This is a genomic window from Streptomyces flavofungini, from assembly GCF_014650815.1.
Lineage (GTDB): Bacteria > Actinomycetota > Actinomycetes > Streptomycetales > Streptomycetaceae > Streptomyces > Streptomyces flavofungini.
The window spans coordinates 281,171-391,481 of sequence record NZ_BMVR01000003.1 but is presented as its reverse complement, the minus strand read 5'-3'; the positions used below and the strand labels follow the sequence as shown (position 1 = coordinate 391,481).

General features: G+C 72.5%; 112 protein-coding genes and 5 pseudogenes (2 of these 117 cut by a window edge). 70 read left to right on the top strand and 47 right to left on the bottom strand.

Annotated features, from left to right (window positions below):
* The 3 genes from IE274_RS09050 to IE274_RS09040 form a co-directional block, all read right to left on the bottom strand.
* Window positions 1–293, bottom strand: partial view of a stealth family protein gene (locus IE274_RS09050; protein WP_372447261.1) — the 5' portion only. The gene continues 1,615 nt to the left of window position 1, outside the view; 293 of the gene's 1,908 nt are visible here — the first part of the coding sequence; it begins with the start codon at window positions 291–293; its stop codon lies beyond the left edge, outside the window.
* A gap of 349 nt (window positions 294–642) precedes the next feature.
* Window positions 643–1,152 carry a flavodoxin domain-containing protein gene (locus IE274_RS09045; protein ID WP_190115092.1) on the bottom strand — a complete coding sequence of 170 codons (510 nt, stop codon included), beginning with the start codon at window positions 1,150–1,152 and terminating at the stop codon, window positions 643–645.
* A gap of 29 nt (window positions 1,153–1,181) precedes the next feature.
* Window positions 1,182–2,084, bottom strand: coding sequence for a universal stress protein (locus IE274_RS09040; RefSeq protein ID WP_190115091.1), 903 nt, complete (start codon window positions 2,082–2,084; stop codon window positions 1,182–1,184).
* Between the two features lie 343 nt (window positions 2,085–2,427).
* Here IE274_RS09040 and IE274_RS09035 point away from each other — a divergent pair, with 343 nt between their 5' ends.
* The 7 genes and pseudogenes from IE274_RS09035 (at window position 2,428) to IE274_RS09010 (ending at window position 8,170) form a co-directional block, all read left to right on the top strand.
* A complete protein-coding gene (locus tag IE274_RS09035; RefSeq protein ID WP_190115090.1) occupies window positions 2,428–3,093 on the top strand; it encodes a DUF4389 domain-containing protein in 666 nt (221 codons plus the stop codon).
* A complete protein-coding gene (locus IE274_RS09030; RefSeq protein WP_190115089.1) occupies window positions 3,090–3,476 on the top strand; it encodes a hypothetical protein in 387 nt (128 codons plus the stop codon). The genes IE274_RS09035 and IE274_RS09030 overlap by 4 nt, the downstream gene beginning before the upstream one ends.
* Window positions 3,477–3,578: 102 nt before the next feature.
* Window positions 3,579–3,704, top strand: a complete 126-nt coding sequence (locus IE274_RS40015; RefSeq protein ID WP_268255561.1) for a hypothetical protein — start codon at window positions 3,579–3,581, stop codon at window positions 3,702–3,704.
* Window positions 3,705–3,834: 130 nt separating this feature from the next.
* Entirely contained in the window at window positions 3,835–4,719 is an 885-nt protein-coding gene (locus IE274_RS09025; protein ID WP_190115088.1) for a universal stress protein, read from the top strand.
* A 30-nt stretch (window positions 4,720–4,749) separates the two neighbouring features.
* Window positions 4,750–5,004: pseudogene (locus tag IE274_RS09020) on the top strand (glyceraldehyde 3-phosphate dehydrogenase NAD-binding domain-containing protein); the annotation flags it as partial.
* A gap of 128 nt (window positions 5,005–5,132) precedes the next feature.
* Window positions 5,133–5,765 (top strand): HAD family hydrolase, encoded by a 633-nt coding sequence (locus tag IE274_RS09015; protein ID WP_190115086.1) that lies wholly within the window; start codon window positions 5,133–5,135, stop codon window positions 5,763–5,765.
* Window positions 5,762–8,170 carry a glycoside hydrolase family 65 protein gene (locus tag IE274_RS09010; protein WP_190115085.1) on the top strand — a complete coding sequence of 803 codons (2,409 nt, stop codon included), beginning with the start codon at window positions 5,762–5,764 and terminating at the stop codon, window positions 8,168–8,170. The genes IE274_RS09015 and IE274_RS09010 overlap by 4 nt, the downstream gene beginning before the upstream one ends.
* Before the next feature lie 18 nt (window positions 8,171–8,188).
* Here the strand turns inward: IE274_RS09010 and IE274_RS09005 are convergent, their stop codons facing one another.
* On the bottom strand, window positions 8,189–9,025 hold the full coding sequence (locus IE274_RS09005; RefSeq protein ID WP_190115084.1) for a universal stress protein: 837 nt from the start codon (window positions 9,023–9,025) through the stop codon (window positions 8,189–8,191).
* Window positions 9,026–9,246: 221 nt separating this feature from the next.
* On the opposite strand from IE274_RS09005, the gene IE274_RS40595 reads away from it, so the two are divergent.
* The 10 genes and pseudogenes from IE274_RS40595 to IE274_RS40185 all read left to right on the top strand — a co-directional run bounded on the left by IE274_RS40595 (window position 9,247) and on the right by IE274_RS40185 (window position 15,571).
* Window positions 9,247–9,846, top strand: coding sequence for a hypothetical protein (locus tag IE274_RS40595; RefSeq protein ID WP_504740282.1), 600 nt, complete (start codon window positions 9,247–9,249; stop codon window positions 9,844–9,846).
* A complete protein-coding gene (locus tag IE274_RS09000; protein WP_190115083.1) occupies window positions 9,843–10,268 on the top strand; it encodes an Hsp20/alpha crystallin family protein in 426 nt (141 codons plus the stop codon). The genes IE274_RS40595 and IE274_RS09000 overlap by 4 nt, the downstream gene beginning before the upstream one ends.
* Window positions 10,269–10,386: 118 nt before the next feature.
* Entirely contained in the window at window positions 10,387–11,055 is a 669-nt protein-coding gene (locus IE274_RS40340; RefSeq protein WP_190115082.1) for a hypothetical protein, read from the top strand.
* A gap of 176 nt (window positions 11,056–11,231) precedes the next feature.
* Entirely contained in the window at window positions 11,232–12,359 is a 1,128-nt protein-coding gene (locus tag IE274_RS08990; protein ID WP_190115081.1) for a 4Fe-4S dicluster domain-containing protein, read from the top strand.
* Window positions 12,356–12,817: a Crp/Fnr family transcriptional regulator gene (locus IE274_RS08985; protein WP_190115080.1), complete on the top strand. Its 462-nt coding sequence runs from the start codon at window positions 12,356–12,358 to the stop codon at window positions 12,815–12,817. The genes IE274_RS08990 and IE274_RS08985 overlap by 4 nt, the downstream gene beginning before the upstream one ends.
* Window positions 12,814–13,620 (top strand): FAD/NAD(P)-binding protein, encoded by an 807-nt coding sequence (locus IE274_RS08980; RefSeq protein WP_190115079.1) that lies wholly within the window; start codon window positions 12,814–12,816, stop codon window positions 13,618–13,620. The genes IE274_RS08985 and IE274_RS08980 overlap by 4 nt, the downstream gene beginning before the upstream one ends.
* Window position 13,621: 1 nt before the next feature.
* Entirely contained in the window at window positions 13,622–14,377 is a 756-nt protein-coding gene (locus IE274_RS08975; RefSeq protein WP_190115078.1) for an NADH-quinone oxidoreductase subunit B family protein, read from the top strand.
* Window positions 14,374–14,556 (top strand): hypothetical protein, encoded by a 183-nt coding sequence (locus IE274_RS08970; protein ID WP_190115383.1) that lies wholly within the window; start codon window positions 14,374–14,376, stop codon window positions 14,554–14,556. Before IE274_RS08975 ends, IE274_RS08970 begins: the two co-directional genes overlap by 4 nt.
* 115 nt (window positions 14,557–14,671) lie before the next feature.
* Window positions 14,672–15,005 (top strand): annotated as a pseudogene (locus tag IE274_RS39355) (response regulator); the annotation flags it as partial.
* On the top strand, window positions 14,933–15,571 hold the full coding sequence (locus IE274_RS40185; RefSeq protein ID WP_308437266.1) for a cytochrome P450: 639 nt from the start codon (window positions 14,933–14,935) through the stop codon (window positions 15,569–15,571). The pseudogene IE274_RS39355 and the gene IE274_RS40185, both read left to right, overlap by 73 nt.
* Window positions 15,572–16,046: 475 nt before the next feature.
* Here the strand turns inward: IE274_RS40185 and IE274_RS08960 are convergent, their stop codons facing one another.
* On the bottom strand, window positions 16,047–16,616 hold the full coding sequence (locus IE274_RS08960; protein ID WP_190115077.1) for a DUF6328 family protein: 570 nt from the start codon (window positions 16,614–16,616) through the stop codon (window positions 16,047–16,049).
* A 428-nt stretch (window positions 16,617–17,044) separates the two neighbouring features.
* Here IE274_RS08960 and IE274_RS08955 point away from each other — a divergent pair, with 428 nt between their 5' ends.
* The 6 genes from IE274_RS08955 (at window position 17,045) to IE274_RS08930 (ending at window position 21,726) form a co-directional block, all read left to right on the top strand.
* On the top strand, window positions 17,045–17,221 hold the full coding sequence (locus tag IE274_RS08955) for an FAD-binding oxidoreductase (RefSeq protein WP_190115076.1): 177 nt from the start codon (window positions 17,045–17,047) through the stop codon (window positions 17,219–17,221).
* Between the two features lie 554 nt (window positions 17,222–17,775).
* On the top strand, window positions 17,776–18,768 hold the full coding sequence (dhaK, locus tag IE274_RS08950) for a dihydroxyacetone kinase subunit DhaK (RefSeq protein ID WP_190115075.1): 993 nt from the start codon (window positions 17,776–17,778) through the stop codon (window positions 18,766–18,768).
* 96 nt (window positions 18,769–18,864) lie between these two features.
* On the top strand, window positions 18,865–19,476 hold the full coding sequence (gene dhaL, locus IE274_RS08945) for a dihydroxyacetone kinase subunit DhaL (protein ID WP_190115074.1): 612 nt from the start codon (window positions 18,865–18,867) through the stop codon (window positions 19,474–19,476).
* 187 nt (window positions 19,477–19,663) lie between these two features.
* A complete protein-coding gene (locus IE274_RS08940) occupies window positions 19,664–20,122 on the top strand; it encodes a PTS sugar transporter subunit IIA domain-containing protein (protein WP_190115354.1) in 459 nt (152 codons plus the stop codon).
* A gap of 131 nt (window positions 20,123–20,253) precedes the next feature.
* Window positions 20,254–21,273, top strand: coding sequence for a fibronectin type III domain-containing protein (locus IE274_RS08935; protein WP_229909389.1), 1,020 nt, complete (start codon window positions 20,254–20,256; stop codon window positions 21,271–21,273).
* A gap of 90 nt (window positions 21,274–21,363) precedes the next feature.
* Window positions 21,364–21,726 carry a hypothetical protein gene (locus IE274_RS08930; RefSeq protein ID WP_190115073.1) on the top strand — a complete coding sequence of 121 codons (363 nt, stop codon included), beginning with the start codon at window positions 21,364–21,366 and terminating at the stop codon, window positions 21,724–21,726.
* A 75-nt stretch (window positions 21,727–21,801) separates the two neighbouring features.
* On the opposite strand, the gene IE274_RS08925 is transcribed toward IE274_RS08930, so the two are convergent.
* Window positions 21,802–22,401, bottom strand: coding sequence for a PadR family transcriptional regulator (locus IE274_RS08925; protein WP_190115072.1), 600 nt, complete (start codon window positions 22,399–22,401; stop codon window positions 21,802–21,804).
* 107 nt (window positions 22,402–22,508) lie between these two features.
* On the opposite strand from IE274_RS08925, the gene IE274_RS08920 reads away from it, so the two are divergent.
* Window positions 22,509–23,003, top strand: a complete 495-nt coding sequence (locus IE274_RS08920) for a nuclear transport factor 2 family protein (RefSeq protein ID WP_190115071.1) — start codon at window positions 22,509–22,511, stop codon at window positions 23,001–23,003.
* 25 nt (window positions 23,004–23,028) lie between these two features.
* Here the strand turns inward: IE274_RS08920 and IE274_RS08915 are convergent, their stop codons facing one another.
* The 3 genes from IE274_RS08915 to IE274_RS08905 are packed head-to-tail and all read right to left on the bottom strand — an operon-like array spanning window position 23,029 to window position 25,798.
* Window positions 23,029–24,387, bottom strand: a complete 1,359-nt coding sequence (locus tag IE274_RS08915; protein ID WP_190115070.1) for an aldehyde dehydrogenase family protein — start codon at window positions 24,385–24,387, stop codon at window positions 23,029–23,031.
* A gap of 7 nt (window positions 24,388–24,394) precedes the next feature.
* Window positions 24,395–25,099, bottom strand: coding sequence for a TetR/AcrR family transcriptional regulator (locus IE274_RS39345; protein WP_229909387.1), 705 nt, complete (start codon window positions 25,097–25,099; stop codon window positions 24,395–24,397).
* 3 nt (window positions 25,100–25,102) lie between these two features.
* Window positions 25,103–25,798: a type 1 glutamine amidotransferase domain-containing protein gene (locus tag IE274_RS08905; RefSeq protein WP_190115069.1), complete on the bottom strand. Its 696-nt coding sequence runs from the start codon at window positions 25,796–25,798 to the stop codon at window positions 25,103–25,105.
* Between the two features lie 130 nt (window positions 25,799–25,928).
* Between IE274_RS08905 and IE274_RS08900 the strand changes: the two genes are divergently transcribed.
* The 4 genes from IE274_RS08900 (at window position 25,929) to IE274_RS08885 (ending at window position 29,647) form a co-directional block, all read left to right on the top strand.
* Entirely contained in the window at window positions 25,929–26,954 is a 1,026-nt protein-coding gene (locus IE274_RS08900) for a LysR family transcriptional regulator (protein WP_190115068.1), read from the top strand.
* 244 nt (window positions 26,955–27,198) lie between these two features.
* Window positions 27,199–27,702, top strand: a complete 504-nt coding sequence (locus tag IE274_RS08895; protein ID WP_190115067.1) for a hypothetical protein — start codon at window positions 27,199–27,201, stop codon at window positions 27,700–27,702.
* A 289-nt stretch (window positions 27,703–27,991) separates the two neighbouring features.
* Window positions 27,992–28,936 (top strand): bile acid:sodium symporter family protein, encoded by a 945-nt coding sequence (locus IE274_RS08890; protein ID WP_229909385.1) that lies wholly within the window; start codon window positions 27,992–27,994, stop codon window positions 28,934–28,936.
* A 183-nt stretch (window positions 28,937–29,119) separates the two neighbouring features.
* The gene (locus IE274_RS08885; protein WP_190115066.1) at window positions 29,120–29,647 is read left to right on the top strand and encodes a DM13 domain-containing protein; all 528 of its coding nucleotides are present in this window, start codon (window positions 29,120–29,122) and stop codon (window positions 29,645–29,647) included.
* Window positions 29,648–29,652: 5 nt separating this feature from the next.
* On the opposite strand, the gene IE274_RS08880 is transcribed toward IE274_RS08885, so the two are convergent.
* On the bottom strand, window positions 29,653–30,243 hold the full coding sequence (locus IE274_RS08880; protein ID WP_190115065.1) for a TetR/AcrR family transcriptional regulator: 591 nt from the start codon (window positions 30,241–30,243) through the stop codon (window positions 29,653–29,655).
* 125 nt (window positions 30,244–30,368) lie between these two features.
* Here IE274_RS08880 and IE274_RS08875 point away from each other — a divergent pair, with 125 nt between their 5' ends.
* Window positions 30,369–31,541: an FAD-dependent oxidoreductase gene (locus tag IE274_RS08875; protein WP_190115064.1), complete on the top strand. Its 1,173-nt coding sequence runs from the start codon at window positions 30,369–30,371 to the stop codon at window positions 31,539–31,541.
* On the opposite strand, the gene IE274_RS08870 is transcribed toward IE274_RS08875, so the two are convergent.
* Window positions 31,531–32,295, bottom strand: a complete 765-nt coding sequence (locus IE274_RS08870; RefSeq protein WP_190115063.1) for an NIPSNAP family protein — start codon at window positions 32,293–32,295, stop codon at window positions 31,531–31,533. The two genes, IE274_RS08875 and IE274_RS08870, sit on opposite strands and share 11 nt — an antisense overlap.
* A 61-nt stretch (window positions 32,296–32,356) precedes the next feature.
* Between IE274_RS08870 and IE274_RS08865 the strand changes: the two genes are divergently transcribed.
* The 3 genes from IE274_RS08865 (at window position 32,357) to IE274_RS08855 (ending at window position 35,323) form a co-directional block, all read left to right on the top strand.
* Entirely contained in the window at window positions 32,357–33,334 is a 978-nt protein-coding gene (locus IE274_RS08865; RefSeq protein WP_190115062.1) for a helix-turn-helix transcriptional regulator, read from the top strand.
* Window positions 33,335–33,440: 106 nt separating this feature from the next.
* Window positions 33,441–34,193 (top strand): sugar phosphate isomerase/epimerase family protein, encoded by a 753-nt coding sequence (locus tag IE274_RS08860; protein ID WP_190115061.1) that lies wholly within the window; start codon window positions 33,441–33,443, stop codon window positions 34,191–34,193.
* A complete protein-coding gene (locus tag IE274_RS08855) occupies window positions 34,190–35,323 on the top strand; it encodes a Gfo/Idh/MocA family protein (RefSeq protein WP_190115060.1) in 1,134 nt (377 codons plus the stop codon). The genes IE274_RS08860 and IE274_RS08855 overlap by 4 nt, the downstream gene beginning before the upstream one ends.
* Window positions 35,324–35,404: 81 nt before the next feature.
* Here IE274_RS08855 and IE274_RS08850 read toward each other — a convergent pair whose 3' ends face one another.
* The 3 genes from IE274_RS08850 to IE274_RS08840 form a co-directional block, all read right to left on the bottom strand.
* Complete coding sequence (locus IE274_RS08850) at window positions 35,405–35,956, bottom strand: PadR family transcriptional regulator (protein ID WP_190115059.1); 552 nt, start codon at window positions 35,954–35,956, stop codon at window positions 35,405–35,407.
* An 82-nt stretch (window positions 35,957–36,038) separates the two neighbouring features.
* On the bottom strand, window positions 36,039–38,060 hold the full coding sequence (locus IE274_RS08845) for an oxidoreductase (RefSeq protein ID WP_307822191.1): 2,022 nt from the start codon (window positions 38,058–38,060) through the stop codon (window positions 36,039–36,041).
* 229 nt (window positions 38,061–38,289) lie between these two features.
* The gene (locus IE274_RS08840) at window positions 38,290–38,742 is read right to left on the bottom strand and encodes an Lrp/AsnC family transcriptional regulator (protein WP_058851171.1); all 453 of its coding nucleotides are present in this window, start codon (window positions 38,740–38,742) and stop codon (window positions 38,290–38,292) included.
* A gap of 110 nt (window positions 38,743–38,852) precedes the next feature.
* Between IE274_RS08840 and IE274_RS08835 the strand changes: the two genes are divergently transcribed.
* Together IE274_RS08835 and IE274_RS08830 are read left to right on the top strand one after the other, a co-directional pair.
* On the top strand, window positions 38,853–39,509 hold the full coding sequence (locus IE274_RS08835) for a LysE family translocator (protein ID WP_190115057.1): 657 nt from the start codon (window positions 38,853–38,855) through the stop codon (window positions 39,507–39,509).
* Between the two features lie 161 nt (window positions 39,510–39,670).
* Entirely contained in the window at window positions 39,671–40,168 is a 498-nt protein-coding gene (locus tag IE274_RS08830; protein WP_190115056.1) for a methylated-DNA--[protein]-cysteine S-methyltransferase, read from the top strand.
* Between the two features lie 42 nt (window positions 40,169–40,210).
* On the opposite strand, the gene IE274_RS08825 is transcribed toward IE274_RS08830, so the two are convergent.
* Complete coding sequence (locus IE274_RS08825) at window positions 40,211–40,765, bottom strand: hypothetical protein (protein WP_190115055.1); 555 nt, start codon at window positions 40,763–40,765, stop codon at window positions 40,211–40,213.
* Between the two features lie 85 nt (window positions 40,766–40,850).
* Here IE274_RS08825 and IE274_RS08820 point away from each other — a divergent pair, with 85 nt between their 5' ends.
* Window positions 40,851–41,579, top strand: coding sequence for a 2OG-Fe(II) oxygenase (locus tag IE274_RS08820; RefSeq protein WP_190115054.1), 729 nt, complete (start codon window positions 40,851–40,853; stop codon window positions 41,577–41,579).
* A 67-nt stretch (window positions 41,580–41,646) separates the two neighbouring features.
* Here IE274_RS08820 and IE274_RS08815 read toward each other — a convergent pair whose 3' ends face one another.
* From IE274_RS08815 to lnt, 6 genes are all read right to left on the bottom strand, one after another.
* Window positions 41,647–42,324, bottom strand: a complete 678-nt coding sequence (locus IE274_RS08815) for an alpha-ketoglutarate-dependent dioxygenase AlkB family protein (protein WP_190115053.1) — start codon at window positions 42,322–42,324, stop codon at window positions 41,647–41,649.
* A gap of 16 nt (window positions 42,325–42,340) precedes the next feature.
* Window positions 42,341–43,519 carry a methyltransferase gene (locus IE274_RS08810; RefSeq protein ID WP_190115052.1) on the bottom strand — a complete coding sequence of 393 codons (1,179 nt, stop codon included), beginning with the start codon at window positions 43,517–43,519 and terminating at the stop codon, window positions 42,341–42,343.
* A gap of 33 nt (window positions 43,520–43,552) precedes the next feature.
* Window positions 43,553–44,179: a hypothetical protein gene (locus IE274_RS08805; RefSeq protein WP_190115051.1), complete on the bottom strand. Its 627-nt coding sequence runs from the start codon at window positions 44,177–44,179 to the stop codon at window positions 43,553–43,555.
* Window positions 44,176–44,883: a hypothetical protein gene (locus IE274_RS08800; RefSeq protein ID WP_190115050.1), complete on the bottom strand. Its 708-nt coding sequence runs from the start codon at window positions 44,881–44,883 to the stop codon at window positions 44,176–44,178. Before IE274_RS08800 ends, IE274_RS08805 begins: the two co-directional genes overlap by 4 nt.
* A 111-nt stretch (window positions 44,884–44,994) precedes the next feature.
* Window positions 44,995–45,465, bottom strand: a complete 471-nt coding sequence (locus IE274_RS08795) for an NUDIX hydrolase (RefSeq protein ID WP_190115049.1) — start codon at window positions 45,463–45,465, stop codon at window positions 44,995–44,997.
* Window positions 45,466–45,474: 9 nt separating this feature from the next.
* Complete coding sequence (gene lnt, locus IE274_RS08790) at window positions 45,475–47,067, bottom strand: apolipoprotein N-acyltransferase (protein ID WP_190115048.1); 1,593 nt, start codon at window positions 47,065–47,067, stop codon at window positions 45,475–45,477.
* 222 nt (window positions 47,068–47,289) lie between these two features.
* On the opposite strand from lnt, the gene IE274_RS08785 reads away from it, so the two are divergent.
* Window positions 47,290–48,411, top strand: coding sequence for an O-antigen ligase family protein (locus tag IE274_RS08785; RefSeq protein WP_190115047.1), 1,122 nt, complete (start codon window positions 47,290–47,292; stop codon window positions 48,409–48,411).
* Here IE274_RS08785 and IE274_RS08780 read toward each other — a convergent pair.
* Together IE274_RS08780 and IE274_RS08775 are read right to left on the bottom strand one after the other, a co-directional pair.
* Window positions 48,368–48,919 (bottom strand): hypothetical protein, encoded by a 552-nt coding sequence (locus tag IE274_RS08780; protein ID WP_190115046.1) that lies wholly within the window; start codon window positions 48,917–48,919, stop codon window positions 48,368–48,370. The two genes, IE274_RS08785 and IE274_RS08780, sit on opposite strands and share 44 nt — an antisense overlap.
* Window positions 48,920–49,108: 189 nt before the next feature.
* The gene (locus IE274_RS08775) at window positions 49,109–49,927 is read right to left on the bottom strand and encodes a glutamate racemase (protein ID WP_190115045.1); all 819 of its coding nucleotides are present in this window, start codon (window positions 49,925–49,927) and stop codon (window positions 49,109–49,111) included.
* A 58-nt stretch (window positions 49,928–49,985) separates the two neighbouring features.
* Between IE274_RS08775 and IE274_RS08770 the strand changes: the two genes are divergently transcribed.
* Complete coding sequence (locus IE274_RS08770; RefSeq protein ID WP_190115044.1) at window positions 49,986–51,170, top strand: glycosyltransferase; 1,185 nt, start codon at window positions 49,986–49,988, stop codon at window positions 51,168–51,170.
* Between the two features lie 109 nt (window positions 51,171–51,279).
* Here IE274_RS08770 and IE274_RS08765 read toward each other — a convergent pair whose 3' ends face one another.
* A complete protein-coding gene (locus IE274_RS08765; RefSeq protein WP_190115043.1) occupies window positions 51,280–52,587 on the bottom strand; it encodes a TerD family protein in 1,308 nt (435 codons plus the stop codon).
* A gap of 280 nt (window positions 52,588–52,867) precedes the next feature.
* Between IE274_RS08765 and IE274_RS08760 the strand changes: the two genes are divergently transcribed.
* From IE274_RS08760 to IE274_RS08745, 4 genes and pseudogenes are all read left to right on the top strand, one after another.
* A complete protein-coding gene (locus IE274_RS08760) occupies window positions 52,868–53,344 on the top strand; it encodes a DUF6643 family protein (RefSeq protein ID WP_190115042.1) in 477 nt (158 codons plus the stop codon).
* Between the two features lie 51 nt (window positions 53,345–53,395).
* Window positions 53,396–53,995 (top strand): annotated as a pseudogene (locus IE274_RS08755) (MOSC domain-containing protein).
* A 220-nt stretch (window positions 53,996–54,215) separates the two neighbouring features.
* Window positions 54,216–54,821 (top strand): Rv1733c family protein, encoded by a 606-nt coding sequence (locus tag IE274_RS08750; RefSeq protein WP_190115041.1) that lies wholly within the window; start codon window positions 54,216–54,218, stop codon window positions 54,819–54,821.
* 325 nt (window positions 54,822–55,146) lie between these two features.
* Window positions 55,147–57,558, top strand: coding sequence for a right-handed parallel beta-helix repeat-containing protein (locus IE274_RS08745; protein ID WP_190115040.1), 2,412 nt, complete (start codon window positions 55,147–55,149; stop codon window positions 57,556–57,558).
* Here the strand turns inward: IE274_RS08745 and IE274_RS08740 are convergent.
* Window positions 57,509–59,899: a hypothetical protein gene (locus tag IE274_RS08740; RefSeq protein WP_229909431.1), complete on the bottom strand. Its 2,391-nt coding sequence runs from the start codon at window positions 59,897–59,899 to the stop codon at window positions 57,509–57,511. The genes IE274_RS08745 and IE274_RS08740 overlap by 50 nt on opposite strands.
* Window positions 59,900–60,296: 397 nt before the next feature.
* On the opposite strand from IE274_RS08740, the gene IE274_RS08735 reads away from it, so the two are divergent.
* Entirely contained in the window at window positions 60,297–61,199 is a 903-nt protein-coding gene (locus IE274_RS08735; RefSeq protein WP_229909383.1) for a DeoR/GlpR family DNA-binding transcription regulator, read from the top strand.
* A 63-nt stretch (window positions 61,200–61,262) separates the two neighbouring features.
* Window positions 61,263–61,763, top strand: coding sequence for an SRPBCC family protein (locus IE274_RS08730; protein ID WP_190115039.1), 501 nt, complete (start codon window positions 61,263–61,265; stop codon window positions 61,761–61,763).
* Between the two features lie 46 nt (window positions 61,764–61,809).
* On the opposite strand, the gene cds1 is transcribed toward IE274_RS08730, so the two are convergent.
* Window positions 61,810–62,916: an L-cysteine desulfhydrase Cds1 gene (gene cds1, locus IE274_RS08725; protein WP_190115351.1), complete on the bottom strand. Its 1,107-nt coding sequence runs from the start codon at window positions 62,914–62,916 to the stop codon at window positions 61,810–61,812.
* A gap of 378 nt (window positions 62,917–63,294) precedes the next feature.
* On the opposite strand from cds1, the gene IE274_RS08720 reads away from it, so the two are divergent.
* Window positions 63,295–63,621 (top strand): hypothetical protein, encoded by a 327-nt coding sequence (locus IE274_RS08720; RefSeq protein ID WP_190115038.1) that lies wholly within the window; start codon window positions 63,295–63,297, stop codon window positions 63,619–63,621.
* Between the two features lie 188 nt (window positions 63,622–63,809).
* Window positions 63,810–64,319, top strand: a complete 510-nt coding sequence (locus IE274_RS08715; RefSeq protein WP_190115037.1) for an ATP-binding protein — start codon at window positions 63,810–63,812, stop codon at window positions 64,317–64,319.
* Window positions 64,320–64,452: 133 nt separating this feature from the next.
* On the opposite strand, the gene IE274_RS08710 is transcribed toward IE274_RS08715, so the two are convergent.
* The 3 genes from IE274_RS08710 to IE274_RS08700 are packed head-to-tail and all read right to left on the bottom strand — an operon-like array spanning window position 64,453 to window position 68,143.
* On the bottom strand, window positions 64,453–67,068 hold the full coding sequence (locus IE274_RS08710) for an ABC transporter permease (RefSeq protein WP_190115036.1): 2,616 nt from the start codon (window positions 67,066–67,068) through the stop codon (window positions 64,453–64,455).
* Complete coding sequence (locus tag IE274_RS08705; RefSeq protein WP_190115035.1) at window positions 67,065–67,868, bottom strand: ABC transporter ATP-binding protein; 804 nt, start codon at window positions 67,866–67,868, stop codon at window positions 67,065–67,067. Before IE274_RS08705 ends, IE274_RS08710 begins: the two co-directional genes overlap by 4 nt.
* Window positions 67,865–68,143 (bottom strand): SHOCT domain-containing protein, encoded by a 279-nt coding sequence (locus IE274_RS08700; protein ID WP_190115034.1) that lies wholly within the window; start codon window positions 68,141–68,143, stop codon window positions 67,865–67,867. Before IE274_RS08700 ends, IE274_RS08705 begins: the two co-directional genes overlap by 4 nt.
* 244 nt (window positions 68,144–68,387) lie before the next feature.
* Between IE274_RS08700 and IE274_RS08695 the strand changes: the two genes are divergently transcribed.
* The 4 genes from IE274_RS08695 (at window position 68,388) to IE274_RS08680 (ending at window position 71,171) form a co-directional block, all read left to right on the top strand.
* Entirely contained in the window at window positions 68,388–68,963 is a 576-nt protein-coding gene (locus IE274_RS08695; protein WP_190115033.1) for a TetR/AcrR family transcriptional regulator, read from the top strand.
* A gap of 100 nt (window positions 68,964–69,063) precedes the next feature.
* On the top strand, window positions 69,064–69,465 hold the full coding sequence (locus tag IE274_RS08690; protein WP_190115032.1) for a (R)-mandelonitrile lyase: 402 nt from the start codon (window positions 69,064–69,066) through the stop codon (window positions 69,463–69,465).
* 42 nt (window positions 69,466–69,507) lie between these two features.
* Window positions 69,508–70,095, top strand: a complete 588-nt coding sequence (locus IE274_RS08685) for a DUF4865 family protein (protein WP_190115031.1) — start codon at window positions 69,508–69,510, stop codon at window positions 70,093–70,095.
* A gap of 77 nt (window positions 70,096–70,172) precedes the next feature.
* The gene (locus tag IE274_RS08680) at window positions 70,173–71,171 is read left to right on the top strand and encodes a phosphotriesterase family protein (RefSeq protein ID WP_190115350.1); all 999 of its coding nucleotides are present in this window, start codon (window positions 70,173–70,175) and stop codon (window positions 71,169–71,171) included.
* Between the two features lie 262 nt (window positions 71,172–71,433).
* Here IE274_RS08680 and IE274_RS08675 read toward each other — a convergent pair whose 3' ends face one another.
* Complete coding sequence (locus IE274_RS08675; protein WP_190115030.1) at window positions 71,434–72,435, bottom strand: NAD(P)/FAD-dependent oxidoreductase; 1,002 nt, start codon at window positions 72,433–72,435, stop codon at window positions 71,434–71,436.
* Window positions 72,436–72,555: 120 nt separating this feature from the next.
* Between IE274_RS08675 and IE274_RS08670 the strand changes: the two genes are divergently transcribed.
* A complete protein-coding gene (locus tag IE274_RS08670) occupies window positions 72,556–73,155 on the top strand; it encodes a TetR/AcrR family transcriptional regulator (protein ID WP_190115029.1) in 600 nt (199 codons plus the stop codon).
* A 160-nt stretch (window positions 73,156–73,315) separates the two neighbouring features.
* Window positions 73,316–74,515 carry an MFS transporter gene (locus IE274_RS08665; RefSeq protein WP_190115028.1) on the top strand — a complete coding sequence of 400 codons (1,200 nt, stop codon included), beginning with the start codon at window positions 73,316–73,318 and terminating at the stop codon, window positions 74,513–74,515.
* Here the strand turns inward: IE274_RS08665 and IE274_RS08660 are convergent.
* Entirely contained in the window at window positions 74,512–75,744 is a 1,233-nt protein-coding gene (locus IE274_RS08660; protein WP_190115027.1) for an ROK family protein, read from the bottom strand. The genes IE274_RS08665 and IE274_RS08660 overlap by 4 nt on opposite strands.
* A 140-nt stretch (window positions 75,745–75,884) precedes the next feature.
* Between IE274_RS08660 and IE274_RS08655 the strand changes: the two are divergent.
* The 5 genes and pseudogenes from IE274_RS08655 to IE274_RS08635 all read left to right on the top strand — a co-directional run.
* A pseudogene (locus tag IE274_RS08655) lies at window positions 75,885–76,193 on the top strand (MFS transporter); the annotation flags it as partial.
* 255 nt (window positions 76,194–76,448) lie between these two features.
* Window positions 76,449–77,609 carry an MFS transporter gene (locus IE274_RS08650; protein WP_190115349.1) on the top strand — a complete coding sequence of 387 codons (1,161 nt, stop codon included), beginning with the start codon at window positions 76,449–76,451 and terminating at the stop codon, window positions 77,607–77,609.
* Between the two features lie 324 nt (window positions 77,610–77,933).
* Window positions 77,934–78,953 carry an Acg family FMN-binding oxidoreductase gene (locus IE274_RS08645; RefSeq protein ID WP_190115026.1) on the top strand — a complete coding sequence of 340 codons (1,020 nt, stop codon included), beginning with the start codon at window positions 77,934–77,936 and terminating at the stop codon, window positions 78,951–78,953.
* 209 nt (window positions 78,954–79,162) lie between these two features.
* The gene (locus IE274_RS08640) at window positions 79,163–79,447 is read left to right on the top strand and encodes a hypothetical protein (RefSeq protein WP_190115025.1); all 285 of its coding nucleotides are present in this window, start codon (window positions 79,163–79,165) and stop codon (window positions 79,445–79,447) included.
* A gap of 343 nt (window positions 79,448–79,790) precedes the next feature.
* Entirely contained in the window at window positions 79,791–80,237 is a 447-nt protein-coding gene (locus tag IE274_RS08635) for an anti-sigma factor antagonist (RefSeq protein ID WP_190115024.1), read from the top strand.
* A 171-nt stretch (window positions 80,238–80,408) separates the two neighbouring features.
* On the opposite strand, the gene IE274_RS08630 is transcribed toward IE274_RS08635, so the two are convergent.
* Window positions 80,409–80,915 (bottom strand): hypothetical protein, encoded by a 507-nt coding sequence (locus IE274_RS08630; protein WP_229909381.1) that lies wholly within the window; start codon window positions 80,913–80,915, stop codon window positions 80,409–80,411.
* Between the two features lie 215 nt (window positions 80,916–81,130).
* Between IE274_RS08630 and IE274_RS08625 the strand changes: the two genes are divergently transcribed.
* On the top strand, window positions 81,131–81,622 hold the full coding sequence (locus IE274_RS08625) for a Gmad2 immunoglobulin-like domain-containing protein (RefSeq protein WP_190115023.1): 492 nt from the start codon (window positions 81,131–81,133) through the stop codon (window positions 81,620–81,622).
* A gap of 341 nt (window positions 81,623–81,963) precedes the next feature.
* Here the strand turns inward: IE274_RS08625 and IE274_RS40335 are convergent, their stop codons facing one another.
* Window positions 81,964–82,716, bottom strand: a complete 753-nt coding sequence (locus IE274_RS40335) for an SLATT domain-containing protein (RefSeq protein WP_373305726.1) — start codon at window positions 82,714–82,716, stop codon at window positions 81,964–81,966.
* 9 nt (window positions 82,717–82,725) lie between these two features.
* Here IE274_RS40335 and IE274_RS08615 point away from each other — a divergent pair, with 9 nt between their 5' ends.
* Window positions 82,726–83,454, top strand: a complete 729-nt coding sequence (locus tag IE274_RS08615) for a maleylpyruvate isomerase family mycothiol-dependent enzyme (RefSeq protein ID WP_190115021.1) — start codon at window positions 82,726–82,728, stop codon at window positions 83,452–83,454.
* A gap of 36 nt (window positions 83,455–83,490) precedes the next feature.
* Here the strand turns inward: IE274_RS08615 and IE274_RS08610 are convergent, their stop codons facing one another.
* Complete coding sequence (locus tag IE274_RS08610) at window positions 83,491–83,913, bottom strand: MarR family winged helix-turn-helix transcriptional regulator (protein WP_190115020.1); 423 nt, start codon at window positions 83,911–83,913, stop codon at window positions 83,491–83,493.
* An 86-nt stretch (window positions 83,914–83,999) separates the two neighbouring features.
* Between IE274_RS08610 and IE274_RS08605 the strand changes: the two genes are divergently transcribed.
* Window positions 84,000–85,541: an MFS transporter gene (locus IE274_RS08605; RefSeq protein ID WP_190115019.1), complete on the top strand. Its 1,542-nt coding sequence runs from the start codon at window positions 84,000–84,002 to the stop codon at window positions 85,539–85,541.
* A gap of 238 nt (window positions 85,542–85,779) precedes the next feature.
* A complete protein-coding gene (locus IE274_RS08600; protein WP_229909379.1) occupies window positions 85,780–86,112 on the top strand; it encodes a DUF6332 family protein in 333 nt (110 codons plus the stop codon).
* Here IE274_RS08600 and IE274_RS08595 read toward each other — a convergent pair.
* The 3 genes from IE274_RS08595 to IE274_RS08585 form a co-directional block, all read right to left on the bottom strand.
* Complete coding sequence (locus IE274_RS08595) at window positions 86,104–86,769, bottom strand: response regulator (RefSeq protein WP_190115018.1); 666 nt, start codon at window positions 86,767–86,769, stop codon at window positions 86,104–86,106. The genes IE274_RS08600 and IE274_RS08595 overlap by 9 nt on opposite strands.
* Window positions 86,766–88,079 (bottom strand): sensor histidine kinase, encoded by a 1,314-nt coding sequence (locus IE274_RS08590; RefSeq protein WP_190115017.1) that lies wholly within the window; start codon window positions 88,077–88,079, stop codon window positions 86,766–86,768. The genes IE274_RS08595 and IE274_RS08590 overlap by 4 nt, the downstream gene beginning before the upstream one ends.
* Window positions 88,080–88,245: 166 nt before the next feature.
* Window positions 88,246–89,448 carry a geranylgeranyl reductase family protein gene (locus IE274_RS08585; protein WP_190115016.1) on the bottom strand — a complete coding sequence of 401 codons (1,203 nt, stop codon included), beginning with the start codon at window positions 89,446–89,448 and terminating at the stop codon, window positions 88,246–88,248.
* Between the two features lie 132 nt (window positions 89,449–89,580).
* Between IE274_RS08585 and IE274_RS08580 the strand changes: the two genes are divergently transcribed.
* The 5 genes and pseudogenes from IE274_RS08580 (at window position 89,581) to IE274_RS40010 (ending at window position 92,940) form a co-directional block, all read left to right on the top strand.
* Window positions 89,581–90,936, top strand: coding sequence for a dipeptidase (locus IE274_RS08580; RefSeq protein ID WP_190115015.1), 1,356 nt, complete (start codon window positions 89,581–89,583; stop codon window positions 90,934–90,936).
* 137 nt (window positions 90,937–91,073) lie between these two features.
* Window positions 91,074–91,316, top strand: a pseudogene (locus IE274_RS39340) (NAD(P)H-binding protein); the annotation flags it as partial.
* Between the two features lie 271 nt (window positions 91,317–91,587).
* A complete protein-coding gene (locus IE274_RS39335) occupies window positions 91,588–91,950 on the top strand; it encodes a Rossmann-fold NAD(P)-binding domain-containing protein (protein ID WP_229909440.1) in 363 nt (120 codons plus the stop codon).
* A gap of 258 nt (window positions 91,951–92,208) precedes the next feature.
* The gene (locus tag IE274_RS08565) at window positions 92,209–92,787 is read left to right on the top strand and encodes a hypothetical protein (protein WP_190115014.1); all 579 of its coding nucleotides are present in this window, start codon (window positions 92,209–92,211) and stop codon (window positions 92,785–92,787) included.
* A 27-nt stretch (window positions 92,788–92,814) separates the two neighbouring features.
* Window positions 92,815–92,940, top strand: a complete 126-nt coding sequence (locus tag IE274_RS40010; RefSeq protein WP_268255560.1) for a hypothetical protein — start codon at window positions 92,815–92,817, stop codon at window positions 92,938–92,940.
* Between the two features lie 83 nt (window positions 92,941–93,023).
* Here the strand turns inward: IE274_RS40010 and IE274_RS08560 are convergent, their stop codons facing one another.
* Complete coding sequence (locus IE274_RS08560; protein ID WP_190115013.1) at window positions 93,024–94,067, bottom strand: NUDIX hydrolase; 1,044 nt, start codon at window positions 94,065–94,067, stop codon at window positions 93,024–93,026.
* Window positions 94,068–94,372: 305 nt separating this feature from the next.
* On the opposite strand from IE274_RS08560, the gene IE274_RS08555 reads away from it, so the two are divergent.
* Window positions 94,373–94,762 (top strand): STAS domain-containing protein, encoded by a 390-nt coding sequence (locus tag IE274_RS08555; protein ID WP_190115012.1) that lies wholly within the window; start codon window positions 94,373–94,375, stop codon window positions 94,760–94,762.
* Between the two features lie 166 nt (window positions 94,763–94,928).
* Window positions 94,929–95,006: a 50S ribosomal protein bL37 gene (locus IE274_RS40590; protein ID WP_375256634.1), complete on the top strand. Its 78-nt coding sequence runs from the start codon at window positions 94,929–94,931 to the stop codon at window positions 95,004–95,006.
* Between the two features lie 66 nt (window positions 95,007–95,072).
* Here the strand turns inward: IE274_RS40590 and IE274_RS08550 are convergent, their stop codons facing one another.
* The 3 genes from IE274_RS08550 to IE274_RS08540 all read right to left on the bottom strand — a co-directional run bounded on the left by IE274_RS08550 (window position 95,073) and on the right by IE274_RS08540 (window position 98,263).
* Complete coding sequence (locus IE274_RS08550) at window positions 95,073–96,002, bottom strand: carbohydrate ABC transporter permease (protein WP_190115011.1); 930 nt, start codon at window positions 96,000–96,002, stop codon at window positions 95,073–95,075.
* Window positions 95,999–96,916, bottom strand: coding sequence for a carbohydrate ABC transporter permease (locus IE274_RS08545; RefSeq protein WP_190115010.1), 918 nt, complete (start codon window positions 96,914–96,916; stop codon window positions 95,999–96,001). Before IE274_RS08545 ends, IE274_RS08550 begins: the two co-directional genes overlap by 4 nt.
* 84 nt (window positions 96,917–97,000) lie before the next feature.
* Window positions 97,001–98,263, bottom strand: a complete 1,263-nt coding sequence (locus IE274_RS08540; RefSeq protein WP_190115347.1) for an ABC transporter substrate-binding protein — start codon at window positions 98,261–98,263, stop codon at window positions 97,001–97,003.
* Between the two features lie 266 nt (window positions 98,264–98,529).
* Between IE274_RS08540 and IE274_RS08535 the strand changes: the two genes are divergently transcribed.
* Window positions 98,530–100,611: an NPCBM/NEW2 domain-containing protein gene (locus tag IE274_RS08535; protein WP_190115009.1), complete on the top strand. Its 2,082-nt coding sequence runs from the start codon at window positions 98,530–98,532 to the stop codon at window positions 100,609–100,611.
* An 86-nt stretch (window positions 100,612–100,697) separates the two neighbouring features.
* Here IE274_RS08535 and IE274_RS08530 read toward each other — a convergent pair whose 3' ends face one another.
* Window positions 100,698–101,669: an ROK family protein gene (locus IE274_RS08530; RefSeq protein WP_190115008.1), complete on the bottom strand. Its 972-nt coding sequence runs from the start codon at window positions 101,667–101,669 to the stop codon at window positions 100,698–100,700.
* 546 nt (window positions 101,670–102,215) lie between these two features.
* Here IE274_RS08530 and IE274_RS08525 point away from each other — a divergent pair.
* Entirely contained in the window at window positions 102,216–103,202 is a 987-nt protein-coding gene (locus IE274_RS08525; protein WP_229909429.1) for a LacI family DNA-binding transcriptional regulator, read from the top strand.
* Window positions 103,203–103,345: 143 nt separating this feature from the next.
* Here the strand turns inward: IE274_RS08525 and IE274_RS08520 are convergent, their stop codons facing one another.
* The 3 genes from IE274_RS08520 to IE274_RS08510 all read right to left on the bottom strand — a co-directional run bounded on the left by IE274_RS08520 (window position 103,346) and on the right by IE274_RS08510 (window position 107,768).
* Window positions 103,346–104,317, bottom strand: coding sequence for a GNAT family N-acetyltransferase (locus IE274_RS08520; RefSeq protein ID WP_190115006.1), 972 nt, complete (start codon window positions 104,315–104,317; stop codon window positions 103,346–103,348).
* A 99-nt stretch (window positions 104,318–104,416) separates the two neighbouring features.
* Window positions 104,417–106,342: a serine/threonine-protein kinase gene (locus IE274_RS08515; protein WP_190115005.1), complete on the bottom strand. Its 1,926-nt coding sequence runs from the start codon at window positions 106,340–106,342 to the stop codon at window positions 104,417–104,419.
* 127 nt (window positions 106,343–106,469) lie between these two features.
* The gene (locus IE274_RS08510; protein ID WP_190115004.1) at window positions 106,470–107,768 is read right to left on the bottom strand and encodes a DUF6986 family protein; all 1,299 of its coding nucleotides are present in this window, start codon (window positions 107,766–107,768) and stop codon (window positions 106,470–106,472) included.
* Between the two features lie 287 nt (window positions 107,769–108,055).
* Here IE274_RS08510 and IE274_RS08505 point away from each other — a divergent pair, with 287 nt between their 5' ends.
* The gene (locus IE274_RS08505) at window positions 108,056–108,958 is read left to right on the top strand and encodes an endonuclease/exonuclease/phosphatase family protein (protein WP_190115003.1); all 903 of its coding nucleotides are present in this window, start codon (window positions 108,056–108,058) and stop codon (window positions 108,956–108,958) included.
* Window positions 108,959–109,061: 103 nt separating this feature from the next.
* Here IE274_RS08505 and IE274_RS08500 read toward each other — a convergent pair whose 3' ends face one another.
* Entirely contained in the window at window positions 109,062–110,024 is a 963-nt protein-coding gene (locus IE274_RS08500) for an electron transfer flavoprotein subunit alpha/FixB family protein (RefSeq protein ID WP_190115002.1), read from the bottom strand.
* 61 nt (window positions 110,025–110,085) lie between these two features.
* On the bottom strand, window positions 110,086–110,311 hold the final stretch of the coding sequence (locus IE274_RS08495; RefSeq protein WP_190115001.1) for an electron transfer flavoprotein subunit beta/FixA family protein. 563 nt of this gene lie beyond the right edge of the window; only the last 226 of its 789 coding nucleotides appear in the window; its start codon lies off the right edge, out of view; it ends in the stop codon at window positions 110,086–110,088.

Sequence of the window (110,311 nt, the reverse complement as noted above, 5' to 3'; positions counted from 1 at the left end):
GCCCCAGTACCGAGCGTCGGATAGCGGTGCACCAGACAGCTCGCCCGCACCCTGCCCAGCAGTCGTGGCGCGGAGGGAACCATCGCGAAACGCTGCTTGGCCCGAGCCCGGGCCCCCACCGAGACGCGTGCGACCACACCGCGTCTGAGGGGTGCGGGGACCACCCACCGGTACAGGCGAAGCAGCCAGGAAACTTCTGGGTTCCGGGCTGCACCGGCCGCCATGGCTCCCTGCCGCAGGCGGTCGGTCCCGGCTCCGGCCACGTCCCTGGCACAACGCGTCATGTCGTCCATCGACTGCCTCCCGGGCCAATGTCGCGCCGCGAGCCTCCAGACGCCCGGAGCCACCTGGGACGCCGTCGGGGCCGAACAGGCCATGTCCGTAGGGACCATCGGGACCACGGCACCGGTCCCCTCCGGCACCCGCAGCCCGGGGCCTCGGTCCGGGGGTGGCAGTGACGGACGCAGTCGACGTCCTCACACTGCGCCGTGCAGGCATCGCCCCTTGTCGGATGCCCCTGCGGGGCAGCCGCTCGCCTTGAGCGCCTGGGTACTCCAGGCACTCTCATGCGCCTTTGCCACCCTGTTTGTCACCGGGTTCACCGGGGCGGTCCGCAAGGCCTGAGGTTTTGCCTGCGAGCCGTCAGGTGCCAGACAGCTCGCAGGCGATGCCCCCGGCCCAGGCATCGATGGCCGGCCAGTCGCGGAAGTCGCCGTACCGGCTGCCCATCAGCCGGAACACCACCCGCCCTGCGAAGGACAGTTGGCCGGGCTTGATGACACCCGACATGAGCCGGTGCTCCCGGTAGGGGACGTACCCGGGCAGATCCTCGGTGATGACCGACTCTTCCTTCCGGGCCATCCGCTTCCACGGACCGCGCAGGGCGTCGGGCAACCCCACGCTGAAGAGCCACACCGGGCGCTGGCCGAGCAGATCGCTGTTGCGGCGCAGGAAGTCCTTCGCCTCGTCCAGCCAGGCCTGGCCGTGCACCGCACTGCCGAGCACGAACGCGTCGTAGGCGTCCTCGTCGTCGACCTCGGCCATGGGCCGCACCGCGACCTTCAGGCCCGCGTCGCCGAGTCCTACGGCAAGTCGCGTCGCGATCTCCCGAGTTGATCCGTGTGCGGTGGCGTACCCGATCAGGACGTGCATGTGATCACCTCGATGGAGTGCGTGGTGGATCAGTCGTGGGCGACGACGGCGACCGGGCAGTTCGCCCGGCGGATCGTCAAGTGCCCGATCCGACCGATGCGGGCGCCCACCGCCCAAAGCCGTGGCTGACGGCCCACTACGAGCAGCCCTGCGCCGTGGGCGGCCCGGAGCAGCACTTGGCCCGGCTGGCCGTTGACCGCCACGCCCCGCGCATTGACGGTCGGGAACTTCTCCCGCCAAGGATCGAGCAGCGCGTCCAGCTCCCAGCCGACCGCCCCCGCCTGCCGTTCAAGCTCACCGACTCCACGGCCGGCACCGGCGCTGCCGCGCGGAGGTCCCCAGGCATGGACGATCCGCAGCGCGGCGCCGCGGAACCTGGCTGCCTGAAAGGCGAATTCGAGCAGGTCCTCCCGTGCATGGCGCAGATCTAGTCCCAGAACGACGTCGCGGCAGGCTGTGCCCTTGACCGCGCAGTCGTCAGCGTCCGGCAGATGGTCGTCGGCAGCCGACCAGTTCGACCGCACCAGGACGACCGGTTGCCGCACCTGGGGCACCGCCGCCATCGCGATCGAGCCCGCGAGATACCTGCCGGGCCCGCCGAATCCCTGGTTGCCCAGGACGAGGAGTTCTGCCGTGTCGGCCTCGGACACCAGCGCCGGGATCGGGGGCCGCTTGATCTGCTCCCCGGTGATGACCAGGTGCGGGTACTGCTCGGTGAGCCGGGCGAGGCCGTTGCGCAGCACTCGCCGTGCCCAATACTGCGGAACCTGAAGTTCGGGAAGCGTCGCAGGTACGCCGTCGTCCGGCAGTGCCTCCCACGCGTGCACGAGCCGCAACGGCAGTCCACGGCGCAGGGCCTCCCTGGCCGCCCAGTCCGCCGCGGCGGCGCTCTCGCGCGAGCCGTCCAGGCCCGCCACGATCGGTCGGAGCATCGCCCCCACCTCCCTCTGCCGCCAGCCTCGCGTGACGGCACGCGGGCGTGGAGGAGCCACCGGGTCCCCTTCCGGGGCCGGTCGGTGCGTGCTCTGGTCCGTCTGGCCCCGGGTGCGGCAAGGCGACCTACGGAAGCCTGGTGGCAGAGGCTCCAACAGGATCGCAGGAGGAAGAGAACACCGTGATTCCTCTCATCCTGATCGGCGCCACGGTGCTCGGGACCGGGCTGCCGGCGGCCAGGGAGACAGGAGACCCTCATCGAAGAGCGCCACTACGTCGGCGGGCGCGACGACGATCGCTGTAGCCACTCCCGTCACTGACCACTGGGAAGGTCGCCTCCCCATGAGCGCCAAACCCGTTCGGTCACCGCGGTCCGCATATCCGGCCCGGCTCTCGGCCGACCTCGATCCAGAGCTGTCCCGCTGGCTGTGGCTGGTGAAGTGGCTGATCGCGCTGCCCCACTACGTCGTCCTGCTCTTCCTGTGGACGGCCTTCCTGGTGCTGAGCACCGGCGCGTTCTTCGCCATCCTCATCACCGGCCGCTATCCGCGACCCATCTTCGTCTTCAACACCGGAGTGCTGCGCTGGAGTTGGCGAGTGGCCTACTACGCGTACGGCGCCCTCGGCACCGACCGCTATCCACCCTTCACCCTGGCCGACGTACCGGACTACCCGGCGCACTGGGACGTCACGTACCCCGATCAGCTCTCGCGCGGCATTGTCCTGGTGAAGTGGTGGCTGTTGGCCATCCCGCATTATCTGGTCCTCGGCTTCCTGCTCGGCGGAATCCGCGTCCCCTGGGCGGCAGGCGGACTCATCGGCATGCTCGTGCTGTTCGCCGGGATCGCCCTGCTCTTCACGGGGCGATACCCCCGCAGTCTCTTCGACCTGGTGATGGGCCTCAACCGGTGGGTGCTGCGGGTAGCCGCGTATGCCGCGCTCCTGACCGACACCTATCCTCCGTTCCGCCTCGACCAGGGCGGCCAGGAACCCGAGCCCCCGTCATGACCACCGCACTGGTTGCCGCCTTCCTGCTTCTGCACGGCCTCGCCCACCTGCCGGTGTGGCTGCCGGCCAGCGGCCGGCCCGCCCAGCAGTCGGCACCGTTCGACCCACGACACTCCTGGGCACTCGCCTTCGCGGGCCTGCCCCAGTCACGGGCCGTACGCGCCGCCGTCATACTCGCCTCGGCCACCGCCCTGCTCTACGTCATCGCGGGCACGGCAGCCACCACCCAGGCCCGCGGCTGGCCGGTCGCCGCACTCACTGCCGCCGCGTCCGGACTCGTTCTCAAGGCCCTGTGGTTCAACCCCTGGCTGTCGTTCGGTGTGCTGCTCGACGCCGGCGTCATCACCGCGGTGGCGCTCAACTGGCCGGGCTCGCTCTACTGACCCGGTGTGTGTGCTGCGGCGAGCAGTCCGGCCGGCTCTCGCACGGGTGCCGCAAGCCCGTCGAGCCGGGCGCTTGCAGCACTTGGGCGCCCATCGGCAGCGGTGTTGGCTTTCGTCCACCACATCGACCTGACGGTGCGGTCGGACCTCGCGACCATGCGGATCTCGGGCATCCAGGCGGATGCCGCGAAGTGGGCGGCCAGGAAGCCGCTCGCGGCGACAGGCTGACCGTCCCCGACCGGGGTCCACCGGCCCCTACTGCCCGACGTTCCACGATGGGACCGTGGCGGACAGGACATAGGGGCGCAGAGGTCTCAAAAGATCTGTTCCGGTGTCCGATTGAAGGGTGGTGGGGACAGTGGAGCTGCCCCTGATCGTGGGTGTCGATGGATCGGAATCGAGCCTGAGGGCGGTCGACTGGGCCGTCGACGAGGCAGACCGGCTCAGGCTGACGGTGCGGCTCGTACATGCCTCGCTCTGGGAGTACTACGAGGGCGCGGGCCTCCCCTTCACCCCCGCGACCACTTCGCCACACGGCATCGGGGACCAGGCCGGGCACATCGTGGCCGCGGCGGTCGACCGGGCCGGGCGGCGCAACCCCGAAGTGAAGGTGGACACCGAGGTACTGGCCGAGGACACCGAGGCCGCGCTGCTCCGCGCTGCGCGCAACGCCACGGCGCTGGTCACAGGTTCCCGGGGCCGGGGCCCGCTCGCCGGGCTGCTGCTCGGCTCGGTGAGTCTGGCCCTGGCGTCCCGCGCACCGTGCCCCGTCATCGTGGTCCGCGGTTCCGAGATCGCCGGCAACGCGGAGCACGGGCGCATCCTGCTCGGCGTGGGCGACGCGACCACGGGCTCGGCGGCGATCCGGTTCGCGTTCCGCGAGGCCGCGGCCCGCCGGTGCACGCTCGACGCGGTACGCGCCTGGCGCTGCCCCGCGCACGCCACGGCCGACCATCCGCTCCTGACGGGCACGCAGGCTCGCCAGCACAAGGAGCACGCGTCTGTCCTGCTGGACGACGCGCTGCGGATCCCCGTGTGCGACCACCCGGAAGTGGCGGTGCGGCGAGCCGTGGTGGAAGGGCACGCGCACAAAGTCCTGACGGACCGGAGTGCCGCGGCGGATCTGCTGATACTCGGTGCGCGGCGACGCCACGGCCATATCGGTCTCCAGCTCGGCCGGGTGGCACACACACTGCTCCACCACGCCGACTGCCCTGTGGCCGTCGTGCCCCAGCGTGGCTGACCGCCCATCGCCTCGACAGAGGAGTTGCTCATGACGATACGTGTCGGCAACAACAGCATCGGCCGCAACTACCCGCCGGCGGCCCTGGAAAGGAACGCCGGCGGCCCCGGTGACACCGTCGAGGTGGTCGCCGTCAACGCGATCGCTCCCACCGCGACGGCGGCCCATCTGCTGAAGTACGACTCGACGTACGGTCGGCTCAACCGCTCGGTCGCGCACAACGAGGCCTCGATCGCCGTCGACGGCCACCGCATCGCCGTCTCCGCGGAACGGGACCCGGCGTCCTGCGTCGTCGACCCGGCCCTCACTCGGACGAACGGCGAGCTGGTGAAGGTTCTCGGCTGGTACGACAACGAGTGGGGCTGCTGCGACCGGCTCCTCGACCTCACCTCCTACGTCGCCGGGAAGCTGTGATGCCCGGTGCCCTGCGGGGCACTCGCGCGGACGTCCTCGACACGGACAGCATGATCACCGACTCGGCCCGGGTGCACGCCGAGGCACGGAAGGCGACGTTCGACGCCTTCCAGAGCCAGCACCCGTCCCAGAGCCCGGCACAGCGGCGGCCGTTCGATGTGTGTGAGGACGATGTGCGTACTGTCGACGGCAAGGCAGGCCTCGACGGCGGCGCCGCGTTCCCGACCTCCCGAGGTCGGCACCTGTCCACCGCGACGCCGGAGGCTGTGGCTGCGGACAAGGAGCGGCGCCATGTCGAGCGGCTGCGCAAGGGCGATATCACCGCATACCCGAGGACCGTACGGCTGCCGCATGCGTCGCGGCGGGACGGAGTCGCGCCCGCGGCGGCCTGCGCCTCCCGGCACGCACGTGAACTGCTGGTGCACGCCGGAGTTCTGGACCTCTTCGACGCGCTGGTCGACGGGGACGAGACGGCTCGGCTGCGTCTGGCCGGCAGGCCTGACCCGGCGCTGTTCCTGGCAGCTGCGCGTCGCCTTGACGTGCCTGCCCGGGAAACCGCCGTCGTCGAGGGCGGGCCGGACGTCGTGGTGCGCGATCCGGGGGAACTGTTCGTCGAAGGCGGCGCGCCATGAGCGACCTGACCGAAGGCCGGACCGAGGACTGGATCTGGGAGTTCGAGGGGTACGACCCCGGCCAGGAGCGGCTCAGGGAATCCTTGTGCACGCTGGGCAACGGCTACTTCGCCGCCCGGGGCGCCGCCCCCGAGTGCCTGGCGGACGACGTGCACTACCCCGGGACGTACGCGGCGGGCTGCTACAACCGGCTCCTCTCCGACGTCGCGGGCCGGCAGGTCTCGAACGAAGACATGGTCAATCTGCCGGACTGGCTGCCGCTGCGCTACCGGCTGGAGGACGGGCCCAATGAGTCGGAGTGGCTCTCTCCCGACTCCGGTGCGCTCGTCGAACTGCGCCAGCGTCTCGACCTGCAGTCCGGTGTGCTGGAGCGGAATCTCCGGTACGAGCTCGGTGGCGGCCGAGTCCTCAGGGTGCGTCAGCTGCGGCTCGTCCACATGGCGGATCCCCATGTCGCCGCCCTGCGCACCGAGTTCACGGCCGAGGGCCGACCGTTCCGACTCGAGGTCGAGGCGGCGCTCGACGGGACCGTCGCCAATACCGGCGTGCCGCGCTACCGGCAGCTGGCATCCGTCCACTTGACCCACATCCACACCGGGGCCTCCCCCCACGAGACGGTATGGCTCCGCTGCCGCACCACCACGTCCGACATCCGCATCGGCCTGGCCGCGCGTACGACAGCAGCCGGTAGGCCGGCGGAGATCCGCCACAGCGCGGGGCGTGCCGCCCAGCTCTTCCACCTGTCTCTCGCCCCGGGCCGCACCGTCACCGTCGACAAGACCGTCGCTCTGCACACCTCCCGCGACCCGGCGATCAGCGACCCGCTGCGTGCCGCAGTCGACCGGGTCGGCCGGGCGCCCGGCTTCAACGAGCTCCTGGACTCGCACCTCACGGCCTGGGAGCAACTGTGGCGCAGGGCCGAGCTGGAGGTGCCCGGCGAGGCAGGGCGGATCCTGCGGCTGCATCTCTTCCATGTGCTGCAGACCCTGTCCCCGCACACCGCTGACCTCGACGTGGGGGTTCCGGCGCGCGGGATGCACGGCGAGGCGTACCGCGGACATGTCTTCTGGGACGAGCTGTTCGTGCTGCCTTATATGAATCTGCACTTCCCCGAAGTCTCGCGGTCCCTGCTCACCTACCGCTACCGGCGTCTGGAGCAGGCCCGCACCGCGGCACGCGACATCGGCCGCGCCGGGGCGATGTTCCCGTGGCAGAGCGGCAGCGACGGCCGCGAGGAGACCCAGGAACTGCACCTCAATCCGCGCTCGGGGCGCTGGCTGCCGGATCACTCACGGCTGCAGCACCACGTCGGCGCGGCCGTCGCCTACAACGTGTGGCGGTACTGCGAGGCCTCCGGGGACACCGAGTTCCTGCACACCAAGGGCGCGGAGATGCTGTTGCAGACCGCCCGCTTCTGGGCGGACTCGGCGACGTACGACGAAACGCTCGGCCGGCACCGGATCCTCGGGGTGGTCGGCCCCGACGAGTACCACGACGCGTATCCGGACGCCGAGAGGCCAGGCCTCGACGACAACGCCTATACGAACGTCACCGCGGCGTGGGTCCTGGCCCGCGCGCTGGACGTCCTGGAGATGCTGCCCGAACCGCGCCACCGGGAACTCGTCGAGCGGACGGGGCTCGACGGCGGGGAGCTCGAGCAGTGGCAGGACGTGTCCCGGACGCTCCACGTGCCGTTCCACGAGGGTGTGATCAGCCAGTTCTCGGGCTACGGCGAACTCGCCGAACTGGACTGGAACGGCTACCGCGCCAAGTACGGGGACATCCGCCGGCTCGATCGGATCCTGGAGGCGGAGGGCGACACCGTCAACCGGTATCAGGCCTCCAAACAGGCGGACGTCCTGATGCTCGGCTACCTTTTCTCGCCCACCGAACTCCGCTCCCTCTTCAAGCGGTTGGGATACCCGCTGGACGATGACACCTGGCGCCGCACGGTCGACTACTACCTGGCCCGCACCAGCCACGGCTCTACGCTCAGCGGGCTCGTGCACGGCTGGGTGCTGGCCAGGGTCCGGCGTGCCGAGGCCTGGAAGTACGTCCAGGAGGCGCTCCGCGGCGACATCGCCGACCTGCAGGGCGGCACGACGGGCGAGGGCATCCACCTGGGCGCCATGGCGGGCACCCTCGACCTCGTCCAGCGCGGGCTGACCGGGCTGGAGACGCGGGGCGGCGCGCTGTGGCTGGATCCGGTGCCGCTGCCGGAACTCTCCGAGTACGGGTTCACCCTGCGCTACCAAGGGCATTGGGGCGTGCGGCTGCGGATGCGGCCGGGCAAGCTGCACATCAGTGTGCCCTCGTCGGACGGTTCACCCATCGACATCGAACTGCCGGGCCGCGCTGTCTCCCTGGAACCCGGGGAGTCCTGCGAACTGTCGCTCCCCGGCTGAGTGCCGGCGGCCCGGCGACTATCCCGGCACCACGGCCAGCGGGCACCGGGTGTGGTGGGCCAGCGCGTCCACCGCCGAGCCGAGAGTGCCGCCCCGCCGGCCAACCACCAGGAGCTCGGCCCGGAGGGAGGCGCGGACCAGAGCCTCGGCCGGGGAGTGCGGGACGACGTCCTTGAGGACGGGCACGTCCAGGTACTTGTCGTGCCAGGGGCGCAGCGCGTCGGAAAGGAGTTGCGCCTCGCGGTCCCGCCACTGCGCCCGGTCCTTCTCCGGGAGGGCGGACGGCATCCGGTCGGCCGCGGGCGAGGACAGCGCCCAGGCGTGTACCACGTGGAGCCGTGCCTTCTTGCGACGGGCCGCGTCGAAGGCGAAGTCGATCGCGGCATCGTCCGGATCCCGAGCGTCGACCCCGAGCGTCACCTTGTCGGGTCTCGGCCCGGTGTGGTTTGAGGCGAGACCGCTCGGCACCAGCACCACCGGCCGGGTGCACGCCTCGGCGACGGCCAGGGACATGGCACCCAGCGTCAGCCCGGCGAACCCTCCGGCGCCCCGGGTGCCGAGCACCACCAGTCCGGCCGAGGCTGCCTCGCCGAGCAGCGTCGGTACGACGGGACCGCTGAGACGTACCCCCTCGACCCGCAACCGCGGGTGCCTGCCCGCCAGTTCGGCGACCACGGGGGCGGGAAGCGGCACCTGCCGGTACGGCCAGAGGCCCGCGAGCTCGTCGGCAGACAGCGGCGACACATGCACCACCTTGAGGACGTGCCCGCGGCGCAGCGCCTCCAGGGCTGCCCAGTCGGCGGCCGCGCGACTGCGTGTCGAACGGTCGACTCCCACGATCACTGACTGCCGCATACCGGTTCACCCCCGGCTCGTAAGGCGGCGAGGCCGCTCGCCCTCGCACCCAGCATGGATGCCGGGCGGTCCGGCAGAGAGAGGCCGGACGGGCCCGAGGAGGGTCTGGTGGGCCCCTCCTGCGCCATCTCCCGCGGGCACGGCGCTGGGCGGGGAACGGACCTGAGCGCGGTACCGGAGGCGCTCGTCATGCTGCAATCGGCTGGCCTCACCCGGACCACGTGGGGCTTCTCCCGCGACGGCCCGGCAGGTCTCACCGCCGGCGCGTCGACGGCGGATGCGGCGGCGCGGGTCGCGAAGAACAGCGTGCCCCGCGACACGCTGCCCCGGCCCAGCTCACTCAGGACGCACCGGTGTCGGCGACGGCCTACCAGGCGGGGGATGACGACGACCGCGTGTCGGTCACCGTGCGATGGGCCGGACGCGATGGCTCACCCCACAGGGGGCCGGCCAGGGTTGATCCCGGGCTCAGGGCCGGAGCGCAGGCCGTGAGCCAGGTCAGCTCCCACGGCGAGCTGACGATGCCGCCACCCGACCATCTGGCCGGCCTGCCGCAGGCGGGGCTGGGGGCGGGGATTGCAGCCGCGCGTACGGTCGGAGTGGTCATCGGCGGCAGCCTGATGCGCCGGCACCTGGTGAGCGTGCGCCTGGCGGAACGGGAGCACGAGCGGAGCCACGTCGGTCCTCGATGGGGCACAGGACCAACTGAGCGGGGCCGACCGGACTCGACGCGGGTCCGGTCGGCACTCGCGGGTTCGCACGGCTGGCAGGACGCTGGAGGGAAAGAGACCCCCAACAACGCGAGGGAGAGGGCGAGATGACTGGCATGATCGAGCGGATCCCGAACTGGCCGCCAGTGCTGCCCGACCTGTTCGGCTGGGTCGAGGCCAGCCTACCGGGGTTGCACACGACACCTGGACTGCACGGCATCCGGATCGAGGAGTCCCTCACGGAGGACACGTACGTCCTCCGCGCCGAACTCCCCGGCATCGACCCCGCCAAGGACGTCGAGATCACCATGACGGAAGGCGTCCTGACGCTGCGCGCCGAGCGCAGTACCCAGTCCGCGGACAAGCGGCACACTGAGTTCCGCTACGGCACCTTCGCCCGCGCCGTCCGGCTGCCGGCCGGCGCCCGCGGCGACGACGCCGCTGCCGACTACAAGGATGGCGTGCTGACCATCACGGTCCCGGTGCCGGAGACGAAGGCCGGCACCAGGACGATTCCGGTGCGGCATACCTGAGCGCGGATCTGCGCATGCCGCCAGCGCCTGCGCGACCGGAACGAATCGGCCGCGCAGGCGCCTTCCTGAGCACAGACATGCGACTCTGCCGACGCTTCAGCGGAACGTTGAACCATCCATGGGCGGACTCATTCGTGCGATACCACCGCAACCGGACAGACAACGTGATGGATCGTCCGTGTTCCCGGGCGTCTCGATGCCCGGCGAGGGCGAGGGCGACGGAACCGACCATGAAGCCGGCGAAGCCACGGGAGCCGAGGGCAGGGACCCCGGACGCGTCCGCCGGATCGAGCCGGAGGCCGAGCGGCTCGCTCGACGACCGACGAGCAGCAGGCACGAACTCGGTCTCGGCGAGGCCGTCGGACTCTCCCGGGTCCTGGGACGGTTGCCGCAGCGTCGGGTGGTGTACGCGGTGGAGGGCGCGGACACCGCCTTCGGCACCGGGCTCTCCCCCGACGTGGCGGCCGTGGTCGATCCGGTGGCGTCCTCGGTCGGCAACGAGATCGTGCGGCACCGCGGCACGGGGGCGAGCCAAGGACGGTACGCACCTTCGAGGTCTTCGGGCGGGTGCAGGGCGTGGGCTCGCGGCTCTTCACGCAGGGCAGCGCCACCGCGCTCGCGCCTGACCGGCTGGGTGGCGAACGTCGACGGTCACGTGGCAGGCGCGGTCGCCGGACCACCGGAAGCAGTCGGCGAGTTCACCCACCGGCTGCGCAGTGGTGCGCCCGGCTCTGGCTCTGGTTCGCAAAGTGCGGGTGGCCGAAGCGCGGGGACAGGTACCTGCTGAGGAAATCACCGCCGGGCGCCCACCCCTTCCCGCCTGTCCTGGAGTTCCTCCAGGTCCACAGATCCGCGATGCCGTTCCCTCTTGCCACGGGGCCGAACGGCCCCTGCCCCCGGTGGAGTCTGACACTGACTCTGGAAGCAGAGCCCCCGAGCGACGCCATCAGGAGGAGGCAACCCATGACCACGCCTGCTGCGCCTGCCGTGCTCGACCGCACCGGCCTCAACGCCCTCGTCGAGGCCCTTGTGGCGAGCGGCCGCACCGTCATCGGCCCCACTGTCCGGGACGCCGCGATCGTGCTCGCGGAACTCGGCTCCGCCGAGGAACTTCCTTACGGGTGGGGCGTGGAGCTGGAGGCCGGGCACTACCGGCTGCGGCGGCGCAACGACGAGGCGGCGTTCGCTCACTCCGCGGGCCCGCAATCCTGGAAGAACTTCCTGCATCCACAGCGGGAGAAGCTGTGGAGCGCGGACCGCTCGGCGGACGGGCAGCTGACCGTACAGGCGGAGTCCGCCGCCGCGCCCTCGTACGCGTTCCTCGGCGTCCGACCCTGCGACCTGCGCGCCATCGCGATCCAGGACCGAGTGCTGACCGGCGGGCACTTCAAGGACAGCGGCTATCAGGAACGCCGGAAAGGGGCGTTCCTGATAGCCGCCGAGTGCACCGAGCCCGGGGCGACGTGCTTCTGCGTCTCCATGGGCAGCGGTCCGGGCGCCGATGCCGGTTTCGATCTCGCCCTCACCGAGGTCGTGGACCAGGCAGGGCACCGCTTCTTCGTACGGGTCGGCACCGAGGAGGGTGCCGAGCTGCTGGCCGAGGTCCCCCACCGCGCCGCCGACTCGACGACGCGGGAGTCCGCCCGTACGGCAGTGGCCGACGCCGCGGACCGGATGGGCCGGTCCATGCCGCCGGTGAGCCTGCAGCGGCTGATGGGCGCAAGCCTGGAGGCCGACCGCTGGGACGACGTCGCCGCGCGCTGTCTGACCTGCGGCAACTGCACCATGGTCTGCCCGACCTGCTTCTGCACCACCACCGAGGAGGTCACCGATCTCACCGGGGATCACGCCGAGCGGTGGCAGCGCTGGGACTCCTGCTTCGACCTGGACTTCTCCCATATCCACGGCGGTCCGGTGCGCAAGTCGCCGCACAGCCGCTACCGGCAGTGGCTGACCCACAAACTCGGCACCTGGCACGACCAGTTCGACAGCTCCGGATGTGTGGGCTGCGGCCGCTGCATCGTCTGGTGTCCCGTCGGCATCGACATCACCGAGGAAGTCTCGGCGCTCCAGGAGGAGGCAGAGCGATGACCGCCGCGACGATGATGAGCGCCCTTCCCGCCGAGCACCGCGACCGCCTGATGCGGATTGCCCGCGAGGTGAACGTCCCCGTGGGCACGCGTCTCTTCCAGGAAGGCGGACAGGCCGACCGGTTCTGGGTCGTCCGCACCGGGACGGTCTCCCTCGACATGTATGTCCCCGGCCGCCGTGCCCCTGTCATCGAGACCATCGGGCACGGTGAACTCGTCGGCTGGTCCTGGCTGTTCCCACCGTACGTGTGGCAGCTGGGCGCAGAGACGATCAGCCCGCTGCGCGCCTATGAGTTCGACGCGGTGGCGGTCCGCGCCGTCTGCCAGGACGACCCCACGCTCGGCGTGGAGGTCGCCATGTGGGTCGGCAAGGTGCTCGCCCACCGGCTGCAGTCCGCCCGCACCAGGCTCCTTGACCTGTACGCGCCCTACGGCAGCGGAACGGGCACGCGGGGATGACCGCCCTCCCCGTACCCCACCGCGTCGTCGATCGGCACCGGGAGACCCACGACACCGTCACCCTTCGCCTGAAACCGGTCGGTGAGGCACTGTCGGCCTTCGCGCCCGGGCAGTTCGCGATGATGTACGCCTTCGGCCGGGGCGAGGTCCCCATCTCGGTCAGCGGCATCCCCCGCGACGGTGACCTCGTCCATACGGTACGCGGCGTCGGCGCCGTCTCCGCCGGCCTGTACGACGCTCAAGTGGGAGACGTACTGGCGTTGCGCGGCCCGTACGGCACCGGCTGGGAGCTGTCCGCGGCCACAGGGCACGACCTCCTCGTGGTGGCGGGCGGCATCGGGCTCGCCCCACTGCGACCTCTGATCCACGACGCCGTCCTGGATGCGGAGGCCTACGGACGGCTCAACGTCCTCATCGGGGCCCGCGGCCCCGCCGAGTTGATCTGCCGTGCGGAGACGGGGCGTTGGCCGACCGCTTACACCGGTGTCACCGTCGACCGGCCAGGCGACGGCTGGACGGGCCAGATCGGCGTGGTCACCCGCCTCCTGGGCCTCGCCCGTTTCGAGCCGACGGCGACCACCGCATTCGTCTGCGGCCCCGAACCGATGATCCGGGCGACCGCTCGCGACCTGCTGCACCGCGGCCTGCCGGCCGACCGGATCAAAGTCTCTCTGGAACGCAACATGCGCTGCGCTACGGGCCACTGCGGACACTGCCAGCTCGGCCCACTGCTGCTGTGCCGGGACGGCCCTGTGGTCGGCTGGGACATCGCCGAACCTCTGCTCTATGTAAGGGAGTTGTGACATGAGTGCGCCGACCCTCGCCGTGTTCAAACTGGCCTCCTGCGACGGCTGTCAGCTCACACTGCTCGACTGCGAGGACGAACTCCTCGGCCTCGCGGGACAGGTGCGGATCTCCCACTTCCTGGAGGCGTCCAGCGCCGTCCGGCCCGGTCCGTACGACCTCACACTCGTCGAGGGCTCCATCACCACGGCCGCCGACGCCGAGCGGATCCGCGAGATCCGAGCCGCCTCCCGCCACTTGGTGACCATCGGAGCCTGCGCCACGGCCGGCGGGATCCAAGCCCTGCGCAATTTCGCCGATGTCGACGAGTATCGCCGCACCGTCTACGCCCGCCCCGAATACATCAGTGCACTAGCCACCTCCACGCCCGTATCCGCCCACGTGGACGTCGACTTCGAGCTGCGCGGCTGTCCCATCGACCGCCGCCAGCTCCTCGAAGTCATCACCGCCTACCTCAGCGGCCGAAAACCCGACGTCCCCGACCACAGCGTCTGCTTCGAGTGCAAGCGGCGCGGCACGGTCTGCGTCACCGTCGCCCACGGCACCCCCTGCCTCGGCCCGGTCACCCACGCCGGCTGCGGCGCGATCTGTCCGGCGTACGGGCGTGGCTGCTACGGCTGCTTCGGCCCGTCCGGCTCAGTGAACCTCCCCGCACTGATCCCGTTGCTACGCCGCGACGGCATGGACGATCGCGACACCGAACGCTTCCTTCACACCTTCAACACGGCCGCCTTCGAAGCGGAGTTGAGGTCGTGACACATCGAGGTTCCCAGGTCCTGCACGCCGGCTCGCTCTCCCGCGTGGCGGGCGAGGGCGAACTGCACCTGCGCGACGTCGGCAAGGCCCCTGCGGGCCGGGCCGTACCACCCACGTGGGTCGTCGCGCGGCGGGTGGTGGACCTGCCACTCAGCGAGCAACCGCCTCGCACCTGCTGACACACGCATGGCGTGGGGCCGTTCGGCTCCCGGCAGCGGAGATGCCGCGATCGACACGATGGAACCCGGACCACATGCGGCGGCCCGACACCGAAGCCAGGGGTCAAGGAGAGCCATGAGTGCACGGACCTTCACTCCACAGCGGCCGATCAGGGTCTTCCTCCTCGACGACCGTGAAGTCATCCTCCGTGGTCTGCGCGACCTGCTCGACGCGAACCCCGGCATCGAGGTGGTCGGAGATGCCGCGAGCAGCGCCCAGGCGCTGGTCCGCGGCCCGGGCGCTCCGCCCCGACATGGCTCTGCTCGATGTGCGGCTGCCGGATGGCGACGGCATCACGGTCTACGGTGAACTGCAGTCGGACACGCTGGAGTCGGCGTGTCCGATGCTCACGTCGTTCGACGACGAGGACGCCCTCCTCGACGCCATCACGGCCGGGGCCGCAGGCTACGGGTCCTCAACATTCTCCGCCCGACCGTCGCCATCACCTGGTACGCCGTGTTCGGCGCCCACGCCCTGCACCGCCATCCGGCCCTGCGTCCGCGCTTGGTGCGCGACGGCGAAGGATACGCCCGGGCATTCGCCCACGAAGTCCGGCGCTTCTACCCGTTCGCGCCGTTCGTGGCCGGCTTCGCGGCCCGCGATACGGAGCACGACGGGGAGCCGATCCCGGAAGGCACCCTCCTCCTCCTCGACCTCTACGGCCAGAACCACGATCCGGAACTATGGGGTACGCCCTACGAGTTCGACCCGGAACGGTTCACCGGCCGAGAACCGGGGCGCGACGAGCTCGTCCCTCAAGGCGGCGGAGACGCGTCCCGAAACCATCGCTGCCCGGGCGAGGACGTGACCCTGGCCGTGTTGAGCTGTCTGCTGCCCCGCCTCGCTCGCCTTGAGTATCGCGTTGCCGAGCAGGATCTGCGGATCCCGCTGGACCGGATGCCGACGACGCCCCGCAGCGGCTTCGTCATCGAACTGCCTGGGGAGGAATCCCATGGGACGCAAGAGTCGGCCTGATCACGGCGCCGATCAAAGCCCGCAGACTGCGGCCGACGAGGTCCTCAGCGAGGCGGAAGAAGCGGAGACCAGCCTTCCCGGCCGGGAGCGCGAGCCGCGCAAGGACGCAGAGGCCGGGGACGCTCTCTCACCTAGTCCAGAAGCACAGAAGCACGTCGCCCGAAACACCCGCCCCGCGAATGACGAATAGGCGTGCTGTTTACGGGCTAGGTCACAGAGAGCGCGGGTCAGTTCGCCAGCAGCAAGCGACGGCTCCACGGAGAACGGTGGACTGAGGAATTCGAAGGACCGAATGGCGGGGCTGTCACGGCCGGCCGAGCACAACCGTCACTGCTGACCCGCGCACTCGGCCACGTGGAGCCGACCGGTTTCGAACAGCGCTCAGTCAACTCAAGCGGCCTGCATCTTGGATGCACGGTCCGCAGATGTCCGCATGACAGGGAGCAACCCAGGAAGACATAGACCCGGCGTGGAGCTACACGTCGGGCGACTCATCCCGTCGAGCAGCGCGGCGTCGCAGGCGCACCGGCAGTGCGTACCAGCAGAAGCCGAACCACAGCATGACGCCGCCGACGAGTGCTTCGGCAAGCACACCGGGGACCACGAGGCGAAGGATGAGCAGGAGCGTGAAGGCGATGGTCAGGGCCAGGAGCACCATGCCGCAGATCATCAAGCGGCTTGCCGCTTCGACCACTTCGTCCTTCATGCGTTGGCCGGACAGGAAGCGATGGATGGAGACGGGCGCGATGAGCGAGCCGGTGGCTGACGCGCCGAGAACGACCGTGACGACGTAGACGACCCGGTCGAACGTGGCCAACTCCCGGAACAGCGGGGTGAAGGCGACGCTGAGCAGGAAGCCGAAGAGGATCTGCACGCCGGTCTGGGCGACTCGGGTCTCTTGGAGTATCTCGTTCCAACGGCGATTGACCCGGTCCCGTGCCGTCTCCGGCGGCTCGACGCCCAGCTCCGAACTTGCCCGGTCCTGGCAGCCACGGCAAAAGAGGTCCTCTGCCGTCGCCTCAACTAACTTCTCTGTCATGGCCATTGGCTTCCTCTCACATCCAGAAGAACCGAATGCCCCGCCCCGGCCTCTCTATGCAGGTCGCGCGTCGCGCGCCCCGGCACGCGAGCAGATGGAACCGTCCGGCAGTGAACGTCGCACGTACAATGAACCACCCGACAACGCAGCACGGTTCACCCAGCTCAACACCGTGCGGGCGTGATCCACAGCGATACCGACGAGGGGTAGGTCTCGTGGCAGCGCCCGGAGCACCTACCGCACCAACCTCTCTCCTCAGCGTGTGCGGGACGACACACCGACCGTGTGTGGCCGACGCTCGCCGCGCCTCAGTGGCGGGGCGGTCCTGTCGTCGGCTTCGCCCGCCTCGACACATGGATGCACGCCCACTTCCCCATCGAGGACACCGCCTACCGGTAGGCGGCTCAGGACAACGACGTCAGCGACACGGCCCCATGATCGGCCGCTACCACCCGGGCGCCCACCACACCTACGTCGCCACCGGCTTCGGCGGCTGGGGCATGTGCAGCGGCGTCCTCACCGGACAACTCCTTACCCGGCTCCTGCACGGTGACCAGCCGCCGTGGACGGAGTCGTACGACCCGCGCAGGCTGTGGAGCGCCGCGGGGTAGAGACCCCGCCGCCGGGCATCCAGCAGAATCGACCTAAAACTGATGTAGGCATGAGACGGGTCTCCGGCCCCCCTCTCTCTCGCGCTCCAGCACGCGAAGGAACCCATCGACGGCCCTGCGGTCGAACGAATTCATTCTCCGTGACCCCAAGGCCGGCAGCAGGTGATTCTTCAACACGGAGTCGAGGCTCCGGATCGAGTCGGCATCGAGCGAGTGGCGATCCAGATATTGCCGAATCAACGTCCCGCACACTCGCATGTCCGATCATCGTCGCCCGTCCATGCCCTGCATCACATCGCGCGGCCATGTCGGAGGTCGTGACCCGGAACGGACATCCGCCGATACTGAGGCCGAGGTTGCGCCCGAGTCATCCCGCCAAATAGCTGACGCCCCATCAGTAGAGTCAATGTTGAGCCAGCATCAGCCCCACCCCGACCCCGCCACCGATCGCCATGAATCGCCATGAATCGCCACGGTCAAGAACTAGCCTCAATCAATCTGACCAGCGAAGACCCCGCCAGGCCCCCACTCGCTCGAATCACCCGGAGGTACCCATGAGGATGCTCATCAACGTGGCGGAGACCGTGGTCGCGGACGCGCTCAGGGGGATGGCGGCGGCGCATCCGGAGCTGCGGGTCGACGTGGAGAACCGGGTGATCACGCGGTCGGACGCACCGGTCGCCGGGAAGGTCGCGCTGGTGTCGGGCGGCGGGTCGGGGCACGAACCGCTGCACGGCGGGTTCGTGGGGCCGGGGATGCTGTCGGCCGCGTGTCCCGGTGAGGTGTTCACCTCGCCGGTGCCCGACCAGATGGTGCGGGCCGCGGCCGCCGTGGACAGCGGCGCGGGCGTGCTGTTCGTCATCAAGAACTACACCGGTGACGTGCTGAACTTCGACATGGCCGCCGACCTGGCCGAGGACGAGGGCATCCAGGTCGCCAAGGTCCTCGTCAACGACGACGTGGCCGTGACCGACAGCCTGTACACGGCAGGGCGGCGCGGCACCGGCGCGACCCTGTTCGTGGAGAAGCTGGCGGGCGCCGCCGCCGAGGAGGGCATGCCGCTGGAGCGCGTCGAGGCGATCGCCCGGAAGGCCAACGAGAACTCCCGCAGCTTCGGCGTCGCCCTCAGCGCCTGCTCCACCCCCGCGAAGGGCTCCCCCACCTTCGACCTGCCCGCCGGTGAGCTCGAACTGGGCGTCGGCATCCACGGCGAGCCGGGCCGCGAGCGGCGGGCCATGATGACGTCCCGGGAGATCGCCGACTTCGCCGTGGACGCCGTCCTGGAGGACCTCGACTCGCACGACCCGGTGCTCGTCCTCGTCAACGGCATGGGCGCCACCCCGCTCCTGGAGCTGTACGGCTTCAACGCGGAGGTCCACCGCGTGCTCGGCGAACGCGGGGTTCCCGTGGCCCGCACCCTCGTCGGCGACTACGTGACGTCCCTCGACATGGCGGGTACCTCCGTGACGCTGTGCCGGGTCGACGAGGAGCTGCTGCGGCTGTGGGACGCGCCCGTGCGCACCGCGGGGCTGCGCTGGGGCATGTGACCTCCGGCCCGGCCCCGGTACCAGCCTCCGTACCGACCCCCCACGCCACCGGCCCGGACCCCTCGGCCCGGCGCACCGCCAACGCAAGGAGTTCCCGTGCTCGACGCCGATTTCTTCCGCCGCTGGCTGACCACCGCCGCCGCGGCCGTCGACCGGGAGGCGGAGCGGCTCACCGAGTTGGACTCGCCCATCGGCGACGCCGACCACGGCAGCAACCTCCAGCGCGGCTTCACCGCCGTCGCCGCCGTCCTGGCGAAGGAGACCCCGGACACCCCCGGTGCCGTACTGACCCTGGCGGGACGGCAGTTGATCTCCACCGTGGGCGGCGCGTCCGGACCGCTGTACGGCACGCTGCTGCGCCGCACCGGCAAGGCCCTGGGCGACGCGGCCGAGGTCAGCGAGGCCGAGTTCGCCGACGCCCTGCGCACCGGCGTCGACGCGGTGGCCGCGCTGGGCGGTGCGGCACCCGGCGACAAGACGATGCTGGACGCCCTGGTCCCGGCGCTCGACGCGCTCCCCACGTCCTTCGCCGCGGCCCGCGCCGCCGCCCACGAGGGCGCCCTCGCGACCACGCCGCTGCAGGCCCGCAAGGGCAGGGCGAGCTACCTGGGCGAACGCAGCATCGGCCACCAGGACCCGGGGGCCACGTCGTCGGCGCTGCTGTTCGAGGCGCTGGCCGAGACGGCGGAGGGGACGGGGCGTGAGTGACGGCAGGGCAGACGCGGGCGAAGCACACGGCGGCGTGAGTGACGGCAGGCGCGACGACGGCGAAGGGCCCGGCGACATGGGTGGCGAGGGTCGCGGCGGCACGAGCAGCGGGGGCAGCGGAGGCAGCGGAGGCAGCGGAGGCAGCGGAGGCAGCGGAGGCAGCGGGGGCAGCGGGGGCAGCGGCAGCATGAGCGGCGAGGGCGGCAGGGGCACGAGTGGCGCGGGGCTCGACGGCGGGAGCGACGACGGCAAGCTCGTCGGCGTCGTGCTCGTCTCCCACAGCGGGCCCGTCGCCGAGTCCGTGGCGACCCTCGCGACGGGGCTCGCCGGGGGCGGCACCGCGCCGGTGGCCGCCGCGGGCGGCACGGAGGGCGGCGGCCTCGGCACCAGCTCCGAGCTGATCGCCGCCGCCGCGCACCGGGTCGACCGGGGCGCGGGGGTCGCGATCCTCGTCGACCTCGGCAGCGCCGTCCTCACGGTCAAGGCCCTCCTGGCCGAGGGCGACGAACTCCCGGACGGCGCCCGCCTCGTCGACGCGCCGTTCGTGGAGGGCGCGGTGGCGGCGGTCGTGACGGCGTCGGCGGGCGCGGACATCGCGGCGGTGGAGGCGGCGGCGCGGGAGGCCTACGCGTACCGGAAGGCGTGAGGGGGCCGAGCCGCCCCGAACAGCCACGAACAGCCCCTCATCGCACCCCCGTTCCACTCCACCTCTTGATGTGCCCCCGTCACCCCTGTCAAATTGGTCCGGACCAATCGCGTCGAGTGGAAGGCACGACCGTGCGACGGACCCCCCACCCGCCCCGCCACCGGCTCCCCCTGAAGTCCGCCTGCCTCACTGTCACCGCGGCGGTCTTCGTGCTGAGCTCCTGCGCCTGGGGCGGCGACGACGGCAAGAGCACGCGGATACCCTCCGCGCCCCGCGGCCTCACCGTGCAGGCGGGCAGTGCCACGTCCGTGCACGTGATGTGGAACAGCACCACCGACGGCTCCGACGTCACCGGCTACGAGATCTACCGGGGCACCGCCAAGGTCAAGGACGTCCCCGCCGACCGGCACATGGTGGACATCACCGGCCTCAAACCGAAGGCCACCTACACCTTCTCCGTCCGGGCCCGCGACGGCGACGGCAACGTCAGCCCCGACAGCAAGAAGCTGCGGGTCACCACGCCCGCGGCGACCACCGCCGACCGGAAGGCCCCGGCAAGTCCGCGCACGCTGCGCGGCGAGGCCCAGGGCGGGCACGCGGCGACGCTGGCGTGGGATGCGTCGAAGGACAACCGCAGCGTCGCCTCGTACGAGATCTACCAGGGCGGGTCGAAGATCCACAGCGTGGGCGGGGGCACCACCGACACGCTGATCACGGGCCTGCGGCCGGGCACCACGTACAGGTTCACCGTGAAGGCGCGCGACGCCGCCGACAACTTCTCGGCCGCGAGCCCCGCCGTGCGCGTCCGGACGGCCGCGGGCAAGGACAGCGGGCGCGCCACCGCCCCGGCCGACTTCACGGCGCGGACGCACAAGTCCGGTGACGGGGCGTACTACATCGACCTGACGTGGAAACCCCCGCACACCGGCGGGGCGGTGACGGAGTATCAGATCCACCTGGACGGCAAGAGCGCGACCTCATTGGTCTTCGGCGGCACTGCCCCCCAGGACAAGGCGAAGCACAGCTTCTACGTCGGCCGGAAGTCCGGCGACACGCACCGGGTGAAGCTCCGCGCCAAGCTGCCCGACGGCACCTGGGGCGGCTACTCCCCCGAACGGACCGTCACCACCGCACAGAGCGGGCCGAAGTAGGTGATCTCGTTCCGCTCCATGAGCCGGTTTCGGCCTTTATGATCACCGCGGGCCCCCAGGGGGGAGGCCCGTAGGGATCAGGAGGGGTACATGTCCGGAGTCTCCAGACGGTCATTGCTGGGCTACTCGGGTTCGGCGGCGGCGGGCGCGGTGCTCGCCTCCGCGGGTACGGCACAGGCGGACGACAAGGGCGGCGCCGCGGCCGCGCAGACCGCCGAGGGCAGCCAGTCGGCGGTGGCGTTCGAACCGGGGACGCAGTTCAGCGGGCGCGTCCAGCACGGTTCGGGCTACGCGGAGCTGTCCATGACCTTCAGCGTCCGGGTCGAGGAGCCCTCCGGGCAGCAGGAGGTCACGCCCGCGGACATCGCGGAGGCCCTCAACGACCTCGCCGCCAAGCGCGGCTGGCCGCCCATCACCTTCTACGGGACGCCGCCGAAGGTCCGGCTGAACTGACCCGGGCAGCCGACGACGAAAGCCACCCCCGCACCGGACGCCGATCGGGTGCGGGGGCGCCCGGCCAGGGCCTAGTCACCCGGCCGGGCGGCGGTGCGCCGACCCCGACGGGGCCCGCCCCGCGCTCCCCCGCCGCACCAGCAGCTCCGCCGCCCGCAGGCACCACGCACGCGTCTCGCTCTCGAACGCGAGCCCGCGCTGGCAGGTCAGATAGGGGCCGATCCGCTGCCCCGTCAGCAGGAACTCCTCCTCGTCCACGTCCCCGCGCAGCCGCCGCAGCAGCTTGCCGAGTACCTCGACCTTGGCCTCGGCGACCGCCGCGCGCTCCTGGAGTTGGGCGATCACCGGCGTCGCGTCGACGCCGTCGACCGCCTGCACCTTGACCAGGAGGTCGTCCCGGATGAAGGACGGCTTGGCGGGTGCGGTGGCGAAGCGCTGCAGTTCGGTGACGCCCGCGTCCGTGACCCGGAACATCCGTTTGTTGGGGCGTCCGTCCTGCACCACCTCGCGCCCGGAGACCAGGCCGTCGCCCTCCAGACGGGTCAGCTCGGCGTAGAGCTGCTGCGGCAGGGCGTGCCAGAAGTTGGCGACGCCGATGTCGAACCCCTTGGCCAGTTGGTAGCCGCTGAACTCGCCGTCGAGCAGTGCCGCGAGCACCGCGTGCCGCAGAGCCATGTCCGCCCTCTCCTTCGCGCTGCGCCGACCGGTCTTCCCTTCCGGGCGCCGTGCGACCATGATAGTCATAAATCTGACTACTCAGATTCTTGACTATGGAGGTTCGCATGGCCACCACCCAGTCCACCGACGCCACCAGCCGGTCCACCGACGCCGCCGCACCGTCCGCCGCTGCCGCCGCACGCTTCCGCGAAGCCGTCGAGAAGCGTGAACTCGCCGCGCTGGAGGACCTGTTCACCCCGGACATCCGCTTCTACAGCCCGGTGAAGTTCCAGCCCTTCGAGGGCCGCGAGATGGTGATCGGGCTCTTCGGGGTGCTGCTGCGCCTGTTCGAGGACTTCCGGTACGTCGGGTCCTACGAGGGCGCGGCGCAGACCAGCGCCGACGGGAGCGAGGCGGACTCGGCCGTCCTGCTGTTCCGGACGACCGTGTCCGGCAAGGAGATCCACGGCATCGACCTGCTGCACTTCGACGAGGACGGCCGGATCAAGGAGTTCACGGTGATGGTGCGCCCGCAGTCGGCGGTCCAGGCGCTCGGCCAGGCCGTGTACGCGGGCCTCGTCGCCGACGGCCTGGTGCCGCCGCCCGCCGAGGGGCAGTGACACCAGGCCGTCGCAGGAGGCCGGTTCAGGCGGGCAGGGGCACGTCCAGGCGCGCCTTGCGGTGGCTGAACGTCGCGATGGAGTGCGGGCCGTGGTAGGCACCGAGCCCGCTCTCGCCGACGCCGCCGAAGGGCAGCTCGGGGACGGAGAGATGGGCCATCGGCAGGCCGAAGCCGAGCCCACCCGACGAGGTCTCGGCGGCGAGCCGCTCCCGGGTGACGTCCGCGTCGGTGAACGCGTACAGGGCGAGCGGCTTGTCCCGGTCGTTGATGAACTCGATGGCCTCGTCCAGGCCTTCGACCTCGACGATCGGCAGCACGGGGCCGAAGATCTCCTCGCGCATGACGGGCTCGTCGGCCTTGACCCCGCCGAGCACGGTCGGCGCGATGTACTTCGTGGCCCGGTCGGTCTGCCCGCCGGTCACCAGGCGGCCCGAGCCGAGCAGCCCCGAAAGCCGGTCGAAGTGCCGCTCGTTGACGATCCGGCCGTACGCGTCCGACGCCGCCGGGTCCGCCCCGTACTGCTCCGTGATCGCCTCCGCGAGGGCGGCCTCAAGCGCGCGGGCGGTGGCCGGGGTGGTGAGGACGTAGTCGGGCGCGACGCAGGTCTGTCCGGCGTTGGCGAACTTGGCGCGGGCCAGGCGCTTGGCGACCTCCGCCACGTCCACCCCCGTGTCGACGAACGCCGGTGACTTGCCGCCGAGTTCGAGGGTGACGGGGGTGAGGTGCTCGGCGGCGGCGCGCATCACGATGCGGCCCACGGCGCCGTTGCCGGTGTAGAAGATGTGGTCGAAGCGCTGGGCGAGCAGCGCCGTGGTCTCGGGCACGCCGCCCTCGACGACGGCCACGGCGTCCGTGTCCAGGTACCGCGGCAGCAGCCGGGCGATGACCGCGGAGGTGGCGGGCGCCATCTCGCTGGGCTTGACGACGACGGCGTTGCCCGCGGCGAGCGCCCCGGCGACGGGCACCAGGAGGAGCTGCGCGGGGTAGTTCCACGGCGCGATGACGAGCACGACGCCCAGCGGGTCGACCTGCGTGCCCGCGCTGGCCCGCTCCCCGAAGACGCCGCTGACGTCGACGGACTGCGGGCTCAGCCACTCCTCCAGGTGGTCGAGGGTGTGGTCGATCTCCCGGACGGTGAAGTCGACTTCGGAGCGGTACGCCTCGGCGCGCGGCTTGCCGAGGTCCGTGTGCAGGGCGTCGGCGATGTCCTCGCGGTGCTCGGTGAGCAGGTCGCGCAGCCGGGTGAGCTGGCGTACGCGCCAGTCGAGGGGGCGGGTGCGGCCGGTGCGGAAGGTGGCGCGGAGGCGGGTCACGAGGGCGGCGGGGTCCTCGGGCGTGCCGTCGGAGCCGGAGGCGTTCGTGGGGGTGGCGCTGGCGTTCATGAGGTCCTCAGGAGTGTGACTCGGGTGCGGGCAGGAGCCCGGTGAGCAGGGCGTAGGTGGCGGGGCGCAGCAGGTGCGCCGCGTCGGGGAGGGATTCGAGGCCGATGACGAGGGCGAGGCAGATGTCGGCGGCCCGGGCGGGGGTGAGGGGGGTGCCGTCGGGAGTGGGGATGGGGGTGGTCGCGGGGGTGGTCGGACTGCTCCCGGTGGGGGCCGTGGGCCGGGTGGGGTCCGTCGGCGGGACGGGCTCCGCGGGCCGGGCGAGCCCGGTCGCCTCCGTGGGCCCGGCCGTCACAGCCGCCACCCCCGTCCCGGCGAACTGCTCGGCCAGCAGCCCCCGGATCCGCTCGGTGAACGCGTCGCAGATGTCCCCGGAGAGCCGTGCCTTCGCGTCGAGCAGCTCCGCGGCGTGCGACGAACCGCCCGCGATGTCCAGGACCAGGTCGAGCTTCGCGGCCATGATGCCGTGGATCCGCTCGGCGGGCGGCGCGTCGCAGGCCGCGGCCGCCGCGGCCCGCTCCAGCGCCCGGTCGTGCAGGCGCCGGGCGAGCTGCCGGACGGCGTCGTCCTTGCCGCGTACGTACTGGTAGACGGCGGACCGGGACACACCCATCTCGCCCGCGATGTCATCCATCGTGGTGCGCCGCACGCCGTACCTGCTCAGGCACGTGTAGGTCGCGTCGAGGACATCGGTGAGCCGGTCGTTGGCCATGGCTCAGCCCAGCGCCGTGACGATGCGGGCGGCGAGCGGGGCGGCCGACGCCGGGTTCTGGCCCGTGTACAGGTTGCCGTCGGCGATGACGTGCGGCGCCCACGCCTCGCCCTCCTGGAAGTCGACGCCGAGGGCGACGAGCCGGTCCTGGAGCAGCCACGGCGCGCGGTCGGCGAACCCGGACTGGGTCTCCTCGGCGTTGCTGAACGCGGTCACGCGGCGGCCCGCGAAGGGCGAACCGCCCTCGGCGTCGGCGGTGGCGAGCAGCGCGGCGGGGCCGTGGCAGACGATGCCGAGGGGCTTGCCGGACGCGAGGGCCGCGACGAGGAGGGCGCCGGACCCGGCGTTCACCGCGAGGTCCTCCATCGGACCGTGGCCGCCGGGGTAGAACACTCCGGCGTAGTCGTCGAGCTCGACGTCCGCGAGCGCCACGGGGCGCTTCAGCTCGGTGACGCCCGCGAGGACGGCGGCGATCGCGTCGGCGTTCTCCTGACCGCCGTTCAGCTCGGGCGCGAGGCTCGCCGGGTCCATCGTCGGCGCGACGCCGCCGGGCGTCGCCACCACGACGTCGTACCCGGCCGCCACGAAGGCCTGGTACGGGGCCGCGACCTCCTCGGCCCAGTAGCCGCTCGGATGCGCGGTGCCGTCGGCCAGCGTCCATACGTCGGAGCCGGTGACCACCATCAGGATCTTCGCCATAACCCTCTCCTCGTCTCGCTTTGTCTCGCTCGTCTCGCGTGACGCCCTGACATTTCATACGCAGAACGTCAGCTCGCCGGTAGTTCGAAGGTAGGCGGCCGAGCCATAGAGTTCCAATACGATCTCCGGTATGCCCCATAGAGATTCCAATGGCACGAGCTCAGCGCGGGGGCGCCGCGCACGGCCCGCGTCGCCGCCCGCCGACCGGGGCCGGTCCGCGGCCGCCGCACCCGCCGACGCCGCCCCGGCACGCGCGCCGCTCGACCTGTCCCTACTGCGTACCTTCCTCGCCGTGCACCGCTCCGGCTCCTTCACCGCCGCCGCACGGGTGCTCGGCCTCTCGCAGCCGACGGTCACGACGCAGATCCGCTCCCTGGAGCAGCAGCTCGGGCGGGAGCTGTTCGAGCGCCGGCCCCGCGGCGCCGTCCCGACGTCCGTCGCCGACGAACTGGCCACGCAGGTGGCGGCCCCGATCGACGCGCTCGCCGCCGTGGCCGACCGCGGCCCGTTCGCCGCCGAGCAGCGCCCCGAGCCGGTGCACCTGGCGGGACCGGCCGAGCTGGTGTGTGCCCGGGCGCTGCCCGCGCTGGCGCCGCTCACCGACCAGGGGGTGCGGCTGCGGATCACCATGGGCCTCACCGACGAGCTCCTCGACGGCCTCCGCGGCGGCCGCTTCGACCTGGTGATCTCCACGCTCCGGCTGCGCGGGCGCACGTTCAGCGCGGTGCCGCTCGCGGACGAGGAGTTCGTGCTCGTCGCCTCGCCGGGGTGGGCGGAGCGCATCGGCGCGCACCGGGTCACGGCCGAGGGTCCCGCCGCGCTGCGCGGGGTGCCGATCGTCGCGTACGCGGACGACCTGCCCATCGCCCGCCGCTACTGGTGGCACGTCTTCGGCGAGCGCCTGACCGAGCAGCCCGCGATCACCGTGCCGGACCTGCGCGGGGTGCTCTCGGCGGTGGCGGCCGGGGCGGGTATCACCGTGCTGCCGCGCTATCTGTGCCTGGACGAGCTGGCCTCGGGCGCCCTGGTGCCGCTGCTGCTGCCCGAGGACCCGCCGATCAACACGGGCTATCTGGCGCAGCGGCCGGGCGCCTCGGCCAATCCGCATGTGCTCCTCGTCCGCGACCGGCTGCTGCAGGCGGGGCCTTCGTGGTGACGTCCGCGCCGCGGGTGGGCGGCCGGCCCGGGTGACATCGGGTCAGCCGTCCGCCGCACCCCGGGCGCGCCCCTGAACGGCGGTCGGCTCTCGGCCGGACGATGGACTCCGTCACCTGCCCGGGGGCAGTCCGCATGCGGTACGGCCTGACGCCGCGTTGGCTCGTCGTCAGGTAGCACGGACGATTCCCAATTCCGGCGGCGCACGGGACGTACCGCCAACCGTGCCACCGGAGGGCAGACGCATGCGTATTACCCAGATATCGCTCCGCTCCGGCCTTGCCGTGGCCGCCGTCGCAGTCCCGCTGGCACTGACCGCCCCGTCGGCGGTCGCGGGACCGGGGATCAACGTGACCGTCACCGGGTCGACCGTGCAGGTCACCACGACTGCCTGTCCAGCCGGGGGCAAGGCCGCGCTGATGAGCAACGGCAATGCCAGTTTCGCCTCGGGGCGGCAGACCCAGCTCACCGGCGGCAGTGCCTCCTGGTCGGGTGTCAGTGCCGGCACCCATACGGTGGTGGTGCTCTGTCAGGACGGTTCGGCGGCCGGTTCGCAGTCGGTCACGGTCGGTACGACGGCCACGACCTCGTCGACGACGGCCCCCGCGCGCGGTGTGCGCGGCGGCATCGGCGGCGCGGTCGAGGACTACGGCACGATCACGCTGGTCGCGGGCGGGGCCCTGGTGGCCGCGGGCGTGACCGGCGGCGTGTGGTTCTTCCGGCGCCGGACGGTGCACCGCCACTTCTGACCCGTCCACCTCTCCGGCCGGGGTCCTCCCGGCCGTCTCTCCGGCCGGGGTCCCCCTCGGCCCTCACTTCGGCCGGGCTCACCCCCGGCCACCGAACGGCCCGTGCCCGGCCCCGGCACTCCCACCGGATCCGGGCCCGGGCCTTCGCACGTCCGGGGCAGGGCCGACCGGCCTCACCGGACCAGGCCCTCGCACGTCCGGGCGGGGCCGACCGGCCGCCCGCTGACGTGCCGCGCGCCGCCACCACCCGACGGGCTCCCGCCGCATGGCCGCGTGCATGGTCGCGTGCATGGTCGTGGACATTCCAACCCCGCTCCTGGAGCCTGTCCTTGTGGACTCGTCCCTGACCACGTTCCTGCTGCCCGCCGTCCTCGCCGTGATCATGTTCGGCCTCGGACTCGGCCTGACCGTGGCCGACTTCCGCCGGGTCACGGCCCATCCGCGGCCGGTGGCCGTCGCCCTCGGCTGCCAGTTGCTGCTCCTGCCCGCCGCCTGTCTGGGCCTGGTCCTCGCCTTCGACCTGAGCCCGGCGCTCGCCGTCGGCATGATGCTGCTCGCGGCCTCCCCCGGCGGCACGATGGCCAATATCTTCAGCCACCTCTTCGGCGGCGACGTCGCCCTCAACGTCACGCTCACCGCCATCAATTCGGTGATCGCCGTCGTCACGCTGCCGATCGTCGTGAACCTCTCCCTCGACCACTTCATGTCCGGCACCGACGAGGCGCTGGGGCTGCGCTTCGACAAGACCGTGCAGGTCTTCCTCGTCGTGCTGGTGCCGGTGGCGGCGGGCATGCTGGTACGTCAGCGCCATCCGAACTTCGCGGAGCGCTCCACCCGGGCCGTCAAGCTGACGGCGGTGACGGCGCTCATCGGCGTCATCATCGCCGCCGTCGTCACCGAGCGCGAGAACGTGCTCGGCTATCTCGCCGACGTCGGCCTCGTCGCGTTCCTCTTCGCCGCGATCTCCCTCACCATCGGCTACGGAGCGACCCGCCTGGCCCGTGGCGACCACCGGCAGTCCGTGGCCACCTGCTTCGAGATCGGCATGCACAACACCACGCTGTCGATGGCCATCGCCCTCAGCCCCTCCCTCCTCGACAGCACCCGGATGGCCATCCCCTCAGCGGTGTACGCGGTGGAGATGTTCATCATGGCCATGGCCGCGGGCTTCCTGCTGCGCCGGATCGCCCCGCCCGAGACCGCCGCCGTCAGCACGAAGGCCCTGCCCGCCTAGGCGTTCATCGACGCGCCGACGGGCAGGGCGCGTCCGACAGGGCAGCCGCCCCGCCCCTGGTCCCACGTGACGCCATGGGGGCCGTAAGACTTTCGTCATGAGATTCCGGGAGTGCCGGGCACTCCGTCAGCCGTCTTACAGAGACAGCGGCAGCAGCACACTCGATCTTTGCGGAGGCACGACATGGGACGCGTACGGAGCACACTCGGCAGGCCATGGTTCCTCACCGTGTTGTGCACGGGTGTGGTGCTCGCGGGTGTGGGGCTGTACTGGTTCCAGCCGTGGAAGCTGTGGGTGGACGAGACCGTGCGGGACCCGCTGCCCGTCGCGGCGGCCGGGAACGGTGCGCGGGTCGAGCCGAAGGAGCTGGCCAACGGGAAGCTGATCAGCCACGAGCACGAGACCAGCGGCTCGGTCCGCATCCTGCGCCTCGCGGACGGCACCCGCGTCCTCCGCCTGACGGACCTGGAGACGAGCAACGGCCCCGCCCTGCGGGTCTGGCTCAGCGACGCCGAAGTGAAGCCCGGCAAGGACGGCTGGCACGTCTTCGACGACGGCCGACACGTCAGCCTGGGCGAGCTCAAGGGCAACAAGGGCGACCAGAACTACCCGCTGCCCGCCGACGTCGACCTCGACAAGTACCGCAGCGTCACCCTCTGGTGCGACCGCTTCGACGTGTCCTTCGGCGCCACGGAACTGACCCGCGCCTGACCGCGCTACGCAGACGTCCTGGCGGGCGGCTGCCAGCCGCCCGCCAGCATGTCGAAGACAGCCTCGACCGCGGCCCGGTGGTCCTTCTGCCCCTGCGCGAGGACCGGAACGTCGAGGGCGAAGCGGGCGAGTGCGGCACAGGCGAGGTTGCCGTGCGCCACGCCGCACTCGTCGGCGAGGGCCGCGCTGAGGGTGTCGGTGTGCCGGATCCACATGCGCTCGGCGTACGCGCGCAGCGCCGGGGTGGAGTCCACGAGCTGGTTGAACGCTTCCCGTTGCGGGTGTGCCGCGATCGGCAGCCAGGTGTCCAGTACGTGCTGTCGCAGGGCGTCCAGGACGCTCTGGTCGGCGTCCCGGTCGCGCACCGCGGCGACCAACTGGGCGTCCGTGCTCTCCTCCCGGTCGAAGACGAGGGCTTCCTTGCCGGTGAAGTGCTTGAACACCGTGGTGGTCGACACGTCGGCCGCGTCGGCGATGTCCCGGATGCTCACGGCGTCGTAGCCGCGCTCCAGGAAGAGGTGCAGGGCGGCGTCTGCGATCGCTTGCCGGGTGGCCGCTTTCTTGCGTTCGCGGCGGCCGATGGGGGGCTCGGTCATGGGCGTGATCCTAGCCGATGGCGGCATCCGTAGCTTAGTGACATGTGCAGCTTAATGGCATCTGCCACTTAGCTAACTTCACCACTCAGTTGTCGAATTACACTTTTGCACCTACTCTCCTTTCCATGACTTCTCCGCACCCTTCCCGCGCCCGGATCAGCGTCATCGGGGCCGGTCCCGGCGGGCTGACCTGCGCCCGCGTCCTGCAGCGGCACGGCCTCACGGTCACCGTCCACGACCGCGACACCGGCCCCGACTCCCGTGACCAGGGCGGCACGCTGGACCTGCACGCCGACAACGGCCAGATCGCCCTGCGCTCGGCCGGACTGCTTGACGAGTTCTTCGCGCTCGCCCGCCCCGAGGGCCAGGAGATGCGCCTGCTCGACCCGGCAGGCACCCGCACGTCCCACCAGGTCCCGGCGCCCGGCGAGACGTTCAAGCCGGAGATCGACCGGGGGCGGCTGCGCGACCTCCTGCTCGGCTCCCTGACGCCCGGCACCGTGCGCTGGGGCCGGGCCCTTGAGCGCGTCAGCGGACCCGCCGCGGGGCCGCGGCGGTTGCACTTCGCCGACGGCACCACCGTCGAGGCCGATCTGGTCATCGGCGCCGACGGCGCCTTCTCCCGGGTCCGCCCGGCCGTCTCCCCCGCGGTGCCCGCGTACACCGGCGTGAGCTTCCTGGAGGCGTGGTTCGACGACGTCGACAACCGGCACCCCGAGATCGCGGACCTGGTCGGCCCGGGCGGCGCCCACGCCGCCGACGGCGAGCGTGCCGTGTTCGCCCAGCGCAACGGCGGCGCCCACATCCGCGTCTACCTCATCCAGCGCGTCCCGGTCGACTGGATCCGCGCGAGCGGCCTGACGCCCCGGGACACCGACGGCATCCGCGCCCTGCTCCTGGAGCGCTACGCCCACTGGTCACCCCGGATGCGCCGGATGATCACTGACAACGACGGCCCCTACGTCGACCGCCCGATCCTCGCCCTGCCGGTGCCGCACACCTGGCCGCACCACCCCACGGTGACGCTCCTCGGCGACGCCGCCCACCTCATGCCGCCGCTCGGCGTCGGCGTCAACCTCGCCATGCTGGACGCCAGTGAACTCGCCCTCGCCCTCGCCGAGGCGGCCACCGTCGACGACGCCGTCCGCGCCTACGAAGCGGCGATGCTTCCCCGCTCGACCGAGACGGCCAAGCTCCTCGACAGCGGCGCCGAGGGCCTGTTGGACACCGACGACGGGCCGGGCGCCGGGGACGGGCCGAGCACCGGATACGGGCGGAGCACCGAGATCAGCGGATGAGCGAGCGGCCGGTGGGCGCGAGCCGGAGCACCTGCGGCGCCGCGATCTGCTTCCGCTCGATACCCGGCAGGACCTCGTCCCGCGCGACGGGATGGGCCCGCACCTCGGCGACGTGACGACGCTGAGCCCGCTCGTCCGGATACGAGGTGAGGACCACGGCGACGTTCTCGCCGGTGCGGACCGGCAGTCTGGTGAAGGTGTTGGGCGCCGCCTCGGTGGTGAGGACGGCGAGCGGCGCGGGTCCCGTGCTCTGGAGGACGGGGAGCAGTCCGTCCTGGATCAGTGCGACGCCGTCGGAGCGCCCGGGCGGGAAGGACCAGACGGCGGCGGACACGAACCGGTCCGGTGCGGGGGCGCCGGCGCGGGGACGTTCGGCCGGGGAGACGGTGAGATCGTTCGCCGCCGGTACGGGGCGCAGCAGCAGGACGTCGTCGGAGTCGGCCATGGTGGCGTTGGCCCGGGGACCGTGCTCGGCCCAGACGGGGCCGCCGTAGAAGGCCGTCAGCGCGCGGTGGCGTGCCGCCATGTCCTCGAATCCGCGCAGCCAGACGAAGCGGTCGGGATCGTCGAGGTCCCGGAACTGGCCGAGCACGCTCATCCCGGTCGCTTCCTGGGTCTCGACGAACTCCCGGTCGAACAGCTCGATGAGCTCGTCGCGCCGTCCGGGCCGCAGCGTGTACTGGCGAAGCTCGACGACGGCGGGAGGGCTGACGGGGGCATGAGGGGGCACGGCGGGCTCCTGTTCGGTGCGCATGCGCCGACCGTAGGGAAGCCGTGTGCCAGGGGCTGTCAGTGTTTCCGGGGAGAATGTGCGCATGTCCGCCGGTCGCTTGCTGTCGCTGCTGCTGTTGCTGCAGTCCCGTGGCCGCGTGTCCGCGCGCGGCATCGCCGACGAGCTGGGGGTTTCCGTGCGGACCGCCTACCGTGACGTGGCGCGGCTGCAGGAGGCCGGGATCCCGGTCTACGCGGAGCCGGGCCGCACGGGTGGCTATCAACTCCTCGACGGCTACCGCACCCGTCTCACCGGGATGAGCGAGGGCGAGGCGCGGGCGCTGTTCTTCGCCGGACTGCCCGGCCCCGCCGCCGAGTTGGGCCTCGCGGACGAGGTGGCGGCGGCCCGGCTGAAGCTCCTGGCCGCGCTGCCGGCGGGACCGCGCGAGGAGGCGGCGCGGACCGCCACGGTGTTCCACGTGGACGCTCCCGGCTGGTACCGGGAGCCCGAGGAGACACCCCATCTGCCCCTGTTCGTCGACGCGGTGCTCGCCCGGCACGCGGTCGACGTGCGCTACCGCCGCTGGCGCGCGCCGCAGGAGGTGAGCCGCCGCCTCCACCCCTACGGCCTGGTCCTCAAGTCCGGCACCTGGTACCTCGTGGCCGCCACGGACAGCCGGATCGCGACGTACCGGGTCACCCAAGTCCTGGACGCCACCCCGAGCGACGAGCGGTTCGACCGGCCGCGCGACTTCGACCTGGGCGCGTACTGGGCCTCGTACCTCGACGACTTCCAGCGCCGCCGCCACACCGGCACCGCCACCATCCGCCTCTCCCCGCGCGGACTGCGACGCCTGCCCGACAACGTCCCCCCGGAGGTGGCGCGGGCCGCCGCGGCCACCGCGACCCCCGTCGGCGACGACGGCTGGGTCGAGGCCGTCATCCCGACCGAGAGCACCGACCATGCCTGCGGCGAACTGCTCCGCCTCGGCGTCGACGTCGAGGTCGTCGCCCCGCCGGAACTGCGCCGGGCGATGGCCACCACCGTGGACGTGCTCGCCCGCGCCTACGGGGTGCGCTGACGCTCGGCCCCGCGGAATCCCCCGGCTCCGGTGCGGGCGTCGCACCCTTGTCCACTCGCCCTTCGCGACTTACGGTCCTCCCAGCCGCCGACGGGGAGGGACCTCCATGCCACGACCGCTCAGCGTTCAGCTCTACTCCGTACGCGACGAGTTCACCGCCGACCGCGCGGGGACCCTGGGCCGACTGGCGGAGATGGGATACGGCGCGGTGGAGGCGTACGACGTCACCGACGACGCGGCCGGGCTCCGGCGCCTCGCCGACGACCTCGGCCTCACCGTGTCCGGCGCGCACGCCGTGCAGCTCCTCACCGGTGAACCGGGCCCCGTCCTCGACGCGGTGGCGACGCTCGGCACGCCGCTTGCGATCGTCCCCGCCGGATTCCCGCACGAGGACTTCACGACGTACGACGGCCTGGCCCGCGTCGCCGACCGCCTCGGCGGCCTCGCGCGCGAAGCCGCCCGGCACGGGCTGCGGCTCGGCTACCACAACCACTGGTGGGAGGTGGAGCCGCGGCTCGCGAGCCACGGCGGCCGCCCCGCCCTGGAGGTCCTGGCCGGACTCCTGGACCCGGACGTGTTCCTGGAGGTCGACACGTACTGGGCGGCGGTCGCGGGCGCCGACGTCCCCGCCCTGCTCACCCGCCTCGGCGACCGCGTGGAGGCGCTGCACCTCAAGGACGGGCCCGGCACGAAGGACGACCCGAACGTGGCCGTCGGCGGCGGCACCATGCCCGTGCCGGAGGTCCTCGCCGCGGCGCCGGACGCCTGGCGCGTCATCGAGTTCGACGCCTGCGCGGGCGACCTGCTCGGGGAACTCGCGGCCAGCCGTACGTATGTCAGCGCCCTGGAGGCCGTGTGAACACGGGTCCGGTCGGCGTCGCCGTCGTCGGCGCGGGCGTCATCAGCGCCGAGTACCTGCGCACCCTCGGCACCTTCCCCGACATCCGGATCGTGGCCGTCGCGGACATCGTCCCGGAGCGGGCGGCCGCCGCGGCCGCCACCCATGGCATACCGCTCGCCGGTGACCTGCCCACCGTCCTCGACGAGCCGGACGTCGAGCTGATCGTCAACCTCACCGTGCCCGCCGCCCACGCGCAGGTCGCGTCGGCCGCGCTGCGGGCGGGCAAGCACGTGTACGGCGAGAAGCCGCTCACCACGGATCCCGCCGACGCCGAGAAGCTCCTCGCCGAGGCGTCCGAGCGCGGGCTGCTGCTCGGGGGCGCGCCCGACACGTTCCTCGGGGCGGGGCTGCAGTCGGCACTGCGGGCCGTCCGGGCCGGGCACATCGGCACGCCCGTCGCGGCGACGACGGCGGTGCAGAGCCTCGGCCCCGAGGCCTGGCATCCGGACCCGGCGTTCTTCTACCAGCCGGGCGCGGGGCCGCTGTTCGACCTCGGCCCCTACTATCTGACGGCTCTGGTGGCGCTGTTCGGCCGTGTGGAGCGGGTGGCGGCGACGGCGGCGCGGGCCAGAGTGCGACGCACGGTCGGGTCGGGGCCGAAAGCCGGGCAGTCGTTCCCCGTCGACGTGCCGACGCATGTGAGCGCGCTCCTTGACTTCGCTTCGGGCGCGAGCGCCAACTCGACGTTCAGCTTCGACAGTTCGCACCCGCGCATCCGGTTCGAGATCACCGGCACGGAGGGCACCCTGGCCGTGCCCGACCCGAACACGTTCCGCGGCCCGCTGCGGGTGCGGGCCAACGGCGACGACGCGTGGCGTGAACTGCCGGTGCGGGGGCGCACGGACGGGCGGGGGCTCGGGGTGCTCGACATGGCCCGCGCGATCCGTGCCGCCGACGATCCGCCGGGCCGCGGCGCCCGCGACACCCACCGTGCCTCCGGCGCCCTCGCCCTGCACGTCCTGCACACGATGGCAGCGATCACGCGCTCCGCGGACCGCGCGGAGTTCACGCGGCTCCCGGCGCAGGTCGTGCCGCCGACGCCGCTGCCGGAGGACTGGGATCCGACGGCGGTGACGCTCGGGCGGTGACCGGGCGGGCGGCGACGGGCCGGGGCCGGGGCGCGGCCCCGCCCCACAGCCGCCCCAACGCTCCCCCGGACTCCCCTCGGGTTACTCCCCCGGAGTCCCCTGGGTCTCCGCCAACTCCTCCAGCGTCCGCGTGAGCCACTGCGTCCAGAACGTCTCCAGGTCGATCCCGGCCCGCAGCACGACATGGCGAAGCCGGTCCTCGATGGCGTCCCTGCCGGGCGGGAAATCGCGCCGCTCGATCTCCTCGTACTCGGCCAACTGCTGCTCGTGCAGGGCGAGATGGCGGCGCAGGTCCGCCTCGATGCCGTCGGTGCCGACGACGGCCGCGGCGCGCAGCCGAAGCAGCAGGGTGTCGCGCAGGGGTTTGGGGTCCTGGCTCGCCGCCGTCCAGCGGGCCAGTTCGGCGCGGCCCGCGGGCAGCACCTCGTACTCCTTCTTCTGCCCGCGCGTCGCCTGCGCGGACGGCAGCGCGCGGGTGAGCCCGTCGCGCTCCAGCCTGCCGAGCTCGCGGTAGATCTGCTGGTGCGTGGCCGACCAGAAGTAGCCGATCGACCTGTCGAACCGCCGAGTCAGCTCCAGACCCGAGGACGGCTTCTCGAGCAGGGCGGTGAGGATCGCGTGCGGGAGTGACATGTCGGCATCCTAGGGACGGAGCGTGACCACCCGGTGGTGCGGGCGCGCGGCCGTCGGGGCGACGGCCGCGCGGCCCGGTGCCTCACAGCGCGGCGGCCAGCTCCGTGCCCTGCTTGATGGCGCGCTTGGCGTCGAGTTCGGCGGCGACGTCGGCGCCGCCGATGAGGTGCGCGTCGACCCCGGCGGCGATGAGCTCCTCGTACAGGCCGCGGCGGGGCTCCTGGCCGGTGCAGAGGACGACCGTGTCGACGGGGATGGTGCGCTGCTCGTCGTCGACGGTGATGTGCAGGCCCTCGTCGTCGATGCGGTCGTAGGTGGCGCCCTTGACCATGGCGACGCCGCGGTGGCGCAGTTCGGTGCGGTGGATCCAGCCGGTGGTCTTGCCGAGGCCCTGGCCGACCTTCGACGTCTTGCGCTGGAGGAGGTGGACAGTGCGCGGCGGCACGGGGCGGACGGGCTCGGTGAGGCCGCCGCGGTCGCGGTAGTCCATGTCGACGCCCCACTGCTTGAAGTACGTCGCCGGGTCCAGGCTCGCCTTGTCGCCGCTGTCGGTCAGGTACTCCGCGACGTCGAAGCCGATGCCGCCCGCGCCGACGATCGCGACCCGCTCGCCCACGGGTGCGCCGTCGCGCAGGACGTCCAGGTAGCTGACGACGCTGGCGTGGTCGACGCCGGGGATCTCGGGGGTGCGGGGCGTGACGCCGGTGGCGATCACCACCTCGTCGTACCCGGCGGCGGCGAGCTGCTCCGCCGTCACGTGGGTGTTCAACCGGACGTCCACACCGCGGAGTTCGAGCTGCGTGCGGAAGTAGCGCAGCGTCTCGTCGAACTCCTCCTTGCCGGGGACCTTGCGGGCGATGTTGAGCTGGCCGCCGACCTCGGACGCGGCGTCGTACAGCGTCACGTAGTGGCCGCGCTCGGCCGCCGAGACCGCGCAGGCGAGCCCGGCGGGGCCCGCGCCGACGACGCCGACGCGCTTGGCGCGGCGGGTCGGGGAGAGCACCAGCTCCGTCTCGTGGCAGGCGCGCGGGTTCACCAGGCAGGAGGTGATCTGCAGGCTGAAGGTGTGGTCGAGGCAGGCCTGGTTGCAGCCGATGCAGGTGTTGATGGCGTCGGACCGCTCGGCCCGCGCCTTGGCGACGAAGTCCGGGTCGGCGAGCAGGGGACGCGCGAGCGAGACCATGTCGGCGGCGCCGTCGGCGAGCAACTCCTCGGCCAGTTCCGGGGTGTTGATGCGGTTGGTGGTGACCAGCGGCACCGACACCTCGCCCATGACCTTCTTCGTCACGAAGGTGTACGCGCCGCGCGGCACCGAGGTGGCGATGGTCGGGATGCGGGCCTCGTGCCAGCCGATGCCGGTGTTGATGATCGTGGCGCCCGCGGCCTCGATCTCCTTGGCGAGCTGGACGACCTCGTCGAGCGTGGAGCCGCCGGGCACGAGATCGAGCATCGACAGGCGGTAGACGATGATGAAGTCCGGGCCGACGCGTGCGCGCGTGCGGCGGACGATCTCGACGGGGAAGCGGATGCGGTTCTCGTAACCGCCGCCCCAGCGGTCGGTGCGCCGGTTGGTCGGCGCCGCGATGAACTCGTTGATCAAGTAGCCCTCGGAGCCCATGACTTCGACGCCGTCGTAGCCCGCGAGCTTGGCGAGCTCGGCGGCCCGCACGAAGTCCTCGACGGTCTGCTCGACCTCGTCGTCCTCCAGGGCGCGCGGCGGGAAGGGGCTGATGGGCGCCTGGATGGCGCTCGGCGCGACGAGCTGCTGGTGGTAGGCGTACCGCCCGAAGTGGAGGATCTGCATCGCGATCTTCCCGCCCTCGCGGTGCACGGCGGCGGTGACGCCCGCGTGCCGCTCCGCCTCCGCCTCGGTGGTCAGCTTGGCGCCGCCCTCGTAGGGCCGCCCGGCGTCGTTCGGCGCGATACCGCCGGTGACGATGAGGCCGACGCCGCCGCGGGCCCGCGTGGCGTAGAACTCGGCCATCCGCGCGAACCCGTCGGGCGCCTCCTCCAGGCCCACGTGCATGGAGCCCATCAGGACGCGGTTGGGCAGGGTCGTGAAGCCCAGGTCGAGGGGGCTGAGCAGGTGCGGGTAGCGGCTCACTGAGCTCATGCGGTACAGCCTCTTTCGTCCACATACGCCGGGGCGTCAGCGTCGTCGGTGTCGTCAGAACAGTTGTAGGACAGCCCTCGGCTTTATGCAACTAGTTGCACATACGGATGGCCCCGCGCGAGACGGACCTCACAGGAGCCCACCGGCCCCCGCTGGGGCTCGCTGCGGCTCGCCGGGGCCCGCTCTCCGGCCCCCTCCCCCCGGCCCGCGCGGGCCGGGCTCACAGCGGCAGCGACCGCTCCTGCACCACGTGCTTCATCACGAGCGTCGAGCTCAGCCGCTGCACTCCCGGCAGCGTCGCCAGCTCCTCGTCGTACAGCCGCTGGAAGGCCCGCAGGTCCTTGCTGACGATCCGCAGCAGGTAGTCGGGGTCCCCGAAGAGGCGCTGCGCCTGTACGACGTTGGGGATGTCGGCGACCGCGGCCTCGAAGGCGGCGACGGTGTCCCGGTCCTCCTGGCGCATGGTGACGAAGACCAGGGACTCGAAGGTCAGGCCGACGGCCTCGGGGTCGAGCACGGCACGGTAACCGCGCACCGCGCCGCGGCGTTCGAGTTCGCGCAGTCTGCGGTGGCACGGCGACAGGCTCAGGCGCACCCGCGCGGCCAGTTCGGTGACGGTCAGACGGCCGTCCTTCTGCAGCTCGGCAAGGATCTGCCGGTCGACTGTGTCCATGGGGAAGATTCTTCCACTCCCACACCCCGGCTCGGCAGATCTTGGGAGCACCTTTGGGCAGATCGCAACTAACCTCCCTCAGGCCACCGAAAAGGGAGGGAAAAACATCCATGGCCGTCAGCTCCATCACCGCCTTCTGGGCGGTGTCCGTCCTGCTCATCCTGGTCCCGGGTGCGGACTGGGCGTACGCGATATCGGCAGGACTGCGGGACCGCTCGGTGGCCCCGGCCGTCGGCGGACTCCTGCTCGGCTACGTCGGCCTCACCGCCGTCGTCGCGGCGGGCATCGCGGCCGTCGTCGCCGACCATCCGGCCGTGCTGGCCGCCCTGACGCTCCTCGGCGCGCTGTACCTGATCTTCCTCGGCGTGACGACGCTGACCCGCCCGAGCACGCCCGGCGCCGCGCCGGACGACGCGACCGGGTCCGCCGGGGCCACGGCCGGGTCCGCCGCGCACGGCCCCGCGTCCCGGCGGAGCCGCGTCCTCCAGGGCGCCGGAATCAGCGGCCTCAACCCGAAGGCCCTGCTCCTCTTCCTCGCCCTGCTCCCCCAGTTCACCCGGCCCGGCACCGGCTGGCCGCTGGCCCTCCAGATCAGCACCCTCGGGCTGGTCCACATCCTGAGCTGCGCCGCCATCTACTTGTCCGTGGGCGTGCTCGCCCGTACCGTCCTGCGCACCCGCCCGGTCGCGGCCCGCGCGGTCACCCGGATCTCCGGGGCGGCGATGATCGTGATCGGCGCGGTCCTGGTCCTGGAGCAACTGACCTGACCACACCTCGCCCCTCCCCCCTCCCTCCCCCTGAGCACCGCGTCCGAAATCCGCCAGCCGCCCGTGCCGGAACCCAGCAGACTGGTCACTGTCGAACCCGGGGAACACACCCTGGACCAGGACAGACGCACCACCGAACTGCAGGAGAGAGGACAGGCGCGATGACGATCCACACGACGTTCGACAGCCCGCTGGGGGAGCTGCTGCTCGTGGGCGAGGCGTCGGACACGGCCAAGGGCGGGACGGCGCTCGCCTCCCTGTCGATGCCGGGCCAGAAGGGCGGCGCGGTCGTCCAGGACGGCTGGGTCCGCGACGACGAGGCGTTCACGGCGATCACCGACCAGCTGCGCGCGTACTTCGCGGGCACGCTCACCGACTTCGACGTCGAGTACGCGGACGGGACGGGCACCGAGTTCCAGCGGAAGGTGTGGCTCGCCCTCGACTCCGTCCCCTACGGCACCACGACCACCTACGGAAAGCTCGCCGAACAACTCGGCCTGTCCCGGGCGGCCGTCCGCGCCCTCGGCACGGCCCTCGGCCGCAACCCGGTCCTGGTCGTCCGCCCCTGCCACCGCGTCATCGGCGCGGACGGCTCCCTCACGGGTTACGCGGGCGGCCTCGACCGCAAGAGGCAGCTGCTGGAGCTGGAAACGGGGTGAGCGCGCCGCCGGACGGCCCCGGGCTGTGCGGGGCGCGGGGAGTCAGGCACCCTTGGTGAAGATCCGCCCGGTCTCGTCGCTCCAGGCCTGGAGCCGCTGCACCTGGTCCTGGGAGGCGGCACCGCCGATCCCGACCGCCGCGCCACCGGCGGCGGCCACGGCCGCACCTCCGCCGAACGCGGCGATGCCTGCCGCGATCATGGGAATGCCGATGTAGGCACCGATGATCGTGAAGGTCAACAGGAAGCCGCAGAAGATCATCACGATCCCGATCAGCGCTCCGGCAAGACCGGACCCGCCCACCGCCGCCCCGGTGGCGACGCCGACCGCACCCACACCCATGGCCGCGCCGCCGTCGGCGCGGTAGGTCCGGGCGAGGAGCACGGCACCGGGCATGCGGTGGACCTGCGTCCACCCGTGCGCCGCCATCCAGCCGACGAACCGCGTCAGCTCCGCTTCCCGCCGCGCGGGGTCCACCGGCTCGCCGTAGCCCTCGAAGACGACACGGACAGGGCCCTCCGGCCCCCACCTAGGCGTCCTCAGCTCCGCAGTCTTCTCGGCCTTCGTGAACCTGGCCTTCCGCGTGCTGTCCCTCATGACTCCGCGCTCCGCCCGAAATGTGCCTCTTTACCCATGAGACACCTGAACCCGCCACCCACAGCCCCCGCACGGAGAACTCGCCATGAGCACCACCACAAGCCACGGAGCCGGGCCTGCCGACCGCGTCGACGCCACCGACTGGCATACCGTGGCCGACGACCTCGACCAGCAGGGCTGCGCCCTCACCGGCCCGCTCCTCACCCCCGACGAGTGCCACGAGATCGCCGCGCTCTACGACGATGTCGGCCGGTTCCGCTCCACCGTCGACATGGCCCGGCACCGCTTCGGCTCCGGTCAGTACCGGTACTTCAGTCATGACCTGCCGGATCGGATCGCCGAGCTGCGGCACGCGCTCTACCCGCACCTGCTGCGCGTCGCCCGCGACTGGGCCGCCCGGCTCGACCGGCCCGCGCCCTGGCCGGACACGCTGGACGCCTGGATCGAGCAGTGCCATGCGGCGGGGCAGTCCAAGTCGTCGCAGATCCTGCTGCGGTACGAGGGCGGGGACTGGAACGCGCTGCACCGGGACCTTTTCGGCGACCTCGTCTTTCCGCTCCAGGTCGTCATCGGCCTCGACAGTCAGGGGGCCGACTACACCGGCGGCGAGTTCCTGCTGGTCGAGCAGCGGCCCCGGGCCCAGTCACGCGGCACGGTCACCGTGCTGCCGCAGGGCCACGGCCTCGTCTTCACCACCCGCGACCGCCCCGTGCGCTCCAGCCGCGGCTGGTCGGCGGCACCGGTACGGCACGGCGTGAGCACGGTCCGCTCGGGGCTGCGGCGCTCGCTCGGCCTGGTCTTCCACGACGCGTAGGCACGAGGGTGCGGCGGGATCCGCTCCCCGGCAGCGGCAGCGCGGCCCGCTCCGGGCCAGGGCCCGCTCAGCGCAGCCCGCTCACCCGCAGCGTGATGTTGAGCCGCCCGGTGAGGCCGAGTTCCGGCGGCGCCGTGCCCGCGTACACCTTCGGCACACCGTGGTACGCGAGCCGCGACGCGCCCCCGAACACCATCAGGTCGCCGCTGCGCAGCTCCACGTCGGTGTACGGCCGCGTGCGCGTCTCGGTGTTCCCGAACCGGAAGACGCAGGTGTCGCCGAGGCTCAGCGAGACGACGGGGGCCGTGGACCGCTCGTCGCTGTCGCGGTGCATGCCCATGCGGGCGTCGGCGTCGTAGAAGTTGATGAGCGCGATGTCGTACGCGACCGGGTCGCCGTCGGCCGGGCCGTCCCCGTGCCCCGCGTCGTCGCCGTAGGCCGCCCGCACCGCCGCCCGCCCCAGCTCCGCGAGCCACCCGGGCATCGGCTTCACCGGCGCGCCGTCACCGTCGACGACCGTGCGGGCGTAGCCGTACGGGTACCAGTGCCAGCCCAGGCACACCTGCCGCGCCGTCATCGTCCCGCCGCCGGGCAGCCGGACCGTGCGCAGCCCGGCCGGGGGGCGTGCCCAGTCCCGGGCGGCGGCCACCAACTCTCGCTGCCGTTTTGGCCCGAGCCAGTCGGGCACGTGCACCGCGCCCGGCGCGACCTCGCCGCGCTCGCGCGGGAACAGCTCGCCGGTCATGGGCAGGGGGCTCCGTTCACGACCGCCGGACCGCCCGCAGGATCACGAACTTGCGGTTGCTCGCGGCGACTTCGACGTTGCCGAACAGCCGCTTCAGGCGCACGTGGTAGCCGAGGTGCCGGTTGCCGACGACCCACAGTTCGCCGCCGGGGCGCAGCGCGGCACGGGCGCCGCGGAACATGCGCTGGGCGGTGGCGTCGGTGGTCGCCTGGTGGCTGTGGAAGGGCGGGTTGTTGAGGACCAGGTCCACGGACTCCGGCGGCATCGCGGTCAGCGCGTCCCCGGCCACGAAGTCGGCCTTGGCGGCGCTGTCCGGGGCGGTGTTGGCCGCGAAGGTGGCCTCGGCGGCGGCGACGGCCTGGTACGACTCGTCGACGAAGGTGAGTCGGGCGTCGGGGTTGGCGACGGCTGCGGCGGTGCCGAGGATGCCGTTGCCGCAGCCCAGGTCCACGATGTGCGCGTCGCCGTGGCTCTGCGGCAGGTGCTGGAGGAGGAAACGGGTGCCGATGTCGAGGCGTTCGGCGCAGAAGATGCCCGCGTGGTTGACGGCGGTGAGGCCCGCGCCCGCGCCGGAGTCACCCGGCAGGACGTACGACCGCGGCCAGGGGGCGGGCCCGGACCGGCGCGCGGGGTCCGGGGTGCTGAAGATCAGGCGGGCCTTCTGCCGGGCGAGGGACGTGCGTGTCGGGCCGACGATCCGCTCGAACAGCTCCAGCGTCGAGGTGTGGATCTCGGTGACCATGCCGGTGCCGACGACGAGGCTGCCCGCGTGCAGCGCCGGGGCGATCCGGTGCAGTTGGTCCTCCAGGAGCGCGAGGCTCTTCGGCACCCGCACCAGGAGCACGTCGACGCGCTCGGGCGGGGCGTCCCGCGTGGTCGACAGGCGGGCCCCGGCGGCCGGGTGACCGGCGCGCGCGAGGTTCGCGAGGGTGGCCTGCCGGGCGAGGTAGGAGTCGGTGATCTGCACGGGCCGGTGCGCGGCAAGGACGGTGGTGAGGGCGCCCCAGCGGTCCCCGACGACGGCGACCGTGCCGTCCAGGGCGACCGGCTCGCCGCCGCCGTCCGCCTCTTGTCCGCCCGCGAGGTGCCGCAGCAGATAGGCGTCGGCGGCGGACCAGGCCCGCAGGGTGTCGCGCGGGTCCTCGGGGAAGCGGGTGAGGTCGTACGCGCCCCATGACGTGCTCAAACGGTTCATCGTGCCCTCAGGCTAACGGAGCCCGCGCCCCGGTCAGCCCGCCAGGTGCAGCACGCCGAGAAGACCCGCCGCCACCACGGCCCCCGTGACGAGCACGTGCGCCCCCGGCGGCAGCCCGGCCGGAGGCCCCTCGGTGGTGTGCGCGGCCTCCGGGTCCAGGCGCTGCGCGCGGGCCGCCCACTCCGGGGGCGGCCGGTTCGGCAGGACGACGCGCCAGGGCTGGCGCGGGTCGTACTCGACGACGGCACGGCTGCGGTGCAGCAGGTCCTGTACGTCGAGGGGGTGCCGTACCTCGACGCGGAACGGGCGCCGCCCCTCCGGCACCACGGTCAGGTCGAAGGCGAACAGGCTGCCCGCGGCCTGCGGGTCGAGGACGAGCTGCCCGGTGTCCCGGTGGACGGCCCTTACGGAGTGCACCAGCGCGGGCGCGTACGCTCGCGGTCCGCCCGAGCGCAGCCCGGCGGCGACCCCGCCGCCCTGCCCGCGCTCGGCGACCGCGCCCAGACAGCTGAGCGCGACGGCGGTGGCGGTGAGGCCGACGACGAGCAGCCAGGTGGGGCCGTCGAGGACACCCTCGGCAAGGGCGCCGAGGGCGAAGCCCACGGCGACCGCGCCGAGCAGCACCTCCGGGGCGAGGAGCCGGCGTACGGAATGCCTCATGAGGAGCGCAGCCGCCGCCGTCGGGGCACCGCGACCCGGGTGCGGCGGGGGTCGGCGGGGCGGGTGCGGTCGTACACGGCGAGCACAGGCCGGTCCAGGGCGGCGCGGTCGACGACGACGGACACGGAGTGGCGGGCGCCCTGGGCGTCGTGGAAGACGACGGTGACCTCGCCGCGCCTGCCGCGCACCGGCCGCCAGCCCTGCAGCCGGGCCTCGGCGGTGGCGAAGTCGGCGCGCAGCCTGCGCAGGGCGGCGGTGCGGCGCAGGCTCACGGCGCCGCCCCACACGGCGACGAGGCCGCCCGCGGCGGCGACCGCCCACAGGAAGGTCAGCCAGCCCGACACGGTGTGCCGCCCGGCGGGTACGACGAGCATGAAGTCGGTGACGGTGCCGTACCCGACGCGCCCGTCGGACACCGCGTCGTACCAGCCCGCGGCGGCGCCGATCGCGCTCAGGGAGATCACCGCGCCGACCGTCGCGCGGTGCAGGAACCGCGCCGCGGCGAACCCGAGCAGCGCCGCCGACGCGATGCCGAGTTCCGGCGCCAGGGACGCGAACTGGTCGCTGCCGCAGCCCTCCTGGTCGCACGCCCACACGACGGTCGAGACGTCGTAGGTGCTGAGGTGCCACACGAGCCAGACCTGCCAGGCGAGCAGCGCGCAGGCGAGCCCGCGCAGCGTCAGGCCGTAGGTCTTCCGGCTCAACTCCCGCCCCTGTTCTGAGTGGTGTGCCGACGCGGAGGCCGCCGCGCCGACAATGTCCGTGCAGGTTACATGCTGTACTGGGCCGTCACCATGGTCCGGCCCGCGCGCGGCTCAGCCGTGGTCGAACCAGGTGGGCCCGTCCGCCACGGCCTGCTTGATGCGGAAGAGCCCGGTCTCGTGCAGGTCGGGCAGCGCGTCCAGCGGGAACCACGCGACCTCCAGGGACTCGTCGTCGTTCACGCGTGGCTCGCCGCCCACGGCCCGGCAGCGGATGGTGATGTCCATGAACCGGCAGACGTCGCCATTGGGGTACGTGACCTCCTTGAGCGCGTCCACTAGGACCACGCGCTCGGCGACGCAGCGCACCGCCGTCTCTTCGAAGACCTCGCGCACGGCGCACGCGGCGGGCTGCTCCCCCGGGTCCGGGATGCCGCCGATGACCGACCACTTGCCGTTGTCGGCGCGCCGCCCGAGCAGGACTCTGCCCGCGTCGTCGAAGACGATGGCGGTGACTCCGGGGAGCCACAGGAGCTGATGGCCCGCGTCGGCGCGCAGGGTGCGGATGAAGTCGGGAGTAGCCATGATCCGACCCTAACCGGCGGCTCCGGCGCGGCGGCGGGCGAGCACCCAGCCGACCCCGGCGGCGCCCACCAGCACCAGCACGATTTCCGGCCAGACTCCGGCGCGGGTGGCGGGTGTCAGCGAGGTGCGCCGGGGCACGTCGGCGACCAGCGACTCGGCGGTGAACATCCCGGTGCGCTGCGCGATCGACCCGTCGGGCCGGATCACGGCGCTGACGCCGCTGGTGACGGGGACCATCACGGCCCGGCCGTGCTCGACGGCCCGCACCCGGTCTATGGCCAGTTGCTGGTACGTCATCTGGCTGCGCTCGAACGTGGCGTTGTTGCTGGGCACGGAGAGGATCTCGGCGCCCTCGCGGACCTGGTCCCGGACCACGTCGTCGAAGGCGGCCTCGTAGCAGGTCACCGGGCCGATGCCGGTGCCGGACATGTCGAACACGGCGGGCTTCGTGCCGGGTTCGAAGATGCCGGCGCGGTCGACGTCGGAGCTGAAGACGCGGAAGAAGCCGCGGTAGGGCATGTACTCACCGAACGGCTGGAGGTGCCGCTTGTCGTAGGTGGCGCCCGGTCCTGTCTTCGGATCCCACAGGATCTGCCGGTTGCGGGGCTTGCCGTCCTCGGCCGTGACGACGGCGCCCACGGAGACGGGGGCCTTGATGGCCTTGGCGGCCTTGTCGATCACAGCGTAGGCGTCGGCGTTCGCGTACGGGTCGATGTCGGAGGAGTTCTCCGGCCACAGCACGAGGTCGGGCTGCTTGGCCTTGCCCGCCTTGACGGCGGCGGCGAGCCGCAGCGTCTCCTTCACGTGGTGGTCGAGGACGGCGCGGCGCTGGGCGTTGAAGTCCAGGCCCATGCGCGGCACGTTGCCCTGGATGACGGCGACGGTCGCGGTGCCGTGTTCGGCGCCGGTGGACACCAGCGGCAGGGCGGCGGCACCGGCGACGACGGGCGCGACCGTCAGCGCGGCGGACGCCACGAGCGCCCGGTCCCGCGCGCGGGGGTCGGCCTTGAGGCGGCGTACGACATCGCCGAGGCCGAAGCCGCAGAGCACCACCGCGAAGCCGAGCAGCGGGGTGCCGCCGAGAGAGGCCAGCGGCAGGAACAGGCCGCTGGGCTGGCTGAAGGCGACCTTGCCCCACGGGAAGCCCTCGAACGGGAAGCGCGCCCGGGCGGCCTCCCCCACCAGCCACACGCCCGCGGCCCACACCGGCCACGCGGGCAGCCGGGAGACGAAGGCGATGCCCAGGCCGGTCAGGCCCACGAACAGCGCCTCGGCGACGGCGAGCGCGAGCCACGGGAGCGGCCCCACGTCGACGCCCGTCCAGGAGAGCAGCGGCAGGAAGTAGCCGAGCCCCATGAGCAGGCCGAGCCCGAAGCCGGACTTCGCGCGCCGCCCGTGCAGCACGAAGCCGAGGACGGCGAACGCGAAGGGGGCGAGCCACCACAGTTCCCGGGGCGCGAAGCTCAAGTACAGGAGCACGCCGGAGAGCACCGCCGTCGCGGCCGGAATCAGCCTTCTGCGGATCCGCTCGGCGCGCGTTTCCGGGCCGGGCAGTGGTTCGGTCTGCGCGGACGCGTCGGTGGGAGCGGTGGTGGCGGTCACCCGGGGAGTGTACGGCGCGTCACCTGGCCACGGACACAGCGGTCGGGGGCGTCCGTACGGCTGCCGTGCCTGACCGTTCCACGCCTCCGCCGGATCGTTCCTGCGCAAGATCTCCACAACTGGTGCCCAGAGCCGCTAGCGTGTCCCGAAGCCCTGACGTGCGGCGAGATCAAGCCAGCGGTCGGGGCCCGTCACATATCGGGGGGCGGCGGGGTGGGGTCGATGAGGACATCCGCGACAGCCACGGCAGCCGCGACGGCTGCGGCGGCTGCGGCGGCCGGAACGGCCGGACGGACCGCGGACCGGCGCGGGGACGCGGACGTCAGCGGCATGGCGATCCTCGCCGTGTGCGCCGCCTGGGCGCTGATCACGACCGGTGTGCGCGGCGGCAGCCCGGACGGGGTGCTGCTGGCCGTCCTCGCGGTGGCGGCCGGGTACGCGGGCGGACGCGTCGCGGGGGCGCTGCTGCCGGTCGCCGCGCCCTGCGTCGGCGCGCTCGCCGGGGTCGGCCTCGCGGCGGCGGCCCCGCATGTCACGCCGGGTCCCGTCAGCTCCTCGCCGCTCGGGCCCATCGGCGCCACGGCGGCGCTGCTCGCCCTGGCGGCGGGCGCGGCCTGCTGCGCGGCCTGGTCGGCGCGCGGGGCGACGCTTCGGGTCGTGCTGCGGGTGTTCGCGGCGGGGATCGTCCTTGCGGCGGCGCTGCTCGGGTCGACGGCCGGGGTGATCGCGTGCGCGGGGATCGTGCTGTGCTCGCTGGCGGCGGCGCTGGTGCGCAGCCGGGGCCTTGGGCTCACCGGGTTCGCGGTCGCCGCGGCGGTGGTGACGGGGCTGGCCTGGGCCGTCGCGCGCGGGGCGCTGCCGGAGGGGCTGCGCACGTCCTTGGCGGGGCAGCTCGGGCCGTACCGGGTGCGGGTGTGGCACGACGCGGAGGGGCTCGCGGGCGCGCATCCGGCGTTGGGTGTGGGTCCTGGGCGGTTCGGGGACGCGGCGCCGGCGGCCGCCGAGGGCGTGCTCGTGGACGACAAGCCGCACTCGGCGCTGTTGCAGCAGGGGGCCGAGCAGGGGTTCGTGGGGGTGGCGCTGCTCGCGGCGGCCTTCTGCTGGCTGCTGTTCGCGCTGTGGCGCTCGCCGCGGCCCACGCAGGTGGTGCTTTCGGCGGGGGCGGCCCTGACGGCGCTCGCGGGAGTGGCGACGGTCGGCAACGCGCTCAGCGTGACGTCCGTGACGGTGGGCGCGGGGCTGCTCGCGGGCATCGCCACGGCCCGCCCGCTCAACGATGAGGCGGACGACGCGGGCCGGGTCAGACCGGCGTACTCCCGGAGAGGCCGAGGCGGTCACGGATGACGCGGACGGCCGTCTCGGCGTTGTCCACGGTCACCGTGAACTTGCGGCCGTCGCCGAGGCTGAGGACGACGCCCTCGCCGCGCCGGACGATGACGGCGGTGCCCTGCTCGGGCCGCCAGCGGTAGCCCCAGCCGCCCCAGTGCCGGGGCGTCACGGCCGGGGCGAAGTCGGCGCCGACGACGTGCGAGAGCGGGATGCGGCGGCGCGGCACGCCGATGTGCCCGCAGCGCACCTCCAGGGAGTCCTTGTCGACCTTCACGGCGACGTGCACGAAGGCGAGCGTGCCGAAGAGAATCAGCAGGCCGACGGCGATGCAGCCGACGATCGACATGACCAGCGGGAGGATGCCCGCGGGCCACAGGGTCTCGACGGCCAGGTCGATGCCCAGGGCGAGACAGGCGGCACCGGCGCAGGCCAGCAGCCACTGGCCGCGGTTGCGCGCGCGTCCGGTCCAGATCTCGGGGTGCTGCTCGGAGCTGGCCCGCTCGCTGGGGGCGTGGTCCGTCATGCCATCGAGAGTACTCATCTTCCGGGACGAAGGCACCGCGTCGCGGAAGGTCACTCGTCCGGTTGGACACGCGAGGCGCCCGCGCCACGGCGTGGTGGCCGGTGCGGGGCATGGGGTGCGCGCAGAGCGGGCGGCGCAGGGCTCCCGTCCGGGTCCACCAGCAGGCCCTAGGCCCTCGTACGTTCGGCCTCAGGCCTTGACGGACGGAGCGGACGCCGCGAGGAGCCGTCCCTCCGCGTACGTGAGGGCGGCGCTCGGGAGCGCGGCCTCGCGGCCGCCGAGGAGCACCGTGAGGGTGCCTTCGGCACGATCGGCGTCGTACGCGGCGTCCGTCGCCCCCTCCGGGTGGGCCGCGTCGCGCTCGCGGATCCGGCGCAGCGCCTGCGCGGCGACGGCTTCGGCCGAGCCGAGCAGGACGAGCGGCTTCGCTTCGGGCTGCTGCACGGCGGCGCGGATGCGCTCCGCGACCAGCTCGTAATGGGTGCAGCCCAAGACGACGGTCGTTACATCGGCCGGGGTGAGGGCGGCGGCGGCTGTGATCGCGCGCGTGATGGCTTCCTCGTCGGCCTCCTGCACCGCGTCGGCGAGGCCGGGGCAGGGCACCTCGGTGACGACGACGCCCGCGGCGAACTCTTCGATGAGGCCGCGCTGGTAGGGGCTGCCGGTGGTGGCGGGCGTGGCCCAGATCGCGACGGGGCCGCCGGTGGCCACCGCGGGCTTGATCGCCGGGACGGTGCCGATGACGGGCAGCTCGGGCTCGAGCCGGGCCCGCAGCGCGGGCAGGGCGTGCACGGAGGCGGTGTTGCAGGCCACGATCAGGGCGTCCGGGCGGTGCGCCGCCGCGGCCTCGGCGGTGGCGAGGGCCAGCTCCATGAGGTGCTCGGACGTGCCCCATGGCATCGTGTCCGGGTCGGAGGAGAGGATGAGGTCGGCGCCGGGGTGCAGGCGTCGTACCGCCGCGGCCGCGGCGAGCAGTCCGATACCGGAGTCCATCAGCGCGATCTTCACCCGGTCACCTTAGACGATGAGCGGGACAAGCCCGGCAGGGTGGGGCAGACTGCGGCGGATGAGCGCTGTTGTGTGGATCGCCGCCGCCTCGCTCGCCGCGTGGCTGTGGCTGCTGGTCGGACAGGGTTTCTTCTGGCGCACCGGGCACCGGCTGCCACTGCGCCGGGAACCGAAGCGCTGGCCGTCGGTGGCGGTGGTCGTCCCCGCGCGGGACGAGGCCGAGGTCCTGCCGACCAGCCTGCCGTCGCTGCTCACGCAGGACTATCCGGGGCACGCCGAGGTGTTCCTCGTGGACGACGGCAGCAGCGACGGCACGGGCGAGCTGGCCCGGGCGCTCGCGGAGCGGCACGGCGGCCTGCCGCTGACCGTCACCTCGCCGGGCGAGCCGCCCGCGGGCTGGACCGGCAAGCTCTGGGCGGTACGGCACGGCATGAGCCTGGCACGCGCGCGTGAGCCCGAGTTCCTGCTGCTCACCGACGCGGACATCGCCCACAGGCCGGACAGTCTGCGGGAGTTGGTGGCCGCGGCCACGTCGGGCGGCTACGACCTCGTCTCGCTGATGGCGCGGCTTCGGGTGGTGAGCCTGTGGGAGCGGCTCGTCGTCCCCGCGTTCGTCTACTTCTTCGCGCAGCTGTATCCGTTCCGCTGGATCGCGCGGAAGGGCGGACGGACCGCGGCGGCGGCCGGTGGCTGCGTACTGCTGCGCGCGGACGCGGCCGAGCGGGCCCGGGTCCCCGACGTGATCCGGCACGCCGTCATCGACGACGTGGCACTCGCGCGGGCGGTCAAGCGGGCGGGCGGTCACATCTGGCTGGGGCTCGCCGACCGCGTCGACAGCGTGCGGCCGTATCCGCGGCTCGCGGACCTGTGGCGGATGGTGGCGCGCAGCGCGTACGCCCAGTTGCGGCACAACCCGGCGCTGCTCGTCGGGACGGTGGCCGGTCTTGCCGTGGTGTATCTGGCGCCGCCGGTGGCCCTGTTCGCGGGTCTCGTGACGAGCCGCGCGGGCGCCGTGGTGTGCGGTGGCCTCGCGTGGCTCGTGATGACCGTGACGTACCTGCCGATGCTGCGCTACTACCGTCAGCCCCGGTGGCTGGCGCTCACGCTGCCCGCCACCGCGTTCCTGTACCTCCTGATGACCGTGGACTCCGCGGTGCAGCACTACCGGGGGCGCGGCGCGGCCTGGAAGGGCCGCACGTACGCGCGCCCCGACACGACGGCACCGGAGGAGTCCCGCCCGTAGGGCACCCGAGGCGCGACTGCCTGCGGGTGCCCTACGGGGCGACGATCAGGTCACGCAGGACGCTGAGATCACGTCCCGCCGGAAGCAGCAGAAGCACCGGAAGCAGGGGTCACTTCCGGCCGGGGGTCCAGTTCATGCCCCACCCGTAGGCGTAGTCGATGGTCCGCTGCGGGCTCACGCCGCGCTCGGGCACGAGATAGCGGGCCTCGCGCTGGACGGTCAGGTCGCCGTTGTTGTTGGTGATGAGCGCGAGCGCGCACACCGTCGACGGCACCGTGCACTCGTCGAGGGAGAACTCGATGGGCGCGCCGTGCTGCGGGGTCAGTGTGACCGTCGCGTTCAGGTCGGCGAAGCTACGCGCGCCTTCGTAGATGGTCACGAAGATGACCAGGCGCTTCAGTTCCCGGGAGTGGTCGAGGTTGACCGTCAGGTTCTCGCCGGTCGACACGGCTCCGGTGCGGTCGTCGCCGTCGAGGAGGATGTACGGCGGCTGGTGGAGCGCGCCGAAGGCGTTGCCGAGCGCCTGGACGACGCCCTTGCGGCCGTCGGAGAGCTCGAACAGCGCGCACAGGTCGAGGTCGAGGTCCGCGTGCATGGCGACGGCCCGGCCGAGCTTGCTGGCCCAGCCCTTGAACTGCTTGCGCACCTCCCAGTTGAGGTTGACGCGCAGCGCGCCGGACGTGCCGCCCTGCTTGGTCAGCGAGACCGACGGTGCCTCCTTGGTCAGCGTGACCTTGGTGAGGCGGACCGGCTGGGCGGGCGCGGCGGGGGGCGGCGGGGAGGCGGGGGCGGGCGCGGCGACGGGGGGCGCGGGGGCGGTGACCGGCGGCGCGGGGGCCGGGGTGGGCGCGGGGGCGGCGGCGGGGGCGGCCTGCTGGGGCTCGTCGACCGTGATGCCGTAGTCCGTGGCCAGGCCTTCGAGGCCGCTGCCGTATCCCTGGCCGACGGCGCGGAACTTCCACGCGCCCTGACGGCGGTACAGCTCGCCGAGCACGAACGCCGTCTCGACGGTGGCGTCCGCGCTGTCGTACCGCGCGATCTCCGCACCGCTGGCGGCGTCGACCACGCGGACGTGCAGGCCCGGGACCTTGCCGAACGAGCCGCCGTCCGAGGACGCGGCGATCACCACCGTCTCCACGGCGGGCTCCACGCGCGCGAGGTCGACGACCAGCGAGTCGGTCACGCCGCCGCCCGCGGACTGCTTGCCGTCGTGGCGCACCGCACCGGAGGCGTGCGTCGCCTGGTTGTAGAAGACGAAGTCCGCGTCCGAGCGCACCTTCCCGGAGGCGTCGAGCAACAGCGCGGAGGCGTCGGCGTCCGGCACCCCCGGCCCGGATCCCCATCCCAATTCGACCCGCACCGCGGGTGCCGGCACGGGAACATTCGAACCTTTGGCCATTGACATGTCTGCCCCCATCACAAGTTGCCGGGTCGTCCGGGCCGCCGTTGCGTTCCTGCCCAACCTATTACCTGGCATTCGAAGTGACGTACACGCGGTCCCCGCAACGCCGCCGGACAGCCGCCGGTCGACCATGGGTAACCCCTGAGGAACGCGCTATTTACACGATCCCTACGCTGTGGCGCGACCGATTTTCCCAAGTTCGCTCGCATTGGGGATCCACAGCCCCTGGCGACACGTAAAACAACCCTCTTATCGGTCTCCCCAACCAGCACATCAAGGGCTTAACTTATGGAGCATGACCTCCCCCCGCTCCACCTATGGCGGCGGTTACTACTCCGCGCCGTCCTTCCCGGACACCCCGATCTACGACTCACTCGTCGCCGAGCGGGGCACTCCTCAGATCGCTCCGATCCGGGTCCCCTCCGCGTACGACACGGGCAGCCACCTCCCCGCCCTGCCGGCAGCGCTGCCCGCCCTGCCGTCCGGCCCCTCGGGCTACCACCCGGCGGCCGCCATGGCCCAGGCACCCATGCCCGCCGCCGCGCACCCGAACCCGGCGTACGGCTACGCGCCCGCCCCGCAGCCCGCACCGCTGCAACAGGCCCCGGCGCCGTACATCCCGCAGCAGGCCGGCGCCCCGCGCGGCTATCCGGGCCCGCAGCAGCAGCGCCCGATGGGCGGCACGGGGTACGAGGCGATGCGTCCCGCGGCGCCCCGCCCGGCCCCGGCGCCGCACGAGGATCCGTACAACCGGCAGCACCGGGGCTACTGATCGGCGGCGGCCGTCGCTGTCAGTGACCGCTGGCAGCATGGCCGCAGGCCGATGTCCGCGGTCCACTCGATCCACATCCACCCGCAGAAGGCGGCCGGGGGGCACGCTCCGCGTGAGGCCGTCGTGGAGCTCTGGGGCTCGCGGGTGACCGGAGACGGGTGTTGATCGACAGCGCGGGCCGGGCCGTGACCCAACGGCCCCCACCGTGCCTGGCGTTGGTCGCCGTCGAGCCGCTGGCCGACGGCGGCACAGGCGTGTCCGCACCCCGCCGTGTCCGCACCCGGCATGGAGCCGCTCGCCGTCGGCGTACCGGAGCCCGGGAGGGCTCGTCGCACAGGGCGACCACCCGGACGAGGGCCCGCTGCCCACGAACCGGTTCCGGCCGAATGCCGTCGTGGCGGGCATGCCGCCGTGGGTGGCGGACGCCTGGGCGCGCCGCGCCGTCGGCGCCGTGGAGTTCCGCGCGGCCAGGCCGTGCGCGCGGTGCGTCGTCACCACCACCGACCAGCGCACCGCCGGGCGCGGCAGGAGCCGTTGCGCACCCTCGTCCGCCATCGCCGCTGCGGTGACCAGCTGCTCTTCGGTGTCAACCTGATCCCGGAAGCGACCGGAACCATTCGAATCGGTGACCGGCTGACGATCCTCGAATGAACGCCGTCCGGCCGGGGAACTCGACGTCGGGAGAAGGACGTTGAAGCCGATGGAGGCTTCGGTGAAGCCCGGCTGCCCCGCCCGCGGCATGCGGGACAAGGGCACCGGCGGGGTGAGGACGTGCGAGGTCCCGCAGGGTGATGTCGCTCTCTCTTCCCGCCTTCCGGGCGTGCGCCGTGCCGTTCGCGGCTATCACGGACGCGGAAGGGGGTGCAGGACTGTGCGAGCGATCTCCGGACTCTGGCGCTGGCGCCGCAATCCGCTGCGCCGCGGCACCGACCTCGCCGAGGCCTGGCTGGCACTCGCCGCCCTCGTGCTGATCGTGGTCGCGGCCCCCGTCGTCGGCGCGGTCGCCGGAGTGCTCACGCATGACGCGCTGCTGCGTTCGGTCCAGGCCCAGCGCGAGGCCCGGCACAGCGTCGTCGCCACCGTGCTGCAGAAGCTCGACCAGCCCCCGCTCGACCCCGACCCCGAGACGTCATCGGCGCGCGACGCCCACCGTCGGGTGCTCGCGAGCTGGACCGGACCGGACGGCTCGGGGCAGGCGGGCACGGTCGCCTCCGACCTCAAGTCCCCGCACCCGGGCGACCGGTTCCGCGTCTGGACCGACGGTCACGGCCGCATCGTCGGCCGCCCCCTGGACACCGCCACGGCGACGACCCACGCCGCCCTGGCCGGCCTCGGCGCCGCCCTCGCCTGCGCCGGCCTCATCGAGGGCGGCAGGCGCGTTCTCGTCTGGCGCGCCGTCCGCCGCCGCTACGCCCGCTGGGACCAGGCGTGGGACAAGGCCGGGCCGGACTGGGGGCGGGCGGGAACGGGTGCCTGAGCGGGCGCGCGCGGACGCCGGGGGGCGCGGGCACAGCCTCTTGGGCAGGCGAGCGCGGACGCTGGAGCAAGCAGGCGCGGAACCGCTCGCGCAGGCGGACACGGGCACGTGAGCCGCCGGGCACGGCAAACGCTCGCACACGCGAACCCACGCTCCCCAGCCGACGATCGCCCGTGCTTGAGCAGGTGAGACCGTTGTCACCGGCCCGGCCATCAGGTCAACTCCCCCTCCCTCCGCGCGCTACGGTGGACCGGGCGAACTCTTCGGTCTCCTTGCGCGCGGGCGCGAGGTCCCGCGAACTTCGAGGTGGGGGCAGAGCAACTCCATGGCACAGGGCACGGTCCAGGTGACGCACACCGGTACGTCGCGGTGGCGGCGCCGCACAGGCGAGTACGCATCGCTGGCGGCCGCCCTGGAGGCCGCGAGCGACGGGGACGTCCTGACGGTGGCCCCGGGGACGTACCGCGAGAACCTCGTCGTCCAGCGCGCCGTGACGCTGCGCGGCCCCGAGGGCTCCCCCGGTTCCGTGCGCATCGCGCCGGTGGACGGGGTGCCGCTGACGGTGCGGGCGTCCGCGCTCGTGCAGGACCTCCATGTGGAGGGCCAGGACTCGGCCGCGCCCGCGCTGCTCATCGAGGACGGCGCCCCCGAGTTGACGGACGTGCGGGTGATGACGCGCTCCGCCGCCGGCATCGAGGTGCGCGGCGGCGCCCGCCCGACGCTGCGCCGCTGCACGGTCGACAACCCGGGCGGCATCGGCATCGGCGTGCTCGACGGCGGGGGCGGGGTGTTCGAGGAGTGCGAGGTCGTCGCCGCGGGCCAGTCGGGCGTCGCGGTGCGCGGCGGCGGGCATCCGCGCCTGGAGCGCTGCCGGGTGCACCACGCCTCGGGCGCCGGACTCTCCGTCACCGGTGAGGGCAGCGGCCTGGAGGCCGTCGGCTGCGAGGTGTACGAGATCAAGGGCTCGGGCGTGCAGATCACCGCGCGGGCCACGGCGCACCTGACGGACTGCGACGTGCACCGCACGACGTCCGACGGCGTCACCCTCGACACCGACGCCGTCCTCACCCTCGCCGACTGCCGCATCCACGACATCCCGGAGAACGCGGTCGACCTGCGCTCCCGCTCGGTCCTGACGCTGACGCGCACCACCGTCCGCGAGTTCGGCCGCAACGGCCTCTCCGTGTGGGACCCGGGCACCCGCGTCGACGCCAACCAGTGCGAGATCCACGACAGTACGGGCGACTATCCGGCCGTGTGGGTCAGCGACGGCGCGACGGCCGTCCTGGAGTCGTGCCGGGTGCACGACGTGCCGGACGCGCTGTTCGTCCTCGACCGCGGCTCGCGCGTGGACGTCGTCGACAGCGATCTGACCCAGGTCCGCAACACGGCGGTGTCGGTGAGCGACGGCGCGACGGCGCAACTGGACGACGTGCGCATCCGCGAGGCCGCGACCGGCGCCTGGTTCCGCGACCACGGCAGCGGCGGCGTCCTCGCGGGCTGTACGGTCGACGGCACCCAGACGGGCGTGATCGTCACCAAGGGCGCCGACCCCACGATCGAGCGGTGCACGGTCACCTCCCCCGCCGAGGCGGGCTTCTACGTCTCCGCGGGCGGCCGCGGCAGCCTGGACCGCTGCAAGGTCATCGGCAGCGGCGGCTACGGCTTCCACATCATCGACGGCTGTCGTACGACGCTGCGCAGGTGCCGTACGGAGCGGTGCGCGCGGGGAGGTTACGAGTTCGCGGAGGACGGGCCGCTCGTCGAGGACTGCACCAGCGACGAGAGCGCGAGCATCCGGCCCGCCGCGCCGGAGCCGGTCACGCTGACGGCCACCCAGTCCCCGGGGCTGCTCGGCGCGGTGCCCGCCCGCCGCGAGCCGGAGGAGACCGCCCCGGCCGTCCCCGCGCAGGAGTCCCGCTCGTCGAAGGACGTGCTCGGTGAACTGGACACGCTGGTCGGCCTGGAGAGCGTCAAGCGCGAGGTGCGGGCCCTCACCGACATGATCGAGGTGGGGCGGCGGCGCCAGGAGGCCGGCCTCAAGGCCGCCTCCGTACGCCGCCATCTGGTGTTCACGGGCTCCCCCGGCACCGGCAAGACGACCGTCGCCCGGCTCTACGGCGAGATCCTCGCCTCGCTCGGCGTCCTGGAGCGCGGCCATCTCGTCGAGGTGTCCCGCGTGGACCTGGTGGGCGAGCACATCGGCTCGACGGCGATCCGCACCCAGGAGGCCTTCGAACGGGCCCGTGGCGGCGTCCTGTTCATCGACGAGGCGTACGCGCTGTCCCCCGAGGACTCCGGGCGGGACTTCGGCCGCGAGGCCATCGACACGCTCGTGAAGCTGATGGAGGACCAGCGCGACGCGGTGGTGGTCATCGTCGCGGGCTACACGGCGGAGATGAGCCGCTTCCTGTCCGTCAACCCCGGTGTGGCGTCCCGCTTCTCGCGCACCATCACCTTCGGCGACTACGCCCCGGAGGAGTTGCTGCGCATCGTCGAGCAGCAGACCGAGGAGCACGAGTACACGCTGGCCCCGGGCGCGGGGGAAGCGCTGCTCAAGTACTTCACGGCGATCCCGAAGGGCCCGGCGTTCGGCAACGGCCGCACGGCGCGCCAGACGTTCGAGGCGATGGTGGAGCGGCACGCGGGCCGGGTCGCCCAGCTCGGCGAACCGAGCACGGACGACCTCACCCTGCTGTACTCGGACGACCTGCCGGACCTTCCGGACTTTCCGTAGCGTCGGGGGTCCTTGCGGCTTCGGACGCCCCCGGGGCCGCGTCCGCCCCCGGGGCTGCGTCCGTCCCCGGGGCTGCGTCCGTCCCCGAGGCTGCGGACGTCCCCGCGGCCGCGGGCACCGCCCCGCCCTCCGGCCGAGGCCCCGGCACCGCGGGCCGGAGCCGCGCCAGCAACCGTCCCCGCTCCTCCGCGAACGCCGGGTCCGCCTGGTAGTCACCGTGCCCGAGGATCGGCGCGGGCAGCGGGTGCGCCTCGGTGCGGCCGTACGCCAGCGGGTCCTTCAGCGGCTCCCGGTCGACCTGCGGACCGCAGTCGCCGTGGAGGCGGACGGGGCCGCCGATGGGGTCGGTGGGCCGGTGCAGGTTGCGCCAGCAGTCGACCTCGCGGTGCAGGGAGCTGAGGGCGGCCGGGCCGAAGTGCGCGGGGAACCAGCGTCCGTAGAGGCGCTCCAGCGGTGAGCCGTACGTGAGGAGCGCGACGCGTTTGCGTACGGAGGGCAGCAGCTGCCAGGCCGCGGCCGCCGCGAGCACACTGCCCTGCGAGTGGCCGGAGAGGACCAGGCGGCCACCGGTGGCACGCGTCCAGGTGTGCATGCGCCAGGTCAGGTCGGGCACCGCGCGCTCCGCGTAGCAGGGCGGCGCGAAGGGGTGGGCCGCGCGCGGCCAGAACGTGCCGACGTCCCACAGGATGCCGATGGTGCGGCGGGCGGAGGGGTCACGGTACGCGCGGCGGCCCCAGGTGACGAACAGTATGAAGCCGAGTCCGATCAGCCAGGAGCCCAGGGCCTGCGCGGTCTCGGCGGTGCCCTCGATGAAGGCGGGCGCGCTCTGCGCCGCCTCGCCCGGCACCTTGCCGGTGGCCCAGGCGCCGACGAGGGCCGCCGCGCCGAGCAGCAGCGTCGCGGCCGAGGCCACGCCGACGATCTGCGGCACCCGGTCGGTGAGGGCGGCGCCCGCGCGGGTGCTCGCGATGCGGCGCGTACGGGCCGTGTCCGGGCGCTCGTCCGGATAGTCGCGCGGCACCTGGGCCAGCTCGCGGCGCAGCCGCTGGGCGGTGCGCACCGCGAGCCAGCCGCACAGCGCGGCGACGACCACGAGGAGCGGCGGGATGACGGACGCCTGCCAGGTGAGGAGCGCGGGCGGGCCGTCGATCGAGCCGCCCGCGCCGGGCGACCCGGACCCGTCGAGCCAGTCGGCGACGCGCTGCGAGCCGCCGCCCGACATCACCCCGCCGAGGGCGCAGGCCAGCATGGCGACGGCGGGTCCGCCGAGGCCGCGGATGGCGGTGCGGGCGTCCGGGGACGTGCGGTGGATGTGGCCGGCCGCCACGGCGAGGGCGAGCACCAGGGCGCCCTGGACGAGGGTGATGCCGCCGAACGTCGTGTTGCCGGGGAGCCGGCCGGTCGAGGTCCAGCCGGGGCGGGACCACCCGGCGTACAGGACGGCGAGGACGAGCAGCGCGAGGGCGGCGAGGGGCAGTCGGCGCACCAGGGTGCGGTCCAGGCGCCGGTCGAGGCGGTTCTCGCTGCGGCCCCGGCGGCACACCACCCATACGACGACGGCGCCGGCCACGACGAGCGCCGAGTCCAGCGCCCAGCCGAGGACGTCGAGGAGGGCGGGCCCGCCGGGCCTGCGGTCGTACCGGGCGGCCGAGGTGCCGACGGCGGCAGCGACCGTGAGGAGGCCCGCGGCCGTGTGGGCGGCGCGCAGCCGGGCGACGAGCCTGCGGCCGTACCAGAAGCCGGGCTTGCCGAGCGCGTTGCGGCTGGTCTCCTCCGGGTCCGGCTGGTGCGGCAGCGGCTGCTGGGACTCGTACGCGCTCCAGGTGCGGTGGGACAGGTACCAGAGGAGGCCGGTGAGCGCGGCGGGAAGCAGCGCGGCGAGCGCGAGGCGGCGGCCGGGCTGCGACCACCAGCCGCCGCCCCCGGCGGACTCCGGCGCGAGGAAACCGAGCCAGGAGTGGTCGTCGACGCAGGCGCGGGTGCCCGCACACTGCCAGGCGGTCAGGTCGATGGCGATCTCGCAGGCGGCGGCGATCAGGAGCACGGTGAGGGTGAGGGCGACCAGGCGCACCAGGAGGCCGTACGTCCGCACGGCGCGTTTGGCGCGGCGGGCCGTGGGCCGCATCCAGTGGGCGAGGTTGACGACCATGAACGGCAGGAGCAGCAGCCACAGGGCGCGGGAGCCGTTGCCCGAGGTCAGGTTGGACCAGACGTAGGCCTCCGGGACCGGGTGGTCGCGGTAGTCCGCGGGGCGGGACTCGGCGTCCACGTCGTCGGCGCGGCGGTGGACGGCCGCGGTGCCGTCGCCCAGGACGCGGACGGTGCGGGGGTCGCCGAGCATCTCCGCGGGCGTGGTGCCGCCGACGCCGTGGACGAGGAGTTCCAGGGCGATCGGCTCGGCCTCTTCGCTGTGTGCCGGGCGCGCCGTGTGTTCTGGGTGTTCTGGGTGTGCCGGTGCCTGCTTCTGGGCGGTCCGGGCCGCCGTGGCGCGCTCCACTGTTCCGCTCCCCCGAGTCGTGCGCTGTCATGGGCCGGGTACGGGCCATGCAAGCCGTGCAGGGACACAAGGATCGCCGGTTCCGGCCCCGCACGCAGCCACCCTCACGTAATCTCCCCCTTCGGCAGGTCCCCCTTCCGGATGGCGGGGCCGCCCGGTCGGTGGTACCCGCAACGACGGCTCGTGCGAGGATGAGGCGACCCGGTGACGGGCTTGACTAGGCGAAAGGGCCGGACCTGACGTGAGTGAGAATCAGAACCTCCTCGCGGAGCAGCGTCGCGCCCTGATCCTCGACGAGGTGCGCCGCCGCGGCGGTGTCCGCGTCAATGAACTCACCAGAAAACTGGGTGTGTCGGACATGACCGTCCGGCGCGATCTGGACGCGCTCGCCCGCCTCGGCGTCCTGGAGAAGGTGCACGGCGGCGCCGTGCCGGTGGCCGAGGCCAGCACGCACGAGCCGGGCTTCGAGGCGAAGTCGGGCCTGGAGCTGAGCGCCAAGGAGGACATCGCCCGGACCGCGGCGACGCTGGTGGCGCCGGGCACGGCCATCGCGCTCTCCGGCGGCACGACGACGTACGCGCTCGCCCATCAACTGCTCGACGTCCCGGACCTGACGGTCGTGACGAACTCGGTGCGGGTGGCGGACGTCTTCCACTCCGCGCAGCGCAGCTCCGGGCAGCGCCAGGGCGCGGCCACGGTGGTGCTCACGGGCGGGGTGCGCACGCCGTCGGACTCGCTGGTCGGGCCGGTCGCCGACCAGGCGATCGCGGCGCTCCACTTCGACGTGCTGTTCCTCGGCGTGCACGGCATATCGGCGGAGGCCGGTCTGTCCACGCCCAACCTCGCGGAGGCGGAGACGAACCGGCGCCTGGTGCGGTCCGCGCGCCGGGTGGTCGTGGTCGCGGACCACACCAAGTGGGGCACGGTGGGCCTGAGTTCGTTCGCCACGCTCGAACAGGTGGACACGCTGGTGACGGACGCGGGGCTGCCCGCGCGGGCCCGCGCGGAGATCTCCGAGCAGCTGCGGCGGCTCCTGGTCGCGGGCGCGCCCGAAGACAGCGCAGACAGCGCAGACACCACAGCCGCCACCGACGCCCCGGACACCTCCGGCACCGCGACCGCCGGGAACTCCGCAGACTTCTGACGGGCCCCCGGCTATGGTGGGCGGGCCCGGTCAACCGCCTCGTCCCGCCTGGGGGTCGCGTTCATGCCTCGCCGACTGCGGCCCGAGGGCCTGGAGTTCCTCAAGACCGCTCCCGTACGGCTGGTGTTCACACACGACGTCGCGGCCCCGCCCGAGGCGGTGTACGAGGTCCTTGAGGACGTCCGCCGACTGCCCGCGTGGCACAGCTCGGTCGTGTACGCGCGGCCCTTCGACGACGACACCGGCCGCCTGGTGCGCATCCAGGGCCGCTTCTGGTTCCGCGAGACCTTCCTCGCCAGGGAGGCGCCCACGCGGTACGCCTACCGCGTCGACCTGACCAACTTCCCCGGCCTGCGCGCCCTGGTGGAGGAGTGGCGGCTCACCCCGCTGGAGCCCGCCGACGGCCGGGGCCCGGGCACCCGCGTGCAGTGGACGTACGCCGCGGACGCCGTGCCCCTGACGCGGTTCCTCATGAAGCGCGGCGGCCGCCGGGGCTTCGGCAAGTCCTTCCACGACGCGGTCGCGACCCTGGACCGGCACCTCTCCGGCGCGACCGGCGCCTGAGCCGACCCCGGCCGCTCCGCCGCCCCGTCGCCCCGGCCCCGCGGCACTAGTGGGCCTGCGCGGGCCACTCCCCCGTGGCGAGCAGCCCCTCTATCGTCCGCTCGTACGGCGTGATGTCGAGCCCCTGCTCCGCCAGCCACGCGTCCGAGTAGTACTTGTCCAAGTAGCGGTCGCCCGGGTCGCAGATGAGGGTGACGACGCTGCCGGTGCGGCCCGCGGCCACCATCTCCGCGGTGATGCGGAGGGCGCTCCACAGGCCCGTGCCGGTCGAGCCGCCCGCCTTGCGGCCGATGGCCCGGTCCAGGGCGCGCACGGCGGCGACGCTCGCGGCGTCGGGGACCCTCATCATGCGGTCGATGGCGCCGGGCACGAAGCTCGGCTCCATGCGCGGCCTGCCGATGCCCTCGATGCGCGAGCCGCAGTCGCTGGCGGCGTCCGGGTCGTTCTTCGTCCAGCCGTCGAAGAAGCAGGAGTTCTCCGGGTCGGCGACGCAGATCCGGGTGTCGTGCTGCATGTAGTGGACGTAGCGCGCGATGGTCGCGGAGGTGCCGCCGGTGCCGGCCGTGGCGACGATCCAGGCGGGCTCCGGGTGCCGCTCAAGACGCAGTTGCTGGAACATCGACTCGGCGATGTTGTTGTTGCCGCGCCAGTCGGTGGCCCGTTCCGCGTAGGTGAACTGGTCCATGTAGTGGCCGCCGGTCTCGACGGCGAGCCGGGCGGACTCCGCGTACATGGTGCGCGAGTCGTCCACGAAGTGGCACCGGCCGCCGTGGAATTCGATGAGGCGGCACTTCTCGGCGCTCGTCGTGCGCGGCATCACCGCGATGAAGGGGACCCCGATGAGTTTCGCGAAGTACGCCTCGGAGACGGCTGTCGAGCCACTGGAGGCCTCGATCACGGGGCGGCCTGGACGGATCCAGCCATTGCACAGGCCGTACAGAAACAGTGAGCGGGCGAGCCGGTGCTTGAGGCTGCCGGTCGGATGCGTCGACTCGTCCTTCAGATACAGGTCGATGCCCCAGTGCTCGGGCAGTGGGAAGCGCAGGAGGTGGGTGTCCGCGGAGCGGTTGGCGTCGGCCTGGACCTTGCGCACGGCCTCTTTCAGCCAGGTGCGGTATTCCTCGTCGCTGCGGTCCACGTCGAGCGTGGCCATCGGCTCGTCGGCCGGATCGTGCTGGATGGTGCTCACCACGGGCTCCTTAGGCCTCGTGCCGGAACGGGATCGATCCGGCCGGACACCTCGATGATAAACACCCACAACACGGCCCTCACCTGCATAAACACACCTTTCGCCCCCTCAAAGGTGGCCCTTGCCCACCGGGTGGCCCCCTCTGCGCGCCCCGGCGGTCACGCACCGAAGTGGCATGTGCGACGTGGCCGGGCACACTGGTCCTCGACGCCGTGCGCGTGCACACTGCACCGCACGGAACAGGGGTAGGTTCCCAGCAGGTGCCGTACGACGGGCGTACGGCACCGTGCGCGACCAGACCTAGGGCGCGTCGACACCAGGCGCACGAGGGGGCGGAGCCTCATGGCGGAGCCGGAGTTCAGGGCCACGGGCGTACGGATCGGGCGGCGGCTGCGGTCGCTGACCCATGCGGGCCAGGTCCGGATCAGCGACGGCAGGCTGGAGTTGCTCACCAGTTACGGCACGGAGATCGACAGTGCGCCGCTGCGTGCGGTGCGCACGGCCAAGCCATGGTTCGTCCCACAGGACAAGGCGCTCGCCGAGGTGAACGGCACCCGCTATCTGCTGACGCTCGGGGATCACGATCCGGTGCCCGGGGAGGCCGGTCCACCCACGGTACGGACCTTCCTCGAAGCGGTACGTCTCGCTACCGGCGGGCGCCGGGACTGAGGGGCGCGACCGGGGCGCGAGTTGCACGCCCCCACCCCCTGGGTCACGCTGGTGTCACATCACTCTGGGTTTACCGGTGATAACGCTGCGAACCAGCCCGCCGGTCACCACAGCAGGCGGCGGCGCGAGCGGCCCCTGCTGGATCCGAACGCCGTCTTCTTCCGGACCTCAATTCGGGGAGTCGCACCGTGATCAGCCAGCCAAGCAGGCATTGCACGGTAGAGCTCCAAGCCCTGCCGTCGCGGATCGGCCAGGTCCGCAGAATCGTCTCTGCGCAGTTGCGCTACTGGCATCTCGACCCCTTGATAGACCAGGCCGCGCTCGGCGTGACCGAGTTGTTGGCCAACGTCCACCGGCACGCCGAACCGGACAAGACCTGCACGGTGGAGATCGAGCTGCTGCTCGAACGCCTGATGGTCTCCGTCCACGACCACGATCCGAGGCTTCCCGTGGTGCGCGACGCCGACCCGTTCGAAACCTGCGGGCGCGGGCTCGCGATGGTCGCGGCGGTCAGCGAGAGCTGGGGCGCGCAGCCGCAGGGCGACGCGGGCAAGGTCGTCTGGTTCACGCTCTGCGCGCCCACCGCCACCGCACCACTGCCGGCATACCCCGTGTACGACGCCGCGTGCGCCGAACCGTTCACCGTGGCTCCCGCTGTCGGCGCCCATGCTCCCGCCCGGTCCGCCGTTGCCGGCTGACCGGGCGGTGACGTCACCTCCGCGTGCCGTGTCGTACGCGTTGGCGTAGCCCTTCTCGTACAAGGCCGCCTACGGCCGCGCGCGTACGCGAACTCGTGCGCCGCCGTGGCCGCGGCACCGCTCGCCCCGTGCGTCACTCCGCGGCGATGGCCCGCAGGACGTCGAGGCGGGCGGCGCGCCGGGCCGGACGCAGCCCCGCGAGGGCTCCGGCCGCCAGGCCCACCAGGGCGGCCACGGCGAGTTGCGTCGGCGGCAGCGCGAACGCGAAGGCGCTGTCGGACGCGCCGTCGGACGCCTTGACCAGGACCCAGCCGAGGAAGCCGCCGAGTGCCAGGCCGCCCGCCGTGCCGAACGCGGCGACCAGGACGGACTCCCAGCGGACCATGGCCCGCAGTTGGCCGCGGGTCTGGCCGACGGCGCGCAGCAGGCCCAGCTCGCGGGTGCGTTCGTGCACGGCGAGGGTGAGCGTGTTGGCGATGCCGAGCAGGGCGATGAGGACGGCGAGGGCGAGCAGCGCGTAGACGAGGGTCAGCATCATGTCGATGCCGCCCGCCGCGGACTGCGCGTACTCGTCGCGGGTCTGGACCTCCGGGTTGCCGTACTCCTTCGCCACGGCGGACACCGCGGCCTCGCCGTCCTTCGCGCTCACGCCGTCCTTGAAGGTCACCGACACCAGCGTGTCGGAGTCCTGGGCGCGGTGCGGGGCCCAGGCGGCACGGGTGATGACGTAGTCGCCCGCCAGCTCGGACCGGCCGTAGACGGCGCGGACCGTGAAGGTGTCCTTCTTGCCGTCGGTGAAGGCGAGTTCGGCCCGGTCGCCGACCTTGAGGTGCTGCTTGTCGGCCTCCGCGCGGGTGAGCGCGATGCCGTCGGTGCCGAGGCGACGCAGCGATCCGTCGACCTTGCCGAGGTCGAAGGACTTGGCGAGCGCGATCGGGTCGGTGACGGTCAACGCCCGTCCGTCGCCGTTGACTTCGGCCACTCCCCTGCCGAGGCCGACGGCCGTGGCGACCTCCGGGCGCTTCGCGACGGCGGGGGCGAGCCGGGGGCTGAGCCCGCTGCCGCCCGCGCCGAACGACGGGGTGCTGACCGCGATGTCGCCCGCGAAGGAACGCGACACCGTCTGGTCCATGGTGGCCTTCAGCGAGGCGCCGAAGACGGTGAACAGGCAGACGACGGCGACGCCGATCATCAGGGCGCTCGCGGTGGCCGCGGTCCGCCTGGGGCTGCGCAGGGCGTTGCGGCGGGCCAGCGAGCCGGTGACGCCGCGCAGCCGGTCGAGCGGCCCGCCGAGGATCCGTACCGCCCGCGAGGACGCGACGGGCCCGAGGACCACGAACGCGGCGAGGGCGAGGACCGCGCCGCCGCCCGCCAGCCAGATGGACGGCGAGGCGAGCACTCCGACCAGGGTGAGGGCGACGGCGGTGAGGCCGAGGACGGTGCCGACGACCGCGCGGGTGCGGGACGCGCCGGACTGGTCGACCGCCGTCTCGCGCAGGGCCGCCAGCGGTGCGGTGCGGCCGGCGCGGACGGCGGGCAGCAGCGCGGAGGCCACGCACACGGCGATGCCGACCGCGAGGGGCAGCAGCATCGACGTACCGCTGATCACCAAGTCGCCCTCGGGGAAGGGGAATCCGATGGCCGGAAACAGCGCCTGGAGCCCGGCGGCGATGCCGATGCCGCCCGCGAGGCCCGCGGCGGACGCCACCACGGCGACGACGCCCGCCTCGGTCAGCGTCGACGCGGTGACCTGGCGGCGGGAGGCGCCGAGGGCGCGCAGGAGCGCGTTCTCGCGGGTGCGCTGGGCCACGACGATCGCGAAGGTGTTGTGGATGGAGAAGGTGGCCACGAGCAGCGCGATGCCGGAGAAGACCAGCAGGAACGTGGTGAACAGGGTCAGGAACTGACCGGAGATCATGTCGGAGTTCTCGTCCGCCGCCTCCTGCCCGGTGATGGCCTCGACTCCCTTCGGCAGTACGGGAGTCAGCGCGTCGACGAGTTCCTGCTGTCCGGTGCCGGGTCCGGCGCGCACCTGCACGGTCGCGGCCTCGCCGGGCTTCGGCATCAGGTACTTCTCGGCGTCGGCCTGCGTCATGCCCGTGAACGTCGTCTGCGCCATGCCGTCCTCGCCGCCGAACGTGGCGAGGCCCACGATCGTGACCTTGACGGGGTCGGGGGTGCGCAGCGTCGTGGTGTCGCCGACCTTCAGGCCGCCGCTGTCGGCGGCGCCCCGGTTGACGACCACCTCGCCGCTCCTGGCGGGGGCGCGGCCCTCGGCCAGGCGGTAGGCGTTCAGCTCCGGGTCGGTGATCCAGTTCCCGGCGAGGGTGGGCGGGCCCTGACCGCCGACGGGGTCGCCGTCCTTGCCGACGAGCTGCCCCGCGCCCTGGATGCTGGGCACGGCGGCGGCGACGCCCGGGACCTTCTCGACGCGGTCGACCAGGGACGTGTCGACGGCCTGGCGGACGCCCTGGCTCTCGCCGGGGGTGGTGATGGTGTTGGCGCTGCGGACGACCGCGTCGGTGCCGCGGGTGGCGTTGCCGAACATCGTGTCGAAGCTGGCGCGCAGGGTGTCGCCCATGACGAGCGTGCCCGCCAGGAAGGCGACACCGAGCAGCACCGCGAAGAACGTACCGGCGAAGCGGCGCTTGTGGCCGCGCAGCGAGGTGAGGCTGATCCGCAGGGCGGCGGCCGTGGAGCCGGTGGGACGGCCGCGCCCCGCGGGGATCGGCGAGCCGGTGGCACTCATGAGCGCGCTCCTTCGGGCACGGTTGCGGACCTCGTGTCGAACGCCTTGAGTCGGTCGAGGACCTTGTCGGCCGTGGGCGCCTCCATCCGGTCCACGAGACGGCCGTCGGCGAGGAAGACGACCTCGTCGGCGTGGGCGGCGGCCACCGGGTCGTGGGTGACCATGACGACGGTGCGGCCCATCTCGCGCACCGCCCGGCCGAGCAGCCCGAGGACCTCCTCGCCGGAGCGCGAGTCCAGGTTGCCGGTGGGCTCGTCGGCGAAGACGACGTCGGGGCGGCCCGCGAACGCCCGGGCCACGGCGACGCGTTGCTGCTGGCCGCCGGAGAGTTCGGCGGGCCGGTGGCGCAGCCGGTCGCGCAGGCCGACGACGTCGATGAGGGCGTCCGTCCACTCCAGGCTCTCCTGGTCGAAGCGCCGCCCCGCCAGGTCCATGGGCAGCCGGATGTTCTCCGCCACGGTCAGCGTCGGCACCAGGTTGAAGGCCTGGAAGACGAAGCCGACGCGGTCGCGGCGCAGCACGGTCAGGCGCCGGTCGTCGAGCGGGCCGAGCTCGGTGTCGCCGATGTACGCGGAACCGGCGGTCAGCGTGTCCAGACCGGCCGCGCAGTGCATCAGCGTGGACTTGCCCGAGCCCGACGGGCCCATGATCGCGGTGAAGCGCCCGGCGGGGAAGCCGACGCTCACGCCGTCGAGCGCGGTCACCGCGGTGTCGGAGGAGGAGCCGTAGACCTTCACGGCCGCCTCGACCCGGGCGGCGTCCGGGGCCGCGGGGCGCTGCCGGGAGGTGGCGGTGCTCATGCCCTGCCTCCCTTGGCGGTGCGGCCGAACTCCTCGTTGAGGACGCTCAGTCGGCGCCAGTACTCGTCCTCGTCGATCTCACCGGCGGCGAAGCGGTGGTCGAGCACGGCGATCGGCGACTTGTCGTCGCTCCCGCCGGGCCGCCAGGGTCCGCGCCGGCCGCGCCAGACGGTGCGGCGCAGGAAGGTCACGACGCCGATGACGACGGCCGCCCAGATCAACGGGAAGAACAGGATCCACGGGCCGGGTCCGCCCTCGAATGCCAGGGTCTGCATGGTGTCCATCTCCTCGGGAAGCGCGGGTACCAGCCGCGTGACCTGGGCTTCTCGCCCTCGGTGCGCACTGGTTCCGATCGCTTTCGAGACTCCTCTCCAGGGGGCCTGAAGTCGTCGTACGGCCAGCGGCAGTGCGTGTACCTCCCGGGGAGTACGTGGCGTGGCGCCGCCTGCTTCCCCCGTACGGAACGGGGGTGCCGGACCCGTCCCGTACCCCCTCACCTGGACTTCTGTACCTATTAGTATGTACATTCACGGCATGAGCACTCCGGAGCGTCTGATCGAGTCCACGCGTGAGCTGCTGTGGGAGCGCGGCTACGTCGGCACCAGCCCCAAGGCGATCCAGCAGCACGCGGGCGCCGGGCAGGGCAGCATGTACCACCACTTCACGGGCAAGCCGGACCTGGCGCTCGCGGCGATCCGGCGTACCGCCGAGGAGATGCGCGCCACGGCGGAGGCGTCCCTCGCCGGTGCCGGATCGGCGTACGACCGCGTCGCCTCGTACCTCCTGCGCGAGCGGGACGTGCTGCGCGGCTGCCCCGTCGGGCGCCTGACCATGGACCCCGACGTGATCGCCAGCGACGAGCTGCGCGCGCCGGTCACCGAGACCCTGGAGTGGCTGCGCGGACGGCTCGCCGAGATCGTCCAAGAGGGCGTGGACCAGGGCGAGTTCAGCGCCTCACTCGACGCGGGCGACATCGCGTCGACGGTCGTCTCGACCGTGCAGGGCGGCTATGTGCTGGCCCGCGCGACGGGGTCGCCGGAGGCGTTCGACGCGGGGGTGCGGGGGCTGTTGGCGCTGCTCGCGCCCCGGGCCTAGGTGCCGCGAGCGACTACACGCGCAGGTGCCGGGAAGGGCCTCACGCCCCCTCTCTCCCGACTCAACTTCCCTGCCCACCCACTGAGTCAAGGACCCACTCGTGCACATCACCCGTACCCGCCCCGCCAGCAGGCAGGGCCTCGCCGAGAACTTCACCGGCACCGTCTGGCTCGACGAGATCGCGAGTCCCGAACCGCCCTCCCGGCTGCGGATGTTCAGCGTGCACTTCGCCCCGGGCGCCCACACGGCCTGGCACCGCCACCCGCACGGCCAGGTCCTGCACGTCACCGAGGGCGAGGGGTTCGTGCAGCGCGACGGCGGCTCCGTCGAGCCCATCCGGGCGGGCGACACCGTGTGGATCGAGCCGGGCGAACGCCACTGGCACGGCGCCGGGCCGCTCACCTTCATGACGCATCTCGCCGTCGTCGAGGCGGCGGACGACGGCACGACGGCCGTGTGGGAGGAACGCGTCCCCGACACGGAGTACCCGACGACCGCCTGACGCCCGGGCCACGCACACCCCGGCACTCCCCCTGGAGCACCCATGCATGCCAAGCAGTACGAGATCACCCTGCCCGCCGACTACGACATGGGCGTCATCCGCGAGCGGGTGGCGACCAAGGGCCATCTCCTCGACGCCTTCCCCGGGTTGGGCTTCAAGGCGTACCTGATGCGCGAACGCGGGGTCGACGGCTCACCCGTGAACCAGTACGCCCCGTTCTACCTCTGGCACACCGCCGAAGGCCTGGGTTCGTTCCTCTGGGGTCCCGGATTCCAGGGACTGTGCGACGACTTCGGACGGCCGGTGGTGCAGCACTGGATGGCGGTGGGGTACGAGGACGGGGGCGCCGCCGGTGACCGGCCCAGCACCGCCGTGCGGCACCGCAGGCCCGTTCCCGAGGGCACCCGCACCACCGACCTCACCGAGGAACTCCTCGCGGAGGCGCGGGTGTCGGCCGAGCAGGACGGGGCCGTCGGCGTCCTGGTCGCGGTCGACCCACGGCACTGGGAGGCGGTGACGTTCTCGCTGTGGGCCGAGGGGACTGCGGCGAAGGCGAGCGGTGAGGTGTTCCAGGTGCTGCACTGCTCCACGCCGGAGCTGGGGCAGGTCGGGCGGGGGCGGGCGTGGTGAGCGTGGAGGCTTCGGGGGCGGGCGCTTCGGCGGCGGAGGCGACGCGCGCGGGTACGTCGAGTGCGGGGGTCCCGGGCGTGGGCGCGGCCACCGTCCGGACGGTCCTCGGTGATGTCGACCCCGGTGACCTGGGGGTCTGCGACGCCCACGACCACCTCTTCCTGCGGAGCCCCAGACTCCCGGGCCAGGAGTTGGACTCCGTGGACGCCGCCGCGGCCGAGCTGGCCGCGTTCCGGGCCGAGGGCGGGCGGAGCATCGTCCAGTGGACCCCGCACGGCATGGGGCGACGCGCCGCCGACCTGCCCGGCCTCGCCCGCACGGCGGGCGTCCGGATCGTGGCGGCCACGGGGCTGCACCAAGCGGTGCACTACACACCCGAGTTGCTGGCGGAGCTGGGCGGCGGGGACCCCGACGCCCTCGCGGCGCTGTTCGTGCGCGAACTCACGCAGGGCATCGGCGACAGCGGTGTGCGGGCCGGCCTCATCAAGGTCGCGGGCGGCTTCCACGGACTGGACGCGCACACCCACTGGACGATGACAGCGGCCGCCGCGGCCCACCGGGCGACGGGCGCCCCGGTCGCCGTACACCTGGAGCTCGGCACCGGCGTGTTCGACGTACTCGACCTGCTGTGCGGCGAGTTGGAGGTGCCGCCGGACAGGGTGATCCTCGGGCACCTCAACCGCGCCCCCGACCTGGAAGTACACCGGGACGCGGCAGCGGCGGGCGCCTGGCTGGCCTTTGACGGGCCGTCACGCGCCCACCACGCCACCGACTGGCGGATGCCGGACGCGGTGCGCGCCCTGGCCGACGCCGGGCACGGCGACCAGCTCCTCCTCGGCGGCGACACGACGACGGCCGGAGCGCGTTCCGTGAACGGCGGTCCGGGGATGCCCCACCTGCTGCGCCGGGTGCGGCCACGCCTGGAGCGGGCCGTGGGCAAGGAGTTGACGGACCGGATCGTCACGGTGAACGCGGGGCGGGCGTTCGGGGTGGTGTGGCCGGGGCGAGACGGGGGTTGGGGCCGGGGTGAGACAGGGGCCGGGGCCGGAGCGAGACGCGGCTCGCGGCCGACGTAGGCGCGGCTCGCGGCGAGGGCGAGACAGGGGCGGCGTCCGGGATGGGACGGGAACACCTCCCGCACCCGCCCCGGACCCGCCACCTCCCCGCACCCCCGGCACCGCCGCAGACCCACCACGGCCCTAGGGCGTTTCTGATGGCTCTTGGTCGGCCGCCAGGGAGATCGTCGGCGCAACGGGAGCTGCCCCGCGAGGTGCTGCTCACCCCGGCGCCCACACCCGTGACAGCCATCTGACGGTTTCAAGAGCCGTCAGAAACGCCCTAGACCCCCCGCGCCTCCCCCGGACCGGGACCAACGCCCACCGCCCCCTCCCGATACGCGGCAACCGCCCGCTCCGTGTCCTCGTTCACCAGATCCGCGTTGATCTGCGCCGCCGCGAACGCCCCCGCCGCCGCGGCCCCGCCGACCTGCGCGGACAGGTCGGTGGCGTTGCCCGCGATCCACACCCCGGGGGCGTCCGTACGCCCCGTCGCGTCGGACGGCACGTACTCGCCCGCAGGATGCGGCACCGGCTCCACCCCGAGCGCCTTCAGGAAGCCGACGCGCGCCACCAACCGCGGCCCGACGGCCACCGCGTCCCGAGGCACCAGCCTGCCGTCGGCCATCCGTACGCCCACGAGACGGTCGTCGACGACCTCCATGGATGCCACCTCGCCGTCGACCACGCGGATGCCGCGGGCCGCCAACTGCTCGGCCTCCTCGTCGGTCAGCGGTTCCGCGGTGTGGGCGAAGTACGTGATGTCGGCGCTCCACTGCCGAAGCAGCAGCGTCCGGTGCATCGCCATCGGGCCGCCCGCGAGCACGCCGATGGCCTGGTCCCGGACCTCCCAGCCGTGGCAGTACGGGCAGTGCAGCACGTCCCGGCCCCACCGTTCGCGCACCCCCGGCACATCGGGCAGCTCGTCGACCAGACCGGTGGCGATCAGGACCCGGCGCGCCCGAACCGTCCGGCCGTCGGTGAGCCCGACCACGAAGCCGTCCCCGTCCCGGGTCACCTCGTCGACCTCGCCGGACACCACCTGCCCGCCGTACCCGCGCACCTCTGCCCGGCCGCGCTCCAGCAGTTCGGCGGGCGGCATCCCCTCGCGCCCGAACAGCCCGTGCACCGCGTCGGCCGGGGCGTTGCGCGGGTCTCCCGCGTCCAGGACCACCACCGACCGGCGCGCCCGGGCCAGCATCAGCGCGCCGTTCAGACCCGCGGCGCCACCGCCGATCACCACTACCTCGTACTCGTCAAGCAACTGATCGTTCTGATCATTCATGGCTGGACACCTCCACTACGACCATGCGTCACCGTTTCCGTCGAGGCAAATACAGTTGCTGGCTTGGCAAATTCGAACCTCGTATTGCATCAAGCGTTCCAAAACGGCTACGGTACCGACATGGCCCGACCACGGACGTTCGACGAGGACCGGGCCCTGGACGCGGCGATGCGCGCCTTCTGGGCGAACGGCTACGAGGCCACTTCGACCCAGGACCTGTGCGAAGCCACCGGACTGGGCCGCAGCAGCATCTACAACACCTTCACCAGCAAGCACGACCTGTTCCGGCGGGCCCTGACCCGCTACATCGACCTGATGAGCGTGCCGCAGGCGGAGATCCTGGACGACACGGCCCGCTCCGGCATGGAGCGGATCCAGGCCCTCTTCACCCGCATCGTCGACAGCGAGTACGAGTACCGCGCGGCCGACGAGACCAGCATCGGCTGCCTCACCGTCAACACCGTCGTGGAGCTGGCGCGGCGCGACCCGGAGGCGGCGGCGCTCGTCCAGCGCGACCTCGACCTCCGGCTCGGCCTGCTGCGCGGCGCGCTCGAGGCCGGGCGGCACGACGGCACGATCACCACCAGGCGGGACGCCGACTCGCTCGCCAGGTTCGTCAACGCCACCATCGGCGGCATGCGCGTCTCGGCGCAGGCGGGCGCGGGCCGCGCGGCCCTGGAGGCGATCGCCGACACCGCGATGGACGCCCTGCGCCCCTGACTCCCGCCCCGCCCGCACAGCTCCCCGCGCGGCGCCGGTGCGACACGTCGCACGCGCGCCTGCCCGGGGACACCCCTGTCCAAATTTTGTACTGATCTATCCAATACTCCACCCCGCCTCCCCGTACCTCCCCGCACCCCTCCCCGAAGGAGCAGCACCCATGCCCCGCGCCGTATACGTCCTGGCCCTAGGCATCTTCGCCATGGTGACCAGCGAGTTCGTCGTCGCCGGACTCATGCCTCAGATGGCGGACGGGCTCGACGCCACGATTCCGGAGATCGGCTATCTGATCACCGCCTTCGCCATGGCGATGGCCTTCGGCGGGCCGTTCCTGACGGCCGCTCTGCTGAAACTCCCGCAGAAGCGGGCCCTGCTGGTGCTGTTCGGCATCTTCCTCGGCGGCAACGTGCTCGCCGCGCTCGCGCCGGACTACTGGACCATGCTCGTGGCGCGCGTCATCACCGGCATCGCCTCACAGGCCTTCTTCGGCGTGGGCCTCTCGATGGCCACCCGGCTGGCCCGCCCCGAGATACGCGGCCGCGCCATCGCCGTGGCCCTCAACGGCCTCATGCTGGGCACGCTCCTCGGACTGCCGCTCGCCACCGTCGTCGGTGAACACCTGGGCTGGCGCGCGGCGTTCTGGGCCATCACCGTCCTGACGGCGCTCGCCGCCGTGGCCACTTTCGTCGGCGTACCGCGCGTCGAGCGCGCCGCGGACCAGGCGGGGTCGGTGCGCGCGGAAGTCGGCGCCCTGAAGAGCCCTCGGCTGTGGCTCACCTTCACCACCAGCACCTTCGTGATCGGCGCGACGTTCGCGGCGTTCAGCTACCTCAACCCGATCCTCACCGAGGTCACGGGCTTCGCCACCGGCACGGTGCCGCTGCTGCTCGTCGCGTACGGCGCGGCCACCCTCATCGGCAACACGATCGTCGGCCGCCTCGCCGACCGCCACGCGCTGCCCGTCCTGGTCACCGGCCTGGCCCTGAACCTCGGCTTCCTGATCGGCTTCGCGCTCCTCGCGGACCTGCCCGTCGGCGCCGTGGTGATGATGCTCGGCATCGGCCTGGTCGGCGTCACCATGAATCCGGCGATGGCGACCCGGGTGCAGCGCGTGGGCAACACCGGCGCCCTGGTCACCAGCGTCCACTCGTCGTTCATCACGGGCGGCATCATCATCGCCACGTCCATCGGCGGACCGGCCATCGACGCCTACGGGCTGCGGGCGCCGCTGTGGATCGGCGCCGGGCTCGCGGTCCTCGGGCTGCTGTCCCTCGTACCGGACTTCAGGCGGCGCGCGGCGCACGCCCCGGCCCCCGCCGACACCCGCACTCCCGCACGGGAGCCCGTCGAGGTCGGCTAGCCCAGCGCTCCCAGGGGGTCGTCGAGCACCGGCTGCCAGGCCAGCTCGGCGGCCCCCACCAGGCTGTTGTGGTCGAGGGTGCAGGCCAGGATGGGGACGCCGCCGCTGCGGCCCCACAGGCTGCGGTCGGCGACGACGGCGCGCAGCCGCTCCGGGTCGGCCTCCAGGAGGGCGCGGTGCAGCCCGCCGAGGATGATCCGGTCCGGGTTGAGGATGTTCACCAGGCCCGCGAGGCCGAGGCCCAGCCGGTCGATGAGGGCCTCGACGGCCGTGCGCACCGCCGGGTCGGCGCGCTCCTCGGCGACAAGTCTGCGGGCCTGTACGAGCAGGCCCTCGGGGCTGGGTTCGACACCCACCGCCGCCAGCAGCGCCATCGGGTCCGTCTCCACGTCCAGGCAGCCGCGGCTGCCGCAGTAGCAGGGGCGGCCCTCCGGGTGCACGGTGAGGTGGCCGACTTCCAGGGCGAGGCCCGAACTGCCCGTGTGCAGCCGCCCGTCGAGGACGAGGGCACCGCCCACGCCGCGGTGCCCGGTCGCCACGCACAGCAGGTCGCGCGCGCCGCGCCCCGCGCCGTGCCGGTGCTCGGCGAGCGCCGCCAGGTTCACGTCGTTGCCGGTGAACGCCGGGCCCTCGATGCCCGCGTCCCGTACGCAGTTCGCGAAGATCTCGCGGACCTGCGCGCCCGCGGGCCAGGCCAGGTGCAGCGGATTGAGGGCGGTGCCCTCGGGCTCGGCGACGGCGGAGGGCACCGCGAGGCCCGCGCCCACGCACCGCCTGCCCGTCTCGCGCAGCAGCTGCGCGCCCGCCTCGATGACGGAGCCGAGCACCTGCGCCGGGTCGGCGTCGATGGTCTCGCAGCCGGGCGCGGTGGCGACGATCCGGCCGCCGAGGCCGACCAGCGCGGCCCGGAAGCCGTCGGCGTGCACCTGCGCCGCGAGCGCGACCGGACCGGCCCCGGCGACGGAGAGCCGGTGCGAGGGCCGCCCCTGGGAGCCCGCGGCGGCACTCGGCTTGGCGTCGACGCTGATCAGGCCGAGCGCCTCCAGCTCCGCGGCGACCGCGCCCGCCGTGGCGCGGGTGACGCCCAGCTCGGCGGTGAGGACGGCACGGGTGGGGGCGCGCCCGGTGTGGACGAGTTCGAGGGCGGGGCCGAGCGCGGTTCGACCGCGCTCCAGACGCGTACGCGTGGACAGATGTGCCTCACCCCGGGTGGCAGCCTTCCCGTTCATGAGGGCGAGTCTCCCATGATCCGTACGCCGTCTCGCCGTTCAGCCGTCATCCCGTCTTCCCATCCTGTCTCCCCGTGCCCCGCGCACACCGCGAGGAAACCGTCTTGTCCACAGCCCGGCTTCCCCTCTACTCTGACTTTGTGCCGCTACTAAACAAACTAACGCCAGGGCCCTCCGGAGCCACATCCCGGGGTTCACCCGGCTCCCTGTCGCCCCCGCCGTCTTCTTCGCCCTCGACGGCTTCATCTTCGCCGGGTGGGTGGTGCGCCCCGAGGATCAAGGAGCAGACCGGGGCGTCGGCGAGCGACCTCGGGCTCGCGCTGCTCGGGGTCTCGGCCGGTGCCGTGGCCACGACGACGCCGAGCGGACGTCTGCCGCCACCCACGCGCTCGGCGTCGGCGCTCGGCCTGGTGCTGCTGGGCTTCGGGGCCGCGTACGGCGGAATGAACAAGCCCCAAGCACTACGACTTCCCCAAGTCGCCCACTGACCCGACCGAGGTCGTGAACCCCTGCGCTACGGAATCGGAGCCGAGCCCGCTTCTCCCTCAAGGATCCCGCGCAGCTGAATGCCGGTGAAGGGCGTCTGCCCCGCCCTCCTCCCCCGTTGCCGTGCTCCCCGCGTGAACGGGGCACCCACGCACCCACCCAGGAGAGACCTGCCCATGCGCTCCGCAACGTCCTCGCCCGCGCCACCGCACAGCGGTATGCGGGGCAACAACCTCACCCGGCTCCGCGTCGTCCTGACAGTCTTCTTCGCCCTCGACGGCTTCGTCTTCGCCGGATGGGTCGTCCGCATCCCCGCGATCAAGGAACAGGCCGGCGCCTCGTCCAGCGCCCTCGGACTGGCCCTGCTCGGCGTCTCCGTAGGCGCCGTGATCACGATGATGCTCACCGGACGGCTGTGCCGCCTCTACGGCAGCCACCCGGTGACGGTCGTCTGCGGTGTCCTGCTGTCGCTGAGCGTGTCGCTGCCGCCGCTGACCCACTCTGCGGCAGCACTCGGTGCGGTGCTGCTGATCTTTGGAGCTGCCTACGGGGGGATAAACGTCGCTTTCAACAGCGCCGCCGTAGACCTCGTGGCTGCCCTGAACCGACCGATCATGCCCAGCTTCCACGCGGCCTTCAGCCTCGGCGGAATGATCGGCGCGGGGCTGGGCGCACTCATCGCGGGCTCCGTGTCCCCCACCCACCACCTGCTCGGCCTCACCGTGATCGGCCTGATCGTCACCGCCGTCGCGGGACGCGCGCTGCTGCGCCTGCAGCCTCCGGTGCCTCCGAGCGAACGGCGCCCCAAAGACAGCACTTCGCAGCGCCTCACGCCCCGAACCCGCGGACTCGTCATCGTCTTCGGCCTGATCGCTCTCTGCACCGCGTACGGCGAGGGGGCACTCGCCGACTGGGGCGCGCTCCACCTCGAACAGGACCTCAACACCGCCCCGGGCGTGGCAGCCGCCGGATACTCGTGCTTCGCGCTCGCCATGACGCTCGGCCGCGCCACCGGCACGACACTCCTCGAACGGCTCGGCCGGACCCGAACCCTGGTCGCGGGCGGCGCGACCGCCGCCGTCGGCATGCTCCTCGGCGCGCTCGCCCCCTCCGTGTGGGCGGCGCTCCTCGGCTTCGCCATCACCGGCATCGGGCTCGCCAACATCTTCCCGGTCGCCGTCGAACGCGCCGGCGCCCTGGCCGGAGCCAGCGGCGTGGCCATCGCCTCCACCTTCGGCTACACCGGCATGCTCCTCGGACCGCCTGCGATCGGGTTCATGGCGGACTGGTTCACATTGCCCACGGCGCTCACCAGCGTGGCCCTGCTGGCCGGGGTGGCTGCCGTCATCGGCTTCACCACTCGCCGGGTCGTCACGTGATCTCGGCGCGTGACGACACATCGAGCAGGACCGTGCTCGTACGGTGCGTTGTGTCCCGCCCGGCACGCGGCACAGCAGGAACGGCACACGATCGGCGTGACCATCACCAGGCCACGACGAGGACCGACGACACGAAGCTTCGCCGCCTGGTGTTCCCTCCCTTCATCGTCCCGCTTCGCTCCCCGGCTGCCGGATGGGCCGCTCGCGCCGCATCCAGGGACACTCAGCCCCCTCATTCGGCCGGGGTACCCCGCCACGCTGGAGCCACCGGCTCGAACCGCAGCCGACCGGCCAGGACGCGGACCGGGACAGGGGGTGGCAGCCATGACCGCCGACCGGAACTCCTCGCCTCACGACTGTGCGGTCCGTCACTTGGTGCGCGCCGCCGTACTGGCGCCTTCGCTGCACAACTCCCAGCCCTGGCTGTTCGCCTGCTCGGACAGCGCGGTGCTGCTGTACGCCGACTACCGGCGGCGGCTGCAGTTCTGCGACCCTTACGGGCGGCAACTGTTGATCAGCTGTGGCGCGGCCCTGTTCAACCTGCGCCTCGCCATGCGGCATCTGGGCTTCCATCCGGTGGTCCGTCTCTTCCCTGACGTGGAAGCGCCTTGGCTCCTGGCGCGCGTGGAGTGGGGCGCGTACGCAGGCGTGACGCCCGAAGTGGAACTGATGCGCCAGGCGATGCGGCACCGGCACTCGCACCGCGGTCCGTTCCGAACAGCCAACGTGCCCGCGCCGCTGATCGAGGCCCTCGCGCGGCACGCACGGGCCGAGGGCGCCGAGTTGTACCCCTTGGACGACACGGTGGTGCGGCGGCGGCTCGGCCGACTGGTCCACGAAGCCGAGACACGGGAGCGCCGCATCCCCGGCTTCGGCCAGGAACTGGCCCACTGGGCACGGCCGTACGGAGACAGCCGCGTCGACGGCGTGCCCGCCGAAGCCTGCGCGTTCCACCCGGACTGCGTCGCCCTGGCCGGACGCGACTTCGCCGGCCTCACCCGGCGCCGGGCCACGGCCCGGCCGCATGAGACGTGGCCCGCACGGACCGGGCTCATGGTCCTGCTCACCACGCCCCGCGACACCCGTCAGGACTGGCTGCGCGCGGGTCAGGCCCTGCAACGCGTGCTTCTGTACGCCGCGGGGCACGAGTACGCGGCCGGATTCCACACCCAGCCCTTGGAGTTCGCGGACCTGCGGGCCCTGGTGCGCACCCTGGCTCCTTCACGGCAGCACCCCCAGTTGGTTCTGCGTCTCGGCCGGACCAACTGGCAGGTGCGGGCACCCCGGCGATCCCTCACCGAGGTGCTGCCCCACGACGATGTGACACCGCTTCCTGAGGATTGACCCACAAACTCCTCCCGGGGGCCGATCAGGTCCTTTGGCGGACCCTTCGCTGGGCGTTGACTTGCTATGAGAGGCCGAGCAGGCCCTCGTACGACACGGCAGGTCGAAGCTCGCGCCGCGGCGCGCGGCACCCGCTCCGGCCCGCGCGGACGGTTCACCGTCCGACGTCGTACGCCTGACCGTCGCGTCATGCGCACGGAGGGAGAGTCATGTCCCTTTTGATCATCGCCCTGCTCCTGTTCCTGATCGTCCTGGGCTTCAAAGCACCCGTGCTCTGGCTGTTCGCCGCGGCACTCGTCTACCTGCTGGTCCGGGGCCGCGATCACGGCTCCAGCAAGGCCGATACCGACAGCAGGGACTTCGGCAGCGACGAAAGAGGCCCTGGCCGAGCCCCCAAGACGTATCGCGAGTACAGCGACCGCCGTAGGCGCAGGGAACGCTGGGACCGCAGGTACCGCCGCAAGCACCCGTCGTCGACGTCGGGCGGCCGGTAGCACCGAGGGGGGGACGAATCCTCTCGCTACCCCGGGAACGCCAGGCGTACCGGAGAGGTGAGCGGGCCCGACCGCCAACGCGGCGAAGGCGGCCCCGTAGGCGGTCAAGTCGCTTATACGCGGCTGAAATGGGCACATCATGAGAACCACCCTTTGCGAGGGGCACCGGCCCCCCGAGAGAAGAGACTTCTCAGGCCTCCCTCCGCTTGCTTGGCGTTCCGTGTCCGTGGCGCTGCCCCAAGCTCGCCACAATCCTGTCGCCCGAGTCCCCGGTGGCTCTCCTCCACATCTGCTTCGCCTGCACCACTCAGGGACAGGCCGACACGTACCGAGGTGAAGCACCGTGACACCCGGGATCCCACCTTCCACCCGACACGTACGCACGTACCGCATTCAAGGACACACGGTCCTGGAGTTCCACGGCGAGATCGACATCGCCGCCGCCTCAGAGATCGCTCCCCATCTGGACCGCGTCACCGGAGCGCGCGAGGCCCTGATCGTCATCGACCTGACCCCGACCACCTTCATCGACTGCTCCGGTCTGCGTCTGCTGTGCCGTGCCAGAAGGCGTCTCATGGGGAAGCGCGGACAGCTCCTGCTGGTCTGCCCGCATCCGCGCACGCTGGCTCTCCTGCGCATCGTCCGGCTCTGCGACGTCTTCAGCCCCTACCCCACCGTGCGCGCCGCCCTCGCCGACGCCGCCCCGGCGGAGCGGCGCGCGAAGAAGAGGCCCAAGTGGGCGGAGGGCCGGCTGGCCTGTCGTCGGAGCAGAGCCCGCGCACCGTCGTGACGCAGGCGGTGGAGCCACGCGGCCCACCCGTGTCAGCCACCACTTCGGCGGTGCGATCGGCGCCGATACGAATCGTCGACGTCGAACGCGTTCCACGCCCCAGTGATCGCTCTCATGGCCCACGGACGAGCCGGCGCGGCCCCAGTCAACCGCGGTCTCACGGCACGGCGGTCACGTGTCGGCCTTGATGCCGGAGATCAACCTGGTGGCCAGGTCGGACTGGACCAACAGGCGGGTGTGGTGGACGTGGTTCCCGGAGTCCTGCCAGGTAAGGGTCACCCGGGTCCAGCAGTGCCCCATAGCGCTGTCGTTGTAGACGACTTTCCAGGCGGTCGGGACGCTCTTGACCCGCAGCACACCGTCCTTGTGGTGCGCGGACTCCCAGCGGACCAGGCTCTGCCGCAGCCCCGCGGTCAGGTAGTGGCTGCGCAGGGCATGGGCCAGCCGCCCCTTGCCGGTGTCGAACAAGACGTCTATGTACGCACCGTAGAAATCGGCGACCCGGTCGACGGTGGACGTCGGAGCGCCGCTGCGGGCGGGAACGGCGGCCGGGGCGTCGGTGCGCCCGGAAGACTCCGGGTGCGCCACGCCGCTCGTCGCGGTCACGGCCACGAGTGCTCCGGTGGCCAGCGCCACACCACTGAGCGTGACGCGACGGCGAGTGCCGGACTTGGCCATGTCACTCTCCTTCCTCCCTCTCGAAGGTGGCACAGACGCGTGCCTCACCTCCCACTACAGCGCAGCGAGGCCACTCGCGGCGCGGGCCGACCGGCCTGTTCTGCGGGTCGTTCGGCGTCCGCCGCCATCGTGCCCGAAAGCGGCTCTTGCCCTGCCCTGGGAAAGGAGTTGAGTGGGAGGGAAGGAGCACGTTCGTTCCCATCATGGGAGAGTTCATGACGAACCGGATCGACCAGCCACGCAAGCTCGACCTGGTGGCCAACCCGATCCACGTGGGCGGTGTCGGCACAGGCCACGAAGCCACACTGCAGTACCGCGTGGGTGACGGTCACGCCGAGGTGACAGGCCACTTCACGGTCGGCGGCGGCACCGGCGAGCACGGGCAGTTCCATGTCCAGGTCGACGTGCGCAAGGCCTCGTTCAAGGCCGACCAACTGCTCGTCCAGGTCTTCGAGAAGAGCCCCAAGGACGGCAAGGAAATCAACGTCGTGACCGTGCCCGTGCTCTACGGGCCACGTATCGTGCCGGGCTACTACGGCTACCGCGAGCACAAGGTGGTCAAGGGCGACACCCTTTCGGGCCTGGCCAAGACGTACTACGGGGACGCCGCTCTCTACCAGCGCATCATGCGTGCCAACCCGGACCAGATCACCGACCCCGACAAGATCATGCCGGGGCAGCTCCTCCGCATCCCGATCGGCACCTGAACCGTGCCTCAGCCGCCGCTGTCACAGCGGCGGCGGCTGAACCGGTTCCACGAACGACTCTCCGCTCGCCCCTGCCGCCAGCCCCACCGCGTCCGTCATCGGGCGAAGCGGCACCGGAGGGCCGGACGTGTTGCGCGGATCGGAGATCGGCCACGAGCTCATGGCGGCGAGCGGCAGGCGGGATCAGCGCCCCGCTCACGCACGATGTGACGGTCGTCCTGGACGAGGGCGCCTTCTATGCCGGCATGGGGAACGGGCTCTCGCCGACGAACGCGTCACCGTCTGGTGCACCGAGCCCACCGTGCTGCGCATGCTCATGCGGGCACACCACGTGCGGGGCCCTACGGGCCGTCCACGGGCCCACGACCTGTCCGCGCTGCGCTCACCTCCTGGACGCCGGCAACTGGGCGCCTCCGCCCCCCCGGTCCCGGACTGCCTGAACACCCATCAGCGCCGCAAAGAAGCAACTCACCGCAGCTCAGAACCGGCTGACCGGCCAGCAACTGCCGTGCCATGCACGGAAACTCAAGCCGGGCGAGGCGACGTGGTTCCGCCCCAGATGCGGACTCAACTCCGCACCCCGTCACCTCAGATATTGATGATCTCCAAGTCTGCTGGCCCCGTCTGGCCATCCACGCCTGGTTCTGTACAGAGATGGCCTGCTCACATTCGGCGGGGAGATCTGATCCTGACAGCGGACGGCTGTCTACGGCAGTGCGTCGCTCCAGAAGGCGTCGGAGCTCACTGGCGGTTCGGCTGTACTCGATCCACAAGAACTCGTACCGTGGCGCAGCGGTGTACGCGGCCCCGGCTCCACCCGCGGTGGTGAGCACTGCGACCCAGGCACCCACGCCCGGATATGCCGTGGTCATCGCGGCCAGCGCCGCGGCGACAAGGATCAGGAGTCGGCGGTTGCGGCGTTCATCGGCGCCGCGACGGGTCGCACGCAGCCGTCGGAGGGGCAGCCAGCGGAGGAACAGGCGTCGGCGTCTTCGGCGACCTGACGACGGGCATGAGGGCTGCGGGACTCTGCGATGCGCGCCCCCAGCGCACGCCCGGGGGCCGCTACCGCTGGAGCCCGCCCCGTCCTGCACAATCCCCGCATGAAGATTGCCGAGCACATAGAAGTCCTGGACCGCGAAGGCACGTTGCTCGCCGACGCGGCGGCGGACGCGGGCCTCGACGCACCCGTGCCGACCTGCCCCGACTGGCAGGTGCGCGACCTGCTGCGGCACACCGGCACGGTGCACCGCTGGGCCGCCCGGTTCGTCGCGGAGGAACTGCCCGAGTTCCAGCCCTGGCAGGAGCGGCACGATCTGGACGGCACCGCCCTCCTCGACTGGTTCCGCGAGGGCCACGCCAAGCTGGTCGCCACGACGCGCGACGCGCCCACCGACATACAGTGCTGGACCTTCCTGCCCGCGCCGTCGCCGCTCGCGTTCTGGGCGCGGCGGCAGGCCAACGAGACCGCCGTCCACCGGATCGACGCCGAGTCCGCGCGCGGCGGCGCGCTGTCGGCGCTGGACCCGCGGTTCGCGGCGGACGGGATCGACGAGTTGCTGCGCGGGTTCCACGCGCGCGAGAAGAGCCAGGTGCGGACGGCCGAGCCCCGGGTTCTCCGGGTGCGGGCCACCGACACGGAGGGGACGTGGACGGTACGTCTGTCCGCCGACGTCGCCGTCACCGAGCCCGGTGACACGGGGCCCGCCGACTGCGAGGTGTCGGGCGGGGCCGCGGACCTCTATCTGGCGCTGTGGAACCGGGGGGCGTTCCCGGAGGTGTCGGGGGACGCGGAGCTGGCCGCGCTGTGGAGCGAGAAGTCCAGCGTCTGAGCCGTCGAACGTGCTGGCTGTCGGGCGCCTGAGAAGTCAGGCGCCCGCGCCGGGCAGCATCCGCGCGAGGACCGCCCGCTGCACCGGCCGCGCCTCGGCGTGCACCGTGCGGCCCTTGTCGGTCAGGCAGACCCGCACCCCGCGGCGGTCCTCGTTGCACATGCCGCGCTCGACCAGGCCGTCCTTCTCCAGACGGCCGATCAGACGCGAGAGGGCACTCTGGCTGAGGTGCACGTGGCCGGCGATCTCCTGGACGCGGAAGGCGCAGTCGCCGTCCTCCGCGAGGCCCGTGGCGAGCACGTCGAGCACCTCGAAGTCGCTCGCGCCCAGGCCGTGCGGATGCAGCTCCCGGTCCAGCTCGCACTGGGTGCTCGCATGCACCGCGAGGATGTCCCGCCACTGCTTCACGAGCCCTTGTTCGGCGTCAGTCGCCGCGGGCTCGGCCTTGGTCGCCGCCATGTACGCACGGTAGCGCAATCAGGTCTTTATTGCACATGAATTAAATGCACTTGCATTGAATGCATGTGCATGCGAGTCTCCTCGGCATGACTTCTCCGCTCTCCTCCGGCTCGGCTGCCCCCGCGGGCCTGGCCGGTCCCGCCTCCGCGTCCCCGGAGCGCTGGACCCCGCGCCTGTGGGGCACGCTGCTCGTCCTGTGCGCAGCGATGTTCCTGGACGCGCTCGACGTATCGATGGTCGGCGTCGCCCTGCCCTCCATCGGCTCCGAACTCGACCTGTCCACCTCGTCCCTGCAGTGGGTGGTCAGCGGCTACATCCTGGGCTACGGCGGTCTGCTGCTGCTCGGCGGCCGGGCGGCCGACCTGCTGGGTCGCCGCGAGGTGTTCCTGATCGCCCTCGGCGTCTTCGCCCTGACCTCGCTGTTCGGCGGGCTCGTCGACTCCGGTCCGCTGCTGATCGCGAGCCGCTTCGTGAAGGGCCTCAGCGCGGCCTTCACCGCGCCCGCGGGCCTGTCCATCATCACGACCACGTTCGCCGAGGGCCCGGTCCGCAACCGCGCCCTGTCCATCTACACCACCTGCGCCGCCGCCGGCTTCTCGCTCGGCCTCGTCCTGTCCGGCGTCCTGACCGAGGTGAGCTGGCGGCTCACCATGCTGCTGCCCGCCCCGATCGCCGTGATCGCGCTGCTCGCCGGGCTCAAGCTCATTCCGCGCTCCGCGCGCGAGGAGAAGCGCGGCGGCTACGACGTGCCGGGCGCCGTCACCGGCACGGCCTCGATGCTGCTGCTCGTCTTCACCGTCGTGCAGGCGCCCGAGGTCGGCTGGGCCTCCGCCCGCACCCTGCTCTCCTTCCTCGCGGTGGCCGTGCTGCTCGCCGTGTTCGTCCGCATCGAGCTGCGCACCGCGAGCCCGCTGATCCGTCTCGGCGTGCTCCGCTCGGGCCAGCAGATCCGGGCCCAGCTCGGCGCCGTGACGTTCTTCGGCGGCTATGTGTCGTTCCAGTTCATCGCCACGCAGTACCTCCAGTCGCTGCTCGGCTGGTCGGCCCTGGAGACGGCCCTCGCCTTCCTGCCCGCGGGCGTGATCGTGGCGCTGTCCGCCACCAAGATCGCCGGTGTCGTCGACCGGTTCGGCACCACCCGGGTGATCGTGACGGGCTTCGCGCTGCTCGTGGCGTCGTACGCGCTGTTCCTGCGCATCGACCTGACCCCCACGTACGCCGCCGTCATCCTGCCGTCGATGATCCTGCTCGGCCTCGCCTGCGCCCTGGTCTTCCCCTCGCTCAACATCCAGGCCACCAACGGCGTCGACGACCACGAGCAGGGCATGGTCTCCGGCCTGCTCAACACCTCGATCCAGGTCGGCGGCGCGGTGATCCTCGCGATCACCACCGCGGTCATCACGGCGTCCGACGACAGCACCGCCGAAGGCGCCGCGTCCCCGCAGGCCGTCCTCGACAGCTACCGGCCCGGCCTGGTCCTCGTGACCCTCTTCGCCCTCGCGGGCCTGCTCATCAACCTCACCGGCCTGCGCGCACGCCGCAAGCAGCAGACGGTCGTCGTCACCAAGTCGGTGACCGCGGCGCCGTCCCGGGAGACGGCGGACGAGCGGGTGTCCGTGGGCGACTGAGCCGCACGGACACGGTCGGCCGGTACAGCCCCTGAGAGGTGAGGCGGCCCGGCGTGGATCCCACGCCGGGCCGCCTCACCTCTCACGTCCCAGGGCCGGGGCATGGCCGCGTCCCGGCGACCCGCGCAAACCGTCCGTACTGGTGATGTGCCCTCACACCCCACAGATTTCTTGCCTACCGGGCATTCGGCTGTGAGACTCCCCGTACCGGATCATCTGCGGGGGGAACGGCGGCAACATGGACGAGGCAGTGGGCGGCGGGCGGCGGAGCCAGGCCGAGCGGGACGCCATCACGGTCGAGATCGGGTACGCGCTCGCGAGCGCGACGGCCGTGGCGCTCGCCATCATCGGCGTGGTGGTGGCCGGTCCCGCGATCGCGTTCAGCCTGTCGGAGACCACCGAGCGCACCCTTCTCGGCGTGGGCGGCTCGCTGGCGGCGACCGCGTTCGTGGCGCGGCTCGTCACGGTGCTGTGGCGCTTCACCACGCGCGAGCGGGCGCGGCGGGCGGGACTCGGCGACGGTGGTGTCCCCGGTGACGGCGACACGGGCGGGCGGGGCGGCTCAGCCTAGCCAGCCCGGCCGGACCAGGCCCGACTCGTAGGCGAGTACGACCAGTTGGGCGCGGTCGCGGGCGCCCAGTTTCACCATCGTGCGGCTCACATGCGTCTTCGCGGTGAGCGGGCTCACGACGAGACGGCGGGCGATCTCCTCGTTCGACAGACCGATGCCGACGAGAGCCATCACCTCCCGTTCCCGTTCGGTGAGTTCGCTCAGCGTCTCGGCGGCCGCGGGTTCCTTGGAACGGGCGGCGAACTCCCCGATGAGGCGGCGCGTCACACCGGGCGAGAGCAGCGCGTCCCCGGCGACCACCGCCCGTACCGCACGCAGCAGCTCGTCGGGCTCGGTGTCCTTGACCAGGAAGCCCGAGGCGCCGGAGCGGATCGCCTCGAAGACGTACTCGTCGAGCTCGAACGTGGTGAGCATCACCACCTTCACTCCGTCCAGGTCCGCCTCGCCCGTGACGCGCCGGGTGGCTTCGAGACCGTCGAGCACCGGCATGCGGATGTCCATCAGGACGACGTCCGGCCGCAGTTGCCACACCAGCCGCACCGCCTCCTCGCCGTCCGCCGCCTCACCGGCGACCTCGATGTCCGCCTGCGCGTTCAGCAGTGCCTTGAACCCGGCGCGGACCAGCGACTGGTCGTCGGCGAGCAGTACGCGGATCACTGGTTCTCCTCGGGTGCGGTACGGGTGGGCAGGACCGCCGTGACGCGGAAGCCGCCGTCGGGGCGCGGGCCCGCCTCGATCGTGCCACCGAGGGCGGCGGCGCGCTCCCGCATCCCGGCGAGTCCGTTGCCGCTGCCGCCCGCCTCCGCCCCGGTGGCGGGCCCGTCGTCGTCGACGCGCAGGGTGACCGCGTCGGGAGCACGGTGGACCAGGACAGTGGCCGTCCTGGATTCCGAGTGCCGTACGACGTTCGTCAGGGCCTCCTGGACGATGCGGAACGCGGCCAGGTCGGCGCCGGGCGGCAGGGCGGCGCGGCGGCCCTCGGTCGTGACGGTGACGGTGAGCCCCGTGCTGCGGGCCTGCTCGACGAGTTCGGGGAGGCGGTCGAGCCCCGGGGCGGGGGCGCGCGGGGCGGCGCCGGGGGCGCGGAGGGTGTCGAGGACCTGGCGGACCTCGCCGAGCGCCTCCTTGCTCGCGGCCTTGATGGTGGTGAGGGCGGTGCGGGCCTGTTCGGGGTCGGAGTCGAGCAGGGCGAGGCCGACGCCCGCCTGGACGTTGATGACGGAGATGCTGTGCGCGAGTACGTCGTGCAGCTCCCGCGCCATGCGCAGCCGCTCCTCGTCGGCCCGCCGCTGGGCCGCGACCTCCCGCTCGGCGCGCTCCTTGGCCCACTGTTCGCGGCGGGTGCGGGCCAGTTCGGAGACGGCGGCGATCGCCACGACCCAGACGGCGATGACGACCTCCCCGCCCCAGGAGCTGGCGCCGTCGCCGCTCGGGGGGAGATGGGCGTACAGCCAGTGCGCCACCAGCAGGTGCCCGGCCCACAGCATGCCGACGGCGCCCCACGCGGCGTACCGGTGCCCGGCGACGACCGCCGCGAAGCAGCCGACGGCGACGGTGATGAGGACGGGGCCGTAGGGGTATCCGGCGCCGAGGTACACCATCGCCGTCCCGGCGGTGAAGTACGCCACGAGGACCGGGTGGCGGTGCCGCATCAGGAGCGCGGCCGTGCCCGCGAGGAGCAGCGCCCGCGCAAAGCCGTCGGGCGTCGCGCGGTCGGACTGGCCGTGCGCGGCGAAGGTGGTGCCGACCTGCACGAAGAGGGTGAGCAGCGCGGTGGTCAGCCAGGGGAGGCGGCGCGCGGCGGCGTCCCCGAACCGCATCCAGGGCGGGCCCTGGCGCCACCACGGCGGGCCTTCTCGCCAGGCTCGCGGGCCCCCTCGCCAGGTCGGCGCTCCCGGGCGTGACGGCGGCGGCCCGCCCGCCGTCCGGGGCGGGCCGCCGCCGTCACGCTCATGCTGCTGTTCCATGCCCGTCACGCTAGACCGCGGCATCGGCGGAGGGCGTCCGCCGGGCGTGGCGATCAGGGGTACTCCCTATGGAGTACGAGGTGCGGCGCGGAGGCGAGCGATCTGGCCCCGCCACCGGGCCGGACCGCCGGACTCCCGGGCCGGTCGGGCTACCAGGCCGGTCGGCCTACCGGTTCAAGCGGCTGAGCGCCCGCCCCGCCAGCGGATGCGTCCGTACCAGCTCCGCCAGCGTCATCGAGCCGCGGGTGATCTTCGCGAACGCGTTCCACGCCGGGCGGAAACCCGTGAGGGCCGTGTGCAGCAGGCCGGGGCGGCGTTCGAAGACGTTGAGCATGCTGCGGCCGACGCTCGTCTCGACGCCGAGGCCCGCCTTGATGGCGAACGCGTAGTTGAGGGCCTGGCGGCGGGCGTCCACCGCGTCGCCCGCCTCGGCGATCCGCACGGCCCACTCCCCCGCGAGCCGCCCGGAGCGCAGCGCGAACGAGATGCCCTCGCGGGTCCACGGCTCCAGGAGGCCCGCCGCGTCGCCGCACACCAGGACGCGCCCGCGGGACAGCGGCGAGTCGTCGCTGCGGCAGCGCGTGAGGTGGCCGGAGGACAGGCTCGGCTCGAAGCCCGCGAGGCCGAGGCGGGCGATGAAGTCCTCCAAGTACCGCTTGGTGGCGGCGCCTTCGCCGCGCGCGGAGATCACGCCGACGGTGAGCGTGTCGCCCTTGGGGAACACCCAGCCGTAGCTGCCGGGCATGGGTCCCCAGTCGATGAGGACGCGGCCGGCCCAGTCCTCCGCGACGGTCTCGGGCACCGGGATCTCCGCCTCCAGGCCGAGGTCGACCTGGTCGAGCTTCACGCCGACGTGCGCCCCTATGCGGCTGGCGCTGCCGTCGGCGCCGACGACGGCGCGGGCCAGGACGGTCTCGCCGCCCTGCAGGACGACGGCGACGGTGCGCCGGTCGGGCACCTCGGGTCCGTGCTGGTCGACACGGCTCACCGTCGCGCCCGTGCGCAGCTCGGCGCCGGCCTTCTGGGCGTGCTCGACGAGCTGCTGGTCGAACTCCGGGCGGTTGATGAGCCCGAACAGCATGTTCCGGGAGCGGCGGGTGCGGGCGAACTTGCCGTCCAGGGAGAACGTCACCGCGTGCACGCGATCCTTGAAGGGCAGCTCGAACCCCGGCGGCAACGCGTCGCGCGAGGGGCCGATGATGCCACCGCCGCACGTCTTGTACCGCGGCAGTTCGGCTTTCTCGAGGATCAGTACGCTGCGTCCGGCGACGGCTGCCGCGTACGCCGCCGAGGCGCCCGCAGGCCCGGCGCCGACCACGACGACGTCCCAGACCTGCCGCGCGTCGTCCGCTGAGTTCTCGCTGCTCACGTTGGTGTTCCGCTCCCGATCCCGCTCTTGGCCGCGCTCTCTTGAGGCATCCTACGGCGCGCACTTCCGCGAACCTCCTGTGGGAGGATCACGTACACCCCGCACAACGTCGCACCCACGAGGAGCGTGCCCATGTCGCCGCATCCGATCGCCGAGACCATCGCCACTCTCATGCCGAGGGCGAAGGCGGAACTCACCGAACTGGTGGCGTTCAAGTCGGTGGCGGACTTCGAGCAGTATCCGCGGAGCGAGAGCGAGGCCGCCGCGAACTGGGTGGCCGACGCGCTGCGCACCGAGGGCTTCCAGGACGTCGCGCTGCTCGACACCCCGGACGGCACCCAGTCGGTGTACGGCTACCTGCCCGGCCCCGAAGGCGCCCCGACGGTCCTGCTGTACGCGCACTACGACGTGCAGCCGCCGCTCGACGAGGCGGGCTGGGCCACGCCCCCGTTCGAGCTGACGGAGCGCGACGGCCGCTGGTTCGGGCGCGGCAGCGCCGACTGCAAGGGCGGCATCGTCATGCACCTGCTCGCGCTGCGCGCCCTCAAGGCGAACGGCGGCGTCCCGGTGCACGTCAAGGTCATCGCGGAGGGCTCGGAGGAGCAGGGCACGGGCGGCCTGGAGCGGTACGCCGAGGAGCACCCGGAGCTGCTGCGCGCGGACACGATCGTCGTCGGCGACGCGGGCAACTTCCGCGTCGGGCTGCCGACGGTCACCGCGACGCTGCGCGGCATGACCCTCGTACGCGTCCAGATCGACACCCTGGAAGGCAACCTGCACTCCGGCCAGTTCGGCGGCGCGGCACCGGACGCGCTCGGCGCGCTGGTGCGGGTCCTCGACTCGCTGCGCGCCGAGGACGGCTCGACGACGGTCGACGGCCTGGACGGCGGCGGCGTGTGGGAGGGCCTGCAGTACGGCGAGGCGGACTTCCGCAGGGACGCCAAGGTCCTCGACGGCGTCGGCCTCATCGGCGACGGCTCGGTCGCCGACCGCGTCTGGGCCCGCCCGGCCGTCACGGTCCTCGGCATCGACTGCCCGCCGGTGGTCGGTGCGACGCCGTCCGTGCAGGCGTCCGCGCGGGCGCTGATCAGCCTGCGGGTGCCGCCGGGCGTGGACGCCGCCGAGGCGACGAAGCTGCTCCGCGCCCACCTGGAGTCCCGTACGCCGTGGGGCGCCCGGGTGGCCACCGAGCAGATCGGCCAGGGCCAGGCGTTCCGCGCGGACACCACGAGCCCCGCCTACGAGGCGATGGCCGCGGCCCTCAGCGAGGCCTACGACGGCGAGAAGATGCAGTCCGCCGGCATGGGCGGCTCCATCCCCCTGTGCAACACGCTGGCCGCTCTCTACCCCGAGGCGGAGATCCTGCTGATCGGCCTGAACGAGCCCGAGGCGCAGATCCACGCGGTCAACGAGAGCGTGTCCCCGCAGGAGCTGGAGCGGATGTCGGTCGCGGAGGCACTGTTCCTCCAGCGGTACGCGACGAGCTGACGCGACGGCAGCGGGAGGGGGCCGGGGCGACCCGGCCCCTTTCCCCGGCCTCGCACCAGGAATTCCTCGGCGCCCAGCGGGCGTTGGCGCGAACACGGTCTTGATCGTGTTCGCGTTCGCGTTTCTGGAGGGGTTCGATGACCGTTCTGGTCACCACGCCGAACGGTGCGGTGGGGCGCCATGCGGCGGAGGCGCTGCGCGACCGCAGTGACGTCCGGTTCCTCGTACGGTGCGAGGCCGGCGCACGGGCGCTGGGCACGGTGCGCGGTGCGGTCGTACGCGGTGACGCCACCGTCGCGGCGGACGTCCGGCGCGCGGTCGCGGGCGTGGACCGGCTGTATCTGGCGCACCCCTTCGCGGTGGACCAGGTGGCGGCCGAGACCGGGCTCGCGCTCGCGGCGCTCGACGCGGGGGTGCGCCGTATCGTCAAGCTCGGCGCCCGGCCGTTCACGGGCGCGGGGATCGTGCCGGACGCCGTCACCGGCGCCCATGACGTGGTCACCGAGCGGCTGCGCGCGGCCGGGGTGCCCGAGCTGACGGTCCTGCGGCCCGACCGCTTCCTGCAGAAACTTCCTGCCGTCGGCCGACGCGATCGCCAGCGGCACCTTCGCCGATCCGGCCGGGCCCGCCGGAGCCCGCGGCTATGCCGACGTGCGCGACATCGCGGACGTCGCCGTCGCCGAGCTCCTGCCGGAGCGGCCGGTGGGCGGCGACATCGACCTCAGCGGCCCCGAGTCCCTGACCCTGCCGGACCTGGCCGACCGCTTCGGCGCGGCGCTCGGCAGGCCCGTCGTGTACGTCGACGTGCCGCTCGACGACGCCTGGCGCACGGGCCTCACCGACGGCGGGGTGCCGCCCGGGGTCGTGGACGGACTGCGCGACCTGTACGCGAACTACCGTGCCGAGGGCGTGGTGGGGCTCGGCGACGGCGTGCGGCACGTGCTCGGCCGCGCGCCGCGCTCGGCGGCGGACTTCGCGGCGGATGTCCTTGTGCCCGCGGTGTCCGGGGCCTGACCGGACGGTCCGGCCCCGGCTCACAGCAGCCCTCGGTCCCGGGCGTACAGCGCCGCCTGGGCGCGTCCGCGCATCCGAGGCGGGTGAGGATGCGGGAGATGTGGTTCTTGACGGTGCCCTCGCTGACGTAGAGGCGGGCGGCGATCTCGCGGTTGGTCGCTCCGGCCGCGACCAGCCGGAGGATCTCGACCTCTCGGGCGGTGGGTTCGGGCGCGCCCTGCGGGGGTGGACGCGCGGGCGGGGCCGGGGGTGGCGGGGGTGCGGCTGCCAGGCGGCGGGCGACAGCTGGAGAACGTGCCGTGGCTGTACGACGGCGGCCTCGACTGGGAGGGCGTCCTGCTGACCCTCAGGTCACCCAACCTCCTGGCGACGCTGCCGCCCGCGCTGCGCGCCCACCCGCGGCTGCGCGCGGGCGAGCCCGGCGCGCGCGAGGCGCTGGCCGCCGCGGGCCATCCGCCGGAGTCCGAGCCGCTGTGGGACACCCACTACCGCACCCAGTGGGACACCTTCCAGCGTCTCATCCGCGAGGAGGTGGACCCCGGCTACGACGGCGCCACCGAGGCCGGGACGCCGTTCTGCCGCGAGGGCACGGGCAAGGGCCGCGACACCGACTACGCCTACGCGGCGCGCCCGCGCGCGGTGCACGACACCGTGGCCCGCCTGTCCCCGACCGGCCGCGTCCGGCGCCCCCTCATCACCCTGCACGGCACGCTCGACGCCCTCGTCCCCATCGGCCCGGGCTCCGACCGGTACGCGCGGCTCGTGGACCGGGCGCACCGCGGCGACCGGCACCGCTACTACCGCGTCACCGGCGGCAACCACACGGACGGCCTGTAAGGCGCGCACCCGCGCCTCGTACGGCCCATGCTGCCCTGCGTACGGGACGCCTTCGACGCGCTGACGGCGTGGACCGAGGACGGCACGGCCCCGCCGCGCAGCCGCACGGTGCCGCGCCCGGACGGCGACCCGGTGCACTCCTGCACGCTCTGACCGGCCGGGACCGGGGTGCGGCGCACGGCCCGGAGCGGTGCTCTGCCCAGGGCAGAGCGCGTACGCCCACCGGGATCGCCGGCTCAGCCGCCGACCGGCTCCCCCGCCTCCAGGTACAGCGTCGCGCCCCGCTCCCGCGCCCGCAGCGCCCAGCGCAGGCGAGCGTAGCGCACGGGCGGCAGCAGCCGGGCGGCCTCGTCCTCGGTGACGAAACGCCAGTCGCGCAGTTCCGGTCCCGGCAGCAGCAGCCGTCGCGCGTCGGCGCTGTCGAGGCGGCCGCCGTCGAAGAGGAAGCGCATGCCGCCGTAGCCGGGCGGCGTGGGCGGCTCCCAGTCGGCGACGAGGAGGCGGGGCGTCCCGGCGAGCCGGATGCCGGTCTCCTCCGCGACCTCGCGCACCCCGGCCCGCGCGGGCGCCTCGCCCGGCTCCACCACGCCGCCGGGGAACTCCCAGCCCGCCTTGTACGTCGGATCCACCAGGAGCACCCGGTCCTGCTCGTCGAAGAGCAGCACCCCGGCGGCGAGGGTCTCGGCGGTGGGCTCGGGCGTCTGCACGATGTCGCAGACGGCGGCGGCGCCGGTGCGGACGGCCTCGGCGATGTGCGCGGCCGTCTCGGTCGGCGTCAGGGCGCCGTTGTCGACGTGGTGGGCGTCCGCGCCGAGCCAGGCGGAGAGCGCGGCGAAGTAGGGCTCGATGTGGTCGAACGACCACTGGCGGACGCGCAGTTCGCCGTCGGGTACGTCCGGGGGGACCTCGCGGTCGGCGATGCGCGCACGCAGGATCGTTTCGTCCGGAGCGAGCAGAACATGGCGCACGGCTATGCGCCGGGCGGCGAGGCCACCGAATATCTCATCGCGGTACTCCTGGCGCAGCAGTGTCATCGGCACCACCAGTACGCCGCCGACCTCGGCGAGCAGCCCGGCCGCCGCGTCGACCACCAGGCGCCGCCAGATCGGCAGGTCCTGGAAGTCGCTCACCTCGGCGAGGTGCTTGGCCGGCAGCAGATGCGGCAGCGCGCCGCCGATGACCTCAGGGTCGAAGAGTGTGCTGTTCGGGATCAGCTCGATCAGTTCCCGTGCGGCGCTGGTCTTCCCCGCACCGAACGCGCCGTTGATCCAGACGATCACGGTTCCCCCTCTTCTGTTGGACCCCAGTGGCTTGCCCGCAACACACTGCCACGGAAACCAGCGCCTGATGAGGGTGGCCGTTCTCGTATGAACAGCCAAGGCGCTCTGTCAAGGGCCTTTTGGTAACTTCCCCCCATCGGGTGGCAGTGCTCTCCCGCGAATCGTTCCCGCACTCCGCGTCGCAGCCCTGCCCGATACCGTGATCCGCCAGGCACCCTGGCCCCTGGTGACCTCCTCGTTCCGGTTGCTTCACGGCAGCCGCCCCCGGCCGTGCGCACTGGCCGGGGCTCGCCCTGGGGGGATTAGTGCATCAGGACAAGCTGAGCGAATTCACGTGCGAGAACCCGGAGTTACCGCCCCGGGTGTACGAGGTCGGCAACGCCACCGTGGTGGAGTTGTACGGCGACATGGACCTCGTGGGGTTCCAGCGCACGCTCCCCCACCTCGACACGGTGACGGCGGGCCCCGCCCGGCTCGTCGTGGTCGACTTGACGCGTGCCACGTTCCTCGACTGCTCCGGTCTTTCCCTGCTCATGCGGGCCCACCGCCGCCTCGCCGCCCGAGGCGCGGCGCTGCGGGTGGTGTGCTCGGACCCCATGACCCTGCGCGTCATGGGCATCACCGGTCTCAAGGCGACGCTGTCCCCGGTCTCCTCGGTACGGGAGGCGCTGGCGCCACCCCGGCTCGATCCTTGACCGGCGACGGGCGCAGGCTCCGGACCCTGCGCCCCGGGCCCGGCGTGGTCGCGTCGCTACCGCGAACCGCTGGCCGGAATCGCGAGCCCCGCAGCGGTGTGAAAGGGTGGGAAAGCGCCGAAATCAGCACACTCGGCGCCATCCCCCCTCGGAGAGGAGCGCGGCCATGTCCTCGAAGCGACGCCGCAAGAAGAAGGCCCGCCGCAAGCACGCGGCCAACCACGGCAAGCGGCCGCAGTCCTGACGGCAGGCCGCCAGCGCCTTGCACCACCGGCCCGGTGCGACGGGTACCACCCCCGCCGCGCCGGGCTCAGCCCTTGCTCGACCCCAGCGTCAGCCCGGCGATGAAGTGCCGTTGCAGCAGCAGGAAGACGAGGATCGTCGGCAGGGCCACCAGGATCGATCCCGCCGCCAGCAGGTTGTAGTCCGTGAAGAACTGGCCGCGCAGGTTGTTCAGCGACGACGTGATCGGGAGCTTGTCGGGGTTCGAGATGAAGATCAGGGCCCACAGGAAGTCGTTGTAGATCCAGGTGAACTCCAGCGTGGCGAGGGCCGCGATCGCCGGGCGGCACAGCGGCAGCGTGATGCGCCAGAACTGGGTCCACACCCCGGCCCCGTCGACGATCGCCGCCTCCAGGATCTCCTTGGGCAGCGTGCGCATGAAATTGGACAGGACGAAGACGCAGAAGCCCACCTGGAAGCCGATGTTGACGATGATGACGGCCCAGTACGAGTCGTAGAGGGTCATCGAGTCGGACATCCACCAGGGCAGGTCGATCTTCAGGAACAGCACGTACAGCGGTGTGACCAGGACCTGCGGCGGCAGCAGGTTGCCCGCGGTGAAGAACATCAGCAGGAAGAGGCTGCCGCGAATGTTGACGCGGGCGACGGCGAACGCGACGAACGCGGCCAGGAAGAGCGTGATGATCACCGCGGGGACGGCGATGATCAGCGTATTCATGAAGTACTTGCCCATACCGGATTCGGTGTAGGCCTCGCGGTAGTAGTCGAAGGACAGCTTCTTCGGGAACGAGAAGTAGCCGTGCTGGGCCGTCTCCTCGTACGGGCGGAGGCTGGCGTAGACGGCGAGCAGCAGCGGTGCCAGGAACAACAGGGACACCGCGGACAGGAAGATGTGGACGCCGAAGCGGCCGCGGCGCGGCGGCCGTCCGGGGCCGGACGCACGGGCGGGCGGGGCGGGTTCGACGCTGCGGGCCGTGGCCCGGATGTCCGCTGTCATTTCTCGCGCGCTCCTCTCAGCTCCTGGACCAGGAACGTCACGATGAATCCCAGGGACACGACGAGCAGGACGGCCGCGATGGCCGAGCCGAATCCGATGCGGCTGGCTTCGCCGATGATGTTGTCGGTGATGAGCACCGAGAGCAGTTCGAGGCCGTTGCGGCCCTTGTTCACGGCGTACACGATGTCGAAGGCGCGCAGGGCCTCGATGACCGTGATGACGCCGACGATGACGTTGACGGGCCGCAGCGTCGGCAGGGTCACCCGGAAGAAGGTCTGGCGTTCGTTCGCGCCGTCGATGGCCGCCGCCTCCTTGAGGGCGGGGTCGACGGACTTCAGCCCGGCCAGGTAGAGGATCATGACGTAGCCGACGTGCCGCCAGCTCGCCGCCAGCATCATCATCCACAGGTTGATGCTGGAGTCGCCGAGCCAGTCGACCGGGTCGTTCCGGTCGTCCAGGATCGTGTTGACGACGCCCTGGTCGGTGCCGAGGAGGAGCTGCGCCATGAAGCCGACAACGGCCAGGGACAGCACGACGGGCATGTAGAGGACGGACTGGTAGAAGCGGCTGAAGCGGACGCCGCGGTCGATGAGGACGGCGAGGAAGAGCCCGAACGGCGTCGCGACCAGGCCGAGGAAGCCGATCCACAGCAGGTTGTGGCGCACGGCGGGCCAGAACGCGGGATAGTCCTGGACCAGGTTCTCGTAGTTGTCGCCGCCCACCCAATGGATGTCGCCGATGCCGTCCCAGGAGGTGAAGGAAAGCCCGACGGAGGCCAGGGCCGGGCCCCAGACGATGACGATGTCAAGGAGCACGGGGATGCCAAGGAGCACGCCGAGCACGGCGATGTCACGGCGCGTGAAGCGCCGCGCCGTCGCCCGCCGACCGGCGCGCCGCGCGGTTTTCTGCGGCACGGAGTGCGGTCCTCTCGAATCAGCTCACGAATCAACTCACGGTTCAACTCACAGCTCGGCCCGCGGAGCAGCGCACGGATCAGCTCACGACGTCGAGAAGATGTCCTTCTTCTGGCGTTCGATCCTGTTGACGAGTCCGTCGACGTCCTTCGGGTCGTCGATGAAGTCCTGGAGCGCCTTGATCATCACGGTCTGAGCGAAATCGGGACGGGTGTCCCGGTCGAGGAACTGTGAGATCTGCTTGGCCTTGGAGACGAGTTCGGCGGACTTCTTCTGCAGCGGGCTGTATTTCGCGGTGTCGGCGCCCTCGTTGACCGCGATGTTGTTCGGATCGCCCTTGAGATAGACGTCCTCGGCGCGCGCGGTGCCGAGCCAGCCGAGCAGGTCCTTGGCGCCTTCCACGTTCCGGGACTTCTTGGCGACGAGGAATCCGTCGATGGGAGCTTCCACCGCGTCCTGGCCGAACTCCGGGTCGATCTCCGGGAAGGCGAAGAAGTCGATGTCGTCGCGCTCGTTCACCGGGAACTGGCTGCCGGGGTGCGGCATGCCGAAGACGGCCATGCCGGTCCTGCGCTGCTGCAGGCCCTGCCCCGCCTCCTCCCAGGTCCGGCCGAGCGCGCCCTTCTGGTAGTACGGCATGAGCTCGCGCCACAGGTCGAAGACCTTCTTCACCTTCTGGTCGGTCCACGCCTCCTCGCCCGCCATCAGGCTCTTGTGGAAGTCGTATCCGTTGAGCCGCATGTTGATGTAGTCGAAGGTGCCCATGGCGGGCCAGCCGTCCTTGTCGCAGAAGGCGACCGGGGTGCCGTCCTTGCGCATCTGCTTGGCCAGGGCGATGAACTGGTCCCAGTTCTTGGCCTGTTCGTACCCCTTCTTCTCGAAGAGGCTCTTCCGGTGGAATACCGCCCACGGATAGTAGTAGTACGGCACGAAGTACTGCTTGCCCTCGTGGGTCGACTGGTCCCGCAGCGCGGGCGAGAACCCCTTGAAGTCCTTCCAGACATCACTGATGTCGATGAGCAGGCCCTTTTCGGCGAAGTACTGCATGCGGTAGCCGGCGAACCACATGAAGACGTTGTCCGGTGAACCCTGGAGATAGCGCGTGATGTTCTGCTGGAATTCGTTGTGCTCTGTGGTGTTGACCTTGACCTTCTTGTCGCTCTGCTTCTCGTACGCGGCGAAGGCGGCGGCGAACGCCTTCTTCGGCACGGCGTCCGAGGCGTTGGAGCCGACCGTCACCTCGTTCTTGTTGCCGCCGGGTCCGTCGCCGCAGGCGGTGAGCAGCGCGGGAAGCGTGACCGCCCCGGCGCCCACGGCCGCACCACGCAGGAGATTCCGCCGGGACATCGGATGTCCGGCCCCACCGCGCGGGAGTGGCGGACCGGTGAACGATGACTGCGTCATGTCCCCTCCTCGGGGTGCAACCGAACACAACCGAACGCGAGGATTGGATCTCACTCCCACGAGCCAACGCCGTCAAGGGTTTTGACGTCGGCTGCCCGAACCGTTACCGCTCCTCTTCCAACACAGTTCAACACGCTCTACCGTAAGCGCGCACGAGTGACACGTACACGAAGACATCCCATCTTCCGCGAGTACGGAGGAACGTCACGATGCGTCACCTTTCCAGCCGCACCATCCGCCGAAGAGTGGTCGGGTCGCTCGCCGCGGCGCTGCTCTGCGCGGCCGGGCTCGCGGCGCCCGCCGTCGCCCGCGACAGCCGAGGCACGGACACCGCCCGGTCCCCCGGAGCGGACGGCGCCCCGGCCCGGGGAGGCGAGGACCCCCGGCTGCCGGGCGGCCTCGCGCTCACCCCGCCGATGGGCTTCAACAACTGGAACGCCACGCACTGCCGCGCCGACTTCGACGAGTCCATGGTCAAGGGGATCGCCGACATCTTCGTCGCGAAGGGCCTCAAGGACGCGGGGTACGAGTACGTCAACCTCGACGACTGCTGGGCGCTGCCGCAGCGCGACGCCGACGGCAAGCTGGTGCCCGACCCCAAGCGCTTCCCCGGCGGCATCAAGGCGGTCGCCGACTACGTCCACTCCAAGGGGCTCAAGCTCGGCATCTACACCAGCGCGGGCACCAAGACCTGCAACTCCGCGGGCTTCCCCGGCGCGCTCGGCCACGAGCGCAGCGACGCCCAGCAGTTCGCCGACTGGGGCGTCGACTACCTCAAGTACGACAACTGCAACAACCAGGGCGTGGATGCCAAGCAGCGCTACATCGCCATGCGCGACGCGCTGACGGCGGCGTCGGAGACGACGGGCCGCCCGATCGTCTACAGCATCTGCGAATGGGGCGAGAACAAGCCCTGGGAGTGGGCCGCCGACGTCGGTCACCTGTGGCGCACCACGGGCGACATCAGCGACAACTGGGGCTCGATGCTGTCCATCATGAAGCAGAACCTGCCCCTCGCGCAGCACGCCGGGCCCGGTCGCTGGAACGACCCCGACATGCTGGAGGTCGGCAACGGCGGCATGACGGCCACCGAGTACCGGTCGCACTTCTCCATGTGGTCGATCATGGCCGCGCCGCTGCTCATCGGCTCCGACCTGCGCAAGGTCAGCCCCGAGACCTTCGAGATCCTCGGGAACAAGGAAGTCATCGCCGTCGACCAGGACCCGCTGGGCAAACAGGGCAAGGTCATCTCGACGGAGGGCGGGCGCTGGGTCGTCGCCAAGGAGATGAAGGACGGCAGCCGGGCCATCGCGCTGTTCAACGAGACCGGCAGCATGAAGACCATCTCCACGACCGCGAAGGCGGTGGGCCTGCCCGCCGCCGACGGCTACTCCCTGCGCGACCTGTGGAAGCACGAGAGCTACAACGTCGCGGGCACCATCTCCGCGACCGTGCCCGCACACGGCACGGTCCTGGTGCGGGTCGCGGCCGACGGCCAGTGGCAGCACAAGCCGCCGGTCGTCGACGTCGGCTCCGCCGCCGACCCGCTGGTGGAGGCGGGCCAGGCCGAGAAGCTCGTCACCAAGGTCACCAACCGCGGCAGCACGGACGCGCGCGACGCCCGCGTCTCCCTCACCGGCCCTTCCGGCTGGCGCGTCAAGGCGACCTCCCCGACCCGTGCGTCCACCCTGCGCACGGGCGAGATCCTCGGTACGTCCTGGCAGGTGACGGCGCCACGTGACGCCGAGCCCGGCGCGTACACCCTCGACCTGAAGGCGAGCCACCGCGCCCCCGGCGGCGGCCGCGTCCAGCTCGAACTGCCCCTGACCGCACGGGTCGTGGTGCCCCCGCCCGCGGGCGACTCCGCGCTCAGTGGCCTGCCCCGGCTCTCCGCCACCAACGGCTGGGGCCCCGTCGAGAAGGACACCAGCAACGGCGAGAGCGCCGCGGGCGACGGCAAACCGCTCACCATCGGCGGCAAGGTGTACGCCAAGGGACTCGGTGTACACGCGGAGAGCGGCGTCGAGTACTACGCGGGCGGAGCCTGCGAGAAGCTCACCGCCCACGTCGGCGTCGACGACGAGAAGCCGGACAAGGGCACCGTCGCCTTCCAGGTGTGGGCCGACGGCAGGCTCGCCGCGTCCACCGGCGTCCTCACCACCGCCGATCCCGCGCAGCCGATCTCGGCCGACGTGCGTGGCGCCGAGGTGATCCGCCTCGTCGTCACGGACGGCGGCGACGGCATCGACTCGGACCACGCGGACTGGGCGGAGCCGGTGCTGGGCTGCTGAGTTCGCGGGCGAGGGTGGGGCCCGGCCGTGTCACAGGCCGGGCTTCACCACCGCGCGCGGCACGGCACGCACGGACAGCGGCTGGTTCAGCGGTTGACGGCGGGGCGCAGCCGTCCCACCGTCGCGTCGGGAAAGGCCCGCAGCGCCGCCGCGGCCGCGCCCACCAGGCCCGCGTCCGTGCCCATCAGGGCGGGGGCCACGGTCAGGCCGCCGACGAACGACAGCGTGGCGTACTCCCGCAGGGCGCGGCGCAGGGGTGCGAACAGCAGGTCGCCCGCCATGGCCACGCCGCCGCCGATCACCGCGATGTCGATCTCGACGAGCGTGGCGGTGGCGGCGATGCCGGCCGCGAGGGCCTGTGCGGCGCGCTCGAAGGAGGCGACGGCGACCGGGTCGCCCGCGCGGGCCGCACGGGCGACGGCGGCCGCGGAGGTATCGCCGTCGGGTCCGGGGAGCCAGCCGTTCGCGAGCGCGCGGCGGGCGATGTTCGGGCCGCTGGCGATCCGCTCGACGCAGCCGCGCCCGCCGCACGGGCACGGGTCGCCGTCGAGGTCCACGCTGATGTGACCGATGTGGCCCGCGTTGCCAGTGGGGCCGGGGTGCAGTTGACCGCCCAGGATCAGCCCGCCGCCGACGCCGGTGGACACCACCATGCACAGCGCGTTGTCGTGGCCGCGGGCCGCGCCCTGCCAGTGCTCGGCGGCCGTCATCGCCACGCCGTCGCCCACCAGCTCGACGGGCCGCCCTTCGGCGGCGGCACGCACCCGCTCGACCAGGGGATAGCCGCGCCAGCCGGGCACGTTGACCGGGCTGACCGTGCCCGCGGTGGCGTCGACCGGACCCGCGCTGCCGATGCCGACCGCGCGCACGAGGCCCCACGGCTCACCGGCCGTCAGGTCGGCGAGCACCTCTTCGACCGCGCGCATCACGGTGTCGCCGTCCTCGCGCGCGGGCGTCGGCCGCTGGGAACGCAGCAGGATCCGGCCCTGGCCGTCCACGAGGGCTCCGGCGATCTTGGTGCCGCCGATGTCGAGTGCGGCGACGAGGTCCGTGGGCATCAGTGTCAGATCTCCTGGTGAAAGGGCAGGCCGGAGAGTGCGGTGCATAGTCTCTCGTGCATCTGACAACGTTGTCCAGGTCCTATGCTCGACACCACATGCCGCGCACACGCAGTTCGAGGGCGGGTGCGGGCTCCGACGCGGATCCGGACGCCGGCGATCCGGGCTCGGGTGCGGTACGCCTCGGTGCGGCGGTTCCCCCCTCTGCCGACCCCGGTGGGCCAGGACGCACGGTCCCCGATACATAGTGGACGTCACGCGGGCCCGTACGCAGGTGAAGTACAGATGTGCATGAACAAACACGACAAGCGACGACAAGCAACGACAGGCGTGAAGTACAGGCGTGGAAGTACAGAGGTGGAAATCTGAACTTCCCCACGTGAAGCACCGACGTTACGCAGACTGAGATCCGCACCCAGTGGACGACAGACAGGACAGCGCACCGTGGCAGAGACCGCCCGCACCACCGTCTCCCGCCTCCGTACGGACGGGAGCACTTCGGACGGCACCGCGGACTCCAAGAGCCGTTACGGCAACCGGCCGACCATGAAGGACGTCGCCGCGCGTGCGGGCGTGGGCCTGAAGACGGTGTCGCGCGTCGTGAACGGCGAGCCCGGTGTCACGCCCGACACCGAACGCCGCGTCCAGGAGGCCATCGAGGCGCTGGGTTTCCGGCGCAACGACAGCGCGCGGGTGCTGCGCAAGGGCCGCACGGCGAGCATCGGCCTCGTCCTTGAGGACCTGGCCGACCCGTTCTACGGGCCGCTCAGCCGGGCCGTGGAGGAGGTCGCCCGCGCGCACGGGGCGCTGCTCATCAACGGCTCCAGCGCCGAGGATCCCGACCGCGAGCAGGAGTTGGTGCTCGCGCTGTGCGCGCGCCGGGTGGACGGGCTCGTGGTCATCCCTGCGGGCGACGACCACCGCTATCTGGAGCCGGAGATCGCTGCCGGCGTCGCCACGGTGTTCGTCGACCGGCCGCCGGGGCGGATCGACGCCGACGTGGTGCTGTCCGACAGCTTCGGGGGCGCCCGCGACGGCGTCGCGCACCTGGTCGCCCACGGTCACCGCCGGATCGGCTTCATCGGTGACCAGCCGCGGATCCACACCGCGATAGAGCGGCTGCGCGGCTACCGCGCGGCGATGGCCGAGGCGGACATCGACGTCGACGAGTCCTGGGTGTCCCTCGGCCCCACCGACCCCGAGCGGGTCCGGCACGCGGCCGAGTCGATGCTGTCGGGCCCCTCCCCCGTCACCGCCGTCTTCGCGGGCAACAACCGCGTGACGGTCACGGTCATCCGTGTCCTCGCGGCCCTCCCCCGCCCCGTGGCCCTCGTCGGCTTCGACGACATCGAGCTGGCCGACCTGTTGAGCCCCGGCGTGACGGTGGTCGCCCAGGACGCGGCCCAGCTCGGGCGCACGGCGGCGGAGCGGCTGTTCCGCCAGCTCGACGGCGCCTCGGACGCGCCGGAGCGGATCGAGCTGCCGACGCGGTTGATCACGCGGGGGTCGGGGGAGCTGCGGCCCGCCGATTGAAGGGGGGCGCGCGGCGGGGGTGGTCGAGTCGCGCGCCGGTACGTCCGGTTCCGCGCCGGGCGGCCAGGCGTGGGGATCGCTCGTGACGGCCTTCCCCTCCATGTCCGGCACGGGCGGCAGGGTTACAGGCTGCCGGACAGGCCCTAGCGGGGCGTGGGCAGCGTGACCTCCCAGGTGTCCGCGGCGTAGTGCAGGGCGAGGCCGTGGGCGGTGTACAGGTCCAGGGCGCCGGTGGCGTTCTCCGTGTCGACGCCGAGGCCGATGGTGTCGCGTCCCCGGGCCGCGTACACGGCGAAGGCGTGCCGCAGCAGATGGCCCGCGATGCCCCGGCCGCGGGCGGGTGCGCGGACGCCGAGGTTGCGGATCCAGGCCATGGCCGCGCGGTCGTCGCGGGTCAGGACGACGGCCACATCGCCGGCCCCGGCGAGGGCGGCGATCCAGACGAGCGACCAGTCCATGCCCGCGCCCAGGTCGTCCAGCCACTGCTGGTGGCCGCGCGCCTGGTGGTCGTGGTGGCCGGCGAAGGTCTCCTCGACGAGGGCGTGGGCGCGCCGCCGGTCGGCCTCGGTCTCGCAGGTACGCAGGGTCAGGCCGGGCGGTGGGATCGGGGCGGGGTCGGCCGCGCGGGAGAGCGGGCGGGTCAGGACGTGGTAGCGGCGGACGGCGCCCCAGCCGCGCCGGGTGAGCGTCGCCGGGTCGAGCGCGGGGCGGCTGTTGAGCGTGAGGTGGACGACCGCACGCGGCGCGCCGTTCTCGGCGGCGCGTTCGGCGGCGCGGGTCTCGATCGCGGCGAGCACGCGCTCGCCCGCGTCCTGGTGGTCGGGCAGGACGTAGTGGTCGGCGTCGATGCGGTCGGCGCCGGAGTCGTCCCAGAGGAGTCCGTACGCGACCAGCCGGCCCTGGTGGAAGGCCAGCCAGGAGTTGCGGGCGAGGTCGGCCTCGGGGTGGATCAGGTCGGTCTCGACGGTGCCCAGGTCGGTTTCCGGGTGCCCGACCTCCACCATGTCGATGGCGTTGAGCAGTCGGCAGATCTCCGCCGCGTCCCCGGGGGTCGCGGCCCGTACGGTCGGCTCAGCGCTGCGGATCCGCTCTTCCGTGGGCGTCAACTCGTCCATCCGGCAAGGGTCCGGGCCGCGGCACGGGCGACGCAACCGGATTGTGCCCGGTGTGCCCGGTGTGCTTGGGACGCCCTCGGCGGCGGAGCCGTCCGGGGGTCAGCAGGTCGGCAGGCCCGGGAGCGGCTTGTCGTTGTCGCCGCCCCGGATGTACACGTCGCTCACGAACACGTTCCTGTTGCCGCTGTCGTCGTCCGTCTTCGCCCACCAGACGTTGGTCCACTGGCCGTGCGTCTCGCGGCGGCCGAGGTTCTGCTGGCAGTAGAAGTAGTTGGTGCCCGCGTTGAGCACGCCCGCCTCGGCGCCGGCCGCCGTGTACGACTTCGCGGTCTGCCACACCGAGCAGTCGTACTTGCCGCCGCCCGCGGGGTGGCACGCGGGCTCCTCGTCGTCGCCTCCGGAGGAACCGCCGGACGTGCCGCTCTTGGGCGGCTTGGTCGACTCCTTGGGGCGTGCGTCGGGCTTGTCGCCGGAGTCGGACCCGGAGTCGTCCGACGAGTCGTCGCGCTGCTTGCCGTCCTTGCCGTCGCCGTCGTCCGTGCCCGCCTTGTCCGGGCGGTCGGCGTCCTTGGAGGCCTGCGGCTTCTTGTCGCCCCGCTTCGAGGGCTTCTTGCCGTCCGGGTCCAGGGCGCCCCGGCTCCCGTCCGATTCCGGCTCGGCGGTGCTTCCGGCCTCCTGCGCGTCCCGTGCGTCCTGCGCCTGGTCCTTCTTGCCGTCCCCGCCGGACAGCACCGCCACGGTCACGCCGGTCGCCGCGAGGACGACCGCCACGGCCGCGGCGGCGAGCAGGGCCTTGCCCTTGCGGGGTCGGCCCGCCCGCGCGGCACGTCGGCCGGAGGGCTCGGGAGCGGGCGTGGGTATGGATCCGGCGGGCGCCGCACCGGGCGCGCCGTGGCCCGCGGGCCCGGCGGGCGCCCCCGGCGCACCGTGCCCCGCGGGCACGCCAGCCGCCCCGGGCGGCGGCCCGAACCCGGGCGGCGGCGTGGTCGGCACATGGCGCACCGTGGGTTCGCGTTCCCCGCCCCCGACGCTCTGGGACGACGACTCCGCGTACCCAGGAGGCGTGGTGGACCCGAGGGGGCCGGTGGCCCCCACAGCCCCGGCGGCCCCGGCAGCGCCCACAACCCCACCGACCGCCCCCGCACCCGGCGCCCCCGCCGAAATCGACTCCCCCGCCCCCACCTGCTCCAGCAGCCGCTGCGCCCCCTCGGCGTCCGGACGCGCCTGCGGGTCCTTGTCCATGAGCAGCCGCAGCACCGGCATGAGCGTCCCCGCGCGCAGTGGTACGGGCAGGGGCTCGACGACGATCGCGGTGAGCGTGGACCACGTGGACGTGCGGCGGAACGGCGAGGCGCCCTCGACGGCCGCGTACAGCGTGGCGCCGAGCGCCCAGACGTCGGAGGCGGGTCCGGGCTCCTGGCCCTGGGCCCGCTCGGGCGCCAAGTAGTCCAGGGAGCCGACGAGTTCGCCGCTGCGGGTGAGGTGGGTGGCGGAGCCGTCGCCGGGGTCCTCCATGGTGGCGATGCCGAAGTCGGTGAGGACGACGCGGCCGCCGGTGCCGAGGAGGATGTTGCCGGGCTTCACGTCGCGGTGCAGGACACCGGCCTGGTGGGCGGCGGCGAGCGCGGCCATGACCTTGGCGCCGATGGTCGCGGCCTCGCGCGGGTCGAGCGTGCCCCGGTCGCGCAGGACGTCGTCCAGGGACGGGCCGTCGACCAGCTCCATGACGATCAGCGGCCGCCCGTCGACCTCCGTGACGTCGTGCACGGCGACGACTCCGGGGTGGCGCACGCGGGCCGCCGCGCGGGCCTCGCGCTGCATCCGAAGGCGCAGGTCGGCCAGTTCGGGCCCGGCGGTGTCGGTGTAGGTGCGCAGTTCCTTGACCGCGACCTCGCGGTGCAGCACCTCGTCGAGGGCGCGCCACACGACGCCCATGCCGCCGCGCCCGAGCTGCGCGAGGACGCGATACCGCCCGGCGAGGAGGCGGCCGATCCCGTCCGTGTGTTCCTGTTCCCCCGAAGACACCGCTGCCCCGTCCCTGTGATCCCTGCGCCGCACTCGTGCTGATGCGCTGTGTGGCGTACAGAGTACGGGGCAGAAGTGACAGCCGGTGCGGAACGTCTCGCGATGCCTGCGGGACGCCCGCGCCGCCTCACTTCGCCGACGGCGTCAGATCCCCCCGGCGCGGCCCCGCGTACACCTGGAGCCCCGCGAGCGTCAGGCCGGTGAGCCGGGTGACCTCGGCGGTGTCGAGCGCCCCGCAGTCCAGGCCGCGCAGCAGGTACCCGGCGAGCGCCTTGGCGGTGGCGGGCTCGTCCGCGATGTCGCCGCCGGTGTGGTTGGCGTAGGCGGCGAGGCGGGCGGCGGCCTGCGCGAAGCCCTCGCGGTAGAAGGCGAAGACGGCGGCGTACCGCGTGGGGATGTGGCCGGGGTGCATGTCCCAGCCCTGGTAGTAGGCGCGGGCGAGGGCGCGCCGGGTGAGGCCGTAGTGCAGCCGCCAGGCGTCGTGGACCTTCGCCGTGGGGCCGACGGGCAGCACGTTCGTGGAGCCGTCGGACACGCGCACGCCGGTGCCCGCGGCGGCGACCTGCATGACGGCCTTGGCGTGGTCGGCGGCCGGGTGGTCGCTGGCCTGGTAGGCGGCGGAGACGCCGAGGCAGGCGCTGTAGTCGAAGGTGCCGTAGTGCAGGCCGGTGGCGCGGCCCTCGGCGGCGTCGATCATGCGGGCGACGGCGGCGGTGCCGTCGGCGCCGAGGATGGACTGGCTGGTCTCGATCTGGATCTCGAAGCCGATCCGGCCGGGGGCGAGGCCGCGGGCCTTCTCGAACTCCTCCAGGAGCCGCACCATCGCGGTGACCTGCTCGGGGTAGGTCACCTTGGGCAGGGTCAGGACGAGCCCGTCGGGCAGCCCGCCCGCCTCCATGAGGCCGGACAGGAAGATGTCGAGGGTGCGGATGCCCCGGTCGCGTACCGCCGCTTCCATGCACTTCATGCGGATGCCCATGTACGGAGCGGCGGTGCCGCCGGCGTACGCCTCGGCGATCAGGCGGGCCGCGCGGGCGGCGTGGGTGTCCTCGTCGGCGTCGGTGCGCCCGCCGTAGCCGTCTTCGAAGTCGACGCGCAGGTCCTCGACGGGCTCGCGCTCCAGCTTGGCGCGCACGCGCGCGTAGACGGGCTCCGCGAGCTCGTCGGCGAGGCCGAGTACGGCGGCGAAGGACGCGGCGTCGGGGGCGTGCTCGTCGAGGGCGGCGAGCGCGCGGTCGCCCCAGTCGCGGATGGTGTGGGCGGCGAAGGCCTCGCCGGGTACGTACACGGTGTGCACGGGCTGGCGGGTGCCGGGGTCTCCCGGGTAGCGGCGTTCGAGCTCCGCGTCGATCGGCGCGAGCGAGGCGCTGATGCCTTCGCTGACGGCGCCCGCGAGGCTCGTGGACACCTTCTCCTGCTGACCCATCCGTGCACCCTCCACTGTTCAGTGACCCACACCGGTTCTCAGTGACTCACACCCACGGCGGCCCGGACCCACGAGCCGCCGCCGACATTTCCGTCTGACGGAATCAATAATCCGTATGTTGAAGTTATCCGTGCACCTTCCCGCTGGTCAACACCTTCTCGTGTGGTGGTCCCCGCGTGTTCACGCGTGTCTCAGATGGTGCTTCCACACTCCCGTGGGCGCACCCCACGCTGACCGTGGCCCGACCGCGACACCCGCACCGACCACGACCGACTGAAGGAGAACGCGTGCCGACCGACACCCGAGTGACCCGCCGCTCCGGCCTGCGGACGGCGGCCGCGGCGGCCGCCGTCACGGTCCCGCTGCTCGCCACCGCCCTGGCCGCCGCGCCCGCCCGCGCGGTGGAGCGCCCGGGCCGCCGCCTGGAGGTGATGTCGTTCAACCTGCGCTACGCGGGCACCAACCCGCCGAACACCTGGGCCGACCGCCGCCCCGTCATGCGGGAACTGCTGCGGCGCGCCCGCCCGCACGTCGTGGGCACCCAGGAAGGGCTCTACCAGCAGGTCCAGGACATCGCGCGGGACCTGGGGCCGCACTACGCGTGGCTCGGCACGGGCCGCGCGGGCGGCAGCCGCGACGAGTTCATGACGGTCTTCTACGACACCCGCAGGCTGCTGCCCGTCGGCTACGACCACTTCTGGCTCTCGGACACCCCGGACGTGATCGGCTCCAACACCTGGGGCGGCGGCTCGATCCGCATGGTGACCTGGGTCCGCTTCCTGGACCGGCGCACCGACGGCGAGCTGTACGTCCTCAACACCCATCTGGACAACGCCAGCCAGTACGCCCGCACCCGCGCCGCGCACCTGATCGCCGACCGCGTCACGGCCCTCGACCGGTCGCTGCCCCTGATCGTCACCGGCGACTTCAACGTCGCGGCCCACAAGAACCCGGTGTACGACACGCTGCTGAACGCCGGGCTCGTCGACACCTGGGACGCGGCGGACGAGCGCAGCAAGCAGTACGCGACGTTCCACGGCTACAAGCCGCTCGTGCCGGACGGCGACCGCATCGACTGGATCCTGGTGAAGCCGGGCACCCGGGTGCACGCGGCGGCCATCAACACGTTCTCGGTCGGCGGGCAGTTCCCGAGCGACCACCTGCCGGTGCAGGCGAGCCTCACGCTGTGACGCGCGAGGCCCCCGGCTCCGCGCGCGGCGGATTCGGGGGCCCCGAGAGGTCGCGGGGCGCCGGGAGGGCCGACGACCCGGCGCTCCCCACGACCCGACGGGCTCAGCCCTTGCGGGACTTGACCTCGTCGGTGAGCTGCGGGACGACCTCGAAGAGGTCGCCCACCACGCCGTAGTCGACCAGGTCGAAGATCGGGGCCTCGGCGTCCTTGTTGATGGCCACGATGGTCTTCGAGGTCTGCATGCCGGCGCGGTGCTGGATCGCGCCGGAGATGCCGGAGGCGATGTACAGCTGCGGCGACACGGACTTGCCGGTCTGGCCGACCTGGTTGGAGTGCGGGTACCAACCGGCGTCGACGGCGGCGCGGGACGCGCCGACGGCGGCACCGAGCGAGTCGGCGAGCGCCTCGATGATCGCGAAGTTCTCGGCGCCGTTGACCCCGCGGCCACCCGAGACGACGATCGCGGCCTCGGTCAGCTCGGGGCGGCCCGTGGACTCGCGCGGGGTGCGCGCGGTGACCTTGGTGCCGGTGGCCTGGGCGGAGAAGGACACGGTCAGGGCCTCGACCGCGCCCGCGGCCGGGGCGGCCTCGACCGGCGCCGAGTTGGGCTTCACGGTGATGACCGGGGTGCCCTTGGAGATGCGGGACTTGGTGGTGAACGCGGCCGCGAACACGGACTGCGTGGCCACCGGACCCTCGTCGCCGGCCTCCAGGTCGATGGCGTCGGTGATGATGCCGGACTCGATGCGGACCGCGAGGCGGGCCGCGATCTCCTTGCCCTCGGCGGAGGACGGCACCAGGACGGCGGCCGGGGACACGGCGTCGTAGGCGGCCTGGAGCGCGTCCACCTTCGGCACCACGAGGTAGTCGGTGAACTCGGGGGCGTCGGCGGTGAGGACCTTCACCGCGCCGTGCTCGGCGAGCGTGGCGGCGGTGGCCTCGGCGCCGGAGCCGAGCGCGACGGCGACGGGCTCGCCGATGCGGCGGGCCAGCGTGAGCAGCTCCAGGGTGGGCTTGCGGACGGCGCCGTCGACGTGGTCGACATAGACGAGAACTTCAGCCATGGGACTTCAATCTCCTGCGATTACGAAGAAGTGGGGATGTGAGGGGTGACTGAAGCTCAGCTCAGATGAACTTCTGGCCCGCGAGGAACTCAGCGAGCTGCTTGCCGCCCTCGCCCTCGTCCTTGACGATCGTGCCCGCGGTGCGCGCGGGACGCTCGGCGGCGGAGTCGACCTTCGTCCAGGCGCCTTCGAGGCCGACGGTCTCGGCGTCGATGTCCAGGTCGTCCAGGTCGAGCGACTGCACCGGCTTCTTCTTGGCGGCCATGATGCCCTTGAAGGACGGATAG

What these genes read in the sequence shown, in the direction of transcription:
- IE274_RS09045 (WP_190115092.1), bottom strand. Translation starts at nt 1,152, where the DNA reads ATGCACGTCCTGATCGGGTACGCCACCGCACACGGATCAACTCGGGAG.
- IE274_RS09040 (WP_190115091.1), bottom strand. Translation starts at nt 2,084, where the DNA reads ATGCTCCGACCGATCGTGGCGGGCCTGGACGGCTCGCGCGAGAGCGCC.
- IE274_RS09035 (WP_190115090.1), top strand. Translation starts at nt 2,428, where the DNA reads ATGAGCGCCAAACCCGTTCGGTCACCGCGGTCCGCATATCCGGCCCGG.
- IE274_RS09030 (WP_190115089.1), top strand. Translation starts at nt 3,090, where the DNA reads ATGACCACCGCACTGGTTGCCGCCTTCCTGCTTCTGCACGGCCTCGCC.
- IE274_RS09015 (WP_190115086.1), top strand. Translation starts at nt 5,133, where the DNA reads ATGCCCGGTGCCCTGCGGGGCACTCGCGCGGACGTCCTCGACACGGAC.
- IE274_RS09010 (WP_190115085.1), top strand. Translation starts at nt 5,762, where the DNA reads ATGAGCGACCTGACCGAAGGCCGGACCGAGGACTGGATCTGGGAGTTC.
- IE274_RS09005 (WP_190115084.1), bottom strand. Translation starts at nt 9,025, where the DNA reads ATGCGGCAGTCAGTGATCGTGGGAGTCGACCGTTCGACACGCAGTCGC.
- IE274_RS09000 (WP_190115083.1), top strand. Translation starts at nt 9,843, where the DNA reads ATGACTGGCATGATCGAGCGGATCCCGAACTGGCCGCCAGTGCTGCCC.
- IE274_RS40340 (WP_190115082.1), top strand. Translation starts at nt 10,387, where the DNA reads ATGGGCGGACTCATTCGTGCGATACCACCGCAACCGGACAGACAACGT.
- IE274_RS08990 (WP_190115081.1), top strand. Translation starts at nt 11,232, where the DNA reads ATGACCACGCCTGCTGCGCCTGCCGTGCTCGACCGCACCGGCCTCAAC.
- IE274_RS08985 (WP_190115080.1), top strand. Translation starts at nt 12,356, where the DNA reads ATGACCGCCGCGACGATGATGAGCGCCCTTCCCGCCGAGCACCGCGAC.
- IE274_RS08980 (WP_190115079.1), top strand. Translation starts at nt 12,814, where the DNA reads ATGACCGCCCTCCCCGTACCCCACCGCGTCGTCGATCGGCACCGGGAG.
- IE274_RS08975 (WP_190115078.1), top strand. Translation starts at nt 13,622, where the DNA reads ATGAGTGCGCCGACCCTCGCCGTGTTCAAACTGGCCTCCTGCGACGGC.
- IE274_RS08960 (WP_190115077.1), bottom strand. Translation starts at nt 16,616, where the DNA reads ATGGCCATGACAGAGAAGTTAGTTGAGGCGACGGCAGAGGACCTCTTT.
- IE274_RS08955 (WP_190115076.1), top strand. Translation starts at nt 17,045, where the DNA reads ATGATCGGCCGCTACCACCCGGGCGCCCACCACACCTACGTCGCCACC.
- dhaK (WP_190115075.1), top strand. Translation starts at nt 17,776, where the DNA reads ATGAGGATGCTCATCAACGTGGCGGAGACCGTGGTCGCGGACGCGCTC.
- IE274_RS08940 (WP_190115354.1), top strand. Translation starts at nt 19,664, where the DNA reads ATGAGCGGCGAGGGCGGCAGGGGCACGAGTGGCGCGGGGCTCGACGGC.
- IE274_RS08930 (WP_190115073.1), top strand. Translation starts at nt 21,364, where the DNA reads ATGTCCGGAGTCTCCAGACGGTCATTGCTGGGCTACTCGGGTTCGGCG.
- IE274_RS08925 (WP_190115072.1), bottom strand. Translation starts at nt 22,401, where the DNA reads ATGGCTCTGCGGCACGCGGTGCTCGCGGCACTGCTCGACGGCGAGTTC.
- IE274_RS08920 (WP_190115071.1), top strand. Translation starts at nt 22,509, where the DNA reads ATGGCCACCACCCAGTCCACCGACGCCACCAGCCGGTCCACCGACGCC.
- IE274_RS08915 (WP_190115070.1), bottom strand. Translation starts at nt 24,387, where the DNA reads ATGAACGCCAGCGCCACCCCCACGAACGCCTCCGGCTCCGACGGCACG.
- IE274_RS39345 (WP_229909387.1), bottom strand. Translation starts at nt 25,099, where the DNA reads ATGGCCAACGACCGGCTCACCGATGTCCTCGACGCGACCTACACGTGC.
- IE274_RS08905 (WP_190115069.1), bottom strand. Translation starts at nt 25,798, where the DNA reads ATGGCGAAGATCCTGATGGTGGTCACCGGCTCCGACGTATGGACGCTG.
- IE274_RS08900 (WP_190115068.1), top strand. Translation starts at nt 25,929, where the DNA reads ATGCCCCATAGAGATTCCAATGGCACGAGCTCAGCGCGGGGGCGCCGC.
- IE274_RS08895 (WP_190115067.1), top strand. Translation starts at nt 27,199, where the DNA reads ATGCGTATTACCCAGATATCGCTCCGCTCCGGCCTTGCCGTGGCCGCC.
- IE274_RS08890 (WP_229909385.1), top strand. Translation starts at nt 27,992, where the DNA reads ATGGTCGTGGACATTCCAACCCCGCTCCTGGAGCCTGTCCTTGTGGAC.
- IE274_RS08885 (WP_190115066.1), top strand. Translation starts at nt 29,120, where the DNA reads ATGGGACGCGTACGGAGCACACTCGGCAGGCCATGGTTCCTCACCGTG.
- IE274_RS08880 (WP_190115065.1), bottom strand. Translation starts at nt 30,243, where the DNA reads ATGACCGAGCCCCCCATCGGCCGCCGCGAACGCAAGAAAGCGGCCACC.
- IE274_RS08875 (WP_190115064.1), top strand. Translation starts at nt 30,369, where the DNA reads ATGACTTCTCCGCACCCTTCCCGCGCCCGGATCAGCGTCATCGGGGCC.
- IE274_RS08870 (WP_190115063.1), bottom strand. Translation starts at nt 32,295, where the DNA reads ATGCGCACCGAACAGGAGCCCGCCGTGCCCCCTCATGCCCCCGTCAGC.
- IE274_RS08865 (WP_190115062.1), top strand. Translation starts at nt 32,357, where the DNA reads ATGTCCGCCGGTCGCTTGCTGTCGCTGCTGCTGTTGCTGCAGTCCCGT.
- IE274_RS08860 (WP_190115061.1), top strand. Translation starts at nt 33,441, where the DNA reads ATGCCACGACCGCTCAGCGTTCAGCTCTACTCCGTACGCGACGAGTTC.
- IE274_RS08850 (WP_190115059.1), bottom strand. Translation starts at nt 35,956, where the DNA reads ATGTCACTCCCGCACGCGATCCTCACCGCCCTGCTCGAGAAGCCGTCC.
- IE274_RS08840 (WP_058851171.1), bottom strand. Translation starts at nt 38,742, where the DNA reads ATGGACACAGTCGACCGGCAGATCCTTGCCGAGCTGCAGAAGGACGGC.
- IE274_RS08835 (WP_190115057.1), top strand. Translation starts at nt 38,853, where the DNA reads ATGGCCGTCAGCTCCATCACCGCCTTCTGGGCGGTGTCCGTCCTGCTC.
- IE274_RS08830 (WP_190115056.1), top strand. Translation starts at nt 39,671, where the DNA reads ATGACGATCCACACGACGTTCGACAGCCCGCTGGGGGAGCTGCTGCTC.
- IE274_RS08825 (WP_190115055.1), bottom strand. Translation starts at nt 40,765, where the DNA reads ATGAGGGACAGCACGCGGAAGGCCAGGTTCACGAAGGCCGAGAAGACT.
- IE274_RS08820 (WP_190115054.1), top strand. Translation starts at nt 40,851, where the DNA reads ATGAGCACCACCACAAGCCACGGAGCCGGGCCTGCCGACCGCGTCGAC.
- IE274_RS08815 (WP_190115053.1), bottom strand. Translation starts at nt 42,324, where the DNA reads ATGACCGGCGAGCTGTTCCCGCGCGAGCGCGGCGAGGTCGCGCCGGGC.
- IE274_RS08810 (WP_190115052.1), bottom strand. Translation starts at nt 43,519, where the DNA reads ATGAACCGTTTGAGCACGTCATGGGGCGCGTACGACCTCACCCGCTTC.
- IE274_RS08805 (WP_190115051.1), bottom strand. Translation starts at nt 44,179, where the DNA reads ATGAGGCATTCCGTACGCCGGCTCCTCGCCCCGGAGGTGCTGCTCGGC.
- IE274_RS08795 (WP_190115049.1), bottom strand. Translation starts at nt 45,465, where the DNA reads ATGGCTACTCCCGACTTCATCCGCACCCTGCGCGCCGACGCGGGCCAT.
- IE274_RS08785 (WP_190115047.1), top strand. Translation starts at nt 47,290, where the DNA reads ATGAGGACATCCGCGACAGCCACGGCAGCCGCGACGGCTGCGGCGGCT.
- IE274_RS08780 (WP_190115046.1), bottom strand. Translation starts at nt 48,919, where the DNA reads ATGACGGACCACGCCCCCAGCGAGCGGGCCAGCTCCGAGCAGCACCCC.
- IE274_RS08770 (WP_190115044.1), top strand. Translation starts at nt 49,986, where the DNA reads ATGAGCGCTGTTGTGTGGATCGCCGCCGCCTCGCTCGCCGCGTGGCTG.
- IE274_RS08765 (WP_190115043.1), bottom strand. Translation starts at nt 52,587, where the DNA reads ATGGGGGCAGACATGTCAATGGCCAAAGGTTCGAATGTTCCCGTGCCG.
- IE274_RS08760 (WP_190115042.1), top strand. Translation starts at nt 52,868, where the DNA reads ATGACCTCCCCCCGCTCCACCTATGGCGGCGGTTACTACTCCGCGCCG.
- IE274_RS08745 (WP_190115040.1), top strand. Translation starts at nt 55,147, where the DNA reads ATGGCACAGGGCACGGTCCAGGTGACGCACACCGGTACGTCGCGGTGG.
- IE274_RS08740 (WP_229909431.1), bottom strand. Translation starts at nt 59,899, where the DNA reads ATGCTCGGCGACCCCCGCACCGTCCGCGTCCTGGGCGACGGCACCGCG.
- IE274_RS08730 (WP_190115039.1), top strand. Translation starts at nt 61,263, where the DNA reads ATGCCTCGCCGACTGCGGCCCGAGGGCCTGGAGTTCCTCAAGACCGCT.
- cds1 (WP_190115351.1), bottom strand. Translation starts at nt 62,916, where the DNA reads ATGGCCACGCTCGACGTGGACCGCAGCGACGAGGAATACCGCACCTGG.
- IE274_RS08720 (WP_190115038.1), top strand. Translation starts at nt 63,295, where the DNA reads ATGGCGGAGCCGGAGTTCAGGGCCACGGGCGTACGGATCGGGCGGCGG.
- IE274_RS08710 (WP_190115036.1), bottom strand. Translation starts at nt 67,068, where the DNA reads ATGAGTGCCACCGGCTCGCCGATCCCCGCGGGGCGCGGCCGTCCCACC.
- IE274_RS08705 (WP_190115035.1), bottom strand. Translation starts at nt 67,868, where the DNA reads ATGAGCACCGCCACCTCCCGGCAGCGCCCCGCGGCCCCGGACGCCGCC.
- IE274_RS08700 (WP_190115034.1), bottom strand. Translation starts at nt 68,143, where the DNA reads ATGCAGACCCTGGCATTCGAGGGCGGACCCGGCCCGTGGATCCTGTTC.
- IE274_RS08695 (WP_190115033.1), top strand. Translation starts at nt 68,388, where the DNA reads ATGTACATTCACGGCATGAGCACTCCGGAGCGTCTGATCGAGTCCACG.
- IE274_RS08685 (WP_190115031.1), top strand. Translation starts at nt 69,508, where the DNA reads ATGCATGCCAAGCAGTACGAGATCACCCTGCCCGCCGACTACGACATG.
- IE274_RS08675 (WP_190115030.1), bottom strand. Translation starts at nt 72,435, where the DNA reads ATGAATGATCAGAACGATCAGTTGCTTGACGAGTACGAGGTAGTGGTG.
- IE274_RS08670 (WP_190115029.1), top strand. Translation starts at nt 72,556, where the DNA reads ATGGCCCGACCACGGACGTTCGACGAGGACCGGGCCCTGGACGCGGCG.
- IE274_RS08665 (WP_190115028.1), top strand. Translation starts at nt 73,316, where the DNA reads ATGCCCCGCGCCGTATACGTCCTGGCCCTAGGCATCTTCGCCATGGTG.
- IE274_RS08660 (WP_190115027.1), bottom strand. Translation starts at nt 75,744, where the DNA reads ATGAACGGGAAGGCTGCCACCCGGGGTGAGGCACATCTGTCCACGCGT.
- IE274_RS08650 (WP_190115349.1), top strand. Translation starts at nt 76,449, where the DNA reads ATGCGGGGCAACAACCTCACCCGGCTCCGCGTCGTCCTGACAGTCTTC.
- IE274_RS08645 (WP_190115026.1), top strand. Translation starts at nt 77,934, where the DNA reads ATGACCGCCGACCGGAACTCCTCGCCTCACGACTGTGCGGTCCGTCAC.
- IE274_RS08640 (WP_190115025.1), top strand. Translation starts at nt 79,163, where the DNA reads ATGTCCCTTTTGATCATCGCCCTGCTCCTGTTCCTGATCGTCCTGGGC.
- IE274_RS08630 (WP_229909381.1), bottom strand. Translation starts at nt 80,915, where the DNA reads ATGGCCAAGTCCGGCACTCGCCGTCGCGTCACGCTCAGTGGTGTGGCG.
- IE274_RS08625 (WP_190115023.1), top strand. Translation starts at nt 81,131, where the DNA reads ATGACGAACCGGATCGACCAGCCACGCAAGCTCGACCTGGTGGCCAAC.
- IE274_RS08615 (WP_190115021.1), top strand. Translation starts at nt 82,726, where the DNA reads ATGAAGATTGCCGAGCACATAGAAGTCCTGGACCGCGAAGGCACGTTG.
- IE274_RS08610 (WP_190115020.1), bottom strand. Translation starts at nt 83,913, where the DNA reads ATGGCGGCGACCAAGGCCGAGCCCGCGGCGACTGACGCCGAACAAGGG.
- IE274_RS08605 (WP_190115019.1), top strand. Translation starts at nt 84,000, where the DNA reads ATGACTTCTCCGCTCTCCTCCGGCTCGGCTGCCCCCGCGGGCCTGGCC.
- IE274_RS08600 (WP_229909379.1), top strand. Translation starts at nt 85,780, where the DNA reads ATGGACGAGGCAGTGGGCGGCGGGCGGCGGAGCCAGGCCGAGCGGGAC.
- IE274_RS08590 (WP_190115017.1), bottom strand. Translation starts at nt 88,079, where the DNA reads ATGGAACAGCAGCATGAGCGTGACGGCGGCGGCCCGCCCCGGACGGCG.
- IE274_RS08580 (WP_190115015.1), top strand. Translation starts at nt 89,581, where the DNA reads ATGTCGCCGCATCCGATCGCCGAGACCATCGCCACTCTCATGCCGAGG.
- IE274_RS40010 (WP_268255560.1), top strand. Translation starts at nt 92,815, where the DNA reads ATGCTGCCCTGCGTACGGGACGCCTTCGACGCGCTGACGGCGTGGACC.
- IE274_RS40590 (WP_375256634.1), top strand. Translation starts at nt 94,929, where the DNA reads ATGTCCTCGAAGCGACGCCGCAAGAAGAAGGCCCGCCGCAAGCACGCG.
- IE274_RS08550 (WP_190115011.1), bottom strand. Translation starts at nt 96,002, where the DNA reads ATGACAGCGGACATCCGGGCCACGGCCCGCAGCGTCGAACCCGCCCCG.
- IE274_RS08540 (WP_190115347.1), bottom strand. Translation starts at nt 98,263, where the DNA reads ATGTCCCGGCGGAATCTCCTGCGTGGTGCGGCCGTGGGCGCCGGGGCG.
- IE274_RS08535 (WP_190115009.1), top strand. Translation starts at nt 98,530, where the DNA reads ATGCGTCACCTTTCCAGCCGCACCATCCGCCGAAGAGTGGTCGGGTCG.
- IE274_RS08530 (WP_190115008.1), bottom strand. Translation starts at nt 101,669, where the DNA reads ATGCCCACGGACCTCGTCGCCGCACTCGACATCGGCGGCACCAAGATC.
- IE274_RS08525 (WP_229909429.1), top strand. Translation starts at nt 102,216, where the DNA reads ATGAAGGACGTCGCCGCGCGTGCGGGCGTGGGCCTGAAGACGGTGTCG.
- IE274_RS08520 (WP_190115006.1), bottom strand. Translation starts at nt 104,317, where the DNA reads ATGGACGAGTTGACGCCCACGGAAGAGCGGATCCGCAGCGCTGAGCCG.
- IE274_RS08510 (WP_190115004.1), bottom strand. Translation starts at nt 107,768, where the DNA reads ATGGGTCAGCAGGAGAAGGTGTCCACGAGCCTCGCGGGCGCCGTCAGC.
- IE274_RS08500 (WP_190115002.1), bottom strand. Translation starts at nt 110,024, where the DNA reads ATGGCTGAAGTTCTCGTCTATGTCGACCACGTCGACGGCGCCGTCCGC.